Origin of the sequence: Haloferax denitrificans ATCC 35960, from assembly GCF_000337795.1 — an archaeon.
GTDB lineage: Archaea > Halobacteriota > Halobacteria > Halobacteriales > Haloferacaceae > Haloferax > Haloferax denitrificans.
Genome location: NZ_AOLP01000018.1, coordinates 111,416 through 223,852, shown reverse-complemented (window position 1 = coordinate 223,852; position 112,437 = coordinate 111,416). Strand labels below are relative to the sequence as shown.

The following is a 112,437-nucleotide window of genomic DNA, read 5'->3' as shown; positions in this document are numbered from 1 at the left end:
AGCACGAACTCGCGGGTCGCGCCGACCATCTCCGGGGTCATGACGCCCGGTTCGAACGTGTCGGCGTTCTCGATGACGCCGGCGGCGTGGATGCCGCTCTCGTGAGAGAAGGCGTTGCGGCCGACGACCGGCTTGTTCGCCGGGACCGGGATGTCGGACGCCGCCTCGACGATGCGAGCCAGCTCGGTTATCTTCGTCGTGTCGATGCCGGTGTCGACGCCGTAGAGGGATTCGGCGGCCATGACGACCTCCTCGTAGGCGGCGTTGCCGGCGCGCTCGCCGATGCCGTTGACCGACACCTGCGCCTGCGCCGCGCCGGCCTCGAAGCCGGCCATCGCGTTCGCCGACGCCAGTCCGAAGTCGTCGTGCGCGTGCACGTCGATTCTCGCGTCGGTGTGCTCTCGGACCGTCGCCACCATGCGGGCGAAGCGAGTCGGCGTCGCCACGCCGCAGGTGTCCGGCAGGTTGATCCAATCGACGCCCGCCTCGGAGACGGCCTCGACGACTTCGATGAGGAAGTCTTCGTCCGTCCGGGTGGCGTCCATCGGCGAGAACATTACTTCAACGCCCGCGTCGCGGACGTGTTCGACACTGCGGACGGCCCGCTCGACGGCTTCCTCGCGGGAAGCGTGCATCGAGTCGGCCAACTGGACGTCGCTGGTGCTCACGAACGTGTGCACCATGTCCACGCCGGAATCCAGCGCGGCTTCGATATCCTTGTCGACGACGCGGGCCAACCCGCACGTCGTCGCGTCCGTCGAAGCAGCGATATCTGCGACTGCTTCGAACTCCGCTTCCGAGTTCACCGGGAACCCGGCCTCGATGACGTGGGTACCCATGTCGTCGAGGGTTTCGGCGATGTCGCGCTTTTCCTCGTAGCTGAACGAGGTTCGCGGTGACTGTTCGCCGTCGCGGAGTGTCGTGTCGAAGATTCGTACGTCTTCGATTTCAGATTGTTGGGCTAATGTGCCCTGGAAGAACTCGACCCGCCGGGGAACCCGACGAATCCTCCGTGTCTTTGTGAGACATCGTGTCAGTCACGTGCCCGAACTCCTATTTAAATGTTTCTCCCCGACAGTATCACGAACGTTTAGCGGATGTTACGTGACAACCTCTCTCGGGGATAATCGCAGTACTTAAACGACCTTATATGATATCATGACATATATTGACTTGATATGTGCGCTCACCGTTCGGTAGCTCCGGAACGATAATACAACTACATAGAGTTTAGAAACAAAATTTAGCACCCGGTGCGCGCACCGGCGACTGGACAAACGTGGATTGAGACGCGACTGTCATATGAAACGTGATAACAATACTCTCATTAGATGCTCGGCGGCAGACACACGCCCCGACCGAACCCTTTTCTCGTCGCTCGACAACCGGGCGGGTATGGGCGATTTCAATCTCAACTTGCAGACGGCCGAAGAACATCTCGACGAGGACGACGCCGAGGGCGACGTGGTCCTCGGCGTCCTCGACGGATCAACCCCGCCCGAGGAGTGGGTCCAGTCCGTCGCCCGCGGAAACGTCCTCTTTCTCGCCATCGAGGGCGACCTCAACAAGCTCGCGTCGGGCTTCGCACGCGATGTCAAAGATATGGACGGCCAGTTGATGCACTTCCGGAAGTTCCTCGTCGTCTCCCCGCCCGGCGTGGACATCAACACAGACAGCCTCTGACCGGGCGACCCGTGTTGCGGTCGTCGCGGCCGACCAGCAATCGGCGACCGGCTACCAGCGACGAGCAGCGCGAGAACCGGGTGCATCGGCCGCGGGGAGAGTCCTTATGCGCCGCGCGCCCCACGATACTGGCATGCCGATGAAAGGTCGCGGCACGTCCGACCTCCGCGAAATCGACCGATGGGACCACGGCGTCGGCTGGCTCGCACACCCCGACGAGACCATGCAGCGCGCCAGTCACGCCGTCGAAATCGACGGCGACGTGTGGGTGTTCGACCCCGTCGATGCCCCCGGTATCGACGACCTGTTCGCCGAATTCGGCGACGTGGCCGGCGTCGTCGTCGGCCTCGACCGACACAAACGCGATGCGGCTGCCATCGCCAACCGCCACGAGGTGCCGGTCTACGTCGCTTCGTGGATGACCGGCGTCGCCGACGAACTCGACGCGCCCGTCGAGCGCTTCGGGGCTGACCTCGCTGATTCCGGCTTCGAGGCGTTCCGTCTCGTCGACCGCTCCGTCCCGCCGTGGCAGGAAGTCGGCTTCTATCACGACGGGTACGACCTGCTCGTCGTCCCCGAATCGGTCGGCACCGTCGGCTACTTCTGCGCCCGCGGCGAGCACCTCGGCGTCCATCCGATGCTCCGGCCGTTCCCGCCGCGGCGCGTGCTCTCCCGCTACGACCCCGAACGGCTGCTCGTCGGTCACGGCGCGGGCGTCCCCGTGAACGCGGGCGACGAACTCCGAACCGCCCTCGGAAACGCCCGCCGAAACCTCCCGAGCGCCTACGCCCGAGCGTTCACCTCGATGCTCTCGAACTGATGTCCGACGAGACGACCGCCCCCGACGACGAGACTCCCCTCGACGCGGAGGCGACGGCCGAGCGCGCGACCGACGGGGAGGCTGCCGACACCGAGCGCCGACGGGTTCACGTCACGCGTGGACTCGTCGATCTGCTTCTCGATATGGCCGAGGACGCCGAGCCGTCGTCGGTGAACCTCGTGCTCGCGCCGACGCCAGCAGGCGAGTTCGACGCGGACCTCGGACTCGACCCGGAGACGCCCGTGCTCACACACTTCTACATGGCCGAGGCCGGGCAGTCCGTGAGCGCCGTCTTCGGGATGGACCTCGGAACGCCCGCCGGGCGCGGCCGCGCCCGATTTCTCACGCACCCGCAAGGGCCGTTCGAACTCACGGAGCGCGACGACCTCGCGGCCGTGGTGCTCCTCGCGGTCCCCCCGTGGGAGCGACGGACACTCGCCGCGTTCGACCGCGCCGGTCGGAAGTTGGAACTCGCCGTCCTCGACGCCGAGCCACCGCAGGAAAAACTCGACTGAGCCGACCGCGTTCCGCTGCCCGGTGCTGCCGGCCCGCATGTGGCGGCCGATCGCCTCGGTCGATTACCGCAGGTAACCGAGGTCGGTCAGCTGCTCCGCGATTTCTTGGAACTCCGCCTCCGAGAGGTCGCCACCGGAGCGCTCGTGCTGGATGACGATGCTGCGCAGGAGGAACCGGACGAGATCGCTCGTGCTCGAGAAGGTGGTTCCCTCGATGGTGTCGTCGACGCGAGCGGCCAATTCCTTCGGAATCGAGACCGTCGTGTACTCGGTCATGCCTCGACCGTGGCACCGGGCGAGGTTAACCCCAACGGTGGCGACCGGGACTGTTCGGCGCGGTTTCCCGGCGTTCACTGGCGATTTCGCCGGAGGTCGGGGGTTTTTCCATGCGGGACATCCTATACACGTTCGATGGCCGCGAGACCGCCGCAGAACGATACGTCGGAGCCGGACTCAATCGAATTCGGGATCGCCGCGCTCGCCGATGACATCGACACCGCAGATATCGACTATCCGGCAGACGCAACCGAGATCACACGGGCGCTCGACGACGTTGCCGTGCCGATTGACGCCGCGGGCAACACGGTCGCGATAAGCGACGCCCTCGCCGCCGCTCCGAAAGACCGATTCGACTCTCGCCGGGACCTCTTGGAGACGCTCCACCCGGTGTTCGAGGAGTTCCGCGCCAAGGCGTCGAAGAGTCTGATGGGTCGGCTTCGTTCGCTCGTCCCGTTCTGAAGGCGGTCTCGGTTGGCGCAGCCCAGTCCCGACGGCCCGGTTCGAACCGACTCACTCTAGTTCTTCGATTTGTTTCATCTGCTCGCGGTGTAGCGAGAGGATGAGATCCGACAGCACGCCGAACATCAACAGCTGCACCCCGAAGAGAATACCTGCCATAGAGACGACGGCGATGACCTCGTGGGAAATCGAGCGAACGACCCACTCGTAGGCGACGTACAGGGCGAGCCCGAGCCCGGTCGCGGTCGACGCGAACCCGACGCTGCCGAAGTAGAAAAGCGGGTTGTTGGTCTTGGCGCGGCGATACAGTTCCAGAAAGATGATACCACCGTCGCGGATCGGGTCGAGATTCGTGTCCGAGCCGTCGGGTCGCGGGTAGTAGGTCGTGGGCACGACCGTCGTCTTGATACCGCGCTTTGCGCACTCGACGGCCATCTCCGTCTCGATACCGAAGCCGTCGGAAGTGAGCGTCATGTCGAGAAACGACTCGCGGGTGAACGACCGATAGCCGCTGAGGATATCACGAAAATCCTGACCGTGAATGAACGCGAACGCCCGGTTGATGATGCGGTTTCCGACTCTGTTGAGCCGCGTCATCGCGCCCGGCCGCATATCTGCGAATCGGTCGCCGATGACGTGGTCGTACCCCTCGGTGAGCGGGTCGAGCATCTTGGTGGCGTCTGTCGCTTCGTAGGTCCCGTCGCCGTCGAGCATCAGGACGTACGGCGCTTGAATGTGGTCTTCAACGGCTTCTCTGACAGCCTGGCCTTTCCCGGACCCCGACTGGACGACGACATGAGCACCGGCGTCTTCGGCTAGCTCCCGTGTCCCATCTGTGGAACCGCCGTCGATGACGAGGACGTTGGCGAACCCTTCATCTCGGTAATCTGAGATGACATCAGCGATTGTTTCCGCCTCGTTGTAAGTTGGGATGAGGATACAGACGGCATCGGGGGTGGGCATTAGTCTCGATATGATTGTGCTGAATAAAATAGTCTATCGTTTGGTCCACACAGTTGGTGATAATCAACTGTGGACTGATATTAGTCTATCAACTCTCGGTGAGACACAATCATCCAGTCAGGTTATCCAGTTGATGACTACAATTGTCAGATTACAACCGCTCGATTAGGACTGCACTATCGGGTTGATCACGTTGAGCAGGGATCATCGAAACAGTCATCCTACTATTTTACTCTCAAAATATGAGTTGAACATTCTATAATTCGTACGTAGACAGTTACAAAACAGTCCACGAGAGACCAACATCAGCGCGTAACACAAGAACATACAACAACTGGGCCGAGACTTAGACAAACGTCGATTTAGAGAGTCACTAACGAGATAGTGTATTTAATCATTTTGTCTGCGACCAATCACAAAGTCCTCATCACGATTTAATTTGGTAATCTCTGTGGAGAGTTTTGCCTCGGTGAGGAGTTTCGTCACATCTTTCGGGTCGACACCAGCGTGAATCTCAACTATTACAAAATTAACTGACTGCAATGTATTAGTCATACCTTTTAGAACCTCTAATTCGTGGCCCTCAACGTCAACTTTCACAACATCTGGTTTCGGCACCTCTCCATTCTCAACTAACTCATCTCCAGTGATTGTTTTGATAGTCATAGATCCTTCAGTTGATACTTTGTGTGTTCCGTTCGCTGCAATTGGGGAGGGTTCAAATGAGATATCCCCAGAAGAACTAGATAATCCGTATCTCAGTGGTATAACCGTTCCTGGAGCACGGTCCGAATTTTCTGTTAGACGATCGAACGTGTCTGGGTTTGGTTCAAAGGCGAACACATTGAATTTTGTGGAGCAGATACATGCGTGAGTTCCAATATTGGAACCAACATCCCACAGAACATCGTTTTCTTCAGTCTCCCCGAGGAGCAACCGAATAACATCTTGCTCTCCTCGAAGATCTCTGATCCTCCAAACTTCTTCCACACTTTGAACAGTAAACCTGGCAGCATATCCATCAACTTCGGCAATCATTGGAGACCTGATGGCACCGGTTTTGAGTGCAACCCAGTCGCGAAGACGCGCCACTTTTTTAATTATTGTCATGTTTTTAATAGGAAGACCGATTGTCTCTGGTCTGTATATCTGTCGTACATCCCCAAATATTAAGTCTGCGAGTCATTTATCAATAGTTTGTCTTTTGTTGTTAGTCAAGATATATCTCGTAGTCATCTAATCGGGTTGCTTCGTATAACCGTGCAGCATGTGTCTGTGTATCATCAGTTCCTCTCGTTAGCAAACCGTCATTAGGATCAAAAGAGTGCTGTATCTGTTCATTCACCCACATTTCCCGTTCCTTATGTGTACCCACGCTAAATGTCTCCATCGCCGCAGGCACTTCGAAACCAGGGGGGTTGTATGGATGCGAGAACTTGTTATCCGTAGTCGCTTCTCGAAACTCGTCGGAGAGAGTATACTCAAGTATGTCCGAGAGCAGGTCAGTACTCCAAACCGAATGAGACGGAAACTCTCTTGCGAGTATCGCAAGAGCATAGAGGTTAAACGAATGGTACCCCTCAGCTTTGTTCCTCAGACGTCGTTTGCTTCTAGGTGGTCGGAGATAGTGAAGAAGGTGGTTTCGAACCATACTGCGGTGGACGTCATGAGTCACTGACTCAGCGAGTTCGCTCAAATCCATAGATGGTCGAAGAGGATGTCTGATCAGTCCGTTTTCGTATAAATCGATAGTTGAAGAAAGACTATCTAAAAAGTCACGAACACGTTGAGAGACCTCTTGGGGAGCAGTATGTGCAACAAGTCCTCCAGAGGCTGCAAACCAAAGCTGATGGTTGAACGTTCGATCAAAACCTAATATTGTCCCATCGGTGTCAACACGTTGCCACAATTTGAACTTATCACAGAATGGGTGTGATAAGAACACATCTGCGGCGACAACAGCAGCACGTTCGTTGTTGAGTTCTCTAGCTGCAAGCGCGAGGGCCTCAAGTGACCATGCCTGTCCCATCAGGCCATTGCATCGGTCCTTCGCATCGTTTTGTCTGTGTTCAAACGTATGGCCATGTGGTCGCGCTTCATCACTCAATAGATAAGAAACCGCATCTGAAGCAGCTTGTCTAAATCTATTTTCATCAGTAAGTTCGTGTACCTTCAGAAATGTTACTAGCCAGTGGGACGTGTTTCGAACAGGTGTTTCAGGGTCATGGTACGGGCCGTTGTGTCCTGCTGGCATCGAACCATCTGATCGCTGGAGTGAGAGTCCAGCCTTTGCACTGGAAACAAGAATGTCAGAAAGAGAGGTCATTGTTCCTCCAATCTCAGGAGATAATAAAGACGGCCAGCATTCTCAGCGAGCCGACAACACCACGCAACCACAAGTATTCTGACGAACATTGCTTTCGTCACTGTCTGTCCAGTCCGTCGTAAATCTTGGGAGAGATAGTGTGGAGGTTTCGGCAGAAAGCCAACGAGAATCCACAATGCCAACGCAAATACTCGCCTCAGAGAGATTCTGTCTAACATCCACACCTGCATCTGCCCTTTGCCAACTCTGAATTGCTTCTGCAACAGTTCCCCGAACGGTCGAGCAGGATGACATCCAATCGCGTCGGGTGCGAAAGTTAATGTATACCCTGCGTCTGTAGCTCTCTTCGTCCAGTGAACATCACCACCAGAGATAAGATGGTTTGGAAACGGACCAACGTCCTCAACGACATCCTGTCTAACAAAGAGATTTACCGTCTTCGCCACGTTTCGTTTAGATATACTCTCTTCCATTTGCATATTAGTAAATGAGTCGTACCGTTCAGCTGCGGTGCCTCCATTTGGATACGTGAATTCCACGTTACCTCCAACGAGGTCTACTCCTATACCGGAGAGTGTAGACACTCCGCGTTCAAGCCACTGTTGATGTGGAGAACAATCCCCATCTAAAAAAGCAAGAATAGCGCCGTTAGAATGCTCAATCCCAGTATTCCGGGCAGCATAAGAACCTTGTTGTTCATCCTCAATCAGAATCTTGAGATTGTCGTAAGCAGTGCTAAACTGACGAGCGATCTCTTTCGTACCGTCCTGTGATCCATTATCTACGACGAGTACCTCATACTTTGACTTGGGGTACGTCTGAGATGTTACCGAATTGAGGCATTTTCGAATAGTTTCAGCCTCATTATATACTGGAACAATGACAGATACAAACGGCAGAGTCGAAGTCATTAGTAGTGGTGATAGTAGCCCAAGCGAAAGTACTTGCGGACCTAGTCATATCTCAACCAAGACTTTCAGATAGCAACTGTTGAATTCGTTCTCGAAAGTTCGATGAGAGGCTAAGAAGAACAAAACCGTACGTAACGGCCCCAACAAGGACGTACAGGACAACTTCTATCGGTTGAACAATTGGGCGGTAGTTAAGAATTGTGAAGAGTACAACAGCCATCACTCCCGCACTCACAAACTGGCTTCCGATAGCAGATACTGGGGGTAGTGTTTGAACGGCTTCCGGTAATGCACGAATAGCAAGTATGCTACCGAGAGTCATTGAAAGGAGAGTAGCGATAGCCGCACCAATCACACCGAATATCGGTATCAACAATACGTTAAGTATAATATTGGTTGTGATGAAAATAATCCCGATTCTAAATGTTTTGTCAGGGAGATCTAAAGCGTTGAGTGCTTGCATTACTAGCGTCTCGTAGCACTCAATAAGCCGTACGACAGAGAGGGATACTAACACAGATACAGCAACACCAACTGAGGAGACAGACGGACCATACAATGCAAGGATGTCACCTCCTACAAGTACTGAACCCACTAATCCAGGAATAGCAAGTACGCCAGCCACTGAAAGCCCACGGTTAAGAATCTGACGAACTCCATTTAATTTATTAGTGTCTCTTAGAGAACTAATAGTTGGAAATGTCGATTTGCTAATAGCTGTTGGAAGGAGTACAAATAATGCCGAGATACGCCATGCTACTTCATAGATACCGACCAACGATGTTGAGACAAAAAAGCCGAGAATTATGGTATCTAGCCAAGAATACGACATCCGTTTTAAGTTATCTAACCACCCATACCGTGCCCAGGCATAAAGGCTTACTGCAGCACTCCGTTTAGGAGACACAAATGAAATATTGAGTGAATATATGCCAAAGATACCGATGACAATGCTAGATACAATCTCTCCGTAGAAGAGTGCATCTACACCTACACCTGTGTAGACGAGAGCCAACTTCACAAGTGAAGATAGGATTCCCCAAAGAGCTTCGTAGAGACTTGACATCTCCACTCGGTTCTCACCTCGAAGCCCTCCCAAGACTAGCCGGAACGAAACGTTCGAGGCGAACATACCACCCACCAGTCGTGTACCGCTGTAATTGAGGTACTGTTCAACGAAAGAGGAAAAACCCAAAAGGGCGAGAAGACCTATTAGTATGATTGTGCCTGTGAGGACAGATGCGGTGGTGAAATACTCGCTTGGGGAAATGTCGTCGCTTTCGTTCATTCGTGTTATTACCGCACCACGGATACCAACAGCCGGAATGGACGCCCACTTCACCAAAGCGGCAGAGAGCGCAAAAACTCCGAATGCACCAACACCGAGTTCATTGATCACGTAGATTGTGATAATTGCTCCAACGAATGTCTGCGTAATGTTGGCCCCGAACTGCAGCGCAGAAGCGCGTGCTAATTTGGCCATAGAGTAGTTGCGACTTTGCAATTGATAAATTATGGTTTCTAGCAGAGGCCTAGTTAACCAACTAAGTTAGCACTCGTCTGTTGAGCGTGCTCGCAGTTTCGCGGTGCAGGAATTAGGTAACAGGAGAACAGCAGAGTTATTCCATGTTGCTAATAGAGGGCTAAGTATAATGAAACGGTTATCAAAAGCAGCATTCAGTCAAAATTCATTGACTGCCCCAATAGTCTCTACAATTGTTTATCTTATATCTGTTATGCGTGTTATTCTCCATGGAAATTGGCCAGTTACCTCACCAGATACAGCAATGTTTCAGCATATTGGATGGCTGGTTTTCAGTGGAAAGAGATATTACATTGATGCATGGGACCCAAAACCACCACTGACACTTGAGCTCGCGACGATCATTGCGTATATATCTAATGGAGACCCGCATTTTCAACACACTCTATCTGTCATGAGTACAATAGTCGCTGGGATCTTGCTAACATATTTAATATCCCACATCACTTCAGAGATCACTGGAAATCAGTTTGCAGGTCTGCTTAGTGGCATTGTTTTTATCACATTTCCAGTTATTCATTATTCACCGGTCTTTGGGTATGAACCAAAATATTTTGTTTTTCTTTTCGGACTAGGAAGTATCTATCTTTCCAAAAAATCGAGACCAATACTATCTGGGGCCACCGCAGCAGCGTCAGCAGGCATGTGGCAATTTGCGATTATATTCCCCATCATCTCCTTCGGAATTATCATACGGCAAAAAAGCGAGGATCTGATTCTCAAATATGTTTTTGGGGCCACAATTATTACGTTCTTTGTTCTTCTCCCGATCTATCTACAGGGTGGGATAGTTGCGATGACTGTTGAAGTCATAATTGCCCCGCTGTATGCAGGTGAGACACAATCGTTCTTATATCGGTTGGTAAAAGGTGTTATTCATCTAAAATTGATGATCCCGATAGCACTTCTTGGGATAGGCGGTATATTACTAGGCTTTCTAGACGACATTCGAGAAAGATGGTGGATCGTAGGGCTTTTACTGTGGTTCTGTATTCAAATATTCATCTTGGATTATGACGGTGCAGATGATTTATTTCTTGGGATCATCCTAGTTGCGATGGGTATTGGATTTGCATTCGACAAACTATCAACCAAGTATAACTCTGAGAAAATTAATTCGATAGTAACAGCGGTTGTCGTTTGTATGTTGATTTGGCAGGTGGTGACCTTGGGTGGAGTCGGCGTCATTACGAATCCATACTCTTACTCAGGAGATAACCCTAATCAAGCCATTCTCGAAAGTGGAGTTCAACAGTTTGCTCACTTATCTGGGTACACAGAATACACAATAGGTGGATCCCCCCCAGATGAACAATACAATGTCAAATCCAAGTACGGTCCAGATAAGATAGAAGAATTATTTTTTACATCAACAATCCCGTCCACATGTCATTACAGACTTAGTGGAATGGAACTTGAATGGATGAATCTGACAGAACAGTCGTTTTCAGAGGAAAAGTGTGGGAAATGGCGGATTCCATGACAAACACAGAATGTATGATTAAATTTAATGCATCAATCCACACCAGTTATCCTTATGAACAACCCGTGTAGGAAGGACAACAATTGCAAAGGAGATGTTAATCTCAAAGCCTATCGCTAGTTCTTATATCCAACCCATTTTATATGCTTGGCCTCGATGACTCTCTTATTATGCAAGCTGTTGTCCTCGCCGCCGGTAAAGGAACCCGTCTTCGGCCACTCACCGAAGACAAGCCGAAAGGGATGGTTGAGGTCGACGGAAAACCGATCCTCACCCACTGCTTTGACCAACTCGTCAACCTCGGTGCCGAGAAACTTGTCGTCGTTGTCGGCTACAAGAAGGAGATCATCATTCAGCACTACGACGACGAATATCGTGGCGTCCCCATTACCTACGCGCATCAACGTGAGCAGAAAGGTCTAGCACACGCCCTCCTCACCGTCGAAGACCACATTGACGAGGACTTCATGCTGATGCTTGGCGACAACATCTTCAATGCCAATCTCGGTGATGTCGTTAAGCGACAACAAGAGGATCGGGCGGACGCCGCCTTCCTCGTCGAAGAAGTCGACTGGGACGAAGCTTCCCGTTACGGTGTCTGTGTAACCAACGATTACGGTGAAATCACGGAAGTCATCGAGAAGCCCGAAGAACCGCCGTCGAATCTCGTGATGACTGGGTTCTACACGTTCACACCAGCGATCTTCCATGCGTGTCATCTCGTCCAGCCATCGAATCGTGGCGAGTACGAAATTAGTGAGGCAATCGACCTTCTCATCCGCTCTGGGCGAACTATCGACGCGATTCGTATTGACGGGTGGCGGCTGGATATCGGCTACCCAGAAGACCGTGACGAAGCAGAACAACGATTACAAGAGGAAACGACACAGGCGACCGAGTAGACGGCTAATCACGTGTGCTTTTTATTAGTGGGGGTAAACCGGATTCAATGGCTGACTCTCCGTTTCCTTGTGTCTCTGTAATTATTCCAGTTTATAACGATCCCGCAGGGATACATGACACACTGACTGCGCTGACCAAACAGACGTACCCGACGGATAGGGTAAACATACTCCCCATCGACAACGGGTCGACAGACGAGACGCGTGACGTGATTCGTCAGTTCGAACGCGAACACGAGAACGTCACACTCGTCGTCGAAGACGAAATCCAGGGGTCGTACGCTGCCCGAAACGCTGGCATAGAACAGGCGACGGGGGAGATATTTGCGTTCGTCGACGCCGACATGTATATGGACGACTCGTGGCTTGAAACGGCGGTTGCCGCGATGGACGAGGCAGCGTACGCCGGATGCGACGTCGAACTGGTTATCAATGGGGAAGACACGCTCGCAGCAAGGTTTGACGCACAGACCGCCTTTCCCATAGAGCAGTATATTCGTCAGCAGCAGTACGCCCCGACGTGCGGGCTACTCGTCAGTCGGGAGGTTGTCGACGATGTCGGCCCGTTCGACGAGCGTCTCGTGTCGGGCGGTGACTCGGAGTTCGGCAGTCGCGTCGCAGACGCTGGGTACAAACAGGCGTTTGCACCGGCGGCGACACTGTACCACCCTGTTCGAGATTCGTTCTCGTCGCTGGTGAAAAAAGAACTTCGCGTCGGCCGCGGCTTGTGTCAGCGGCAAGAGTACTATGCCGAGCGGTTCGGCCGTCCGGGGATTCCACCACGTCCGAGTGGCGTGAAATCGCCCGATGAGGAATCGGCTCGTCTCGATTTCGAACGACTGCTCTTCGGCGTGCTCTCGGTAGTGATGACAGGGGTTCGCGCCCTCGGGTATTATCGCGAGTACGTCCGATACGTTCGCGGGAACACCCGCTGAAACGACAACTAAGTATTCGTCTTCTCCACGAGGTTCGGCGTCAGCAGGCCGTACACGTAACCGAATCCAACCGCCGCAGTGAAAACGAAGATAGCAACCAATTGTTGGACCTGCGCCAGCGACGGGTCTTTGACGAGATTCTTGAGTCGGTCAACGACGTAGACGAGCATCAAGTCACGCAGGTAGTCGTTCTTGTCGCCCGACGCCTCGGGGTACAGGAGGTCCATCACGCGCTTCGAGTAGCCCTGCCAGAACGAACGAAAGACGAGCCAGTCAAACTCAGTTCGATATTCGAAGAGTTTGTGATTCACGCGCGCTTGTTTGTTATAGATGACGCGCTCGCCCGTCTGCTCGTGGATACGAATGCAGACGGGTGCTTCGTGCGCCTGGACGTGTTTGTCACCTTTTCGACCGGTGTTCGTGTCGTAGCCGCCCACTTCGAGAAAGATGTCGCGCTTGAAGGAGATGTTCGAGCCGTAGGTGTTCCGAACCTCATCCATGTGCTCGCCGAACCCACGTTCGTCACACCCGACGAGCCAGTAGAATTCTTCTGGAAAGAAATCTGGTTTGCGAGCGACCCAGTCGGGGACGACGGTACCGCCGACAGCGACCGCATCCGGATTGTTTTCATAGGTTTCGACGAGCGTCTCAATCCAATCGGGTTCTGCCGTTGCGTCGTCATCAATCATCGCGACGACGTCGCCGGTTCCGAGCTCAGCACCTTTGGTCCGACTATACGAGATACCGCGGTTCTCGTCGTTACAGTGCAGAACGACATCGTCGATGTCACCGAAGTCGTCTTGCACGCGGGCGAACACCTCCTCGTTTCCATCGACAACGATGACGAGTTCGAGGGGTTCGTAGGTCTGTGCGAGGACACTCTCGACGGTCTCGGAGAATGACTCGTACCGTTCCATCGAGTACGTACAGACCACGACGGAGACTTTCATAAGTCGGAGTTACCGAGGTGTCCCGAATAAGCATTGTCCTTCGATTTGTAACTAGCTATTTCTCCCGACACAGACTATCACAAGGCTTATGAACGGCTTGGCGGTTGTTGGTCACAATGAGCGACGAGCAAACAGAGTATTCGCCCTCCATAGCGGATCTCGCTCGCGACTGGTATCACATACCGGTCCTCTCGACTATTATTCTCGTCATGCTGTGGATACGCCTCCGCAGTTATGACGCGTTCATTCGAGAGGGATCGGTGTTCTTCTCAGGAAACGACGCCTGGTATCATCTTCGCCAGGTGGAATACACCGTCCGGAACTGGCCCGCGACGATGCCGTTCGATCCGTGGACCGAATTCCCGTTCGGCCGGACCGCAGGTCAGTTCGGGACAATTTACGACCAACTCGTCGCGACCGCGGCGCTCGTCGTCGGTCTGGGAAGCCCGTCATCAGACCTCGTAGCCAAGGCGCTCTTGGTTGCACCGGCCGTCTTCGGTGCGTTGACCGTTATCCCGACCTACCTGATTGGGAAGCGCCTCGGTGGCCGTCTCGGTGGCCTCTTCGGTGCGGTTATTCTGATGCTTCTCCCGGGAGCATTCCTCCAACGTGGGCTCGTCGGGTTCGCAGATCACAACATCGTAGAACCGTTCTTCATGGGCTTTGCTGTCCTCGCGATCATGGTCGCCCTCACGGTTGCCGACAGAGAGAAACCCGTCTGGGAACTCGTTGCGGCACGTGACCTCGATGCGCTCCGTGAACCCCTGAAGTGGTCCGTTCTCGCCGGTGTCGCAACGGCCATCTACATGTGGTCGTGGCCACCGGGAATCCTTCTCGTCGGTATCTTTGGCCTCTTTTTGGTCCTGAAGATGGCTTCCGACTACGTCCGCGGTCGGTCGCCGGAACACACTGCGTTCGTCGGTGCCATCTCGATGGCGGTCACCGGCTTACTGATGTTCGTCCCAATCGAGGAACCGGGATTCGGGGTGACCGACTTCGGCTTCCTGCAGCCACTGTTCTCACTCGGCGTCGCCCTCGGTGCTGTGTTCCTCGCCGCACTCGCCCGCTGGTGGGAATCGAACGACATCGACGAGCAGTACTATCCTGCGGTGGTTGGCGGGATCATGCTTGTCGGAATCGTGCTGTTTTCTCTCGTCCTTCCGAGTGTTTTCGATTCGATTGCACGCAACTTCCTCCGCACGGTCGGCTTCAGCGCAGGTGCTGCGACCCGAACTATCAGTGAAGCTCAGCCGTTCCTCGCAGCGAACATACTCCAGTCGAGCGGACAGACTGCCGTCGGCCGTATCATGTCCGAGTACGGTTTCACCTTCTTCACAGGTGCTCTCGCTGCGGTTTGGCTTGTCGCTAAACCACTCGTCAAGGGTGGGAACTCGCGGAAGATTGGATACGTCGCCGGGAGCCTCACCCTCATCGGAGTACTCTTCTTGATACCGGCGCTTCCGGCAGGGATCGGTAGTGCCCTCGGCGTCGAATCGTCGCTCGTCAGTCTGACCATCGTCACCGCACTCATCGTGGGGGCAGTGATGCAAGCTGACTACGAGAGCGAGCAGTTGTTCGTCCTCGTGTGGGCAGCTATTATGACCTCTGCCGCCTTCACGCAGGTTCGTTTCAACTACTACCTCGCGGTCGTCGTCGCGGTGATGAACGCCTACCTCCTCCGAGAAGCCCTCGGAATCGAGTTCATCGGTCTCGCGAGCGTCGACCGCCTCGACGACATCTCGTATGGTCAGGTCGCAGCGGTCGTGATTGCCGTCCTCCTCATCCTCACGCCCGTTCTCATCATCCCGATCCAACTCGGTAATGGTGGCGTGTCTCAGAACGCCATGCAAGCGTCCCAGACCGGACCAGGGACCGTCACTCAGTGGGACGGAAGCCTGACCTGGATGCAGAACAACACACCTGTGGAAGGAGAGCTTGGCGGCGCATCGAACCGGATGGAGTACTACGGGACGTACGAGTACACGGACGACTTCGACTATCCGAACGGTGCGTACGGCGTCATGTCTTGGTGGGACTACGGTCACTGGATTACCGTCCTCGGCGAACGCATCCCGAACGCGAACCCGTTCCAAGGTGGTGCGACGGAGGCAGCGAACTACCTTCTCGCCGAAGACGAACAGCAGGCCGAATCGGTTCTCACCTCAATGGGTGACGACGGCGAGGGCGACCAGACCCGCTACGTCATGGTCGACTGGCAGATGGCTTCGACCGACTCGAAGTTCAGCGCGCCGACCGTCTTCTACGACGAGTCGAACGTCTCTACGTCGGACTTCTACAACCCGATGTTCCGCCTGCAGGGACAGGACGAGCAAACGACTGTCGCCGCCGCGTCGAGCCTCAAGGACCAGCGCTACTACGACAGTCTGATGGTCCGACTCTACGCGTACCACGGCAGCGCCCGTGAGGCGTCGCCAATCGTCGTCGACTGGGAAGAACGCACGTCCGCCGACGGCTCGACTACGTTCCGAGTGACGCCCTCGGACGGACAGGCGGTCAGAGTGTTCGACAACATGAGCGCCGCCGAGGAGTACGTGGCGAACGACCCGACCTCCCAGATCGGCGGGATCGGCACGTTCCCCGAGGAGCGCGTGTCCGCACTCGAACACTACCGCCTCGTGAAATCCTCGAACAGCTCGGCGCTTCGCTCGGGGACCTACCAGAGATCGATCGTCAACGAGGGCAACACCTACGGCATCCAGCCACAGTCGCTCGTCCCCAACAACCCCGCGTGGGTCAAGACGTTCGAGCGCGTCCCCGGCGCGACGGTCGACGGCAGCGGTGCCCCGGCCAACACGACGGTGACCGCGCGCGTCCAGATGCGCGACCTGACCACGGGCACGAACTTCACCTACACGCAGCAGGCGCAGACCGACGCCGACGGTGAGTTCACGATGACGCTCCCGTACTCCACGACCGGCTACGACGAGTACGGCCCGGACAACGGCTACACGAACGTGAGCGTCCGCGCGACGGGCGGCTACGCGTTCACCGGGCCGACCTCGGTCGCCGGGAACAACACTATCGTCAGTTACCAGGCAGAGAACGTCGCCGTCGAGGAAGGCCTCGTCAACGGTGCCGAAGACGGTGCCGTGCAGGTCACCCTCGAACGGAACGAACAGGAACTCGACCTGCCGGGCGACTCTTCGTCCGAGGACGGCACGTCCGACGGCTCGCAGACGAACGAGTCGGCGTCGACATCGACCTCGGCGTCGGTCGACGCCAGCGCGGTCTCGGCCGCCGCGTAACGAAACGAACGGCAACGCCGACGGCTTTTTGTCGGCTTCTGCGACACCGGTGACCAGTCACCTGTTTTGAACTAACCGTGGCTATCGGACAGAGAGTGAAGAAGCCGTTCGGGAGTAGCTGCAGGGCCGACGCAGACGAGCGATTCAGAGGCCGATTCCGAGCGATTTGTGAAACCGATTCAGACGAGCGACTCGTAGTCGATGCCCTCGCGTCGGGTGACGATACGACGGCCGTCGATGACGATGGGCGAGCGCATGGCGTCGAATTCGTCGTCGAGCGCCGCGAACTCGTCCCAGTCGGTGGCGACGAGCGCCGCGTCGGCGTTCGCAAGCGCGTCCGCGGCCGAGTCAGCGTAGTCGATGTCAGGGAACCGCTCGCGCATGTTTTCGGTTGCGACGGGGTCGTAGCCGACGACGTCGGCTCCGGCATCGAGGAGCGAACTGATGAGTAACGTCGCCCGCGACTTCCGGATATCGTCGGTGCCGGGCTTGAACGCGAGCCCGAGCACGGCGACGCGCGTGCCGTCGAGGTCGATTCGCTCGCGGAGGAGGTCGAGCATTCGCTCCGGTTGGCCGTCGTTGACGTCGACGGCGGCCTGCAACAGACGCGGTTCGTAGCCCCGACCGCGGGCGGCGGCGATGATGGCGGCCGTGTCCTTCGGGAAGCACGACCCGCCCCACCCGAGACCCGCACCGAGGAACGACGATCCGATGCGGGAGTCGAGACCGATAGTCTCCAACACCTCGTCGGAGTCGACGCCGAACTCCTTGCAGATGTTCGCAAGGTCGTTGGCGAGGCTGATTTTCGACGCGAGGAAGGCGTTGTTGGCGTACTTTATCATCTCGGCTTCGCTAATGCCGGTCTTGACGACCGGCGGGTTTCCGGCACGGTCGACGAGCGGAGCGAATATCTCGTCTAGCGTTTCGTACGCCCGGTCGGTCTGTGCGCCGAGGACGATTTTGTCCGGTGAAAGGAAGTCGTCGACGGCGGTGCCTTCACGGAGGAACTCGGGATTCATCGCGATATCGAACCCCTCGCCGACACGTTTCCCAGACGCCTCCTCGATTCGCGGCCCGATGGCGTCGACCGTCGTCGTCGGAACGACCGTGCTCTTGGTGACGACGAGGTGCTGGCCGTCTTTCCGCGCCAGCGTCTCGCCGAGCGACGTCGCGGCGGCCTTCATCGCGCCGAGGTCGATACTGCCGTCGTCGTTCGACGGGGTGGGGAGGGCAAGGAACGTCGCGTCCGTGTCGAGAATCTCGTCGTAGTCGGTCGTCGCTCGGAGTCGGTCCCCCGCGTGCCGTTCGACGAGTTCGGCCAGCCCGGGCTCGTGAATCGGGGCCTGCCCATCGTTGAGTGAGGCGACGATATCTTCGTCAATGTCCACGTTGACGACGTCGTGTCCAAGTTCAGCGAAGCACGCCGCGATGGTGGTGCCGACGTACCCACTCCCGATGATACTGAGATTCATTGATAGAGTTGTGAATGGCAGGTGGTTTGATTCTTTCCGAGTCGTGCTTTCGAAATCTGGCGTAGTGAAGGAGTTACTATCGTGACTCTGTTTGTACTCTTTTTAGGTTCCTCACGTTCGAGAAAGAGAGAGAAATTATACACCCTCGGTCAGATTTGGCAATCTTCTACACCCGTAGAATCAGAAGGAAGTCGGGTTCTCACTGGCTACACCCCCCGTTCTCGGGGGTGTACACCCACGGCAATTCCCCGCAAGAGTGTACTTCATTGTGGTCGGGTCAAGGTGTACACCAACTTCTCTACAATCGAGATTGCCCACGTCTTTCGGGTTTGTTTATCGCTCTCAAAAGGACAGAGGAGCCCTTGTGCGGTATTTCACGGGATATCATCTATAGTCACGTTCACAAACGAGCGCTGCGACTCTACCAACACACGCTCGCAAGCCAAGAAGAATTCTCCAGTACACACCATCGTGAGCGGGGTGTATCCACCGAATGGTGAGACTACGGAATAGTCTAGGTACCCTTGCCAACGACTACAACAATCACCATTTCACGACGTTGATAGTGGGCTCTGGTTGATTCTTGAGTCAGAGCTTGTGTTTCACTCATGAGTCAAAGAGAGATTGTTCTCGCATCTATCTCAATCGTCTTCGTGTTTCACTTGCGATGAATACCTCTCTTCCGGGAGATTTCATGGGTGTACTGAACACAGCGACTCGTATGAGACTCTCCACTCCGGAAAATCGTGGAGGCATAGATGTGCTTGATCTTAGAGTGATCAACGGAGAAGTAGGTAACAGAAATCACAGTATTCCATAGCGGTGGACTCAAATGGTTGCCGAGGAAGATTTGAACAAGCAAATGTCAGTGCAATCTGGCGAGCGTTCGGCCCTCCTCTCGTGGCTTCTCATCTACCTGAAAGGCGTCTGTATGGGAGCCGCCGACGCCGTTCCGGGCGTCTCGGGCGGTACCATCGCACTCATCACGGGGATTTACGAACGGCTCATCGGCGCGGTGACGGCCATCACGCCCGGCCGCATCAAACGCGTCCTCGGCGTCGTCGTCCCCGGCCGCCGAGCCGACGCGGTCGCGGCGATGCGCGAAATCGACATCGGCTTCCTGCTCGCGCTCGGCGCGGGTATCGCCACCGCCATCGTGACCGTGATGCGCGTGCTCCACATCGCGCTCACCGAGGCGCCGGTTCCCACCTACGGCTTCTTCTTCGGGCTCATCGCCGCGTCGGCGGTCGTGTTGTACGCGCAGGTGTCGCTCGACGGCCCGCGTCAAATCGCGGCTGCCGTCGCCGGGTTCGGCCTCGCGTTCGTCGCCTCGGGCGGGAGCGGCGGCGCGTTCGGGCACTCGCCGCCAGCGATTGCGGTCGCCGGCGGCATCGCCGTCAGCGCGATGATCCTCCCCGGCGTCTCGGGGTCGCTTCTCCTGTTGATTCTCGGACAGTACGAGTACATGAACGCGGCGCTCAACGCGTTCATCGACAGCCTCCTCGACGTCGCCGGCGGCGCGCCGCCGTCGGTCGTCGTCGAGTCGGGCACGGTCGTCGTCACGTTCATGGTCGGAGCCGTCGTCGGCCTGTTCACCATCGCGCACGTCGTCCGCTGGGCGCTCGAACACTACAGACGGGCGACGCTAGCGTTCCTCGTGAGTCTCATCGTCGGCGCGCTCCGCGCCCCGGTGGTAGAGAGCACCGCCGCGCTCGTCGAATCGGGGCGGTCGTGGACGACCGAACTCTACGGCGCGTTCGTCGTGGCCGCGGTCGTCGGCGCGGCGGTCGTCTTACTCGTCGACCGCTACACCGGCGTCATCGAATCGTGAGCGGCGCATCGGAGCGGCGCATCGGAGCGGCGCGTCGAAGCGGGCGGCTCCGACGCCCCGTGAGAAGGAAGTCGGTCGTCCGAACTCGATGACGTGTGGGGTCGCGCGACCCGCGCCTCACTCGCGAGCGACGGCGATGTTTCGAACCGACCCACCGCAGTCGGGACACTCCGACAGGTGGGTCTCGCTGACGGTTCGCGTGCGACAGGAGCGACACTCGTAATACCCCTCGCTCGGGTGATAGCCGTCGATGACTGAGTTATGCAGTGCCATGGTATATAATACCATACATCTCGCCGTAAACGTTGTCCTGATATTCTCCAGATTACTCTAGGATATTAATATTGGATGCCGAAATTAGTGCTTGAGACCGAAAGGAACCCGACAGACACCACCATAGTGTTCAGTTTTCCGAAGTGGGCGGCGTTCGGTGTTTGGCGGTTGGCGGTTGGCGGTTGGCGGTTGGCGGTTGGCTGACGCCGTTCGCGTCAGCGCCGGGCGACGCAGACGAACGTCTCGCGTCGCGTCTCGGCGTGAGAGACGGTGAAGCCGACCGATTCCAGCGCCGAGACGGCGTCGCCGAGGCCGAACCGCTCGTCGAGCGGCGGTCCGTCGTCGCCCGACCCGGACGTGGACCAATCGACCACGACCACCGAGCCGCCGGGGCGGACGACGCGGGCGAGTTCGGCGAGCGCGTCGTCGGTTGCGAACTCGTGGTAGGTCATCGTCGAGAAGGCGGCGTCGAGGTGGTCGTCGTCGAAGGGGAGCGACGCCACGTCGGCCGTGACGAACTCGACGGTGTCGGGCGCGCCCTTCTCGCGGTAGAAATCGTGCATGACCTCCTGTACGTCCACGGCGTAGAGCGTCCCGACGTGCGGGGCGACCTCGTCGGTGAAAAAGCCGGTGCCGCTTCCGAGGTCGGCGACGACGCTATCGGGGGCGACGCCGAGATGTGAGAGGAGTTCCTCCCGGGAGACGAAGCGGAACCGCGCGGGGTCGTCCAGTTTCGCCGCCCTGTCGGCGTCGAAGGTGTGAAAGCCCATGCGCACACTCCGCACCCCGGCCCGTAAGTCCCATCGGTTCCGACCCGAGTCGTGTTCGACGCGTGCACAGCCGTCCGCGGGTCGGTCCGGTGGCAAAGCGACGCGGGTCGGTCCGCTGGCGGGGCGGCCCGACTCCGAGCGGCCGGCCGCGAAACTGCCGACGGCGATGGGCTTTTTTGCTCGGCAATCGGTCACACACGTATGGAACCCCAACTTCGACGGCCGACGCGACGCGTCTGCGAGCGCTGTGGTCGGGTGGAACGCTGGGACGACGACGCCGCGACGTGGCTCGTCGCCGAAGCGGACGGCGAAAAACAGGTCGGAAGCGCCTACTGCATCCACGAGTGGGACATCAACGGGCGCTTCGCTCCCTTCGAGGAACCGGCCTGAGACGCCGAGAGCGACGCGAACGACCGCCGATTACGCCACGTCTTCTTCCCGGAGCGATTCGAGCACGGACAGCGTGCCGTCCATGTACGACTGTTCGAGCACCGTGTCGGCGGCCCCCTTGGCCACGTCGTCCGCGTTGGCGACGGCGAACGACCGCCCGGCGACGCCGAACGTCGAGGCGTCGTTGACGCTGTCGCCGACGGCGACGAACTCCTCGGGGTCGTAGTCCATCGTCTCGCAGACGCGTTCGAGGCCGACGCCCTTCTCGACTCCCGGCGTCTTGATGTGGTAGGCGAAGCCGGTGTCGATGACCTCGAGGTCGAACTCGTCTGCGACCTCGCGGAGGAGCGCCTCGTCAGCGTCGAGACGGGCGATGATTTCGGTCTCGCGCCAGCGGTTCGCGGTGTCTGCGGCGTCCCACCCGAGGTCGCCGCCGCGCGCGACGAACTCGTCGGCGGCGGCCTGCGCGGCCTCGCGGTCGCCGGTGAACGTCACCTCGCCGTCGGCGAGAACGACCCCGCCGTTCTCCGCGATGACCGTCTGCGGGAGTCCGAGGTAGTGACACAGCGAGACCGGATAAGGAAACGCCTTGCCGGTGGCGAGAATGACGGGCGCGTCCCACGTCGGGAGCACCTCGAACGCGCGGGGGTCGAGGTGGCCTTCCGCGTCGGTGAGCGTCCCGTCGATGTCGAGTACGAGCGGCGGAACCATACCCGGAGTTGGGAGACGGGGGAAAAAGGTTCAGCGGTCGGGGAGAAGCGCGCCGCGGTCCAGCGGGTCGTCGTCCGACGGCTGGTCGGCCCCGCGATTCAGCGCTCGCCGTCGTCCAGCCCGCGGAACGCCAGCGTCGAGAAGTTCGGGACGGGCCGCGTCGCCGGCCGCCCCGGGCCGTCCGTGGGGTCACAGTCCGAGACCCGCCGGACGATGCCGAGGTCCGAAAGCTCGTAGAGGACGCGCCGGATGGTCGCGGGCGACAGCGACACCCGCGGCGACGCGGCGATGTTCTCGGTCGCCGCCGAGACGGAAGCCGTCTCCTCGTCGTCGAGCGCGACGAACGCCCGAAGGACGCGGCGACGGCTCTCGGAGAGCGCGAACACGCGGCCGAGCGAACAGCCGTCGTCGGGCACGGCGTCGATGCCGGCGCAGACGTACTCGGTGTCGACGGTGTCCGCGCCGTCGGCGGCGGCGAGCGTCGCCGCCCCGTAGAGCGCCGACAGCGCGTCGTGGGCGTCGCCGTCGGCCCACTCGGCGACCTCGCGCGTCGCCTCGTGGGGAAGCGCGTTTCGGGTGACGCCGTCGGACGCGCGCGCGACGAGGATGTCGACGAGACTGTGGCGTTCGTAGGCCGAGACGGCGATTGACCTCGCGGGCGTCGCGGCGGTGTCGCCGTCCGCCTCGCCGCCCGCACTCACGTCGTCGCGGGGGTCGCGGCCGACGGTGAGCACCGAGACGTGCGGCGACACCGACCCGAGCGTCTCGACCGCCGTCGCCGCGGAGTAGGTCTCCGGCTCGCCCACGTGGTCGACGGCGACGACCGCGTGTTCGTCGTGAGCGACCCACTCCGCGAGCCGCTCGCGGAGCGCCTCGACGCCGACGCCCTGCGACGGCACCGGCTCCTCGCAGAGCGCGTCGAGCGCCGCGTGGAGGAGCGCGAACTCGGTCGAGGCGTCGCGAGAGTCGACGTAGGCGAACGAGGTCGTCGGCGTGGCGGCGGTGCGCGTGGTGGTGTGGATGACAGACCGCCGGGCGGGGAGCGCGCTGGCGAGGTGCTCGAAGAGCGACGCGACGACCGCCGACTTCCCGACGCCCTTCGGTCCGTGGACGTGGGCGTCGGGCGGCAGGTCGCCGTCGAACACGGGGTCGAGGTGGTCGAGGATGCGTTCGAGCGTCGGGCCGCGGCCGGTCGGCTCTTCGGAGTGGGCTGTCGGGGCGAGCGCGCTCAGGTCCCGCACGAGCCGGGGGCGCTTCCCGCCGCGGCGTCGTCGCCTGGTGATTCTGTCTTCGAGGCGCATGGCGTGGTGAGTCCTAGCTGACGGTATCCGGCACACGCCTAAAAACCGACCACTCCCGACAACGTCCCTGACAAGTGAGAACACGAAACACTGAAATCGCCCGTGACGGCCGCCTCAAAGCCAGTTGAGAGGTTCGGTGCCGCCGTCTCAATCGAGGCGAACGTAACTAATAGGAACAATAATTTTGAATTATCGCCGTCGTTTCGAGTCGGTGTAGAAACGCCGAGCTACGGCATTCTACGGGCGCTCCGGTGGCAGTGTCGCGGCCGAAGTGGTCTGTTCAGTGAGACGAACGGGACGCGAGACGAGTGAAGGTAAAATAAAGTGCCGTCGGTCCTACCTCACGAAAGACAGATGAAAAAATCGCCGAGCGTCCTCGTCATTGGCGGGGGGTCGACCGGCACGGGTATCGCGCGCGACCTCGCGATGCGCGGGCTGGATGTGACCCTCGTCGAGAAGGGGAACCTCACACACGGGACGACGGGGCGGATGCACGGACTCCTCCACAGCGGGGGCCGGTACGCGGTATCGGATCAGGCGTCCGCCAAGGAGTGTATCGAAGAGAACCGCGTCCTCCGGCGCATCGCGGGCCACTGCGTCGAGATGACGGGGGGGCTGTTCGTCCAGCGCCCCGAGGACTCCGACGAGTACTTCGAAAAGAAACTGGAGGGGTGCCGCGAGTGCGGCATTCCGGCCGAGGTGCTGTCCGCCGAGGAGGCCCGCGAGATAGAGCCGTACCTTGCGAAGGACATCAAGCGCGCCATCAAGGTCCCCGACGGCGCGGTCGACCCGTTCCGCCTCTGCGTGGCGAACGCCGCGAGCGCCGTCGAACACGGCGCGCGCATCGAGACGCACTCCGAGGTCACCGACGTGCTCGTCGAGGGCGGTGAGGTCGTCGGCGTCGAGGTCACCCACCAGACCGGCACCGGCCCGTACGTCCACGGCGAGCCCGGCGAGGTCGAGGAAATCCGCGCCGACTACGTCGTCAACGCGACGGGCGCGTGGGCCGGGCAAATCGGCGACTTCGCGGGCGTCGACGTCGAGGTCCGCCCGTCGAAGGGCGTCATGACCATCATGAACACCCGGCAGGTCGACACGGTCGTCAACCGCTGTCGGCCGAAGGGCGACGCCGACATCATCGTCCCCCACGAGACGACGTGCATCCTCGGAACGACGGACGAGGAAGTCGAAGACCCAGAGGACTACCCCGAGGAGGGCTGGGAGGTCGACCTGATGATAGAGACGCTGTCTGAACTCGTGCCCATGCTGGCCGAGGCGCGGACGATTCGCTCCTTCTGGGGCGTCCGCCCGCTGTACGAGCCGCCGGGAACCGGCACGGAGGACCCGACAGACATCACCCGCGAGTTCTTCCTGTTGGACCACGCCGACCGCGACGACCTGCCGGGCATGACGAGCATCGTCGGCGGCAAGCTCACGACCTACCGGATGATGGCCGAGCAGATTTCGGACCACGTCTGCGAGAAACTCGGCGTGGACGCCGAGTGCCGCACTGCCGACGTGCCGCTTCCGGGGAGCGAGGACTTCACCGTCCTCCGCGACTACATGGACGACTTCGGCCTGCGGTCGCCCATCGGCCGCCGGTCGGCCCAGCGCCTCGGCTCGCGCGCCGACGAAGTCCTCAACAGCGTCGACCCCAACCCGGTCGTCTGCGAGTGCGAGGCCGTCACCCGCGCCGAGATTCAGGACGCCCTCGACACCGCGGGCACGGAGCTCAACTCCGTGCGCATCCAGACGCGCGCCTCGATGGGCAACTGTCAGGGCGCAATCTGCTGTCACCGGATGGCGAACGAACTCGCCCCCGAGTACGACGAGGAGACCGTCCGGGCCTCTCTCGACGACCTCTATCAGGAGCGCTGGAAGGGTGAGCGCCACGCCATGTGGGGCACGCAACTCTCCCAGACCGCGCTGAAGCACATGCTCCACGCGGCGACGATGAACCGCGACGAGGACCCTGCGGCGGCCGACGCCGACATCGACTTCGCCGCCTTCGACGACGGCGGCGCTTCGGAGGACGACGCCTCGGGCGTCGCGTCCGGCGGCGCGGTCGCGGACGGCGGTCGTAGACGGGCCGCGGACCGCGACGACGACGCGCTCGGAGGTGCCGATGGCGATAACTGACGACGTGCTCGTCATCGGCGGCGGTATCGCCGCCTGCACGGCCGCGCTCTCGGCCGCGGAGACGGGCGCTCGCGTGCGTCTGCTCGCACACAAGAAGAGCACGCTCCGACAGGCCAGCGGCCTCGTGGACGTGCTCGGCTACGCCGGCGGCGACGGTCCCCTCTCGGACCCCTTCGCCGGCCTCGACGCGCTCCCGGAGGGCCACCCCTACCGCGTCGTCGGCGAGGACGGCGTCCGCGCCGGCCTCCGCGTCTTCGACGAGGCGGTCGGCGACGCCTACCGCGGCGGCCACACCGACTCGAACGCGCTCGTGATGACCCACGGCGGCGCGGTGAAGCCGACCGCGCGCTACCCCGAGTCGGTCGCGCCCGGCCTCGCCAGTTCGCCGGGCGACACGCTTCTGGTGGGCTTCGCGGGCCTCACGGACTTCGACGCCCCCGTCGCGGCCGACCACCTCGCGGCCGCCGGCGTGCCGTTTTCGGCCCGCGGCGTCACCGTCGAGTTCCCCAAGCGGTTCCGCGCCGACGCGAAGGTGACCCGGTTCGCCAAGGCGCTCGACCGCGACGAGGAGGTCGACGGCGGCACGGTCCGCTCGGTTCTCGCCGACACCGTCGCCGAGGAGCTAGACGGCGAGTCGCGCGTCGGCTTCCCGGCGATGCTCGGCGACGACCACGCCGAGGCGGTCCGCGAGGAGCTTTCGGACCGCCTCGGCGTCCCCGTCTTCGAGGTGCCGACCGGCCCGCCGAGCCTGCTCGGACTCAAGCTCGAAGACATCCTGTTCGACGCGCTCGACGAGGCGGGCGTCCGCATCTCGGCGGGCAACCCGGCGGTCGACTTCGAGGCCGACGACGGCCGCGTCGAGACCGTCATCGTCGACCAGAAGAGCCGACCGACGCCCTACTCGGCCGACCAGGTCGTCCTCGCGACGGGCGGCCTCGTCGGCAAGGGCCTCGACTCCGACCGCGAATCGGTCACGGAGCCCGTCTTCGGCTGTCACGTCCCGCACCCCGAAGACCGCTACGACTGGTCCGAGCCCGAGGCGTTCGGCGACCACGCGTTCGCGCGCTTCGGCGTCGTCCCCGACGACGAACTCCGACCGACCGACGAAGACGGCGAACCGCACTTCGAGAACCTGCGCGCCGCGGGCGGCGTCGTCGGCGGTGCCGACGTGGCGCGCGAGAAATCCGCGAGCGGCGTCTCTCTGGCGACGGGTGCCGTCGCCGGGCGACTCGCGGGCGAGGAGGCAACCAGATGAGCGACGCAGAATCCCCACACAACCCGACGCTGACTCCCGACGCACAGACAGACGACTTCGAGGCCGTCGAGGTGTTCCCCGACAGCACCGACATGGACCTCCGTCCCGGCGCGGACAACTGTTACAAATGCACCGCCTGCGACGTGTCCTGCCCGGTCGCGGAAGTCGACGACGAGTTCCCCGGGCCGAAGTTCCAAGGCCCCGAACAGTGGCGGCTCAAGCGCAAGGAAGACGAGGCCGTCGACGACTCCATCATGTCGTGTTCGAACTGCATGCGCTGTGACGACGCCTGCCCCTCGGGCGTCCCGCTCAGCCAGATGCACAACACGGCCCGCGGCGAGTACGTCGACGAGGAGATGGACAAGCTCTCGCGGGAGTACATCCGCAACCGCATCCTCGCCAACTACGGCACGCTCGCCCAGCTGGGAGCCATGTTCCCGCGGCTGGCGAACGCCGTCATGGGCAACTCGGTCGTCCAGCGGATAAACGAGAAAGTCCTCGGCGTCACGGCCGAGCGCGACTTCCCCGAGTTCGCCACCCAGACGTTCCGCGAGTGGTGGAACGAACGCGGCGGCCCGCAGGTCCGCTCCGAGGAAAAGCGCGTCGCCTACTTCCACGGCTGTTACTCCAACTACAACACGCCCGAGGTGGGCAAGGCGATGGTCCGCGTCTTCGAGTCGTTCGGCTACGAGGTCGTCGTCCCCAAACAGCGCTGTTCGGGGACGCCGATGTTCGCGAACGGCATGCTCGACGACGCCAAGCGCGCCGCCGGCATCAACGTCGACAACTTCGCGGGGCTCATCCCCGAGGGCTACGACATCATCGCGTCGTGTACCTCCTGTTCGATGTCGCTCCGCCAGGAGTACCCCGAACTGTTCGACATCGACGGCATCGAGGACCTCTCGGCGCACACCTACGAGGCGCTGGAGTACCTCCGCATCCACGAGGACCTCGAAGGCGCGGTTCGCGAGGCCTCGGTCGACGACCAGGCGTTCGCGTACCACGCGCCGTGTCACGGCCGCAATCAGGGCCTCGACCGGCAGGCGGTCGAGCTGTTCCGCCAGCTCGACGGCGTCGAAATCGAGGACGTCGGCGACTCCTGTTCCGGCATCTCCGGCACCTACGGCTGGAAGGAAGAAAAGTACGACAAATCGATGCAGATTGGCGCGGACATGTTCGACCACATGGAGCACGCACAGGGGAGCGTCGGCATGACCGAGTGTCCGACCTGCTCGATGCAGATGGAACACGGCACGGGCTACGACATCAAACACCCGCTCCAACTCCTCGAAGAGGCGCTGGTCTGACACGCGCGCACGGCTGACGACCCGTCTCCGTTCGAGCGCCGGACCACTCGAACGCCGTCGCGCTCGGCGCGCGCGACGAGTCGGCGGCAGTTTTGCGGAATATATTGCCGATATATCGCCGTTTTTTCCCGTTACTCGGCGGACGCGGTCGTTCTGTCCACGGCTCACCCTCATTGATTAAAACGTCCGAAAAAGCGCCCGTGTGAAATAGTATTCTCCGTATTCATACGTTTGACGGCTTCTAACTCGATTTCAGTCGCAACATTATGCGAGGGGGTAGTAAAGAAACATTTATCATATAATTTGTACACGTTTGTAGTGGTAGGACTCTCACACCGAGAGTTCGTATCGAGGTTGGTTAGAAATGTCAGGAGAAACTTACGTCGGTGCCATCGACCAAGGTACCACAGGCACGCGGTTCATGGTGTTCGACCACGACGGCAAGGTGGTCGCCAACGCTTACGAGAAGCACGAACAGATCTACCCAGAGCCCGGTTGGGTCGAACACGACGCAAACGAGATTTGGGACAACACGAAGAAGGTCATCGACGCGGCGCTTTCGAGCGCCGGGCTCGACGCCGAGCAGTTGGAAGCTATCGGTATCACGAACCAGCGCGAGACGACGCTCATCTGGGACCGTGAGACCGGACAGCCGATTCACAACGCAATCGTCTGGCAGGACCGTCGGACGACCGACCGCATCGAGACGCTCGAAGCGGACGGCAAGACCGACGACGTGCGCGCCAAGACGGGGCTCGAACCCGACGCGTACTTCTCTGCGACGAAAGCCGAGTGGCTACTCGACAACTCCGACCCCATCAAGCTCCAGCGCTCTCGGCCCGAAGACATCCGAGACCGCGCCGCCGACGGCGAGCTCGCGGTCGGGACCATCGACACGTGGCTCATCTACAACCTGACGGGGAATCACATCACGGACGTGACGAACGCGTCGCGGACCATGCTGTTCAACATCCACGACATGGAGTGGGACGACGAACTCTTAGAGGAGTTCAACGTCCCGCGCGAGCTCCTCCCCGAGGTCCGCCCGTCGTCCGACGACGACCACTACGGCGAGACCGACGCGGACGGCTTCCTCGGCGCGGAAGTCCCCGTCTCCGGCGCGCTCGGCGACCAGCAGGCCGCGCTGTTCGGCCAGACCTGTTTCGACGCGGGCGACGCGAAGAACACCTACGGTACCGGCTCGTTCATGCTGATGAACACCGGCGACGAGGCGGTCATGTCCGAACACGGCCTCCTCACCACCGTCGGCTTCCAGCGCTCCGGTGAGCCGGTCCAGTACGCCCTCGAAGGCTCCATCTTCATCACGGGCGCGGCAATCGAGTGGCTCGAAGACATGACGCTCATCGACAACGCCGCCGAGTCCGAGAAGCTCGCTCGGTCGGTCGAGTCCACCGACGGCGTCTACTTCGTCCCCGCGTTCACGGGCCTCGGCGCGCCCCACTGGGACCAGCGCGCCCGCGGCACCATCGTCGGCATGACCCGCGGTACCCGCCGCGAGCACATCGTCCGCGCGACGCTCGAATCCATCGCGTTCCAGACGCGCGACGTCGCCGAAGCGATGCAGTCCGACAGCGACATCGACCTCTCCAGTCTCCGCGTCGACGGCGGCGCTGTCAAGAACAACTTCCTCTGTCAGCTCCAGTCGAACATCCTCGACACGGAAATCGTCCGCCCGCAGGTCGACGAGACGACCGCCCTCGGCGCGGCCTACGCGGCCGGCCTCGCCGTCGGCTACTGGGAGACGCTCGACGAACTCCGCGAGAACTGGCAGGTCGACCGCGAGTTCGCCCCGAAGGACCCACAGAACGTCGAAGCGCGCTACGGCCGCTGGAAGGAGGCCGTCGACCGCTCGCTCGACTGGGCACGGGAGGAGTAACACGTGTTCGAAACATTCGCACTCCAGATTCCGGTCATCGGCGTCAGCGCCGAGCGGTTCGTCGTCCTCCTGCTCGCGGCGTTCGCGGGCGGGATGTTCGGCGCGTCCGTCGGGGCGCTCCCCTCGTTCGTCTTCACCGGCTTCGTCGTGCTCCTCGGCGAGACGGCGGGGACGGTCATCCGACAGTTGGAAGGCGCGGACCTCGTCACCGCCGGCGAGCTCGGCACGGGCATCACCGGTAGTATCGGGTTCGGCCCGTTCGTCGGCCCGCACATCGTGTTCGCGGCCGGCGTCGCGGCCAGCGCCTACGCCGGGAAGAACGCCGAGTTCGACGTCGACGGCAAGAACATCCTGCACGCGTTCGGGACTCGACCCGACGTGCTCGCCATCGGCGGCGTCTTCGGCGTGCTCGGCCTGCTCATCGCCCGCATCTCCAGCGGTATCGGCCTCCCGCTCGACGGCGTCGCGCTGTCGGTCATGACGACGGCGCTCATCGCCCGACTCGCGTTCGACTACCCGCTCATCGGCACGCCCGCCGGCGACGGTTACCTCGACATGACGCCGTTCGAAAAGGGCACGCTCCGCGGCGACGGGAGTGACCGACTGGCGGTCGAGCCGTGGCTCCCCCAGCAGTACAAGTGGGCCAACGTCTCCGTCATCGGCCTCGCGGCCGGCGTCCTCGGCGGCTGGGCGTGGCTCGTCACCGGGAGCTTCTTCCTCGGGTACGGCATCTCCGCGGCGAGCCTGCTGTTCTTACAGCTCGGCGTCGAGAACTTCCCCGTCACCCACCACATCACGCTCGGCGGCTCGTCGTTCGCGGCGGTCGCCGCGCCGATGGTCGGTGGGAGCGAACCGCTCATCCTCGTGGCCGCCGCGGTCGGCGGTCTCGTGGGCGCGCTCCTCGGTGAGGTCACCCAGCGCGTCGCCTACTCCCACTCCGGGACCCACGTGGACCCGCCGGCGATGTCGATTACCATCTACTCGCTCATCCTCGGCGTGCTGTTCCTCCTCGGGGTCATCCCCAACGCGGCGTACCTCGGGCTCTAAACCCGAACGCCCCGGCCCCGCACCCGTCGTTCACGATTTTTTGTCGCCGCGTTCCGCAACCGGTAGCGATAACGCTCCGCGGTCGATACCCGACGTATGGAACGCATCGTCGCCGTCGTCCCGAAAGACGGCCTGCACGCTCGTCCCGCCTCCCAGTTCGTCGAGACCGCGAACTCCTTCGACGCCGACGTCCAACTCGGCCGCGCCGACGAGGACGACCTCGTCCCCGCCGCCAGCATGCTCGCCGTCACCGGCCTCGGCGTCGGCCACGGCGAGGAGATTCGCCTCGTCGCCGACGGCGACGACGCGGAGGCCGCGCTCGACGCGCTCGAAGAAGTGCTGTCGACGCCCGAAGCCGGCGACGAAGAATAAGGAAACGAAACGAAGCGAAACGGAACTGCGAGCCGCCGCGTCGCGCGGCGGTCTCTTTTCCGGTCGGTCGGGGGCCCGGACGCCCGGGTCGTCTCGGGCGGCTCAGTTCAGCTTTCGGTAGTCGCGGGCGTCCTCGGCGCGCTCGACGACCGAATCGAGCGTCGCCTTCTTGCTCGTCGTCTCGACGGCCGCGTTGAGCGTGCCCTCCAGAATCGGCGCGTCCGCGATGACGGCCTCGGAGTCCATCGCCATCTCGATGGCGAGTTCCGCGTTCATCACGGCGCTCCCGAGGTCAACGAGGACGACGACGCCGTCGCCGTCGTCCGCCTCCGCGATGCCCTCGCGGATGCGGTCCGGCGAGGTTCCGATGCCGTCTTCGTCGCCGCCGGCGGGGACGATGCGGGCGTTGCCGCCGCCCATCTGCGCCGCGACCTCCGCGATTCCCTCGGCCGCCTTCGCGCTGTGCGAGACGACGACGAGACCGATCATTCGTCCCTCCCGACGGCGTCTTCGGCCCGCGCGTCGCGGTCGACCTCGCCGTCGAGGTACTCCTCGGCGGTCGCCAGTAGCTCTTCGAGGATGAACAGCGTGCTCGTCGCGCCGGGGTCCTGATGGCCGACCGAGCGCCAGTCGAGGAACGACGCGCGGCCCTTCATCGCCTTGATGGGGACGGTGAAGGCGACGCCGCGCTCGGCCGCGTCGACGGCCTTGGCGAGCGCTTCGAGCGGCGGGAGGTCGTCCTGCTCGACGGACTTCTTGTAGGTGTGGACGGCGGGGACGAGCGCGTCGACCATCGTCTTCGCGCCGACCTGCGCGCCGCCGCGGTCCTTGACCTTGTCGAGGTACGCCTCGGCGAACGCCACCGAGGTCTCGGCGGTGATGCCGTCTTCGAACTCCTGGCTGGCGAACATGATAGAGCCGCCGTAGAGGGGGCCGGCCGCCCCGCCGACGTTCGAGATGAGCGTCGTCCCGACGTTCTTGACGACCTCGTTCGGCTCCATCTCGGCGAACTCCTCGCGCTTGTCGGCGGCCTTGCCGAAGCCGCGCTGCATGTTCGCGCCGTGGTCGGCGTCGCCGATGGCGGAGTCGAGGTCCGTGAGGTACTCCTTCTCCTCGGCGAGGCGCTCGGCGACGTTGTCGAGCGCGTCCAGCACCGCTTCGCGTTGTGTCTCTGAGTCAGCCATGGCTGACCTTCGTCGGCCGGGGGTTAATCCCTTGTCCCGCGGGACTGTTCTGCCGCGAAAAATCGGTGACGTGTCGGGGGTCGTCGCGGCTGGTTTTCGGCGGGCGACGACGCGCCCTGTCGCTTACTCGGTGACGGTCAGGCCGGGCGTCTCCGCGGGCGCGCCGAGCAGTTCCTTCAGCTCGTCGTCGACGCGGAGCACGGAGACCGAACAGCCCATCATGTCGAGCGAGGTCATGTAGTCGCCGACCCACGCGTCCCACGTCTCGACCCCGCGGTCGTCGAGGATGGACTGGAGCTTGCGGTTGACGATGTACAGCTCCGACAGCGGCGTGCCGCCCATGCCGTTGACCATCGTCACGACCTCCTCGCCCTCGTCGAGGTCGAGGTCGTCGAGGACGTTCTCGGTCAGGTGTTCGGTAATCTCGTCGGCGCTCATGACGTCGGCGCGCTCGGTGCCCGGCTCGCCGTGGATGCCGATGCCGAGTTCGATTTCGTCCTCGCCGAGGTCGAACGTCGGCTCGCCCTTCTCCGGGGTGACACAGGAGGTGAGCGCCATCCCCATCGTCCGCACGTTGTCGATGACCTTCTCCGCGACCGTTTTGACCTCGCCGAGGTCGCCGCCCGCGGCGGCCTTCGCGCCGGCGCACTTGTGGACGAAGATTGTGCCCGCGACGCCGCGGCGGCCCGAGGTGTACAGCGAGTCCTCGACGGCCACGTCGTCGTTGACGACGACCTGCTCGACATCGACGCCCTCCATGGCGGCCATCTCGGCGGCGGTGTCGAAATTCATCACGTCGCCCTCGTAGTTCTTGACGACGCAGAGGACGCCCTCGCCCGCGTCCGTCGCCTGAATCATCTCGTTCAACTGGTCGGCCGTCGGCGAGGTGAAGACCTCACCGGCCGCCGCGCCGTCGAGCATCCCCTCGCCGAGATAGCCCGCGTGCGTCGGCTCGTGGCCCGACCCGCCGCCGGAGACGACCGCCACCTTCCCCTCGACCGGCGCGTCGCCGCGGACGAGAACGTTCGTACCGTCGAGCCGGCGCAGTTCGGGGTGCGCCGCGACCATCCCGTCGAGCATCTCGTCTACGACCGCACCGGGTTCGTTGATGAGTTTCTTCATGACTCACCGTCCCTCACGTTCGATAAGGCCAAAAGTGTTGGTCAGTCGGAAGTCGATACGGTCGCCGTCTGCGAAAAATCGGCGGTAAGCGCCCTCCATTTCACGGGTCGCGGCGGCGGCCGAACGCCGGCGGCGACCGGGGGGAGACAGTGGCGACCGGGGAGGAGTGGAAGCGCGCGACCGCCTCAGTCGAGTTGGGTGACCGCGATGGTCACGGACACGTCCTCGACGTCCCACGTCTCGACCGTCTCGCCCTCGGCGCTTCCGAGGTCGAACTCGCGGGCACGGACCTCCTCGGCGATGAGGTCGCTGTTCTCCTCGACGAAGCCGGCGACGCGCTCGTCGTCGACCGCGAGCGACACGTCGATTTCGGCCTCGACGTCGAGGTCGAGCTGTTTGCGCATCTCCTGGATGCGGCGGATGACGTCGCGGGCGTAGCCCTCGGACTCGATGTCGTCGGTGAGTCCGGTGTCGACGTAGACCGTGCCGCCCTCGAAGTCGGCACCGCTGACGTGTTCGGGCGGCTCCGCGCGGTACGAGACCATCTCGTCGGTGAGGTCGTACGTCTCGCCGTCGACCTCGACGCCCGATTCGACCTCGGCGCGCGAGAGCCCTTCGACGGCCTCCATGATTTTTTGCGCCTCAGCGCCGAACTCCGGCCCGATGACGCTCATCTGCGGTTCGGCCGTCTCGACGAGTTCGTCGAAGACCTCGACGACCTGCACGTCGCGGGTGTTCACGCGCTCCGCGAGGAGGTCCGAGAGGGCTTCGACCGCGTCGGCGACGCTGTCGTCGTCGGACTCGACAACGATGCGCGAGACGGGCCAGCGGAGCTTGCGGCCGCCGAGTTGGCGGGCGTGCGCCGCGGCCTCCTCCACGTCGCGGAGGACGGCCATGTTGGCCTCCAGTTCCTCGTCGCGGCGCTCCTCGTCGGCCTCGGGGTACGACAGCATGTGGACGGACGTTTCGGAGCCGTCGAGCCGCTGGTACATCCGCTCGGCCATGTAGGGCGCGTAGGGCGCGATGAGCCGGATGGACTCCGAGAGCACCGTCGAGAGCGTGGCGTACGCGCCGAGCTTCGACGACGAGTCCTCCTCGTCCCACATGCGCTCGCGGATGGCCTTCACGTAGAAGCGCGACACGTCCTGCGTGATGAAGTCCAAGAGCGCGTTGAGCGCGGTGGAGACCTCGTAGTCGTCCCACGCGTCGGCCATCTCGGCCTCGACGGTCTGGAGCCGCGAGAGCACCCACTCGTCGACGACGGTGAGTTCGCCCGCAGAGAGGTCGGCCTCGGCGGGGTCGTAGCCGTCGAGGTCCATGTACGGAAGCGGGAAGCGGAAGACGTTCCAGAAGATGTTGAGCGTCGACTGGGTGTCGGCGAGGCCGTCCCACTCGAACGAGAGGTCGACACCCTGCTGGTCGTGGCTGAGGAGGTAGGCGCGAAGCGGGTCGCGGCCGGCGCGGTCGATGGCCTCCTCGGGCGTCACGATGTTGCCGACGGACTTCGACATCTTGCGGCCGTCCTTGTCGTTGGCGAAGCCGTGCATGATGACCTCCTTGTACGGCGACTCGCCGGTCGCGGCGGTGCCCATGCCGAGTTGCGACCAGAACCAGCCGCGGGTCTGGTCGTGCGCCTCGATGATGAGGTCGGCGGGCCACAGCTCGTCGTACGCCTCCGTCTCGCCGGGGAAGTCGAGGGTGCCCCACGTGGCGACCGAGGAGTCGATCCACACGTCGAACACGTCGGGGACGCGCTCGTAGGTCACGCCGTCTTCGGTGATGGTGATGGGGTCCACCGAGGGCCGGTGGAGGTCGACCGTCTCGGGGTCGATATCCTGGTCGGCGCGCTCGGCGAGTTCCTCGCGCGTGCCGACGACAATCATCTCCTCTGCGCCCTCGGCGTCGGCGTCCTGCGGCACCCAGATGGGAAGCGGGATGCCCCAGTAGCGCTGGCGGGAGACGTTCCAGTCGGGCGCGTCGCTCACGAAGTCGCGGAAGCGATTGTCGCGGGCCCACTGCGGGTGCCACTCGGACTCCTCGATGTTGTCGAGGAGTTGCTCTTTCACGTCGGTGACCGTGATGAACCACTGGTCGGTGGCGAGGAAGATGATGTCCGTGTCACAGCGCCAGCAGTGGCCGTAGCGGTGGTCGTGCTTGCCGGCGTGGAGCAGGTGGCCGAGTTCGTCGAGGTCCTCGATGACCTGCGGGTTGGCGTCGCGGACGAAGGTGCCCGCGTAGTCGCCGCCCTGCTCCGTGAACTCGCCTTTGTCGTCCACGGGGACGAACACGTCGAGTCCGAGTTCCTGCCCGCGGGCGAAGTCCTCCTGCCCGTGGCCGGGCGCGGAGTGGACGAGACCCGTGCGGTCGGCCTCGACGTAGTCGGCGGTGTACACCTGTCCAGCGCCCTCGAAGTCGGCGTACTCGGCGACGACGCCGGCGAGCGGGTGGTCGTACTCCCAGCCGACCATCTCCTCGCCCGTGACCTCCGAGAGGACCTCGTAGTCCTCGTAGCGACCCTTCTTCAGGACTTCCTCGACGCAGGGTTCGGCGAGGTACAGCACCTCGCTCTCGCCGTCCTTCTCGGCGCGAACTTCCTGATACGTCATCTCGCCGTCGACGGCGACGAACGTGTTCGCGGGGATGGTCCACGGGGTCGTCGTCCAGATGACGAGGTTGCCCTCGCGTCCCTTCAGCGGGAACTTGACGTAGATAGAGGGCGAGGTGATTTCGTCGTACTCGACCTCGTTGGCCGCGATGGCGGTCTGACAGCGCGGGCAGTAGTTGACGCTCCGCTTGCCCTGTTCGACGAGTCCATTTTCGGCGACCTTCGAGAAGGCCCACCACGCGGACTCCATGTACTCCGGCGACAGCGTCTGGTAGGGGTTGTCCCAGTCCATCCACGCGCCGATGGACTGGAAGTCCTCGTCCATCGCCTCGCGGTTGCGGACGGCGAACTCCTTGCATTTCTGGATGAACTGCTCCATGCCGAACTCCTCGATGTCGCGCTTCGAGGTGAAGCCGAGTTCCTCCTCGACTTTGACCTCGATGGGGAGGCCGTGCATGTCGTAGCCGGGGCGGTCCGTGACCTGATGGCCCGTCATGCGCTTGTGCCGGATGACGGCGTCCTTCAGCGTCTTGTTCCACGCCGTGCCGAGGTGCATCTGGCCGGAGGTGTACGGCGGGCCGTCGACGAAGAAGAACGACGGGTCGTCGGCGTGTGCCTCCTTCGTCGCCTCGTACGCGTCGTGTTCGTCCCAGTACTCGCCGACCACGGACTCCACGTCCGACGGCGTGTACTGGTCTGCGATGTCTTCCATACCCCGTCCTTCTCGTGGATATATATCAAAACGGCGGGTCTGGTCCGCGTCGGCCGGGCGTTCCGCCGGGTCGGACTCAGTCACGCGAGACCCTCCGCCGTCGGGCGACGACCGTCCGCGCTCGCGTGTTCGGTCGCCGGGTCGCTGGTCGCTGTCGATACGCCTGTCGGGTGTGGTGGGTGCGTCGCTCCATTTGGGGTTCCGGTGGTCGTGGTCACACCGGACGGGAGACCGCTGTCGCTCGGAAGTCGGTACGGACGGGAGTCGAGGATGAGAGATGTGCGAGGCTACTGCCCCGCAATAATGGGCGACGGGGCGACGACCGAGCGTCGGGACTGGCCGACCGCGGGCGAGCGGGGCGGCGTCCGGTGTCGTCGCATGCTATCCGAGAGCAGTCCCGCGAGGAGTATAACGCTTACTCCGACGGCGACGGCGACAGGGACGCTACCGGTCCGACCAGCGGCCGACGCGATAGGTCGCCACAGTCTGTTCGGGTTCCGTCCCGTGCGTGGTTCCGGACTCGTCGTCGCGCTCGAACACCCGGAGCGTGGCGTTCGTCGGCGTAGCCCCTCTCGCCACGTCGAACGTCGACAGGTGGGTGCAGACGAGCGTGTCGGCATCCGCCTCGAACGCCTCGGGGTCGGCCGGCGGCGACCGCCGAATCGGGATGTCGGCGTCGCGCCACCCGGTCCACGACGGCGAGAGCGCGATGTTGTAGAACGCGGCGTCTTCGCGGGCCATTCGGACCTCGAACAGGAGGACGAACGAGTCGCCGTCGGCCTCCAGTAGGTCGTTCGAGTACTGCCCCTGCATCGCGCGGTCGGTGAACACGTCCGTCTGGTCGTCCGGCGGGTCGGAAAAGAGCCACCCGCGGAAGTCGGCGTCCTCGGGGAACGACCCGTGGACGTACTGTTCGTCGGCGGGGTGGAGGGACGCAGACCCGTGGTCACCGGTGATTCGACCGCTCACGGTTCGGCGTGTCGTCGCGAGACATCCGGCGGTAGCGACGAGCGAGAGCGACGCGACGCTGGAGAGGAGGGCACGGCGGTGCATACTAGACGTGTCAGAGAGACAGTGTATAAATCAATCCCACGTCACCCACAGGAGGACGGCCAGCGCGACCGCTTGGAGGACGTGAATTCCCATCAGCACCCGCCACGCCGCGGCGGGGACGGCGGTGGCGAACCAGACCGACAGCGTCGGGTCGACGAGGTAGTAGTAGAGCGCGAAGAGACTCTGTGCGAGGAGGAACGCGCCGAAGACGACGAGGCCGAGGGCGTGTTTCGACCGGAACAGCAGGTAGTTCCGCCCCCAGACGCCGAGCATGACGACGAGGAACACGACGCTCGCGCCGAGCGAGAACCGCGCGGCGTCGACCCAGACGCTCATGGCCGCCGCTGTGCCCGGGGCGGTTCACGTCGTCGGGGTCGCGTCGGCGTCATTCGTTCGGAAGGAGGTCCGCTCGGAGGCGGTGTCGAGTCGGGGGCAGGGGCGCTCGCAGTCCGGGGCCGTTCGGGCCGGCCTGCGGTCAGTTGTCCGCGACGACGCTGAGGTCGAACGCGGCGTCCGCCGGCTCGTCGTCGGGCGTCAGGTAGCCGAGCGCGATGGCGGTGTAGGCGCGGCCGCCCTCGACCGCGACGTCGAACTCGGCGGCCACGTCGCCGTCGTTCGACTCCGTGTCGCCCCGAATCTGGAGCGTGTACTCGCCAGCGGGGATCTCGACGGTCGCGGCGTCGCCGAAGCCCGCGCCGTCGACGAGAGCGTCCCCGGAGCCCGCGACGGTCACGTCGACGGCGGGCGCGTCGGGCGAGGCGTGAAGCACCCGGACGCGGGCCATGTCGTCCGCGGGGGCCGAGCGGTCGTCTTCGAGGAGCGAGACGGCGAAGCCGTTTTCGGCCGCCGAGTCGAGTTCGCCGAGCGCCGCGGCGGTGTACGCGCCGGCCGCGAGGTCGAGCATCTCGTCGAAGACGACGGTGTCGGGCGCGTCGGTCGCGCGAATCGTCACTTGGTGCGAGCCGGCGGTCAGCGCGAGGTAGTCGCTGACCGCGTCGAACGGCACGTCCGAGAGCGCGACCGCGCCGTCGACGAGGACATCGACGTTCGGCGCGTCAGGCGAGAGGTGCGCGGCGCGGAGCGACACGTCGCGCTGGACGAGCCCGCCGCCGCCGGAGCCGGCGTCGACGACCGCGACGGGCCGGAAGGCCACATCCGCGGGCTCGTCGTCGGGCGTCAGGTAGCCCGCCGCGAACACCGTGTAGACGGTGCCGCCGGCGAGTTCCACGTCGAACTCGGCGACCGCGTCGCCGTCGTTCGACTCCGTGTCGCCCCGGACCTGAAGCGCGTAGGTGTCGGCCGGCACCTCGACGCTCCCGGACTGGGTGAAGGAGACGCCGTCGAAAAGCACCGTGTCGCCGGCGGTCACGTCGACGGCGGGCGCGTCGGGCGAGGCGTGGACCACCCGGACCCGAGCCGTGTCGTCGGCCGGGAGCGACACGTCGTCTTCGAGGACGAGCGGTTCGAACGTCTCCTCGGCGAGTTCGCCGACCGCGGCGACGGTGTAGGTCGCCTCGGCGACGTCGAGGTCTCCCTCGAAGGCGACGGTGGACTCGTCGCCGGCGGCGGTCACTTTCACCGTCCGGGTCCCGACGGGCACCGAGAGGTAGTCGCTGACCGCGCCGAACGGCACGTCCGAGAGCGCGACCGAGTCGTCGACGTACACGTCGACGTTCGGCGCGTCCGGCGAGAGATGCGCCACGCGGAGCATCGCCGTCTCCGGTTCCGGCGTGGGTGTCGGGGTGGGAGTCGGCGTCGGCGTCGACGTCGTGGTCGTCTCGGTCTCGTCGTCGGTCCCGCCGCCGCCCATACAACCTGCGAGTCCGCCCGCGATGGCGACGCCACCGAATCCACGGAGTACGTCGCGTCGTTTTATGTTCGTCATAGCGACAGGAGATGAGAGCGACGGTCGGAATATCACCGTTTTCCCAAATCTGACCACAATGCTTCCAGAAATAAGTATATCCTGCGAGAATACCACGAATAAGAGAATATTCTCAAGGGCCGTTGCGGACGAGGCTCGTGGGAAGCCGAACAGAGGAAAACGACGAGCGGGCGAAACGCGGCGGCCTCAGAAGTCCGGCAGGTCGTCGGGGGCTTCGTACTCGGACTCCCAGTCGATGTAGTCGTCTTTGAGCACGTCGCACACGTCCTGTCCGAGTTCGGTGAGACCGGCGTTGATAGACGACACCTCGCCCCACGAGGTCAGGTCGGGGTGGAGGTCGCGCTCCTTCCAGTCCTCGGGGATGCCGGGGGCGTGGTAGCCGACGCGGTCGGCGAAGTCGTCCCAGAAGAAGTCGAAGTGGGAAAGCAGGTCGAGGTCGAGGACGATTTCCCACTGCGCCTCGGTGACGGGCGTCTCCGCGGCCCACGCCTCGAAGGCGTCGGCCCACGCGCCGGCTTCGAGGAACGCCTCCAACTCGGCGCGCTTGAAGTCGGCGTCGGCCGCGACCTGCGCGTCGTCGTACTGGTTCGGGTCGACGGTCGGGAGCGACGGCGGGTCGGGGACGGGAACGTCGAGCATGGTCGCCAGTCGGTCGCCGCCGGGGAAAAGAGTTCGGCGCTGTCGCCGGTGGGAACTCCCGCCTACTCCATGCGCTCGATGACGGATTCGAGCTGGTCGGCGCGGGCGGCGACCGCCTCGGCGCGGAGCTCTTCTTCCTCGTCGGTCTCGCAGGCGAGTCGGGGGACGGGCGTCGGCTTCCCGTCGTCGTCGAGCGCGACGAACGTCAGGAACGACGTGGTCGTCTTCCGTAGCTCGTCGGTCTTCGGGTTCTCGGCGTGCACGTCGACTTTCACGTCCACGCTGGTCCGGCCGACGTTGAACACGTACGCCTCCATCACGGCGACTTCGCCGAGGTCGATGGGGCTGATGAAGTCGACGTGGTCCATCGACGCGGTGACGCACTGGCGGTTCGAAAAGCGCATCGCGGCGATGGCCCCGCAGATGTCCATCCAGTGGAGGACCGCGCCACCGAGGGCCCGCCCGAGGTTGTTGGTGTCGTTCGGCAGGAGGAGTTCGGTCATCTCGGTGCGCGACTCTTCGAGCGTCGCGGTGGGTTCGCTCATGCGAGCAGGGTCACGCTGAGGGGGCTTGAAATCGTGGGGCGCGGCGGCGACGCCCCGCGTTCACTCGTCGAAGTCGGCGTCGAACGCCTCGGGCGACTGGCCGGCGGCGTCGAGCACCGCGTCGGAGACGAGAATCGGGCAGTCCACGCGGATGGCGAGGGCGATGGCGTCGCTCGGGCGCGCGTCGAAGACGACCGACCGCGCCTCGCCGTCGTGGTAGCGCTCGGCGTCGACCTTGGCGAGGAACGTGCCGTTCGAGAGGTCGTCGATGCGGATGCTGTCGATTGCCCCGCCGAACTCCGTCACCATCTCGACCAGGAGGTCGTGGGTCAGCGGGCGCTCGAACTGCTCGCCGGAGAGACCGAGTTGGATGGCCTGAGCCTGGTCCGACGTGATGACGATGGGGAGGAACTCGTCGCGCGCTTCGAGGACGACCGCCGGCACGTTCGAGCCGTCTTCGCCGACGCCGACTCCGATACCGCGGACCACGGCACGGTGTTTCATGCTATGCTGTAGTTGGGCGGAGTACGAATAGTTACCCCAGCGCGAGTCGCCGACCCGGTCGCCGTCGACCGCTCCCGCAGGGCCTCACCGTCGGGCGAACTGGACGGCCGCGATGACGAGCAGGATGACGAGGCCGCCGGCGAAGAAGGCCAGTCCCGGCGGGATTCCCTGCGCCGCCGCGGGCGCGGCCTCCGCGGCCATCGTCGAGACTGCCGTCGCGTCGGCGGACTCCGCGGCACCGCCGGCCCCGCCGAGGACGCCGAGCCCGCGCGTGGCGACCCACTGGACGAGCGCCGACAGCAGGGCCAACACGGCGACGCCCCCGAGCAGGCTCGTCAGCATGGACGCGAGGCCCGTCCGCGTCTCCTCGCCGGCCGCGACGACGACGAGCGGCCTGTCGGCGGGCGCGTACACCTTCATCTCGCGGCCCTTCTCGGAGTAGACGGTGTCGACCACCTCGACGAGACCCGCGTCGTCGAGCTTTCGGAGGTGGTACTGGACGTTCTGGAGCGACGTGTCGACGCGCTCGGCGAGTTCCGCGGCGTTCGTCGGCTTTTCGTGGAGCGCGGCGAGCACGCGGCGGGCCGTCCCAGACGAGAGCGCCGACAGGAGGTCCGACGCCTCGTCGTCTTCGAGTCCGATGACCCGCGGCGAGGACTCGTCCGCGGCGGAGGTGTCGGGAGTGGAGGGCAATAAACCGGCCATGGCGTGGAGTACTCCGCCGGAGGATACAAACTTGTTGTCCCACCAGCCGAAAAATCGCCGGCGCTCAGACGGCCTCGCCGACCACGAGGACGCGCAGGTCGTTGACGTTCGTCCCCGTCGCGCCGGACTCGACGAGCGCGCCGGCGTCCCGGAGCACCGGGAGCGCGTCGTTTCTCGCCAGCGCGGCGCGGGCGTCGCCGGCGTCGACCGACGAGGAGTCCACGACCGCGCCCGCGACCTCGGTCCCGCCGTCTTTCCCGTCGCTGTCGATGCTGGCGAGGACGGTCTCGTCGGGGAGTTCCGCGGCGGCCGCGAGGCAGAATTCGAGGTTCGGCCCGCCGTCGCCGTCGCCGCGGACCGTCACGGTGCACTCGCCGCCCGAGAGGACCACGGCGGGCGCGGCAATCGGGTTTCCGGTCGCGAGTGACTCCTCCGCGACGGCGACGTGGGTCTTCGCGGCCTCGCGCGCCTCGCCGCGCACGCGAGAGGAGAGGATGAGCGGGTCGTAGCCGCGTTCGTCGGCCACCTCGCGGGCGGCGTCGAGCGCGGTGAAGGTGTCCGCGAGGACGTGGTTCGTCACCCGGTCGAACACCGGGTCGCCGGGCTTCGGCGTCTCCGGGATGTCGCCGGCCGAGCCGCGGGCGAGGCGCGTGCGGACCGACTTCGGCACGTCGAGGTCGAAGCGGTCCAGCACGTCGAGGGCGTCGTCGTAGGTCGTCTCGTCGGGCGCGGTCGGGCCGGAGGCGATGACGCCGAGGTCGTTTCCGACCACGTCCGAGAGGACGAGGCCGACGACCGTCGCGGGCGCGGCGAGCCGCGCGAGGCCGCCGCCTTTCAGCGTCGAGACGTGCTTTCTGACCGCGTTGAGGTCGTGAATCTCCGCGCCGCTTTCGAGCAGTCTGTCGGTCGTCTCCTGTAACTCGGCGAGCGAGACGCCCTCGGCGGGAGCCGGGAGGACCGCGCTCGCGCCGCCCGTGACGGCGGCGAGGACGAGCGTCCGGTCGTCGAGGTCCGAGAGGAGGTCAGCGAGTCGCCGGGTGCTCTCGACGCCGCGCGCGGAGGGGACCGGGTGGTCGCCGGGGAGTCGCTCGATGCGCCCGTCGGGGCTCGGCGTCGGGTCGGGCGTCACCACGACGCCGCCGTCGATGCGGTCGCCGAGGACGGCTTCGAGGGCGTCGGCGACGCCGTCGCCGGCCTTGCCCCCGCCGACGACGAGGATGCGGTCGTAGGCGGTCAGGTCGTACGTGGCGTCCGCGACGGTCAGCGTGTCGCCGTCGAGCGACACCGACTCGCGGACGACGCGGTCGGGGAGCACGGCCTCGACGCCGGCGCGGAGGCAGTCGATGGCCGTCTCGTGGGCGGGCGTCGGGGTTCGAGCGTCGAACTCCTGCATAGTTCGTGGGGGATGCCGACACGGATAAAAACCGTGGGGCGGTAAACCCGGCGATGAACGATTCGTCGCCCGGCGAGGGTCACGTCCGCGTCGTCGGCACGGCCCACGTCTCGGCCGACAGCGTCAGAGAGGTCGAAGAGACCGTCAGAGAGGAGCGTCCCGACGTCGTCGCGGTCGAACTCGACGAGGGGCGCTACCGACAGCTGAAGGGCGGAACGCCCGACGACATCGAAGCGCGCGACCTGCTTCGCGGCAACACCGTCTTCCAGTTTATCGCCTACTGGATGCTCTCGTACGTCCAGTCGCGGATGGGCGACAAGTTCGACGTGAAACCCGGCGCGGACATGCTCGCGGCGGTCGAGACCGCCGAAGAGGAAGGCCTCGACGTGGCGCTCGTCGACCGCGACATCCAGGTGACCATCCAGCGCTTCTGGCGGCGGATGGGCACGCTCGAAAAGATGCGCATGGCCGGCGACCTCCTGTTCGGGGTCGCCGACGCCCGCGGCATCGGCGCGGTGTTCGGCATCGCCGTCGGCGTCGTCCTCGGGCCGCTCGTCGGCCTGTTCGGGGGCGCGGTCGGCGTCACCGACCTCCTGTTGACGCGCACCGCCACCGCCGCGGTCCTCGGGGGCGCGGCCGCGTACCTGCTCTACACTATCGCCTCGTTCTCCCTCGACGGCGACGACGCGGTGCTCGCCGGCCTCGGCGGCGGCGCGGCAATCGGTATCGTCGCCGGCTTCGGCCTCGGACTCGGCACCGGCCTCGTCTCGGGAGTCCTCGGGAGCCTCGGCGTCGCCATCGTCGGCAGTCTCGTCATCGGCGTCCTCGCGGGCGTCGTCGTGGGCGTCACCGTCGGCGCGGTCCTGAACGCCTTCGGCCTGTTCGCGCCCGTCGAGGGCGACGCCGACTACGAGGAGTTCGACATGGCCGAGCTGACCGACGGCGACGTGGTCTCGGCGATGATGGAGGAGTTCCGCCGGTTCAGCCCCGGCGGCGCGGAGGCGCTCATCGACGAGCGCGACGCCTACATCGCCCACCAGCTCGTCGCGCTCCGGCAGTCCGGCCGCCACGTCGTCGCCGTCGTCGGCGCGGGCCACCGCGAGGGCATCGAGCGCTACCTCGAACACCCCGAGACGCTCCCGCCGATGGAGTCGCTCGTCGGCGTCGCCGAAAAGGACGGCTTCCCGTGGGGGAAACTACTCGGCTTCGGCGTCACCGCGGTGTTCGTCGCCTTCTTCGTCCTCCTCGCGATGGCCGGCGTCGGCAACGAACGACTCCTGACCATCTTCGGCGCGTGGTTCCTCATCAACGGCGTGTTCGCCGCCGCGCTCGCCAAGGTCGCCGGCGCGCGGTGGACCTCCGCCGCCGTCGGCGGCCTCGTCGCGTGGATGACCTCCATCAACCCGCTTCTCGCGCCCGGCTGGTTCACCGGCTACGTCGAACTCCGCCACACGCCCGTCAACGTCGGCGATATCGGCAAACTGAACGAACTCCTCTCCGACGAGGAGACGCCCATCGTCGAACTCGTCGGCCAGATGCTCGACGTGCCGCTGTTCAAGCTCATCATGGTCGTCGCAATGACGAACATCGGGAGCATCATCGCGAGCTTCCTCTTTGTCACCTACGTCATCCCCGTCATCGCCTCCGACCTCGGCGGCGTCGCGGGCGTGACGAACCTGATGCTGGAGGGCGCGCGCAACAGCGCCGACCTCATCTGGAGGTCCCTGACGTGAACGTCTCGTTTTCCTCGCGCGAACTCCGCGACCTGCTCGTCGCGTGGGTCGCGCTCGGTCTCGCCTTCGCCATCTTCTTCGCCGGCGGCGGCAATCGAACCATCCAACTGCTGACGAGCGGGTCGTTCGGCCTCGCGCTCGTCGTGAGCCTCCTGACCGCCGGCGTGGGCTTTCTCCTCCACGAGGTCGCCCACAAGGTCGTCGCCGTCAGGTTCAATCAGGTCGCCGAGTTCCGCGCCGACTACGGCATGCTCGCCATCGCCATCATGAGCGCGCTCGTCGGGTTCATCTTCGCCGCGCCGGGCGCGGTCTACCATCGCGGCGTGCTCACGGAGCGCGAACACGGCCTCATCGCCCTCGCCGGCCCGGTGACGAACCTGCTTCTCCTCGTCGCGTTCGCGCCGGTGCTCGTCGTCGGCGTCCTCGTCGGCTCCGACGTCATCCAGCTCGTCGGCTCGCGCGGGCTCATCATCAACGCCTTCCTCGCGGCGTTCAACATGCTCCCGTTCGGCTCGCTCGACGGGAAGACGGTCAAGTCGTGGAGCACGCCGGTGTTCGCCGGCGTGCTCGTCCTGTCGATTCTCCTCACGGTCGGCCTGTTCCTGTTCGTCGGGTTCTGACCCGACCGGCGGAGTTTCTGACGACCCTCAGTCTCGATTTCCGGTTCGTCCCGTTCTCGAAGTCGCGAGCGACCGCTACGGTCGAGACGCGGGACAAAGAGCACTCCGAGGGTTCGGAGGGCTCGGCCCAGAATGCACAGGCGGTACTCGGGGCGCGACAGGGGCGAGTGGAGGGAGAAGGGGACCGCACGAGTGCGGCGGGGACCGGTCGCCGTGGAGGTCGGGATTCGGGGGGAGGTCGCGGCCGTGGTGTGCAGTTCGGGACGCGAGGTCGGGGTTGGGCCGAGGTCAGCTGAGGTTGGAGTTGGGCTGAGGTTGGAGTTGGGCTGAGGTTGGTGTTGGGCCGAGGTCGGGGTTGGGGTTGGGCAGAGGTCGGTGTTCGGGAGGGGCCGTTGGCAGGTGGGGCCGGCCAGCGAGCGGGTCGCAATCGCGGGGTGATGCTGACGCGCGCTTTGTGGAGGGGACGTCGGCGGGGAACCGAGACGAATCCGGGTTTGGTCGTACGCGTCGGGGACCGCGCTTACTGCTGGCCGTGGTCGCGCCCGAGGACGAGCGCGACGGCGTGGAGGGCGATGAGCCCGGCGAAGAGGGGGATTTCGCCGGCGCTCAGACCGCCGCTGAGGACGGGCAGGTACGCGAGGGGCAACGCGACTGCCGACCAGAACGCGACGGTTTCGATGGGGGCGTACGCGAGGCGGCCGAGGGTCGATGCGAGGTCGAGCGCGACCGAGTCGTTCGTGGAGGGTATTCCGGACATCGTCACTTCTGCATACGACGGGGGCCATAATATAAGGGGCCGAGCGTTACCGTGAATTCGGGTCCTTTTTCGACCGTTCAGGACCGGGTTACGGGGGACATTCTTCTTTCGTAACGTTTTACAAATCGATTAAATCGTCCGAGAAAGTTTATTCTCTTGTCTCGTGCTTTTTCGCAAATATTGCAATAGTTGTCGATTATTCGATAACAACGCCCCGGAAGCCGACGATTAGGAGGGTCGTAGCGGGCGGCGTCGCGGAGCGCGCGCGGCCGGCAGGAAGTGGGTAACCGCGCGGGCGACGCCGGCGTCCCGTCCCTCCGTCGTCGGCCGGGCCGCCGGCGAACGCTCATCTATGCGAGAACGTGTATGATTCGTACCCTGTGATTTTATATTTCGGCCTATCTCGTACACGAACATGACGAACGACGACTCCGACGGGATGACCTACGCCGACGCGGGCGTCGACATCGAGGCGAGCGAGGCCGCGACCGCGGCGCTCGTCGCGCAGGTCGGCGGCGGGTCGGGCGACTACGCCGGCCTGCTCGACATCGGCGACCGCTACCTCGGGCTCGCCACGGACGGTGTCGGCACCAAACTGCTCGTCGCCGAGGCGCTCGGCGACTACTCGACGGTCGGCATCGACTGCATCGCCATGAACGCAAACGACCTCGTCGCGGCCGGCGTCCGGCCCGTCGCGTTCGTGGACTACCTCGCGGTCGACGCGCCCGACGAGACGTTCGCCGAGCAGGTCGGTCAGGGCCTCGCCGCGGGTGCCGAGGAGGCCGACATCGAACTCGTCGGCGGCGAAACCGCCGTCATGCCGGAGGTCATCAACGGCCTCGACCTCGCCGGCACCTGCGCGGGACTGTCGCGGAAAGACGCCATCTTCCCCGGCGAGGCCGAGGAAGGCGACGCGCTCGTCGGCTTCCCGTCGTCGGGCATCCACTCGAACGGCCTCACGCTCGCCCGCAAGGCCGCGACGGCCGACGGCGACTACGACGACGCGTGGGACGGCGACGACTACGACACCGTCGGCGAGGCGCTCCTCGAACCGACGCGACTCTACACCTACCTGCTGGACGACCTGCGAGCGGCCGAGACCAACGCCGCGGCCCACGTCACCGGCGGCGGCTGGACCAACCTCGAACGCATGGGCGAGTTCCGCTACGTCGTCGACGACGCGTTCGACCCCCAGCCGGTGTTCGAGTTCGTCCAGGAACGCGGCGGCGTCTCCGACGAGGAGATGCACACGACGTTCAACATGGGCACCGGCTTCGTCGCCGCCGTCCCCGAGGCGAACGCCGAGGCGCTGGTCGAGGCGACCGACGGCCGCGTCATCGGCCGCGTCGAAGCGGGCGACGGCGTCTCGATTCGCGGACTCGACCTCTGAGGCCCGACCGAGCGCCGAATCGAACTGTTCGATGAGAAGCAGTATTTTATCGATGTTCGCTGTACTGGGGATGTGACTTCACCGCCACCGACACCGAGCGGCCTCCCGTTCGTGGGCCACACAGTGGGCTTCGCGGCCGACCCGTTCGGCTTCGTCGCCGACCTCCTCGCGGACCACGGCGTCGAGGACGCGGTCGGACTCGACGTGGTGGGGATGGACGACCTGTACGTCCTCGCCCACCCCGACCACTTCGAGCGGGCGTTCGTGACCGACCGCGATTCAATCGTCAAGGGCGGCGAGTTCGAGGCCGCCTTCGGCGACGCCGTCATCGCCGCCGAAGGAGACGAGTGGCGGCGACAGCGCGACGAGCTAGAGCCCTTCTTCCGCTGGGAGCGGGTCGACGACTACGCGTCCGTGATGCGCCGACAGGTCGAGCGCCGCCTGCGGACGTGGCCCGACTCGGGGACGCTGTCGCTCGAAGCCGAGATGAAGGCGGTCACCTTGGACATCATCTTCGCCACCATCCTCGGCCGGGAACTCGACCGCGACGGCGACGAGCGGATTCGGTCGGCCGCCGACGGTCTCAACGGCCGCTTCGCGCCCGCGTCGTGGGTGTTGCCGTCGTGGGTGCCGACGCCGAGCCGATGCCGGTTCGACCGGGCCGACCGCGTCCTCCGCGAGGAGGTCCGACAACTGGTCGAGACCGCCGACGAGGAGAGCCTCACGCGCCGCCTCGCCGACGCGCTCGGGAGCGACGCAGACTACCCGGCGACCGTCGAGTCGCTGGAGAACCAGCTCGTGGGCATGATTTTCGCCGGCCACGAGACGACCGCGCTCGCGCTCACCTACGCGCTGTACCTGCTCGCGACCCACCCCGACGCCCGCGAGCGCGCCGCCGACGAGGTCGACCGCGTCGTCGGCGACGGCCCCGTGACCGCCGACGCGACCCGAGACCTCCCGGTGCTCGAACGCGTCATCAGGGAGACGATACGGCTCTATCCGCCGGTCCACACGCTCCCGCGGGAGACGGCGAAGCCGTTTCCGACCGGCGACCGAGTCATCCCGGCGGGCACGGACATCCACCTCTCTATCATCCGCATCCACCGCGACGAGCGGTGGTACGACGACCCGCTCGCGTTCCGCCCCGAGCGGTGGGACGAGAACAGCGACCGACCCGCCTACGCCTACCTGCCTTTCGGGGCCGGGCCGCGGAGCTGTCTCGGTCGGGCGTTCGCGCTCACGGAGGCGAAAATCGTGCTCGCGACCGTCCTCCGCGAGTTCGAACTCGACTGGGGCGGCGACGGTGAGTTAGCAATCACGCCCGAGATGACGACCCAACCGAGGGGCGAGACGCCGCTCGTCGTCCGGCGGCGCTGAGTCCGAAGCGACGTGCGCCGGAGAGCCGTCGCCGGTGTCGGGGACCGCCTCAGATGTGGGCCGCGATGTCGGCCTCGGTGATGATGCCGACCGTCTCGCCGCTCTCGACGACGATGATAGCCGAGTTGTGGTCGAGGTAGACGCCGATTTCGTCCAGCGTCGTCTCGGGTTCGACGGTCGTGACGCCCTCGGACATGACCTCGTTGACCGGGCGGTCGGTGACGTCGTCTTCCTGAACGTGGCGGATGTCGGCGTTCGAGATGATGCCGAGCGGCCGGCCGTTCTCGATGACGGGCAACTGCGAGAAGCCGGCGTCGAGCATGATGTCGCGCGCCTCGCGGACGGAGTTGTCGGGGGCGACGCTCCGGACGGTCGTGTTCATGATGTCCTCCGCGCGAACGATGCGCCCTTCGGCCTCGTCCAGCGCCTCGACGATGCGCCGGAGCGTCGAGAGCCGCGGGTCGACGTCGCCGCCCTCGATGCGAGCGATGAGCGGCTGGGAGACGCCGGCCATGTCGGCGAGTTTGCTCTGCGTCAACTCGAGGGAGTTCCGCCGTTCCCTGAGGTCTTGGGGCGTGGGGAGTTCCATGCCGGAGTGATAACCCGTAGTTATGAAAAAGTGTTCCGGTCGCTCACCGGGGGTGGAGCGTCGCGGGCGCCGCGAAAATCGGTCGCTCGTGTCGGTGGTCGCCCCGAGTGCGGTGGTCGGCGCGACGCGGTGCGGCCGGGCGCGACGGCGCGGCGTTACTGGTCTTCGTCGGAGTCGAACTCGCGGATGTCGATAACGTCGAGGGGGACGTCGCGGAGCGCGCCGCCGACCTCGCTTTTCGCGATGCGGGAGGCGTGCTTCTCGCCGTCCGCGTTGAAAATCTTGATTTCGAGGAGCAGGCCGACGAGGGCGGTGTTGGCCGCGATGAACGCGGAGTCGAACGGTTCGCCACAGGCGGGACAGGGCGTCGCGCCCACTTCGACCTCGACGTACTCCTTGTCCTTCTGGTTGAGTCGCTTGCCGGCCTCGCTGACCGCGACGCCGATGGCGTCGTCGATGTCTTCTACGTCCCGGACCAACCAGGCCGCCTCCATCGCGACGAGATAGTTGCTCATACACACGTTACGCGCCGGTGGGGTTTCGTGTCTTGTGGTTCGAGCGCCGGGGCGCGTGGGATTCACACACCCGGCGCGCGCGCCGGTCGCGACGCGTTCGAATCTGCGACACTCCCACTGGTCGACCGGAGCGCGCGGGACCCGCGCATGCCACGGCGATAATCGCTATAACTTATGGAAAAGCCCTCCGCGGGTCACGCGCGACCCACGCCGAATAGTCGGTCTAGTTGGAGTAGAGACAAGTGCGCTTTAATCGGCAGACAGCGTCGGGGTATTGCGCACCCGGCTGAGAGAAGATTTATATACTGGCACCCCCCGAGCCTCCACTGAGGACACGGTGATGATTCCCCGCCTAACCAAGTACGTCCTGTTTGCCGCCTACCAGCTATCGGTCGCGATGGGTATCGCGCTCCTCCCCATCGCGCTCGCCGCTCGCCGGATGGGTGTGACCCTCCCGATTCGCCGGCTCGTGGAGACGACCGGAACCGCCTACGAACGCGCCGCGGGTCGCTAAGCCGACTCGCGCGACTCCCTCCTTCCGACGCCGCTCGCCGCGAGCGACCGCCCCGCGCGGCCGCCGCCGACGCGCGTCTGACGCTTTGGCACCGGCAACGGCGAGGTGAAGGGTTGCATTTATCAGCGCCGAAGTGCAATCGCTGACAATGCGTACCCCGACTCACGACGAGTTCTCCGGCCGTCTCGACTCGCTGAACGGCGACCGCTCGAACGTGTTCGGCCCCGAGCTCGGCGAGTTCCCGCACGCCGAGCGTCGCGCCGACGAGCTCGGAGACAAAGAGACGAAGACCGGAACGACCACCGTCGGTATCAAGACCGAAGACGGCGTCGTCCTCGCGACCGACATGCGCGCGAGCATGGGCTACATGGTCTCCTCGAAGGACGTCCAGAAGGTCGAAGAGATTCACCCGACGGGCGCGCTGACCATCGCCGGCTCCGTGTCGGCCGCCCAGTCGCTCATCAGTTCCCTCCGCGCCGAGGTCCGACTCTACGAGGCCCGCCGCGGAGAGGACATGAGCATGCAGGCGCTGTCGACGCTCGTCGGCAACTTCCTCCGCTCGGGCGGGTTCTACGTCGTCCAGCCCATCCTCGGCGGCGTCGACGAGACCGGCCCGCACATCTACAGCATCGACCCCGCCGGCTCCATCCTCGAAGAGGAGTACACCGTCACCGGCTCCGGCAGTCAGTACGCCCTCGGTGTGCTCGAACAGGAGTTCGAAGACGGCCTCAGCATCGACGAGGCGAAGCAGGTCGCCACGAAAGCCATCCGCTCTGCGGTCGAGCGCGACCTCGCCTCGGGTAACGGCATCAACATCGCCGTCGTCACCGAGGACGGCGTCGACATCCAGCGCCACCAGAACTTCGAAGGCCTCGAATAAGTCGCCCGCAGTCGGCGGTTTCTCTTCGTTTTCGATTTCCCACCGGCGGGACCGGCTGGACTCTCGCAGTGGGACTCCCGCGACGGAACACCCCCGGCCGCAGTTCTCACTCAGTCGTCGCCCGGAAGCGGCCGCAACAGTCCGTACCACGTCCGGTAGACGACCACGCCGAGGACGCGCCCGAGCCCGAAGCTGTACTGGAACGACTCGGTGCGGGGGAGCAGTCGGCGCTGGACCCCGATACCGACGAGGCTGACGGCCATCCCGCGACGCCGGCTCGTACGAACCCCCCAGCTATCGCGGTCGTACGCCCACACCTGTCCGATTCCCCACGCCCAGCCGACGGCGACCCCGCTCGGCGACAGCGGCGTCGGTTCGTGCGACTCGTCGTCGCTGGAGCGGAGCAGACGGCGCATCGACACCATCCAGACCGTGGTGAGAACTGCGATACCGAGTTGGGCGACCGCTTTCGTCCGACGGGAGACCATACGCGGTCTTCGCTGGACGCGATAATAGTTATTGCTCCGACAAAACGCGAGAGCGTCAGCGACCGACGAGAACGGCCCCGAGCGCCGTCGCTGACCCGAGAACGGGGGCGAACGGCTCCCTCAGAGCCAGTCCGAGAACGCGCCTTCGAGGAGCGAGTCGGACTGCCGTTCGACGTACTCGCGTTGCATCTCGCGGAGCGCCGCCTCGAAGTCGCCGCCGTCGTCGAGCGCGTCGCCGACGCGGGCGCGCTTCCAGTCGGCCGGCGTGACGCCCGTCTCGACGCGCTTTCGCAGGGGTTCGAGGTAGTAGTTGGCCTCCTCCTCGGAACAGCCCGCGAGCCGGAGCCCGTCGCGCGCGTGGACGAGCAGGTCCTCGTAGAGGTCCGCGCCGGTCGCCTCGTCGCCGTCGACGTCTATCCAGCGCAGGTCGCCGTGGGGGCCCTCGCGCATCGCGGTGTAGAAGTTCTCCTCCGCGGCCTCCCAGTCGAGGTCGATGACGGGGTGGTCGAGTCGGGGGAGCCGCTCCATGAGGCCCGCGAAGGCGGCCTGAAACGCCACGGAGTCGCGGACGGTCGGCTGGCCCGCGATGGGGCGGAACTCGATGCGGGCGTTGGCCGACGACCGGGACGCGCCGTCGAACACCGGGCGGACCCACCGCCAGTAGGTGCCGTGTTTCCGGCGGAGCGTGGCGAAGTCGTCGTCGAACCGGTCGCCGCGTTCGACCGACATGGGGACCATCGTGGAGTCCTCGACGACGCGGTCGACGGCGTCCTCGACGGTGTCGAGGTCGCCGGGGAAGGCGACCTTCTCGTGGTCGCCGGAGTTGAGCACCGACTCGAACACCGCGATTCGGTTCTCGTCCCAGCCGTCGGCGAGAATCTCGTCGGCCGTCGCGTCCTCGTCGTAGAGGTCGGCGGGGAAGAACGGCGAGTTGACGCCGAGCGCGAGGAGCGGGCCGGCGACCCGGAGCGCGTAGTTGAAGTGGTACGGCAGGTCGTCGGCGTGCGGGACCTGATAGTGCGGCTGAATGGACGTGATGAGCGCCTCCGGCATCACGGTGTCCGCTTCGAGCGAGACGTGCGGCGCGTCGAGCGTGAACGACGCCGGGGCGGTCGGCCCGTTGGCCATCGCGTGATACCGCACGGAGTTGCTCATGTTCGTCGCGAGGCGGACGCCCCCGTCGGTGACGGAGTCGGTCAGGTACTCGCGGGCGCTCTCGCCGGCCGGCGGGATGCTCCACATCCCGTCGGAGACGAGTCGCATCCCCTCGGCGGCGGCGCAGTCGAGCGCGGCGTCGAGTCGGGCGCGGACCTCGGACTCCTGCGCGCGGAGGCCGTGGGGGTTCAGCGGTTGGGGGCTCGTGGTCATCTCGGCGTTGTGGAGCCCCAGTTCCTTCTCGAATCCCATGAGGCCGAGCAGTCGGCGCGGGACCCGCATGAGCGCGTGCACGTCGTCTTCGCTCGCGGACCAGCGACCGTCGGAGACGGCGTAGAACTCGTACTCCAAGCCGACGATTGACTGGTGGTTGTCGAAGGTCCCCTCGCGCAGTTCGCGCTTGAGCACCTCCGCGTCGGCTTTCGCTTGCGCTTCGAACTCGGCCGCGTCGACCGCGAGCACGTCTTCGACGCGCTCTGCGAGGTCGTCGCTCATACCCGGCGTTCCGGCGTCGAACGCCTTCAACTTCCCGGCACTCCGGACGTTCGGTAGCGAATCACAACCCCGACGACTGTCGAGACGCTTTTGCCCCGCGCGGCGATACCCACGGACGATGCAGTTCGCCGAGTTCGCCGCCCGCGCCGCCGAGATAGAAGCCGAGCCAGCGGACCTCGCGGTCGTCTCGCTCCTCTCAGACCTCTTTCGCGACGCCGGCGACGACCTCCCGACGGTCGCCCGGTTCGTCCAGGGTCGCGTCTTCCCCGCGTGGGACTCGACCACGCTCGACATCGGCCCGCGGCTCTGCCACGAGGCCATCGCCCGCGCCGCCGGCCCGAACGTCTCGGCCGACGACGTGGAAGACCGCCTCGCCGACCGCGGCGAAATCGGCGCGGTCGCCGCGAGCTACGACTTCGGCGGCCAGCGCGGCCTCGCCGCCTTCGGCTCGGGCGGACAGGACGGCCTGACCGTCGCCGAAGTCGACTCGGAGCTCCGCGCCCTCGCGGCCGCCTCCGGTTCGGGGAGCGAGGAGACGAAGCTCAAGACGCTCTACGGCCTGTTCAACCGGACCGACCCCGACGAGGCGCGCTTCCTCGCGCGGCTCGTCCTCTCCGAGATGCGCATCGGCGTCGGCGAGGGAACCGTCCGCGACGCCGTCGCGGAGGCGTTCTTGGTCGACCCCGCGGACGCCGCCGCTATCCGCGACGACGACGCCGACTCGGAGACCGAAGACGCCGCCCGAACGAGCCGGAACGAGGCCATCGCCGCCGTCGCCCGCGCTCTACAGGTGTCGAACGACTACGGCATGGTCGCCGAACTCGCCCGCGACGAGGGCGAAGCCGGCCTCGACGGGGTCCGCCTCGAAGTCGGCCGCCCCGTGCAGGCGATGCTGGCGCAGGCCGGCACCGCCGCCGACGCGCTCGACGAGTGGGAGACCGCCGCGGTCGAGACCAAGTTCGACGGCGCGCGCGTGCAGGTCCACCGCGACGTCGACGGCGAGGTCTCGCTGTTCTCGCGCAACATGGAGGACGTGACCGGCGCGCTCCCCGAGGTGGTCGAGTTCGTCGCGGACGCGGTCGACGAACCCGTCATCCTCGACGGCGAGGTCGTGGCGATGGACGACGACGGCGAACCCCTCCCGTTTCAGGAGATTCTCCGACGCTTCCGCCGCAAGCACGACGTGGGGCGGATGCGCGAGGAGGTCCGCGTCGAACTCCGGGCGTTCGACTGCCTGCACGCCGGCGGCGACGACCTCCTCACCGACCCGCTTTCCGCCCGCCACGACCGACTGACCGCGGTCCTCGGCGGCGACTCGGCGGCCGTCTCGGACCTCCTCCTCTCGGACGACGCCGAGGAAATCGCCGCCTACGAGGCCGACGCCCTCGACGCCGGCCACGAGGGCATCATGCTGAAGAACCCCGACGCGCCGTACTCACCGGGCGACCGCGGGAAGAACTGGCTGAAGCGCAAGCCCGACGTGGAGACGCTGGACCTCGTCGTCACCGGCGCGGAGTGGGGCGAGGGCCGCCGCGCGGAGTTCCTCGGGACGTTCCTGCTTTCGGCCCGCGTCGAAGCCGACTCGGGCGACGACGCCTTCGAGACCATCGGCAAGGTCGCCACGGGCATCACCGACGAGGAGTTGGCCGAGTTGACCGACCTCCTCGAACCCGAAATCGAACGCGAGGCGGGCAAGGAGGTCGACATCCGCCCGTCGGTCGTCTTCGAGGTCGGCTACGAGGAGATACAGGCGTCGCCGACGTACTCCTCGGGCTACGCGCTTCGGTTCCCGCGGTTCGTCACCGTCCGCGAGGACAAGACCGCCGAAACGGCCGACTCGCTGGCGCGCGTCGAGCGACTGGCCGAGTCGCAGTGAGTGACGCTCGCCGCGGGTCGCCCAAAGAGATATAGTATCTGTGCGTCGACATCTTCGGACGGTGGTTCCCCATGAATCTTGACGCCCTCTGGAAGCCGGTCGTCCTCTACACCGGCTTCCTCGGTCTGCTCACGGTCGGCGGGGTGTATTTCGCCACGCACTCGGGGATGTACATGCTCGGGTTGACCGGCGTCGGCGTACTGCTCGTCGTGCTCGGCGGCGGGGCCGTGGGTCAGATGGGGCCCAGCAACGTCGAACACGCGGGCGAGAAAGGCGGGACGAACAGAGTCGTCTCGAACGCGGGACTGTGGTCCCCCGTGGAGACGGACACCTCGCTCCGCGTCACCCTCCTGTTCTACGGGGCCGGGTTGTTCCTGTGGAGCCTCGTCGTGTTCGGCGTCCTGCGCGACACGCTCGTCTGAGCGGGACCCCGCGCATCCGCAACCCGCCACCCACCACCCGCCACCCGTCCGCACCGACCGACCCTCACCGAGAGCCGCGCTTTTGACCCCTCGGTTCGAGGTGTCGGGTATGACCATCAAACACGACGGCCTCGACGTGTCGTGGCTCGGCTACGCGACCGTCAGAATCGAGTCGCCCGACGGCTTCGTCGTCTACTTCGACCCCGGCCGCTACGGCGTCCTCGACGACTACTACGCCCGCGACGGCGACCTGATTTTGGTCACGCACAACCACCACTACGACTCCGGCGCCATCGAGCAGGTCGCCGACGCCGACGCGACCGTCGTCGCGTTCGAGGGGGTCGACGCCGCGACCATCGACCGCGACGTGGTGCCGGTCGAAGACCTCCCCTACGAGACGGTCCGCGTCGGCGAGGAGGACCACCTGACCGTCGGCGAGGTGGACGTGTGGTCGCTCCCGGCGTTCAACGACCCCGAGGGACCCCACCTCCGCGACGGCGACGTGGTCCACCCCCGCGGATTCGGCTGTGGCTTCCACATCTCTATCGCCGACCGGACCGTCTTCTGGCCCGGCGACTCCGACGTGCTTCCGGGCCACGAACACCTCGAAGTGTCGCTGTTCCTCGCCAACATCGGCGGTTCGGTCGTGATGGACCGCCGCGAGGCCGCCGACCTCGCTGAGACGCTCGACCCGGACCTCGTGCTCCCGATTCACTACAACACCATCCCGCTTCTCGAAACCGACCCGGACGCCTTCGTCGTGGACGTGGCGAACCGCGGCATCCCGGTCGTCCTCGACGACCCCGAGCAAGTCTGAGACGGCGACGGCGGGGCGGACAGCAGGACAACCGGACGGCCAGACAGACAACCGGACAGTCGGACGGACTGGCGAACGGACCGAACGATTTTGCCGCGCCGGGCCGTCGGTTCGGGTATGGACCTCGACTACGGCATGCTCGGCGGCCGGCGGCCCTACTACCGCTTCGGCGACGCCGACGCCGACCCGCTCGTGGTGCTTCCCGGCCTCTCCGACGCCTTCCAGCGCATCGACCCGAACCGCGGAACCGCGATGGCGCTCGCCGGTCTGTTCCGCGAGTTCGACGACCGCGACGTGTGGGTAGTCGGCCGGCCGCGACACCTCCCGGTCGGGTCGACCACGCGCGACATGGCCGCGGGCTACGCGGGCGTCATCGACGAACAGGACCTCTGGCCGGCGGACGTTATCGGCGTCTCGATGGGCGGCCTCGTCGCCCAGTATCTCGCCGCCGACTACGGCGACTACGTTGACTCGCTGGCGGTCGTCTCCGCCGGGACGCGACTCGGCGGCCACGGCGAGAACGTCGTGACGCGCTGGCGCTCGCTGGCGGGCAAGGGCAACTGGGCAGAAGTCGTCGCCGACGCGGAACGGGAGTCCGCGACCGGCCTCGAAGCGACGGTCGCCCCGGCGCTCATCGAGGCGGCCGGCCGGGTGGTCGACCTCCGACCCGCCGTCCCCGCCGACGCCGTCGTCTCCTGTACGGCCTGTCTCGAACACGACTCCCGGGAGATACTCGGCGATATCGACGCGCCGACGCTCGTCGCCGCCGGAAAATCGGACCGACTCTTTCCCGAGCCGCGGATTCGGGAACTCAAAGACGGCGTCGCGGACGCGACGCTCGCGCTGTTCTCCGGAGCGGGTCACAACCTCGCCACGAGCGAGCCGCGAACGCTGAACGGCGTCGTCAGGCACTACTTCGACGGGTTCCGCGGCAAAGGCCTGTATCCGTAACCGCCCTCCGGAAGCGGCGGCGCCCCCCGAAACACTCTCGCGGCAACAGACTCATACAGCGGGCGGCCGTCGGACCGCCATGCGCGACGCCCTCCGGTCGAGCCCGCTTTTCAGCGTCCGTCGGCTCCTCGTCTGTCTCGTCGTCACGCTCGTCGTCGTGACGACCGACGCGCTGTTTTTTCACATCGAACCCGTCCGAACCACCGCGGAGTTCGCAACCGAGGTAGTGATTCACACCCTCGGCTTCTACGGCGGGTTCACTATCGTGGCACTGTTCAATCAGTCCGGAGCGGAGCGGCAGAAAAGCGACGACCGGGAGTGACCGGGGTTAGATGATGCCCATCTCGTCGAGGCGCGTCGGCAGGTACTCGTCGGTCACGAAGTCGAGACCGCGGGAGGCCAGCGCCTGCTGTTCTGCCTTCTTGCCGATGTCGAGTTGGAGCTCTATCTGTTCGGTCCAGTAGTCGCCCATGAACCGCGGGTCCTCCAGTTCGGACTGGAGCGCGTTGATGTCGGAGTCCGCGAGCGGGTCGGTCGGGAGGTCGTAGTCCACGATGTCCTGCGGTTGGATGCCGACGAACTTCGCCTCGGGCGTGGCGAGATACTCCGAGAGGTGCGCGGACTTGATGGAGCCGTAGGCGACCGAGCCGAAGATGCGGTAAGACCACGGGTCGCCGTCAGTGAAGACCACGACCGGCAGGTCGAGTTCGTCGTGCAGGCGTTTCGTGATACGCCGGGTGGCGCGCGCCGGCTGGCCGCCGAGGTGGACGACGAGCGCGTTGTAGTCGTCGTCGAAGCCGTTTTCGACGAGGCGGTCGCGCATCCCGCCGGTCTCGACGCACATGACGAAGTCGATGTCGTGGTCGAGGAACTCGATGGTGTCGGGGTTGTTCGGAATCTGGTAGCCGCCCTGACCCACGTCCAGTTGGCAGTGAATCTCGCGGTCGCCGCGGTTCGTCTGCTCGCGGATTTTGAGGGGCCCCATGAGCTTCGCGCCGGACTCCTCCGGGCGCATGTGGAAGTCCTCGCGCTTGACCTCGCTGACGATTTCCAAGTCCTCGATGAGCTTGTTGGACTCGTCTTGGTCGGAGAAGTGCGCCTCCTCGTTGTCCCACGACTCGGAGATGTAGTACAGCTCACGCAGGGTGGACGAGCGGTCCTCGTCGAGTTGGCGCGCGAGGAACTCGATGGTGTAGGCGGCCTTCAGGAGCTTTCGCGCCCCCCGAACGCTGTTCGCAGAGCGCTTCGAGGTCCGGTCGCCGTACACCCAGACGTTGGCGTCCTCGTCGTACTCGATGTTGCTTTTCGTCCGCGTCGGGAGCGTCATGTACGGAATCTCCCCCGCGTCGAACTGGTCGTAGAACTCCGCCGCGAGGTCGATGAGACGCTCGCGGGCGCGTTCCTCGGATGTCTGCCGTTCGGATGCCATTATACGTTCACCGTGAGTTTCTCCGTCTCGACGCCGTCGACGTTGATGTCGAACGACGCGTCCTGTGCGACCGAGTACGTGAGCGTCGCCGTGTCACCGGACGACACCTCGGGGTTCCACTTGACGAACCACTCCCCGTCGAGGTCGACGACCGTCGCCTCCCCGTCGAGGCCGGTCGGCTCAGCCGAGACGATGTCCGTGATGTCCGGCGACTCGTTCGTGTTGGAGTGGTTCGTCACCGTGAGCGTCACCTCGCCGTCGTCGACCGCCCGCTCGACGGTCAGGTTGTTCATGATGCGGCCGAGCGCGCCGTCGATGTTGGGCTCGGGTCGGCCGGTGACCTCCGAGAGCTTCGTCGCCATCTGCGGGAGGATGCGACCGAGCACGTCCTGTTTCTCGCGGCGCTTCTGGAGCGACCGCCGCTTCGAGAGGTACGATTTGAGGTCGCGGGCCGCCTCGCGGATGGCGAGTTCGACCTCGTCTTGAATCGCCGGCACGTCCGCGAGCGCGTCTTTCGACTCGCTCGTGAAGGGGACGTTCGTGGAGGCGACGTGGACCATGAGGACCGCGGGGCCGTTCGGCATGCCGCTACCGCCCGGCTGGTCGAGGCCGTAGTTCCGCCAGCCGATGTCCTTGACGACGTGGGTGATGGTACACGCGCCCTGCTGGTAGACGAGCGGGACGCGGTTGGCGAAGCGGAGCAGGTCGATTTTCCCCTCGGACTTCAGTTCGCCGCCGTAGGCGATACCGGCCTCGACGATGAACGGGTCGCCGCCGTGGACCTCGGCGTCGCGGGTCGCCGCGGCGTAGAAGTCGGCGTCGAACTCCTTTCGCAGGCCGGCCTCGACGAGTTCCGCCGAGATGGGAGACAGACAGTCCGTCGGCGGCGCGAGGATGTCCGTCTCGCGCATCGCGTCGAGCAGGTCGCGGGCCACGTCGCGGTCGTCGGCGACCTCGCGGACCTTCGGCACGTCGTCGGAGACGGTGCGCATCCGCGACCAGACGGCGTCGGCGATGTTCTCTTGGGCCGTCTCGCCGTACGTCTCGTCCTCGCGTTCTTTCGTTCGCTCGGCGGCCCACGCGACGAACTCGGCCACGTCGTCGCGGGTGGCGCGGTCGGCCGGGCCGGTCGTCTCGGCGAACTGCGTGGCGATGGAGCGCGCCATCGACAGCTTGCCGGCGTCGTCTTTCTGCGTGGTCGTCACGTCGTCGACGATGGCGTACACGTCGCCCTCGCGGTCGTCGGTGAGGGCGGGCCACAGCGCCTCGACGACGTTCTCGCGGACCGTCTCGCCGAACGAGGTGTCGGTCTCCTCGCCGACCGTCTCGGCGACGTTTTCGACGATGGTGACGAGTTCGCCGTGGGCGATGCGCTCTTTGCCGACGACGATATCGACCAGTTCCTCGGCGAACGCCGCGGTCGCCTCCTTGCCCTTGTTGGCGACGGCGTCCTCGACGACGGCGACGAGGTCGGCCGCCTCGGTCGCGTCGGGCGTCCGCCACGTCATCTCGCGGCCGAAGTGCCGGTCGCGGAAGGCGTCGTGAACCTTGTCGGAGGTCTTCGCGCCGACGCGGGTGAACTCCTCTTGGAGGAAGCCGGAGACGGAGTACGACTCGGTCGCCGAGAGCATCTTCAGGAGCGTCCCGAGTTCGACGCCGTGGGGGTGGGGGCGAATCTCCTTGGTCTGCTTCGGAAGCTGGTCGGTCGCCCGCTCGAACTTCATCGGCTCGTCGAGGCCGGGTTCCCGGAGTTCGAGTCGGGCGTGGGGGTTGACGACCGCCGTGTGGAGGATGTAGTCGTGAAGCTGTTGGCGGGCGCGCATGTTGGCTTCCATCTCCAACTCGATGCGCGTGCCGTGGGGGCGGTCCCACGAGGTGGTCTTCTCGGTGCGAATCTCGGGTTCGTTCTGGTCCGTGTTGATGACGAGTTCGAAGTACTCGGCGTCCTCCGAGCCCTGCGTCCGACTCGTCACCTTGGCGGGCTTCCCGCTCGTCAACTGCGAGTAGAGGACCGCCGCGGAGATACCGATACCCTGCTGGCCGCGGGACTGTTCGCGCGCGTGGAAGCGAGAGCCGTAGAGGAGCTTCCCGAACACTTTGGGCACCTGCTCTTTCGTGATGCCCGGCCCGTTGTCCTCGATGACGAGGCGGTAGTAGTCGCCCGCCTCGGCGATTTCCACGTAGATGTCGGGCTGGATACCCGCCTCCTCCGTGGCGTCGAGCGCGTTGTCCACCGCCTCCTTGACGGCGGTGACCAACCCGCGGGCTCCGCTGTCGAAGCCCAACATGTGCTTGTTCTTCTCGAAGAACTCGGCGATGGAGATCTCCCGCTGGCCCTTCGCCAGCTCCTCTGCGATCCCCGGCTCGTCACCGAGTGTCGACTGGAACGAGGTCATTTCCTGATGCGCATCTACCCAGTCCCGCGTTAAGTACTCACCGGCAACGGAGTGAAAGTGAAATCCCGGCATTGACGCGCTTCGAGGGCCGTTCGCAACCGAACGCCGAGCCGTGTTATACAGAGTCACCCACGAAACGAGAGTCAGCCAGTCGGAATCCCCCGGGCGGGGACTCCAGTAAGCAGTCGGAATCACCGGTGTCGAAAACCGCTACGCGGGACTCCAGTAAGTAGTTCGCGCCCGCGCGTGCGAGCCTTTAAGGGACGGGCTATCCTAGGCCTGTTCAGATGTCTCAGGATAACGAGTACGGGGCCGGACAGATTCAGGTCCTCGAAGGGCTTGAAGCCGTTCGAAAGCGTCCGGCGATGTACATCGGGTCCACCGATTCTCGCGGACTCCACCACCTCGTCTACGAAGTCGTCGACAACTCCATCGACGAGGCGCTCGCGGGCCACTGCGACGCCATCGAGGTCTCCCTCCACGAGGACGGCTCTGTCAGCGTCACCGACAACGGCCGCGGGATTCCGGTAGATACGCACGAACAGTACGACCGACCCGCGCTGGAGGTCATCATGACCGTCCTCCACGCCGGCGGGAAGTTCGACAACAAGTCCTACCAGGTTTCGGGCGGCCTCCACGGCGTCGGCGTCTCCGTCGTCAACGCGCTGTCGAGCGAGCTCGAAGTCGAGGTCAAACGCGACGGCGCGGTGTGGACACACCGCTTCGAGTTCGGCGAGCCGCAGGTCGACGAGTTCGAGCGCGTCCGCGACCTCGAACCCGGCGAAGACACCGGGACGACCATCCGATTCTGGCCGGACGACGGTATCTTCGAGACGACCGAGTTCGACTTCAAGACGCTCGAAAACCGCCTGCGCGAGCTCGCGTTCCTCAACTCGGGCGTCGAGATTTCGCTCGCCGACGAGCGGACCGACGAGTCGAGTTCGTTCCGCTTCGAGGGCGGTATCCGCGAGTTCGTCGAGTACCTCAACGAGACCAAGACGGCCCTCCACGACGACATCATCTACTACGACGACGAGTCGGAGGGCATCGAGGTCGAAATCGCCATGCAGGCGACCGACGAGCTACAGGGGTCGATTCACGCCTTCGCCAACAACATCAACACGCGCGAGGGCGGCACGCATCTGACCGGGTTCAAGACGGCGCTCACCCGCGTCGTCAACGACTACGCGAACACCCACGACATGCTGGACGACCTCGACGGCGACAACCTCCGCGGCGAGGACGTTCGCGAGGGGCTCACCGCCGTCATCTCCGTCAAGCACCCCGACCCGCAGTTCGAGGGCCAGACGAAGACGAAGCTCGGTAACTCCGAGGTCCGCGGCATCGTCGAGAGCGTCACCCACCAACAGCTCGGGACGTTCTTCGAGGAGAACCCGGACACGGCGACGGCCATCATCTCGAAGGCCGTCGAGGCCGCCCGCGCCCGAAAGGCCGCAAAGCAGGCCGAAGAGCTCACCCGCCGCAAGTCCGCGCTCGAATCCACCGCGCTCCCGGGGAAGCTCGCGGACTGTCAGAGCCGCGACCCCTCGGAGTCCGAACTGTTCATCGTGGAGGGCGACTCCGCGGGCGGCTCGGCCAAGCAGGGCCGCGACCGCAAGTTCCAGGCGATTCTGCCCCTCAAGGGGAAGATTCTGAACGTCGAGAAACACCGCCTCGACCGCATCCTCGAAAACGACGAGATACGGGCGCTCATCACCGCCATCGGCGGCGGCGTCGGCGACGAGTTCGACATCGAGAAGGCGCGCTACCAGCGGCTCATCCTGATGACCGACGCCGACGTCGACGGCGCGCACATCCGGACGCTCCTTCTCACGCTCCTGTACCGCCACATGCGCCCGCTCATCGAGGCCGGCTACGTGTACGCGGCCCAGCCGCCGCTGTACCGCGTCCGCTACCGCGGCAACACCTACGACGCGATGGACGAGGCCGAGCGGGACCGCATCATCGAGGAGGAATGCAACGGCAACCCCACGCAGGTCCAGCGGTTCAAGGGGCTCGGCGAGATGAACCCCGACCAGCTGTGGGACACGACGATGAACCCCGAGAACCGCGTCCTCAAGCGCATCACCGTCGAGGACGCCGCCGCCGCCGACCGAATGTTCAACATCCTGATGGGCGACGCCGTCGGGCCGCGAAAGCAGTTCATCAAGGACCACGCGAACGACGCCGAATGGGTAGACATCTAATATGAGTTCTGACGCACCAGATTCTTTCGAACCGGGCGCGGGTATCGCGGCCGAAGTCAAGAACGCGCGCATCGAAGACGAGATGGAGCAGTCGTACATCGACTACGCGATGTCGGTCATCGCGGGCCGGGCGTTGCCCGACGTTCGCGACGGCCTGAAGCCGGTCCACCGGCGCATCCTGTATGCGATGCATCAGGCCGGCGTGACCTCCAACTCGTCGCACCGCAAGTCCTCGTCCATCGTGGGCGAGACGATGGGTGACTACCACCCCCACGGCGACTCCGCCATCTACGACACCCTCGCGCGCATGGCGCAGGACTTCTCCATGCGCTACCCGCTCGTCGACGGGCAGGGGAACTTCGGCTCCGTCGACGGCGACCCGCCGGCCGCGATGCGCTACACGGAAGCGCGGATGTCCCCCATCGCCGAGGAACTCCTCGACGACATCGACAAGGACACCGTCGACTTCCAGTCGAACTACGACGACCGCAAACAGGAGCCGACCGTGCTCCCGTCGTCGTTCCCGAACCTGCTGGTCAACGGCTCGTCCGGCATCGCGGTCGGGATGTCCACGAACATCCCGCCGCACAACCTCGGCGAGGTCATCGACGCCACGGTCGAACTCATCGAGAACCCCGAGGCGACCATCCCGGACCTGATGGAACACGTCAAGGGTCCCGACTTCCCGACCGGCGCGAACATCGTCGGCCGCAACGCGGTCCACAAGGCGTACAAGACGGGCCGCGGCCGCGTCCGCGTCCGCGCCGACTACGACGTGTTCGAGGAGGAGGGCCGCATCGTCATCAACGAACTCCCGTATCAGGAGAACAAGGCCCGCCTCATCGAGCGCATCGCCGACGACGTGAACGAGGGCAAAATCGAGGGCATCCGCGACATCCGCGACGAGTCCGACCGCGACGGCATCCGCGTCGTCATCGAACTCAAGCGCGGCGCGATGGCCGAGGTCGTCAAGAATCAGCTTCTCGACAACCACCTCGAATCCACGTTCGGCGTCATCAACCTCGCGCTCGTCGACGGCCAGCCGCAGGTGCTGACGCTCAAGGAGACGCTCGAACACTACCTCGACCACCGCCGCGACGTGGTCCGCCGGCGCTCCGAGTACGAACTCGCCGAGGCCGAAGACCGCGCGCACATCCTCGAAGGCCGCCTGAAGGCCCTCGACAACATCGACGACGTGGTCGAGACCATCCGGCACTCCGAGAGCCGCGACGACGCGAAGGCCGCGCTCCGCGGCGAGGTCGAAGTCGAAGTCGACGGCGCGCCGCTCCCGACGTTCGACTTCTCCGAAGACCAGGCCAACCACATCGTCTCGATGCAACTCGGTTCGCTCACCTCGATGGAGGCCGCCGAAATCGAAGACGAGTACGAGGACGTCCAAGCGACCATCGAGCGCCTCGAAACCATCCTCGGCGACCGGTCGGAACTCGACGCGGTCATCGAGTCCGAACTGCTCGACATCAAAGACGAGTACGCCGACGACCGGCGGACCTCGTTCGTCGCCAACACCGGCGAGGTCACCCGCGCCGACCTCATCCCCGAGGAGGACGTGGTCGTCGTCGTCAGCGAGGACGACTACATAAAGCGCATGCCGGTGTCTCGGTTCCGCGCCCAACACCGCGGCGGCAAGGGCATCATCGGCACCGACCTCAAGGAGGGAGACAACGTCTCGTCGGTGTTCGTCACGAACACCCACGACGACCTGCTGTGTTTCACCAACCACGGACAGGTCTACCAGCTCAAGGCCTACCAAGTGCCCGAGATGTCACGGACCGCCCGCGGCAAGTCGGCGGTCAACCTGCTGGACTTCGACGACGGCGAGGAGATTACGGCCGTCGTCAACTGCGACGACCTCGAAGACATCGAGGGCTACCTGACGATGGTGACACGGAACGGCTACATCAAGCGGACCGGCACCGACCGGTTCCAGAACATCCTCTCGACGGGCATCATCGCCACCAAACTCGACGAGGGCGACGAACTCGTCGACGTGGAGGTCACCGACGGCGAAAGCGACCTCGTCATCGGCACCGAACAGGGCATGTCCATCCGCTTCGACGAGGACGAGGTGCGCGCGATGGGCCGGTCGGCCCGCGGCGTCCGCGGCGTCAAACTGACCGGCGACGACGTGGTCGCCGGCGTGGCCGCCATCGACGAGGAACACCACAGTTGGGTGCTCACCGTCACCGAGAACGGCTACGGGAAGCGCACGGACCTCGACGCCTACCGCAAGCAGTCCCGAAACGGCAAGGGGCTCATCGACATCAAGACCAACGAGCGGAACGGCCCGGTCTGCGCCATCAACACCGTCGGCGAGGGCGACCACCTCGTCGTCATGTCCGACGAGGGCCAGATTCTCCGGACGCCCGTCGAGGACATCTCGACGGTCGGCCGCAACACGATGGGCGTCATCGTGATGGACCTCGACGAGGGCGACGACGTCGCTTCCGTCGACGTGATTCCGGCCGCGATGACGACCGAGGCCGAGGAACTCGACGACGTGGAAGGCGACGCCGAACCCGCGGACGACGAGTAGGTCGGCTCCGACTCCCGACGACGGTTTTCTTTTGCTGACCCCGCCGGAGAGCCGCGGCTCCGGCCATCGCTCCCCGAAGGCATTTACCGCGGCCGAGGGGTCGTCACGGTATGAGAATGCGACCGCGGTCGAGAATCGTCGCCGTCTCGGCGCTCGCGTTCGTCGTCGTTCTCGGCGGCCTGACCGCGCTTCGGGTGTGGAACCTCGAACCGTCGACGGCCGCGCAGTCGCTCGTCGTTGATGCTGGCGCGATACTGGTCGTCGCCGGCGTCGCGGCGCACGTCGCCCGAGGCGAGGCAGTCGGCACACGCGCCGGCGAGGGAATCGTGCTCGCCTTCGGTCCGTGTCTCGGCTTCGCGGTCAACCTGTTCGTCCCGGTGTCGACGATGGAGCCGCCGCTGTGGGTCGCGTACCCGCTCGTCGGCGGCGCGGTGCTCGCGCTCGCGCTCGGCAGTGTCGGCGCGGCCGTCGGCTACGCCGTTCGAGTCGTGAGAGCGAGAAAAACCAGCAACAGCGCGTCGTAGCTCCTATTTCTCCACGTCCGACGGCTCTCGCGTCAGGTCGTAGGTGTAGTGTCGCGGCTTGCGGTCCCGGAGCCAGTCGCGGAGCGGTTCGACCCGCGGGCGGTAGGTGAGCGTCGACCCGAGGGCGGTCAGCGGGAGGAACTTCGCCGCCTCGATTTCGTCGTCGGGGTCGCTCGGCGACGGCGTCGGGTCGTCGGCGACGGGCGTCGCGTGGTAGAACCGCTGGAGATAGATGCGGTGGTCCGGGGCGCGAATCTCGCTCGTGAAGGCCAACGACTGGATTTCGACTTCAACGCCGGTCTCCTCTGCGGCCTCGCGGGCGGCGGTCTCGAAGAAGAACTCACCGGGTTCGGAGCCGCCTTTCGGCAGTCCCCAGCGGTCCTTCTCGTAGACCGCGAGCACGGAGTTCCCCTGTAAGACGACGACGCCGGCGGCGAGGTCGTGCGGGGCGGGGGCTTCTCTCGGCGTCGACATCAGAGGATGCGCTTGCCGAAGGCGCTTGCGGCGAGTTCGGTCGCGAGCGTCGCGGTCTCGTTGTGCTCGTCGAGGATGGGGTTGACCTCCACGAGTTCGAACGAGCGCATGGCCTCCGAGCGGGCGACGAGTTCCATCGCCGCGTGGGCCTCGCGGTAGGTCACGCCGCCGCGGACGGGCGTCCCGACGCCGGGGGCCTCGCGGGGGTCGAGCCAGTCGAGGTCGAGGCTGACGTGGACGCCGTCGGTGCCGTCGGTCGCCACGTCGAGGGCGTCGTTCGTCACCTCGGTGACGCCGCGCTCGTCGATATCGGACATCGTGTACACCGTCACGTCGCTGTCGCGAATCGCCTCGGCCTCCACGCCGTCGACGGAGCGCAGACCGACGATGGCGACGTTTTCCTCCTTGAGGCCGGTGGCGTTCGCCCACTCGACGCCCGCGAAGTCACCGACGCCGAGCGCGGCGGCCAGCGGCATGCCGTGGACGTTGCCGGACGGCGAGGTGCTCGGGGTGTTGAAGTCGCCGTGGGCGTCGAACCAGATGACGCCGATGTCGGCGTCGCGGGCGCTCCCGACCAGCGAGCCGATGGCGATGGAGTGGTCGCCGCCGAGCGCGAGCGGAGTCGTCCCCTCGGCGAGCGCGGTCGAGACCGCGTCGGCGAGGCTCGTCGTCACCTCTTCGACCTCTTGGACGTGCTTCGCGTTCGCCGCCCCGGCGTCCGCGTCCCGCGTCGCGTGGTGCGGGACCGCGAGGTCGCCCGCGTCCGTCGGCGAGACGCCCGCGGACTCGAGTTCCTCCGCGAGCCCGGCGTATCGAATCGCGGAGGGACCCATGTCCACCCCGCGTCGATTGGCACCGTAGTCCGTCGGCGCACCCAGAATTCTGACGTTCCGTTCCATAGATGATGCACTCGTTCGGGGCGTTTAGTGGCATCGGAAAAACACCCTTATTGATAACGCTCGCCGTCGCGTCGTCGGGCGGACCCGCGTGGCCGAACGAGAGGGCTACTCGTCGAGATACGGTTCGCAGACGCGCCGGACGCCCTCCTCGAAGGAGATCTGTGGTTCCCAGCCGGTCGCCTCGCGCATCTTCGTGCAGTCGGCCATCGTGTCGTGGACGTACACGTCGAGGGGGTTTTCGATGTACACCGGGTCGACGTCGGTGCCGAGCACGTCGTTTATCAGTTCGACCATCTCGTTGAACGAGTAGCTCTCGCCGGTGCCGAGGTTGTAGATGCCCTGTAGCCGGTGGTCGGCGGCGAGTTCGATGCCGCGGACGATGTCGTCGACGTGGGTGAAATCGCGGGTCTGGGTGCCGTCGCCGAACAGCTCCGGCGACTCGCCGGCCGCGATTTTGTCGGCGAACTGCGCGACCGTGTTGGCGAACTCGCCTTTGTGTTCCTCCGCGCCGCCGAAGCCCTGATACACCGAGAAAAACCGGAGCCCGGCCGTCCGCACGTCGTAGTGGTGGTGGAAGTACTCCGCGTAGCGCTCCCGCGCCAGTTTCGACGCCTCGTAGCCCGTGCGCGCCTCGACGGGCATGTCCTCCGGCGAGGGCTCGGTCCGAGAGCCGTAAATCGAGGACGTGGAGGCGTAGACGACGGTGTCACAGCCGTCCTTCCGCGCCTGTTCGACCGTGTTGACGAAGCCCTCGACGTTGACGCGCGCGCCCTTCGCCGGGTTCTCCTCGTGCATCTTGTACGACGACAGCGCCGCGAGGTGGAACACGACATCGACGCCCTCGGTCGGAAGGTCGTCGTCGAGGACGCTCGCGTCGTGGAACTCCACGGCGTCGTCGAGGTTCTCGGGCGTCCCGAGATAGAGGTCGTCGACCGCGACGACCTCGTTGTCGTCGGCGAGGTGGTTCGCGAGGTTCGAGCCGATGAAGCCGGCACCGCCGGTGACGAGGACTCGTTTCCCGTGCATGCGCTACCGGACTCTCGTGAGCCGTATAGTGCTATCGACAGCATCGGGGCCGAATCGAGGTTCAAAATGAACATTCATGTGTGTGATATGGTTACAAAGTAGACGAACGGCAGATTCGAGCCGCCATCCATCGGATTTAAGGACGTATGTAGCGAACCATTCTCCATGTCATCAATCGAGCTCACGTCGAGTCAGAAAACTATCTTGACTGCCCTCATCAACCTCTATCGGGACTCCGAAGACGCCGTAAAGGGTGAGGACATCGCCACCGAGGTCAACCGAAACCCCGGCACCATCCGAAACCAGATGCAGAGCCTGAAGGCGCTCCAGCTGGTCGAGGGCGTCCCCGGTCCGAAGGGCGGCTACAAGCCGACCGCGAACGCCTACGAGGCGCTCGACGTGGACAAGATGGACGAGCCCGCGTTCGTCCCCCTGTTCCACAACGACGAGGAAGTCGAGGGCGTCAACGTCGACGAAATCGACCTCTCCAGCGTTCACCACCCCGAGCTGTGCCGCGCCGAGATTCACGTGCAGGGCTCCGTCCGCGAGTTCCACGAGGGCGACAAGATTCGCGTCGGTCCGACGCCCCTCTCGAAGCTCGTCATCGACGGCACGCTCGACGGCAAGGACGACACGAGCAACATCCTCATCCTCCGCATCGACGACATGCAGGCACCCGTCGGCGAACCCCAGCACTAACCACGCACATCTCTTCGTCTTTTCCCGGGCACTCTCCACGCACTCCGACCGGCTGGTTTGGCGTTCGGGCGAGACAGTCCGTCCGGCTTAGCGATACGGTCCGCGCCACCGATTGACCTCGGCGAGTGACGACGCGACGCGTCGCTCGCGGCTCGGCAGTGCTCGGCAGTGTAACGGAGCCGAAGAAACGAAACCGAAACCGAAACTGAGCCGGCGAGCGTCGGGCGTCGCCCGGCGGTCGGGTCGGATGCGGTAGCCGGATTAGAGGTCGTTCCAAGCCGAAAGCGCGCGCTTCGGCGACGTGACGTCGGCAATCCAGTTCGCGGCGATTCCCTTCTTCAGCGTCCGCGCGAGCGGGCCGCCGAAGACGTTGACGGGGAACTCACCGACGACGGGGAACTTCACGCCGTGGGCGACGGCGTCGTGGCCGATGGAGATGACCGTGCCCTTGTCGGTGAACGTCCAGCGCTTGAGCGGCTTGCCGGCGAGGGCGCGAGCGATGTTCTCGCCGGCCACGTCGGCGGCGTCCCAGGCGGCCTGCGCCGTCGGCGGCGCGACGCTGTCGGGACCCTGCTCGACGAGGGCGCAGTCGCCGACCGCGAAGACGCGGTCGTCGCTGGTCTGGAAGTCCTCCTCGGCGAAGAAGCGGTGGGAGCGCTCGTCCTGTTCGAGTTCCACGTCGGACGCCTCGGGCTGACCGGTGATGCCGCCGGTCCAGACGAGCACGTCGTAGTCGAGTTCCTCGGGGTCCTCGTCCTCGCCGCCGCCGATGAAGACGGTCTCCTCGTCGACCTTCGAGATGAAGTCGCCGGTGAGGATGTCGATGTCGAGGTCCTCGACGCGGCGGCGGAGCGCGCCCTGCAGTTCGGGGTCGTTGCCGGGGAAGATTTCGTCCATCCCCTCGACGAGCTTGATGTCGATTGGCGCGCGGTTGGTGTCGCGGTACTCGGCGACCTCGGCGGCCGTCTGGATGCCCGAGAGGCCCGCACCGCCGATGACGACCTGCGCGGGGTCGTCGCGGGAGGCGTCGGCGGCCGCCTCCTTGATGTCCTGGTGAATCTCGCGGGCGTCGTCGAGACCCTTGAGCTGGTGGGCGAACTCCTCGAGGCCCTCGATGCCGAAGAAGGCGGTCGAGGAGCCGATGGCGACGAGCAGATAGTCGTAGTCGACGGTGTCGCCGCCTTCGAGTTCGACGACGCGCTCGTCGACGTTCACGTCGGTCGCGCGACCCTTGACGAAGTCGGTCGAGTCGGACTTGATGTCGTCGACGGGGATGGTGATGCTGGACTCGACGCTCGGGTCTCGGATACAGCGGTGGACCTCGTGGAGGACGAGGTGGTAGTCGTGTTCGGCGACCCACGTGAGTTGCGCGTCGTGACCGAGCTCTTCTTCGAGGGTTGTGACCGCGCCGGCCCCGGCGTACCCCGAGCCGAGAACGACGACCTGCGTGCTCATGTCGTCGTCTGTGCAGTCATCCGATAAAGGGGCTTTGAAACCGTCTCCACAGCCGGGGTAATTTTGGCCGCTACGCCCCCAGAGCGTCGAAATCCGGATTCGACGGTTGTCGGATTAGTCGAGACTGAGGCCCGCGTGCCAGCGGTCGACGCCCGCCTCTCGCTTGACCGCGTCCATCTTCGCGAGGAGGTGGACCGCGAGGCTGGCGGTCTCGGCCGCGCGCGACTCGCCTTCGGTGCGGAACTCGCCGGTGACGCGGTTCGCGTAGACCGAGCAGACCGCCCCGGCGCGGAGGCCGTAGACGTTGGCGATGGTCAGGAGCGCCGCGGCCTCCATCTCGATGTTCTTCACGTTCGCCTCGCGGAGTTCCTCGACGAGCGAGTCGGAGCCGGCGGCGCGGAAGCCCTCGAAACCGGGTCGGCCCTGCCCCGCGTAGAAGGAGTCGGCGCTCATCGTGAGGCCGACGTGGTAGTCGTAGCCGAGGCGTTCGGCGGCCGCGACGAGCGCCGAGACGACCTCGTGGTCGGAAACGGCGGGGTAGTCCTCGCGGACGTACTCCTTGGAGGTTCCCTCCTGTCGGACCGCGCCAGAGGTGATGACGAGGTCGCCCACCTCCATCTCGGGCTGAATCGCGCCGCAGGAGCCGACGCGGATGAAGGTGTCCGCGCCGGCGCGGGCGAGTTCCTCGACGGCGATGGCCGCCGAGGGACTCCCGATACCCGTCGAGGTGACCGAAATCGGCGTCCCGTCGTAACTGCCCGTGGCGGTCCGGTACTCGCGGTGGTAGGCCTTCTCCTCGTGGTCGTCCCACAGCGCCGTCACCTTGTCCACGCGCTCCGGGTTCCCGGGGAGCAACACCGCGTCGGCGAGGTCCGCGGGACCGACTTCGAGGTGGTACTGGACCTCGTCGTTCGGGTCCTCACTGTCGTTCATGGCACTACTCGCGCGCCGGCGGTGGAAATTCTTGCGTTCTCTGAGGGAACCCTCGCGGGCGTCGTCGCGTTCTCGTTCTCGTTCTCGTTCTCGTTCTCGTTCTCGTTCGCGGTCGCGGCCGGCGAGGTCGTCGCGCGTGGGGGCGTCACCGTCGACCGCCGCTCGCCCGCGACGCCGCGCCACGCCGGGTCGTCGGCGGGGTCGCCGTCGCGGAACGGCGGCGGGAGGTCGGCCCGCTCGTCGGCCGCCAGCAGGTAGCCGAGTCCCGCGCCGACGTACCAGTCGACCAGCGACGGGTCGAGGTCGGCGTCCACGACGAGGTCGCCGCCGGTGTACCACTCCAGCGCCGCGTCGTCGTCGACGTCGACACCGGTCCGCCGCCAGCGCACGCCCGAGTCGCCGTCGCCGAACGCCGACACCGAGAGCGTCACGTCGGCCACCTCGGGGTCGGAAACGCGCTCGAACGAACGGTTCGCGGGCGCGACGCCGTCGGCCCCGGACTCGTAGTACGACAGCGCGTGGTCGATTTCGGCCTCGTAGGTCGCCCGCTCGTCTGCCGAGACGTTCGAGAGGTCGACGTGGACCGCGACGCTCTGCTCGCGGAAGGGCGACTCTCGTTCGGCGGCGTCCGGTTCTGGCAGTCGCGTCGTCTCGATGCGCTCGGACAGCGCGGGGAACGCGTCGGCGTCGTCGTGGGTCAGTCCGAGCAGGTGGCCGAACTCGTGGCGCAACACCGTCTCGGTCGTCCGGTCGTCGTAGCCGGCGGCGACGACCACCGAAACAGGCTCAGTTGGTGCGGTCGGTTCGTCGCCGTCCAAGAGGGGCGCACAGCCGACCGCGTCCGCGCCGTCGTAGTCGCCGCAGGCGTCGATTCGCTCGACGACCGAGACGGTCACGTCCGGTTCCGAGGCGTTCGGCACCACGACGAACGCCGGGTCGTAGGCGACCGCCGACGCGTTCGCCCGCCAGTGGTCGACCGCCGATTCGACGAGCGACGCGTAGTCGCGGCCGTCCGCGGGCGCGTCGATGCCGACGACGACGGGCGCGCGACCCCACGGGTTGTCGGCGGGGCGCGTCTCCGGCATCGCCGACGACCCGGTTCCACCGACGGCGGCAGAGACGGCCCCGTCGTCGCCGTCGCTCGCGTCGGCCGACTGGGTTCCGAGGGCGGCGTCCACGACCGGCGGGGACGGCGACAGCGACGCACACCCCGAGAGTGCGACGAGAAAGCGAGCGCGAGCGCGGCGGTTCCGCGGTCGGCGGCGAGCGACACGCTACTCGTCGGCGTCGGCGTCGCGCTTCGCCGCGGCGGCTTCCAGCGTGTCCAGCGAGATGGTGTTCGGGAGGAGTTCGCCCAGCGTGTACTCGGCGACGTCGTCGCCGCCGAGGTCGCAGACGACCGGGAGGTCCTCGTCGCAGAACTCCGCGAGCGTCTGGCGACACATTCCGCAGGGCGTCACGCCGTCGCGCGCGCCCGAGGTGACGACGAGGCGGTCGAACTCCGTGTGGCCGTTCTTCACGGCCTCCGCGATGGCGACCTCCTCGGCGTGGAGGCTGTTCGAGTAGTTGGCGTTCTCGATGTTACAGCCGACGTAGACCTCGCCGTCTGCGGTCCTGAGCGCCGCTCCAACGGTGTACTCCGAGTAGGGAACGTAAGCGTTGTCGAGGGCTTCGCGGGCGCGTTCGACGAGTGATTCGGGCATTGGGCGCTCATTCGCGTGGGGTGGCTTAGTTCGTTCGGCTCTCCGAGACTGTCGACTCGGTCGACGGACGCGGGCGGAGGCTCCGGGGGGCCGCCCCCATCGCGTCGTCCCGCAAGCGACTATACGACGCGGCCCCAACGCGGCGTCGTGAACGACACATCCGGCGGACGACGAATCCTGCTCCTCGTCGGCGCGAGCGTCGTAGTCATCTCGGGCATCCTCGGCGTCTTCATCGGCGAGAACGGCGGTCAGGTCGCCGCCGAGATATCGCTGTTCGGCGTCCTCTCACTGCCGACCAGTCCGCTCGCCTTCAGCCTCTACGGGATGGCGTTCTCGGCCGTCATCCTCGCGGTGCTGTTCGCGCTCGTCGAGTACGCCTCGCGCGTGGAGAACGCTCAGTAACGGGGGTCCACCTCGGTAACGGTGGCTCGCGCCGCGTCGAAACGCCCGTCCCGGTCGGGGAACCGCGACCGGAAGGCGGACCGCTTTTGCTCGTCCGGCCCCGACGGACCCGCATGGACGCGCCCTCGTCGACCTCGACCTCGACCTCGGACGCCTCGGCCGGCGACGCCGCCCCCGGCCCGCTCCCGGAGGACACGGGTGGCAAGAACCGAAAGCGCGCCGCGCTTGCGACCGCGCCGTTCCTCGCGCTCGGGCTGGCCGACGTGGTACTCATCCTCCTGCAGGGGCTCGAACCGCTCTGGGGCTTCGCCATCCTCCCGCCGATTCTGTTCTGTAGCGTGCTGACCTGGATCGTCTTCAGCACCGACTTCCTCGACGACCGGACCTGAGCCGGCCGCGAGTCGGGTCCGGGGATTCGATTCAGCGTCGCAGGTTCGTGGAGTACTTCGTCGGCGTCTCCTCGTCGTAGCCGAAGTCCTCGGCGGTCAGTTCGGGCTCGGCGTCTCCGGCGCTCGCGGGCGCGGCGACTTTGAACCGCTCGCGGAGGCGCTCGGGCATCGAGAACGACTCGCGGTCGAGTCGGAGCGCGATGGCGTCGCCGTCGGCTTCCCTCACTCCGTCGAGTCGCTTCCGCGGCCCCGACGGGAGGTCCTCGGCGTCGACCGCCTCGAAGCCGAACTGCGCGCAGTAGCCGTGGTCCGAGGAGAACCCGTAGACGGTGTCGAACGCCTCGGCCGCGGCGCGGTCGACCAGTCGCTCGACGACGTGCGCGCCGACGCCCTGCCCGCGCCACCGCTCCGAGACGCCGACGCAGGTGACCTCGCAGAACGGCTCGTCGGTCTTGTGGACCCGAATGCGCCCGAATCCGGCCTTCTCGCCGGACTCCTCGTCGAGCGCAATCACGTAATCGCGGGACCGGAAAGAGCCGTCGTCGAGTCCGAGTTCCTCAAGCGAGTCGAGCAACCAGACCTCGTCTCGGTTCTTCGCGTCTCGGACGTACATGCCTATCAGTAGCACACCGGCCGACAAAAACGCCTCGGGCCGGGCGACCGATTCCCGCCGCGTCGGTCGAACTCAACGAAAGAACAGTAAAGATTCATGGTTCCCGTCGCGGAACCACGGTTCATGGACGTGCCCGACACCGACACCGTGGTACACGAACCGGACCCGGCGTTCGTCGAGGACGCCAACGTCACCCGCTTCATGCGGGAACACGACATCGAGGACTACGACGAACTCATCGAGCGGACGACGACCGAGGTTCCGGGCGTCGGTGCCTCGGGCGTCGAGTGGTTCTGGGACGAGCTCGTCGACTACCTCGACATCGACTTCTACGAGGAGTACGACGCGGTCCGCGACGACTCGGAGGGGCCGCAGTTCTCCCGCTGGTACCCCGGCGGCGAGCTAAACGTCGCCCACAACACCCTCGACCGCCACGCCGCGGTCGACTCCGGGAACCGGAACCGCGTCGCCTGCATCTGGGAGGGCGAAGACGGCGAGGTCGTCCAGCGGACCTACCACGACCTCTACCGCGAGGCCAACCGCGTCGCCAACGTCCTCGAATCGTACGGCGTCGAGACCGGGGATACGGTGGGGCTGTACATGCCGATGGTCCCCGAGGTCATCTCTATCCTCTACGGCTGTTTCAAGGTCGGCGCGATAGCCGTCCCTATCTTCTCCGGCTTCGGCGTCGACGCCACCGCGACCCGCCTCGCAGACCCCGAGTGTTCAGTCCTCTTTACTGCTGACGGCTTCTATCGCCGCGGCTCGGAAGTCCGGCTGAAGCCGACCGCCGACGAGGCGATGGCGGAGGCGGACTGCGTCGAGAACGTCGTCGTCTACCGGCGGTTCGGCGACGAAAGCGGGGATAGCGACGACGACGTGCCGTGGACAGAGGGCCGCGACGAGTGGTGGGAAGACACCGTCGGCGCGGCCGACTCCGAGTACGAAACCAAATCCCTCCCGTCGGACGCCGAGTCGATGTTGCTGTACTCCTCGGGGACGACCGGCAAGCCGAAGGGCATCGTCCACACCCACGCGGGCGTCCAGATGCAGACCGCGAAGGAGATTCACTTCGGCTTCGACCAGAAGCCCGAAGACCGATTCTTCTGGGTGTCCGACATCGGCTGGATGATGGGCCCGTGGACGCTCATCGGGAACCACACGTTCGCCGGCACCATCTTCATGTACGAGGGCGCGCCCGACTACCCGAACCCGGACCGCTTCTGGGAGATGATAGAGCGCCACCGCATCACCACCTTCGGCATCTCGCCGACCGCAATCCGCGCCCTGCGGAAGTACGGTGACGAGGAAGTCGAGAAACACGATCTGTCGAGCCTGCGCCTCCTCGGGTCGACCGGCGAGCCGTGGGACCCCGAGTCGTGGATGTGGTTCTACGAACACGTCGGCGGCGGCGACGCGCCCATCATGAACATCTCCGGCGGCACCGAAATCTGCGGCTGTTTCCTCATGCCGATGCCGACCCAGCCGCTCAAGCCCTGCTCGCTCGGCGGCCCCGGCCTCGGGATGGACATCGATATCGTGGACTCGTCGGGCGAGTCCATCGCCGACACCCACGAACGGGGCTTCCTCGTCGCCCGCGACTCCTGTCCGTCGATGACAAAGAGCCTCTGGGAGGGCGACGAGCGCTACCTCGACACCTACTGGTCGTCGTGGGACGACCTCTGGGACCACGGCGACTGGGCGCAGAAGGACGAAGACGGCTTCTGGTTCCTCCACGGCCGCGCCGACGACGCCCTCAACGTGGCCGGCCGCAAGGTCGGCCCCGCCGAGGTCGAAGGCGCGCTCATCGAACACGACGCGGTGAATCAGGCCGCCGCGGTCGGCGTCCCCGACGACACCACCGGGACGGCCGTCGTCGCCTACGTCGTCCTCGAAGACGGCGTCGGGGAGAGCGACGACCTCCGCGAGGAGCTTCGGGGCGTCGTCGGCGAGGAGCTGGGCAAGCCGTTCCGTCCGCGCGAGATACTGTTCGTCGACGAGTTCCCGAAGACGCAGTCGGGGAAGATAATCCGCCGCGCCATCGCCTCGATTTACGCGGGCGAGGACCTCGGAGACATGAGCAGTATCGAGAACCCCGAGTCGCTCGAAAAGATAGAGAACGCGTCCTGAGGCGGTTTTTCGTTTTTCGTTCAGTCGGACAGCGCCGCGCCGACGCCGTCGTCCCACGCGTCGGCGGTGAAGTCGACCGCGTCGTTCCACGTGGCGACGACCGTCGTCACCGCGAGGTCGCCGGTCACGTTCACCATCGTCCGAATCCGGTCGAGGATTGGGTCGACGCCGGCGACGAGCCCCACGATTTCGAGCGGCAGGCCGAGTTGCGTCAAGACGAGCGTGAGCATGATGAGCCCCGACCCGGGCACGCCGGCGGTGCCGATGCTCGCCAGCACGGCCACCGCGACGACGGCGAACTGGTCGGCCAGAGAGAGGTTCACGCCGACGATGTTCGCCGCGAAGATGGCCGCGACGCCCTGATACATCGCCGTGCCGTCCATGTTGATGGTCGCGCCGAGCGGGAGCGTAAAGCCGTAGATGCGCTCTTCGATGCCGAGGTTCTCGTCCGCGTCGGACATCGTGACCGGGAGCGTCCCGGACGACGACCGGATGCTCAGCGCGGTCACCATCGCGTCGCGCGCACCGGAGAGGAACGCGACCGGCGACCGCCCCGCGACCCCGACGACGAACGCGCCGAGGTAGACGACCCCGATGTGAACGACGGCCGCGAGGAGCATCGTTCCGATGAGGAGCGCGAAGGGAAGGACGGCGTCGACGCCCGCGGTGCCGAAGACGTTCGCCATGAGCGCGAAGACGCCGAGAACGCCGAACTCCATCGCCCCCCAGACGACCTTGTACATCGCCTCCGCGCCCGCGTCGGCGAGGTCGAAGAACGACTCGATGCCGCGTTTGACCTGCTCGTCGTCGGTCTCCTCCCACGCCAGCGTGAGGCCGAGGCCGAACACGACGACGAAGAAGATGGTCGGCAACACGCTCCCGTCGGCCATCGCGCCCACGGGGTTCGTCGGGACGATGTTGAGGACGACTTCGACGGCGTCGGGGGCCTCGGCGCTCTGTGCCTCGGCACCGGCGAGCAGTTCTTCGAGCCCGCGAGAGCCGGGAGAGACGAGGTTACTCACGCCGAGCCCGATGGCGACCGCGAACGCGGACGTGAGCGCGTACAGGCCCACGACCTGTAATCCGACGCGACCGAGCGACGACGGCGAGAGCTGTCGGACGCCCATCAGGAGCGTGAACACCACGATGGGGACGATGAGCATCTTCAGCAGTCGGACGAACAGGTCGCCGACCGGTTTCAGGGCCGTCGCGGGTTCGCCGACGACGAGGCCGACGAGCGACCCGAGGACGAACGCGACCCCGATTCGGTAGACGATGCCGACCGAGCGATACCGGTTCCAGAGTGACACGATGCCAGACTGTGACATGTAACGTATGTGAACCAACCTTACAGCCGAATCATAAATGTAGCGGTCGAAAATCGGAATTTAACACGGTCGTGGAATTTAAACTCAAGAATCGAATGAATATTTGACTCTCTGACGATAGGCCGCCACGCCCGCCGTCAGTACGCGTCGTCGGGCGCGAGCGCGACCGACTCGGGGACCCCGTCGCCGACCGAGAGCGCCGCCTCGACGGCCTCGTCGGTCTCGGGAATCCGAATCGTGCCGCCGGCGAGAAGCGGGGCGAGCACGCCGGCGACGACGGTGCCGGGACGGGAGAGCGACGACCGGACCGCGACCGTGTCGCCCGTTTCGAGGTCGAAGTCGGCGACGACCCCGCGGGCCGCGTCGAGCAGGTCGCCGTGGGTGAGCTCGCGGTCGCCGGCGACGAGCGCCGGGTCGTCGGGCGCGACGACCTCCGGGTGGACCGCGGGGTTCTCGCTCCAGACCTCCTGTTCCCAGTGGGTCGTCGCGGGCGAACTCGGCGGGCCGCCGAACACGGCGAGTTTCTGCCCCGGCGGGAGGTCGTCGAACTCGGACTCGCGGGCGACGGCGACGACGGTCGCCCGCGCCTCGACCGCCGGGTCGAACGCGGTCACCGCGCCCAGTTGGGCCGCCCCGAGGAACGTCAACAGCGGTTCGGGGAGCGACACCGGGTCGACCGCGACGCGAGCGCCCTTGCGGACGCCGAGGTAGCGGAGGACGTTCCCGGCCTTGTACGAGGTCGTGATGAGGTCGTGGTACGTGTAGGTCCGGCCGGGGCCGTCGACCCGGAGCGCGAGTCGGTCGCTCCGCCGGTCGCGGGCCATGAGGTCGCCGATAACGTCCATAGCCGACCGTACGGAGTCGGTGCGAAAAAAGGCCCCGAGGCGCGCTCGCGGTTCGAGAACGCGACGGGAACCCGGCGTCGTCCCTCGATGTGAGTCAGGGCGCGCCAGCGATGACGAACGTGCTCTCCTCGGGGCCGCTTCGGAGTTCGCGCGTGTCCTCCGGCGAGACGCGCACGGCGTCGCCGGGTTCGAGGTCGAGTTCCTTGTCCTCGACGACGAGCGTGGCCCCGCCGGAGACGAGGTAGTACACTTCCTCGTGGCCCTGTTCGGCGTGGTCGTGGGGCTTGCCGGACCAGTCGGGGTCCGCCTCCAACACGCTGAAGCCGAGTTCGACGCAGTCGAGTTCGTCCCGCAGGAAGTGGAGCCCGCCGCCGACCGCGTCTACGTCCTCGTAGTTCGCTTTCGTGTAGGACATCGACCGAACTGACGGCCGCCGGACAAGAGAGCGTGGCGGTGCCGGAAATCCGTTACAGCGAGTTCTTCAGCTTCTGGAAGAGGCCCTCTTTGACCTCCTCGCCGCCGGCCTCGGCGAACTCCTTGAGCGCCTCGCGCTGTTCTTTGTTGAGGTCCTCGGGCGTGACGACGTGGACCTCGACGTGCAGGTCGCCGTGGCCCCGACCGTCGAGGTGGGGCATCCCCGCGTCGGAGACGGTGAACGTCGACCCGCTTTGGGTGCCCGCGGGCACCTTCAGTTCCTCCTCGCCGTCGAGCGTCGGCACCTCGACGGTCGCGCCGAAGACGGCCTGCGGGAAGGATATGGGATGGGTGTAGCGGAGGTCGTCGCCGTCGCGCTCGAACTCCTCGTGGTCGCGGACGTTGACCTCGACGAACAGGTCGCCGTTGGGACCGCCGTTCTCGCCGGGTTCGCCCTCGCCGCGGTAGCGGAGGCGCTGGCCGTCGCGGAAGCCGGCGGGGATGGTGATGGTCACGTCGCGGGTGCGGCGGACGCGACCGCTCCCGCGGCACTCCGAACAGTCCTCGCTGTAGGTCTCGCCCTCGCCGCCGCAGGCGCGACAGGTCGTCGTCTGCTGGACGCGGCCGAACGGCGTCTGCTGGACCGTCGTCTGCTGGCCCGAGCCGTTACACTCCGAACAGGTGTTCACCTCCGCGTCGTCGGGGTGACCCTCGCCGTCGCACTCCGGACAGACCTCGCGGCGGCGAATCGTCACGTCGCGCTCGACGCCGTGGTAGGCGTCTTCGAGGTCGATCGAGATGCGCTGGGCCACGTCGCGGCCCTGCTGGGGGCGGTTGCGCTGTTGGCCGCCCGCGCCGCCGTTGAACAGGTTGTTGAAGATGTCCTCGAAGCCGCCACCGCCGCCGCCCATGCCGCCGAACGGGTTACCGCCGCCGCCGAAGGGGTTGCCGCCGCCGCGGCCGCCACCACCGCCGCCGCCGCGTTTCTGGGACTGCTGGAAGCGCTCGTGGCCGACTTGGTCGTACATCTGCCGCTTCTCGTCGTCCGTGAGCACCTCCTTGGCCTTCTGGACCTTCTTGAACTTCTCCTCGGCGTCGTCCTCGTCGGAAACGTCGGGGTGGTACTTCGCGGCCTTCTTGCGGTACGCGTTCTTGATTTCGTCTTTCGAGGCGTCCCGCGAGACCCCGAGTACGTCGTAGAAGTTCTCGCTCATCAGTTGCTATCTTGTAGCCGGTGAAGGTATTTGAAAAGCCCGTCTCTCGTATCGCGGCGAGCGCGAGCGGGGTCAAACCGGGGGTTTCGCCCGGATTCGACCGCCGGCGTCGGGTCCCTCGGCGACCCGAGAGTCAGTCAGTCGCTCAGTCGCTCAGTCGCTCAGTTGTCCTCTTCGTCCTCGTCGAAGTCCGCGTCGGCGTCGACGAAGTCCTCGGGGTCGGCACCGCCGGGGCCGCCGGCCGCGCCCGCACCAGCGCCGCCGGCACCGCCGGCCTGCGCCTGCTGTTGGTACATGCGCTTGCCGATTTCCTGCAGTTGCTTCGAAAGGTCTTCGGTCACGTCTTCGAGTTCGTCCGTGGAGGCGTCGTCGTCCTCGAGGACGGCTTCGACGTCCTCGATGGCCGCCTCGATGTCGGCGCGAAGTTCGTCGTCGACATTCTCTTCGTTCTCTTCGAGGAGCGTCTCCGCGCGCTGGACCGCGCCCTCGGCCTCGTTGCGGGCCTCGACGGCGCGACGGCGCTCTTTGTCCTCTTCGGCGTGCTGTTCGGCCTCCTGTTGCATGCGGTCGATCTCGTCGTCGGAGAGGCCCGCGCCGCCCTCGATGGTGATGGACTCGGCGTTGCCGGAGCCTTTGTCCTCGGCGGAGACGTTGACGATGCCGTTCTCGTCGATGTTGAAGCCGACTTCGATCTGCGGGGTGCCCGCGGGGGCCGGCGGGATGCCGGAGAGCGTGAACTCGCCGAGGAGTTCGTTGTCCTCGGCCATCTCGCGTTCGCCCTGGAAGACGCGGACCTGCACCGTCGTCTGGTTGTCGGCCGCGGTGGTGAAAATCTTCGACTCCTCGGTCGGAATCGTCGTGTTCTTCTCGATGAGGCGCTCGAAGAGACCGCCTTTGACCTCGATACCGAGCGACAGCGGCGTCACGTCGAGGAGGACGATGTCGTCGACCTCGCCGCCGAGAACGCCGCCCTGAATGGCCGCGCCGAGCGCGACGGCCTCGTCGGGGTTGACGGACTTCTTCGGCTCGGAGCCGAGCAGTTCTTCGACCTTGTCGCGGACCTGCGGCATCCGGGTGGAGCCGCCGACGAGGATGACGTCGTCGATGTCGCCCTTGTCGTAGCCGGCGTCTTCGAGCGCCTGCTCGGTCGGCTCGACCGTGCGGTCGATGAGGTCGGCGGTGAGCGACTCGAACTTCGCGCGGGTCAGGTCGTATTCGAGGTGGACCGGCCCGGAGTCCGTCGCCGTGATGAACGGGAGGTTGATGGTCGTCTCCTTGCGCGAGGAGAGTTCGATTTTGGCTTCCTCGGCCGCGTCCTTGAGACGCTGGAGCGCCTGTCGGTCCTCGCGGAGGTCGATACCGTGGTCGTTCTTGAACTCGGTGGCGAGCCAGTCGATGATGGCCTCGTCCCAGTCGTCGCCGCCGAGGTCGTTGTCCCCGTTCGTGGCGACCACTTCGTAGACGCCGCCGCCGAGGTCGAGGACGGACACGTCGAACGTGCCGCCGCCGAGGTCGTAGACGAGCACGGTCTGGTTCGACTCGTCGTCGAGACCGTAGGCCATCGACGCGGCGGTCGGCTCGTTGACGATGCGCTCGACGTCGAGACCCGCGATTTCGCCGGCGTCCTTCGTCGCCTGCCGCTGTTTGTCGTTGAAGTACGCGGGGACGGTGATGACGGCCTTCTGCAGTTCGTCGCCGAGGTAGTCCTCGGCGTCGCGCTTGATCTTCTGGAGAATCATCGCCGAAATCTGCTCCGGCGTGTACTCCTCGCCCTCGATGTCGACGGTGTAGCCGTCCTCGCCCATGTGGCGCTTGATAGACCGAATCGTGCGCTCCGGGTTCTGGATGGCCTGGTTCTTCGCCGGCTTGCCGACCAACCGCTCACCGTCGTCGGTGAACGCGACGACGGAGGGGGTGGTTCGGTCGCCTTCTGCGTTCACGATAATCTCCGGGTCGCCGCCCTCCATCACCGCGAACGCGCTGTTCGTGGTGCCGAGGTCGATACCCAGAATCTTGTTGCTCGCCATCTTGCCCGCAAATACCGTCTTTTGCCGGTTAAAGGTTACTAGATACTGCGACACACGGTGTGCGACGAGGTCGACGCCGTCTTGCGATTTTCTATTCTCGCGTCGAAACAGGTCGGTCGATTTATGTAGAACCGCCGACCGCGTCGCGGCGACGACGGAGAACATGGCCGGCGGCGACCCGACACTCGGTCGGCGACCGACCGCGCGACCACGCGACCACGCGGCCCGCGCCCCCGCGAACAGTCAGTCGGTCGGTTGCGGGCGTTCGGTTCCGTCGGCCGAGTCGGACGCGTCAGCGCCGTTCGCTCGGAGCGACGACGCGTCGGCTCCGTCGAGGGCGTCGAGCACCGTCGAGAGCGTCCGCTCGCGGCCCTCGCTGGCGAAGAACTCGTGACCGCCGTCGTAGGGGACGAGGTTCGCCGACGGCGTCCGGTCGCCGATTGCGCGAACGTCCACGACCCGGTCCGAAAGCGAGACGAACACCACGTCGTCGGGTCGGAACGACGGCAACGACACCTGTGCGCCGCGAATCATGCGGAGGAACGCGGGCGAGACGTTGCCCGGGGCGTCGGCCAGCTCGGCCGCGAGCTTCAGCTCGCCGAGGTCGTCGCGGGAGATGCCGGACGGGATGACGGCCTTGGTCGTCGGCAGTCGCCTGACGAGGGGCAAAAAGAGCGTGGCGAGCCCCGAGACCGCCGTCCCCCACCACGGGCTCAGAAAGACGTTCCGGACCGAGAGGTCGAGGTGGGCGGCCACGAGGCCGCCGGTACTGTGGCTGAGGACGAGGTCGATGTCGCGGTCGACCGCGTACGCCCGCACCGGGTTCACGTACTGGCGCTCGAACTCCCAGCCGTTCGTCGGGAGTTCGACGGCGTGGACGTGATACCCCTCGTAGGTGAGGCGGTCGAGGAGCCACTCGACGCTCCGATGACCCGGCTCGTTGCCCCACCCGAGGACGAAAAGCAGGTCGTCGTCGCCGGGGTCGCCGTGTTGGGTGACGCGCACGGTCGGCCGCCGCCGACGGGAACGAAGTCGCATGGCGTAGTGATAGCGAGGTGAGAACAAAAGTCCTCGCCGGTCGGGGGGAATCGAGACCGCCCCGACGACGGCGAGCGCCCGTCGACGGCGCGCTATTCGCCCTTGCTGACCGTGATCTGCGCGGCGCGGATGACCTTGTCGGCCATCTCGTAGCCGGGTTGGAACACGTCGGCGACGGTGTCGGCCGGCTGGTCGCTATCGACCCGCATCATCACTTCGTGGCGGTTCGGGTCCACGTCGGTCCCCGGTTCGGGGTCGATGATTTCGACGTTCTCGTCTTCGAGGATGCGGTCGAACTCCTTGAGCGTCGATTCGAGGCCGCCGCGGATGTCGGCGTCGTCGTCCTGGTCGAGCGCGCGAACGAGGTTGTCGCGGACGGTGACGACGCGCTCGACGAAGTCCTCGGTGGCGCGGTCTTTTATCTGGGACTGTCGCTTCTTCGCGCGCTTCTTGTAGTTCTGGAAGTCGGCCTGCGTGCGCTTGAGACGCGACTGGAGTTCCTCGGCCGTCGCCTCTGCCTCGTCGCGCTCGGCTTCGAGGTCTGCGACGCGGGCTTCGAGCGCCGCGACCTCGGCCGCGAGGTCGTCGTCGTACTCGGCGACGCGGTCGGCGACAGTCGGCCCGTCGCCCGCCGCGTCGGATTCCTCGGCCGCCGACTCGGCGCTCGACGCCTCGCCGTCGGCGCCCGTCGCCGCGTCTTCGGCCGCCTGCGCCGCTACGTCGGATGCCGCGTCAGTCTCGGCGTCTGCGTTCGCGTCCGTGACCGACTCGGCAGGGTCGTCGCTCATGGGCGGGAGAAGTGTCCGACGCGGCTTAAACGTGTAGACTGCGGGTCGGCCGAAACCCTTCTCAGGGCGGAGGGGTCGCGCGGGGCGAAACTCCCCGCGACCGACGGCCAGCGTCGCCTACTGGTACATCCCGAGCGGTCGGGCCTGCGTGCTCTCCTCGTCGGACTGTTGCATCCGCCGGGCCAACTGCTCTTTGGCCTGCCGTATCTCGGTGGCGCTGTTCACGAGGTCGTCGACGGGCACCTCGATGCCGACGAGGGGTTCGAGGCCGTGTTTGATGATGACGCGAGCGGCCTCGGGGTCCGGAAACTGCGGGTCCGACTCGACTATCAGCGCGAGCGCCGGGCGGCCGACCGAGACGGCGTTGCTCAGGAGCGCGCCCGTCGGCCCCGAGACGAGACCGGTCTCCGTGGGACTGTCGATACCGGCCGCTTCGAGCCGCGACCGCGCGCCGTCGGTGCCGACGCCGTAGAGCGCCGGCACGTCCTCGGACCTCTCGTGGGCGATGCCCGAGAGGAACACGGGGAGCACGTCGAGTTCCTCGAACCACGGCCCGAGACAGGCCGCGAGTTCGGTCGCCGCCTCGGGCCGGATGGGGATGTCGCTCTGAAGGACGAGCAGGTCCCGCTCCGCGTCGGCGTAGAGCCTGACCGGCGGGTGCAACGCCGGGTCGTCCTCCATGTAGACCGCGACCTTCGGGACGCCCTCGCAGAACACGTCCGCGTAGTGGGTCATGTCGAACTCCGAGACCAGGTGGTCGGCCGCGATTTTGCCGACCAACCCCACGCCCGGCAGTCCCTCGACCAGCGTCGGCGACTCCAGTTCGTCTGTGAGTTCCTCCGCGAGGACGCGAATGCGTGCCATAGGTGAACATGGTCGCCGGGGCGAGGTAAATCCGACGGGCGAGTGCGTAGCCGTCGGCCGCCGGCTCCGCCCCGTCCCGCCCTGTCCCGACGCGACTGGTTCGACCGGTGGCGTCGCCCGGCGTCACCGTCGGCGGGCGACGCCGGCGACTCCGAAACCGACAAGCGCGCCCGCGCGGAATCGGGTGTCATGAACCCGCTCCAGCGGTACGCGCCGCTCGTGGACGACGAGGAGGCCTTTTTCGCGGCCTGCGAGCGGCCGCTTCCCTCCGTCGTCCGCGTCAACACCATCAAGACGACGGTGGCGCGCGCCCGCGAGGCGCTCGACGACGAGGGCGTCGCCTACGAACCGACCGACTGGCATCCCGGCATCCTCAAGCTCGAAGACAGCAGTCCGGGGACGAACTGGCCGTACTTCCACGGCTGGCTCCACGGACAGGAGGAGGTGTCGGCGCTCCCGGCTATCGCCCTCGACCCGCAACCGGGCGAGCGGGTGTGGGACACCTGCGCCGCGCCGGGGTCGAAGACGACCCAGATAGCCGCCATGATGGACGACGAGGGCGTCCTCGTCGGCAACGACAACAACCTCGGTCGGCTGTCGGCGCTCCGCCACAACGCCGAGCGCCTCGGCGTGACGAACCTCGTCGTGTCGAATCAGGACGCCCGCAACTTCTCGATGAAGCCCTACGGGGAGCGAACCCCCGAGAGGGACGCGTCGTTCGAGCAGTTCGACCGCGTCCTCGTCGACGCGCCGTGTTCCTGCGAGGGCACCTGCCGGAAGAACCCCGACGTGCTCGACGAGTGGACGATGAACCACGTCAAGAGCGTCGCCGGCATCCAGAAGGGCATCCTCCGGCGCGCCGTGCAGGTGACGAAAGCCGGCGGCACCGTCGTCTACTCCACCTGCACCTTCGCGCCCGAGGAGAACGAGGCCATCCTCGACTTCGTCCTCGAACGGGAGGACTGCGAGGTCGTCGAGTGGGACGTGCCCGACGGCTTCGAGACCGCGCCCGGCATCACCGAGTGGGAGGGCGACGAGTACGACCCGTCGGTGACCAAGGCCCGCCGCGTCTACCCGCACCACAACGACACGGGCGGCTTCTTCACCGCCAAACTGGAGGTGACAGCATGAGCGACGACACCGCCCCCGACGAGAACTGGGGCCAGCAGTTCGACCGCCTGCCGCCGACGGCCGACGACCGCGTCGTCGACGGTCGCCCCTCGCGCGAGGAGGTCATCGACTGGTGGGACGAACGGTTCGGCGTCGACCCCGCCGTCTTCGACGGCTACACGTTCTGGGAGAAGGGCGCGGGCAAGATTTGGGCGTTCCACGGCGAGGTCGTCGACCCCATCGAAGTCGAGGGGCTCGGAATGCGCATCCTGCGGACTCGCCAGCGCCACTGGAAGCCCTCGACCAACGCGGTCCAGCGCTTCTGCGGCGACGCGACGAGGAACGTCATCGAACTGAGTCCGGGCGAGGCGAAGGCGTTCGTCGACGGCCACGACCAACAGCTCGACCGGTGGGAGGGCGACTGGGGCTACCTCACCGCCGCACACGAAATCGCCGGCGAACTCGAACCCCTCGGCGTCGGTCTCTACCTCCACGGGGAACTCCGCTCGACGGTCCCGAAGGGTCGGCAGGAAGACCTCGTCAAACTCGACTGAGCGGTTCGGGGTCGCTCCCCGACGCTACTTCTCTCTGACCGTCCCGCCGGTCAGCCCCTCCCACTCGACCCGGTAGCCGAGCCGCGAGAGGACCGCGCTCGCGTCGTCGAGGCCGCGGTCGTCGAGGACGGACTCGGCCGCCGACAGCGACATCCCCGCCTCGACCTCCTCGGCGAGCGCGTCGAGGACGCCCGGCCGGACCAGCGTCCGCCCGACGAGTTCGTGGTCCGGAAAGGCCACGTCGTCGAGCGCGTCGACCGAGACGCCACGGGCGGCCGCGAGGTCAGATAAGGTCACCACGTCGTCGTCCGGCGTGAGTTCCGCGGGGAGCGACGAGGCCGCGTCGGCGACGAGGTCGGACTCGTAGTCGCGCAACACGTCCACCACGTCCTTCACGCGCACGGAGCCGGCGTACGGGACGGCGCGGTGGTCGCGGGCGGCGATGTCCTCGCCGACGCCGAGCGAGTCGTCGACGGCGACGACGAGTTCCACGTCCTCCACGTCGGCGAGTTGGCCCAGCTTCTTCTCGACGTACTCGGGCGTCCAAAAGCCCATAATCTCGAAGAAGACGCGGAAGTCGGCGTGGGCGTAGTCGAACGCGAAGTCCGGAATCATCACGCTCGTCCCCGTTTCGAGCGGTTCCGGCTCCCGGACGAGCGACCAGTCGAGGTCGAGGCCGCGGAAGCGGGCGGCGAAGTCGGCCTCCACGCCGCTGTCGAAGCCGGGTTCGGCCATCGGCTCGACGCCCGGGACCGACACGTCGTCGCTCGTGAGCGTCATCTCCCGGTCGGTCCCGCGGTCGTCGATGGTCGCCGCGAGCCGCCAGTCGCCCGCGGTGGCGACCGACCGGAGCAGGCGGGCGAAGGCGGTTCCGTACCGCCGGGTCCGCTGAAAGAGCGCGTCGGGACCGGTGACGACGACCTCGCGGCCGGCGTCGGTCTTCCGGACCTCGTACATCAGCCGGAGGCGTTTGACCGCCGAGACGACGGCCTTCGGGTCGGAGCTTCGGACCCGAACCTCGGTCGCGTCGAACAGGGCGGTCTGGGCGAGAGAAAGGTTGTACTGCGCGAGCAGTTCGTCGGGCGTCCACCGCGGGTCGAACTCGGAGAGCACCTGTTCGACCTCGCGGTCGGCAGTCAGCGACTCGTCGACCGCGTCGGGCGACGACCCGAGCGAGGACGCCGCGCGGTCGAGCGCCGCGGCTCGCTCCTCGTCGGTCGTCACGCCGCCGACCGCCATCGCGGCTTCGAACGCGGCGCGGCGGGCGCGGGCGGGGGGCAGGGGAGCCGCCGTCTCGAACACCGCCTCGCGGGCGAGGAGCGACGCGAAGCCGCGGGCGAGTTTGAAGTCGTCGGCCTCGGCTTCGAGGTCGGCGAGGGCGTCGTCGAGGGCGGCCCGCGCGTCGCCGACGTGTCGCCGGAAGACGCCGATTGCCTTCGCGGCCAGCGGGCGGTCCCCCCGGTCGGCGAACTGCGGGTGGTAGCCGCCGCCCGCCCGCGACACGCGAAGCAGGTCCTTCGTCAGCACGCTCGCCACGACGGGGCCGCGGGACAAAAACGACTCGGGCGGCGAGGAATGGGCGGACCGCGGCGAAGACGAGAGTCGGAACGGCGACGCCGGCAGAAAGCGGGCGACGACGCGGACGACAAGGTTCATTGCGCCCGCGGCGGACGCCACCGTATGGAGCGACGACGCCTCCTCGGACTGGTCGCGGTCGGCCTGTCGTCGGGCTGTCTCGGCTCGCTACCGGGCGCGACGGGGCCGCGAAACCCACCGGCGGCACCGGCGGGCGACCCACGAGAAACGCCCGAGGTCTCCCCGGTCCGCATCGAGGACATCGACTACGAGGCGACCGACGACGGCCGTCTCCGGGTGTTCGGGTCGGTCCTCAACGACGGCGGGGCCGAGCGGCTCACCACGGTCGAAGTCCGAGTCACCGTCGGCGGCGAACGCACGACGCAGTCGCAGGAACTCGCCGTCCCGGCCGGCGGGACCGCCGACTTCGCAGTCGAGTTCGAGTTCGGGTACGACGCCTTCAGAGAAGACGGCGACCTGAACGTCTCGCTGGTCTGAGGTCGAAGGCGGTCGGCTCTCCCGCCGGCGTCGGCCCGCGCCTACGTCGCCTCACCGACGCCGGGCCGCCACCCGTTCTTCCGCCGTCTCGACGCTCACGAGTTCGTAGAGCGTCGCGGTCGAGCCGTCGGCTTTCGGCCGGAGGATGCGGCCGAGTCGCTGGGTGAACTCGCGTTCCGACCCCGACCCCGAAAGGAGGATGCCGACGTTGGCGTCGGGCACGTCAACGCCCTCGTCGAGCACGTTGGCCGCGACGACGGTGTCGTAGGTGCCGTCGCGGAAGCGGTCGAGGATTTCGCGGCGCTCTTTCGTGCCGGTCTCGTTCGTTATCGGCGGGACGAGGAAGCGCCGCGAGATGCGGTAGACGAGGTCGGTCGAGGCGGTGAAGACGATGACGCGGTCCTCGCGGTGCCGCGCGAGCAACCGAGCCAGTTTGTCCACCTTCGCCTCGGAGTTCATCATCACGTCGCGGGCGCGCTGTTTGGCGAGCAGTGCCTGCCGCGCTCGCGGGTCGTTGCCCGACCGCATCACGAGCTTCTGGTAGTCGCTCCCCGACTGCATCGACAGCCCCGAGGTCCGCAGGTAGTTCACGAACGTCTCCTGTGCCTCGTCGTACGTCTCGCGCTCGTCGGCCGTGAGTTCCACCTCGATGCGGCGGACCTCGTAGTCGGCGAGGTGGTCGCCCGCCAAGTCGTCCACGTCGAGGCGGTACGCCCGCGGGCCGACGAGTTCCTCGACGCGCTCGTGTGCGCCGTCGGGGCGCTCGAACGTCGCCGTCAGGCCGAGGCGGGCGGGCGCGGCGAGGAATCGCGGGATGTCCCGATACCCCTCGCCGCCGAGGTGGTGGACCTCGTCGAAGACGACGAGGCCGAAGTCGCCGCCGACGTCGTCGGCGCGGAGGTACGCCGAGTCGTACGTCGAGACCGTGATGGCCTCTTGGGTCTGTTCGCCGCCGCCGAAGCGCCCGACCGGCACGTCGAACTCGGTTTCGAGTTCGCGTATCCACTGGTCCTGTAAGTCGATGGTCGGCACGACGACGAGCGTCGGCACCGAGCGGGCGACCATCGCCGCGACCGCGAGCACCGTCTTGCCCGCGCCGGTCGGCAGTTCCACGACGCCGCGACTGCCCGCGTCGAGCCACGCGTCGAGGGCGGCGCGCTGGTAGTCGCGGAGGTCGTAAGTCGTCGAAAGCGAGAGGGGAGCGGCGAGCGCGGCCGCGACTCGGTCGTCGTAGTCGACGCCGGCCGCGTCGAGCGCGTCCCGAACCGCGGCGTACCGCATCGCGGGGGCGCGATAGCCGCCGCTTCGGGGGTCGGCCTCGACGCTCGGCACGTCGGCGAGGGCGGCCCGAACGTCGGCGTCGTCCGCTGAGCCGTCGGCGTCAGAGCCGTCGCCATCGATGCTGACGTGGACGGTACCGTCCTCGAAGCGGAGGGTCGTCACTACCGGCGCGTTGGCGGGGCGCGGTGATAAATCGACGGTCCCGCGGTGGGCGGCCGGACCGAGCCGGGCGGGGATGTCGCGGGGTTCCGGCCCGCCGTCCGCGGGCCGAAGGTTCAAATCCGATGGCGGGGCTACGGACGTGTATGAGCGACGACCTCGACGACGCGGTCGCACAGTTCCTCAGCGACTACAACAGCGCGATGAAGGAGTACGAGAAGGGCTACGTCGACGCCGACGCGACGCTGTCGGTCATCGACGCGCACATCGACGAGTTGCGAGAGGCGAGAGAGTAAGACGCGAGAATCGGGCGCGTAGAACCCGGACTACTCCCCGATGAGCCCGCGAATCCGCTCGACGTATTCCGCGAACTCGCCTTCGGTCCGCTCGCGCGGGCGGTCGATATCGACCGAGACGATTTCGCGGACGCGGCCGGGGTTGGCGGCCATGACGACCACGCGGTCGGCGAGCGTGACCGCCTCTTCCACGTCGTGGGTGACAAAGAGCACCGTCTTATCCGTCTCCGCCCAGATGTCGAGCAGTTCGCCGTGGAGCATGTCGCGGGTCTGGGCGTCGACCGCGCCGAACGGCTCGTCCATGAGGAGGAGTTCGGGGTCGACCGCGAGCGCGCGGGCGATGCCGACGCGCTGTTTCATCCCGCCGGACAGCTCTTTCGGGTAGGCGTCGGCGAAGCCGTCGAGACCGACGAGTTCGAGCATCTCCGTCACGCGTTCCGAGCGCGCCGGCTCCTCGACGCCCTGTTCTTCGAGCCCGAAGGCGACGTTCTCGCTGACGGTCCGCCACGGGAACAGCCCGTACTCTTGGAACACCATCCCGCGGTCGGTGCCGGGGCCGGTGACGGGCGAGCCGTCGAGGGTGACCGCACCCGTCGTGGCGGCTTCGAGGCCGGCGATGATGCGGAACAGCGTCGTCTTGCCGCATCCCGAGGGGCCGACGATACAGACGAACTCGCCGTCCGCGACGGCGAACTCCACGCCGGAGAGGGCTTCGACCGTCCGCCGGTCGGACGCGTAGGTCTTGCCGAGCGAGTCGACGCTGACCGTCGCGGCCTCGTCGGTGTCCGTCGCGGTCGCGGTTTCGGCCGTGTTCGCGGCCGCGCCCGCGTCCGCGTTCGCGTCGTCGCTCATGCTCGCCACTCCAGCACCCGCCGTTCGACCCGGCGGAACAGGCCGTCGCTCACGAGGAAGACGATGCTGATGACGAGCATGTAGGCGACAGAGACGTCCATCGCGAGGTTCTGCGCCGTGTTGAGAATCTCGTAGCCGACGCCGACGCCGACGATGAGTTCGGCCGCGACGACAATCATCCAACACTGGCCGATGCTCGTTCGGATGCCGGTCATGATAGAGGGGCTGGCCGCCGGGATGACGACCTTCCGAATCATCGTCCAGTCGTCGCCGACGCCGAGGGTCGCGGCGACCTCCTTGAGGTCCTCGGAGACGCCCTCGACGCCGCCGTAGGCGCTGTAGAAGTTAATCCAAAAGGAGCCGATGGCGACGATGAACGTCGCGCCCTGATGGTTGACGCCGAGCCAGATGACGGCGAAGCCGATCCACGCCAGCGGCGGAATCGGTCGGAGCAGGCGCGTGACGGGCGTGAAGACGCTGTCGACGCGAGTGTTCCAGCCCATGGCGACGCCCGCGAAGACGCCGAGCGAGGTCCCGATGAGCAGTCCCGGCACGTAGTGGTAGAGGCTCTGGACCAGCTTGACGAGCAGTCGGGTCGCCGGGAGTTCCACGCCGGTGAATGGAATCGACAGCGAGGCCGGCGCGGTGAGTTCGACCACGAACGCCGCGAGCACCTCGACGGGCGAGGGGAGGAGATACGTCGGCTGGAACAGCGCGGCGACGTACCAGACGGCGAGAAAGCCCGCGAAGCCGGCGACCGCGAGCCCCGTCTGTTCCGAGGAGAACCCCGCGAGTCGGTCGAGCAGTCGCTCGTCCGCCTCGGTCTCCGAGAGGGTGACGCCCGCGCCGACTTCGTCGTTGCTCATAGCGAGTCGTAGATACCGTAGTCGAACATCTCGTCGACGGTCAACTGCGCTTCGGTCTTCCCGAGCGTCTGGGCGTAGTCGGCGAAGATTTCCGCCCCGCCTTCGATGTCGTGGGGGTCGGTGATGAAGTCCGACGCGGGGGAGTCGAGCGCCGTGCGGGCGGTCTCGACCGGAAGCGCGCTCTCCCCGATGACCGAACTCGCGTGCTGGGCGGCGGTGTCGGGGTTGTCGGCGACGAAGTTCGTCGCCTGCCGGTGGAGTTCGACGAACTCCGTGGCGAGGTCGCGGTTGTCCTGCCGGAGGCGGTCGTGCATGAGCGTGACCGCCGCGGGCTGGCCGGGCATGAAGTCGCCCGCCCACGCGATGGACTGGAACGGCGCGTCGTTGGCGTCGATGACCGTCGGCACGGGCTCCATGATGCTCGTGCCGTCGACGTTGTTCGAGAGGAGCGCCTGCTGGACCGCGGCCGCGCCGCCGAGGCCCTTGATGTTCACGTCCTCCTCGGGGTCGAGGCCGAGCGTGTTCTGAATCCAGTAGCGGAGCAGGATGTCCGGGACCGACCCCGGCGGGAAGGTTCCGAAGGTGAACTTGCGGCCCTTCTGTGCCTCGAACTCTGCGAAGGCGTCTTTCCCGTGTTCCTCCCACAGCGCGGCGAAGTCGTCGGTGGCGAGAATCTGCATCGCGTTCTTGATGTTCGCCGCGGTTATCTTCGCGGGGATGCCCTTGTCCATGACAATCATCGCCGGGACGATGCCGAACATCATCACGTCGAAGTCGCCCGTCGCCGACGCCTGCACGATGCTCGGGCCGTCGGAGAACTTCTTGCCCGCGACCGGGACCGAAAGCTCGTCGAACAGCCCCTCTTCTTCCATCACGAAGTACTGCATGTCCGGGTAGATGGGCATGTAGGCGACGTTGAGTTCGTCCAGCCCGCCCCCGCCGGACCCGCCGAGACAGCCCGCGAGGCCGGCGGTCGCGGCGAGGCCGGAGCCCTGCAGGAATCGTCTACGGCTAATCGAAGTCGAACGTGGTGCCTCTGTCATTGTCCTCGTTACGAATCAGCGCCTTATTCCGGGCGCGTACCCGGTAACGATAGACGCGGTAGATGACGCGCCGAAGCCGGTGAAATCCCGGTCTGCCGCCGTGGTCGGAGTTGGAACGGTCGGTTTTCCCGAATCGACGCCTCCCAGATAGCGGCAGTAACCTCCGACAAACGACGACGTTCACGTCACCGAGACAACGGGTCGGCCGCGACCCTGCGTGGGAAGAACTATCCCGAACGGCGACACCGGATAGGATATGACGCACTTCTCCGACCGGGTGGAGCGCATCTCCATCAGCGGCATTCGCAAGGTGTTCGAGGCGGCTGGCGAAGACGCTATCAATCTCGGGCTGGGTCAGCCCGACTTCCCGGCCCCGGACCACGCTCGACGGGCGGCCATCGAGGCCATCGAGGCCGGCGAGGCCGACGGCTACACCGGTAACAAGGGACTTCCGAGCCTGCGCGAGGCCATCGCCGAGAAGCACCGCCGCGACCAGGGCGTCGACCTCGACTCCGACGACGTCATCGCCACGGCCGGAGGGAGCGAGGCGCTCCACATCGCCATCGAGGCGCACGTGAACGAGGGCGACGAGGTCATCATCCCCGACCCCGGCTTCGTCTCCTACGACGCGCTCACGAAACTCGCCGGCGGCGAGCCGGTTCCGGTTCCCCTCCGCGACGACCTGACGCTCGACCCCGCGGCGGTCGAAGACGCCATCACCGACGACACCGCGGCGTTCGTCGTCAACAGCCCCGGCAACCCGACGGGCGCGGTCTCGCCGCCCGACGACATCGCCGAGTTCGCCCGCATCGCCGACGAACACGACGTGCTCTGCATCTCCGACGAGGTGTACGAGTACACCGTCTTCGAGGGCGAACACCGCTCGCCCATCGAGTTCGCCGAAACCGACAACGTCGTCGTCGTCAACTCGGCCTCGAAGCTGTTTTCGATGACCGGCTGGCGACTCGGCTGGGTGTACGGCTCCACCCGCCGGGTCGAGCGCATGCTCCGCGTCCACCAGTACGTGCAGGCGTGCGCCTCCGCGCCGGCCCAGTTCGCCGCCGAAGCCGCGCTCAGCGGCCCGCAGGACCGCATCGAGGAGATGACAGAGACGTTCCGCGAGCGCCGCGACCTCGTCGTCGAGGGGCTGGAGGACATCGGTCTCACCGTCCCGTCGCCGGGCGGCGCGTTCTACGTCATGCCCGAGGTGCCCGAGGGCTTCGTCGACGAGTGCATCGACCGCGGCGTCATTATCGTCCCCGGCGAGGCGTTCGGCGAACACGGCCGCGGCTACGCCCGCCTGTCGTACGCGACCGACACCGAGTCGCTCCGCGAGGCCATCGAAATCATGGGCGAAGCGTACGACGCGGTCGTCTGAGGCCCTCACGCGTCCGAATTCGGTCGATTCGCCGACCGAACTACGACAACCGACGGCATCCGATACGTCTTATTCTCGGCGTTCGAAGTGAAAACCGTTAAATTCGGGAGCCAGTGACGAAACGTTTGTCATGCCCGCAGAGACGCAGGGAGTCATCAGCCTGCTACCGGCGCTCTTCGCAATCGTGCTGACGCTGGTCAGCCGGCAGGTGCTCCTCTCGCTTTTCACCGGCATCTGGATCGGTGCGACCATCTTGGTGGGATGGAACCCCATCGGTGGGGCGGCGTACTCCCTCCAGTTGGTCATCAACAACGTGACCGAGTCGTTCAACAGCAAACTCCTCCTGTTTACGTTCCTCTCGGGCGCGATGCTCGGGATGATATTCCTCTCGGGCGGGATGAACGCGCTCGCACAGCGCATCATCGCCCGCATCAAGACCCGGAAACAGGCCGCGTTGGGGACGAGCGTCCTCGGGATGCTCATCTTCGTCGACTCCTACGCGAGCACGATGATTACCGGCTCGGTGATGCGGCCCATCACCGACAAGTTCGACATCAGCCGCGAGAAGCTCGCGTACCTGCTCGATTCGACCACCTCGCCCGTGGTGAGCGTCGCCGTCGTCTCGACGTGGGTCGGCTTCGAGGTCGGCCTCATCCGCGAGCAGTTCGCCTCGCTCGGCATCGACCAGAGCGCCTTCGTGGTGTTCCTCCAGAGCATCCCGTTCCGCTTCTACAGCCTGCTCGCGGTCGCGCTCGTGTTCATCCTCGTCGTGATGGACTGGGACTTCGGCCCGATGAAGCGCGCCGAGCGGCGCGCGAAAGAAGAGGGGAAAGTCCTCGGCGACGACGCCGACCCCCTCATCGAGACCCGCGAGGAGGACATCGTCACACCCGACCACGTCGACTCGCGCTGGTGGTACTTCGCCGCGCCCATCGTCGCGCTCGTCGCCGTCACCGGCTTCGGCCTGCTGTACTCCGGCGGCTGGCCCGAATTGGCACCCGTCGAGGCGCTGAAGGGAGCGGCCACCGCCGACGCCATCCTCTGGGGCGTCTTCTCGGCGTGCGCGCTACTGCTCGCCATCCTCGTCGGCCACGCCCGCGTCCAACTCGAAGCCGTCAGCGACGCCATCTTCGAGGGCTTCAAGATGGTCATGTTCCCCGTGGCCGTCCTCTCGCTGGCGTGGACCATCGGCGGCGTCAGTCAGGCGCTCGGCGTCGGTCCGTTCGTCGTCAGCGTCGCCGAAGGCGTCATCACGCCCGAACTCCTGCCCGCGGTCGTCTTCCTCGCCGCGGCCATCATCTCGTTCTCCATCGGCACGTCGTGGGGGACGATGAGTATCATGTTCCCCGTCGCGGTGCCGCTTGCCTATCAGCTCGGCGCGCCGCTCCCCGGTGCCATCGGCGCTATCCTCACCGGATCGCTGTTCGGTGACCACTGTTCGCCCATCAGCGACACGACGGTCCTCTCGTCGATGTTCGCCGGCGCGGACCACGTCGACCACGTGAACACGCAGATTCCGTACGCACTGCTGAGCGGGACGGTCGCCACGGGGCTGTTCCTCGCGGACGGCTACGGCGTTGGCTCGCTCACGGTCTCCGGCTACGGCGTCGGCCCCCTCGCGCTCCTCGGCGTCGGCGTCCTCACGCTCTTCGTCGCCGCCTACTACCTCTCCCAGCACGCCGACGTGAGCGTCCCGAACGCGTTCGGGTCGTCGTCCGACTAACCCGTCGCCCGCTCTTTTTCACCGACCGACGAACCCCGCGACCAGCACCGTCGCGTACGCCAAGAGCAACAGCCCGCCGAAGAGCCCCGCGGCTCCGAGGCCCATGTTCGGATAGACGACCGAGAACAGCGCCGTCGAGACCGCGTCGACGAGCATCCCGGGGACGACCAGCAACACCGCCGCCTCCCGCCGCGCGCCACCGGAGAGCCCGCGCCACCGGAAGACCCCGACCGCGAGCGCCCACATCGCGGGGACCGTCAGCGCGAACACCGCGGCCGTGGCCAGCGGACGGGAGGGGACCAACACGAGTTGGCCGACGACGCGGAAGACGAGGCCCGCGACGAGGGCAATCGCCAGCCCGACGCCGAGCAACACCCGCGTCTCCGACAGCGGGAGCCGGCGGGCGTCGGTCTCGACGACCTGTGAACCGATTGTCATGCGTTCCGTACGCGGGCAGAAGGTATCAGCGTTCGTGCCGGCGAGTCGATCGAGACAGTCACCGTCAGAGAGCTTCGCGTCGCAAAGAATCGCTGAGCCGCCGCTCGCGACTCGCGCGAATCCCGCGCGTGAGCCGCGCGACAGCCGAACGGAGAGCGTGACTCCGTTTCTGTGCTCGGTCACTATCGTGAACCGAACTATCCAATTCTGTATAGCGAGATATAATATATCTGTGGCGTGGCAGACGAGTATCTGACCAACCAAGGGCAACAAGAATGAGCAGAAAAGGCTCTGTTGAAATCCCGGATTTGTGATGTGTTGACCTTGTTGGAACCCTCTATTGGTGATGGTTTTAAGTAGGCGTGCTGAATACAGCGCGCAAGTCAATCCGTTACAGGCTAGTCAGCCTCTATACAAATCTGAATGGATATCAGTACCTGAGGTCCGACTGTTCAAATATATCAGACCACAGATGAATTAACGCTATTTATTCGTATTTATTCTTCTGACTGCGGATAACCTCGACCATCTCGCGGACATTCCGTACCCCGATATCGATATTCCCACCCCCGGTTTCCAGCCTCACTCCCCCGCTAATCAGACCTTCGAACGTAGAGATACTACGGATATCTTTCATCCTTACTTCGTTTGTTCTAGCACTCAATAGTCCTGCTTTTGTGTGAATCACTCGTTGATTGGTGACTACGCAACCGCTTTTATTTTTTGCTCTCCAAGTTAAAAAAAGTACAACGAAACCTATCAGCACCGGTGTGGTCAAAATCCCAAATAGCACCTCTTTCCACCAGCTAGTCCAATAATATGAGACATTCCCCAATATCGTTTCGTTGTCATTTAATGTAGCAAGTTCAGACTGAAGCTCATCAATTTCCATCTCCCCTGACATAAATGCGTGTTAACAAGGGACATTATTAAATCTAATGTATCAACTAAAGATCAGTCCCAATCAGCCGCATGGCGGTTTTTATTCCAAGGTAGATCCCCCGTATCTTTCGTACAAAACCATATGATATTTAATATTTTAATGGAGATAACAAGTTCTCAAAGTTGTGCTGAACTCACTCCGTATGTGTCATGCGCTTCCAGTCTCTGTGTGAGGGTTTCAACAGAGCCACAAAAATGAATTTCTGACAGTTACTTCGCCGTCGAGACGATTTTGATGACGTCGCCCTCTTCGAGTTCGTGGTCTTCGGCGATGCGGCGTTTCGCTCGCGCGTCGACCGCGTGGAGGTAGCCGTCGCCGATGTCGGAGTGGACCGCATACGCGAGGTCCCGCGGCGTCGACCCCCGCGGGAGGAGGAAGGCGTCGGGGAGGACGTTTCCCGTGCCGTCGGTCCACTTCGACTCGTTTTGGACCGGGTAGACCGTGATGCGGTCGAGCACGTCGTAGACCGCGGTGTCGATGGCCTCCTGCGTGCCGGTGCCGCCGTGTTCGCCCATCAGGTCGCGGATGCGTTCGAGGCCCTTCTCCTGTGCGCCGCTCACGTCACCGACGAGTTCGAAGTCGTCGTCGCCGGGGTGGTAGTCGATGATGCCCGCCTCGCGGGCCCGCCGGAGCGCGAGTTCGCCGTCCGCGGTCGCGGCGATGACGGGCTTTCCGGTCTCGGCGAGTCGTTCGAGGTTCTCCGGGGGCGCGATGTCGACCTTGTTGGCGACGAGGACGATGGGCTTGGTCCGCTGGCGAATCGCGCGGGCGAGTTCGACGCGGTCAGCGTCCTCCCAGTCTCGGGGGTTCGGCGAGTAGTCGAGGTCCCGCAGGACCGCGGCGATGTCGTGTTCGCTCGCGCCGACGCCCGTCAGGAGGTCCGAGAGGGCGTCGTCCATGTCGAAGTCGGGCGACCGCGACTTGCGGACCACGGACTCCCAGTTCTTGTGGACGATGCCCGCGAGCCACTGTTCGAGTTCCTCCTCGATGAAGTCGACCTCCTCGACGGGGTCGAAGCTCCCCACCTCGACGGGTTCGCCCTCGGCGTTCGTCCCGCCGGAGGCGTCGACGACGTTGACGATGGCGTCGGCGTTCGTCAGTTCGTCGAGGAACTGGTTGCCGAGGCCGCGACCCTCGTGCGCGCCGGGGACGAGGCCCGCAACGTCCACGAGTTCGACCGGAACGTAGCGGATGCCGTCCTCGCAGTTGCCACAGCGCTCGTCGCGGTCGAGACAGGGACAGCGGGTTCGCGCGTGGGTGACGCCGCGGTTCGCGTCGATAGTCGTGAAGGGGTAGTTCGCCACGTCGACCTCGGCGAGCGTCGAGGCCGTGTAGAACGTCGATTTGCCGGCGTTCGGCTTGCCGGCTAACGCGAGAGAGAGCATGGCTCGACGATGGTCGCGGACGCGGAAAAACGCTCGCGTGCGAGGAAGCGCGAGCGACGGCGGGGCGGCCGACGACGGAGCGACGGGCGAGACGCGGGGTCAGTCTGTCAGTCGCCTGAACGCGGCGCGGCCGGCGAGCACCACCCCGCTCCCGAGAATCGCGAGGAGACCGCCGAAGACGACGAGGTACGGGACCGCGTAGGCGACGGCGACGACGAGCGCCCGGAGGGCGACGAACGCGCCGTTGACCGACTCGGAGAACGCCTGCAAGACCGGCGTGTCGTACCAGTTCGCCGGGCCGGGCGGTCGCTCGGACAGCGAGACGCGGACCGTCGAGAGGGCGACGCGGTCTTCGAGCGACTGCTTCTGGGCTTCGAGCCGCTCGATTTCGGTCTGGACTTCGGTCAGGCGCTCTTCGACCGCGAGCACGTCCTCGGTCGTGTTGGCCGACTCGTAGAGGTCGCGGAGGCGGTCGCGCTGGGCGCGGAGGTTGCTCAGCCGCGCTTCGATATCGACCAGTTGGTCGGTCACGTCCTGCGAGTCCGTCTCGACGCGCTCGACCTCACCGAGGTCCTTCATATCGGACATGAACGCCGAGAAGTCCTCGGAGGGGACGCGCACGACGAGTTGGCCCGAGCGGTAGGTGCCGCCGCTCCGGCGGTTGACGTACTCGTTGGAGTCGCTGACGTAACCGCCGTAGGATTCGGCGGTCGATTCGACCGCGTCGCGCGACTCGTTGAACTCGTCGACGGTCAGCTCTATCTGGCCGTTCCTGATGACCGCCCGCCGCTGGACCTGCGGGAGGTCGTCGCCGCCCGCCTGTTCGGCCTCGGCGGAGCCGCCGGTATCGGCGGTGAGCGAGACGCTCTCCGCCCCGCCGGCGCTACCGGCACCACCGTCCGCCGCGCCACCGGTACACCCGGCGAGGAGGACGAGGAGGGCGACCGAGAGAAGTTTCAGTCGGTTGTCCATAGACGACACTCTCGACGTGGGGGATTAATCGTTGGGTAAGCACAAACGGCGACTGTTGCTATCGCGGCCCGCGGGTAGCCGCGGTCGGTCAGTCGGTCGGACGCGACACCGGCTACTCGGCCTCGCGGGGGAGGTTGTCGCGGTGGATGCGCATCTCGCCGCGGGCGCGCATCGTCCCGTCGACGTGCGCGCCGGCTTCGAGCACGAGGTCGTTACAGGACACGTCGCCGAGGACGCGCGCGCCCTCGTGGATGCGGACCTCGCCGTTTCGCGTGGTCACGTCGCCGTGGATGCGCGTCCCGCTCCCGACGACGATGTCGTCGCGGGCGCGGAGGCTCCCGAAGACGTTGTTGTCCTCGGCGAGGTCGATGGACTTCGCGCGGATGTTGCCGTGGATGCGGCAGTCGGAACCGACGTGAGCGGGCGTCGAGACGCGCCACGCGTCGTCGGAGACGGTGGCGTTCCGGGGAATCACGAGCGGGTCGTGCGGCGACTCGCCCGAGAGCGTCTCGGCGAGTTCGTCGGCCGCCTCGTCCTCGCCGAGTCGGAGGAGTTGCGAGAGGACGATGAAGTAGAACACGAGCGTCGGAATCGGGTTGCGGATGACGATCCAGCCGTTGGCCTCGAACCCCTCTTCGATGTCGACGTCGTCGCCGATGTCGAGGTCGCCCGAGACCATCAGGCGGCCGGCGATGTGGACGCGCTCGCCGAGGTAGGCGTCGTTGCCGACGAGGACGTTTCCGGCCACGTCGTCGAGCATGTCGAGTCGGCAGTCGGCCTCGGCCTCGATGTCGCCGCCGAAGGTGACGCGCTCGCCCGCGAGGACGTTCCGGCCGCGGACGCCGAACTCGACGGTGCTCTGCCCGCCGACGACCACGTCGCCGTCGGTGACGAGGTCGTGTTCCTCGACCGTCGTCCCGTCGGGAATTTCGAGCGCATCGAGCGGGTCCGTACCCAGTGACACGCTCCGAACCAACACCCGTGCCGTAATAAACCGTCCGCAAGACAACCGTCAGACACGACGGAGGCCGCCGGTTTCCCGGCGACGACGCGTATTTAACTACGCGCGGGATACAACGAGAGGTATGACGATTCTCTCTTTCGACGACGACGGCGTAGACGTGGTCTACGAGGGAACGGAGTTCCGCCTCGAAAAGACCCTCATCGAGGAGGCCATCGGGAAGTCCTACCCCGACGTGACCGACCACGAGGTGCTGAAAATCGTCGAGAAGGAACCCGCGCTCTCCGGCGAACCCCGGCGCGTCCGCGACATCCTGAACTCGTCGTAGCCGCCCGCTGAACGACCGACCGGAACGCCCGTTTCCCCGCGTATCGCACGCCCGTTTCCCCGCGTATCGCTCTCGAATCACGCGCGCCCGCCGCGCGAACTCAGAACCGAAGCCGCTCTTCCAGGCAGACTTTGACGATGGACTTCCCGATAGCCGCGCCGCCGGCGAAGGGGTCGAGTTTCGTCTCGCCCGCGCGCTCGCGGTAGGGGATGGGCACCTCGGCGATGGTGTAGCCGCGCATCGCGGGGCGGATGAGGAGTTCGGCGGACAGCCCCGTGTTCTCGGTCCACTCGATGTCGTGGAGGAGTTCGCGGCGGTACGCCCGCATGCCGGTGGTCGTGTCGTGGACCGTCGCGCCCATGAGGAAGCTGGCGAGGCGGGCGAACGCGATGTTCCCCGCGCGGTTGAGTCGGGGCATCGTCTCCGCGCCCTTCGTGATTCGGTCGCCGGAGACCACGTCGTAGCCGTCGTTGATGAGGTCGAGGAACTTCGGGAGATACTCCATCGGATAGGTGTCGTCGCAGTCGGTCGTGACGACGACCGGGCGGTCGGGCGCGAGCACCGCGGCCTCGACCGCGACGCCGTACCCCTGCGGCTCCTGTTCGATGACGCGCGCGCCCATCTTGCGGGCGATTTCGGGCGTTCGGTCGTCGGAGCCGTCGACGCAGACGACCTCGGCGCGCCCGTCCGTGACCCGGTCGATGTCGGCCAACACGGACCCGATGGCCTGCTCTTCGTTGTACGTCCCCATCACGACCGCGAGGTCGTCGAAGGTGAACTCGGTCATTGGACGGGGTTATCGACGGCCGCTCTTGAGCGTTTAGGTTTGCCAAAACCGAGAGGGACGCGAGGCCGGGGGTTAGCTCAGTCCGCGGCTGTCGGGCTGGTCTTCCAGCTCTTTGGCGTGGTCGACGAGGTAGTCCATGAGGCGGGTCGCCGACGCCTCCACGTCGTCGAGTTCGTCGCTCGACTGCCCGCTGACGCGGACCGAGAGTTCGTAGAGGTCGAGTTCGACGTGCGGGACGGTCTCGTCGCCGTTGCCGTTGCCATTGCCGTTGTCGCGCTCGTCGGTGCCGCCGTCCGCCGCTCCGACGGCCGCGTCGGCATCGACTGGCTCGTCGCCGTCGGTCGTCTCGGTCGCCTCGGCCGCGTCGGCTTGCGGGGTCGAATCGGCGGTGTCGTCCGCCTCGGGGTCGGCGTCGGGGTCGTCGGTCATGTGCGGCGGGTCGCTTCGGGGGATGAAAAAAGCGCGGGGTTCCGTCACGCTCGCTCGGGTCGGCGGCGCTCGCGCGCTCCCGACCGGAGCGCGAACCTCGACGGCCGACTCAGCCGAGGTCCGCGTCGAGACCCTCGCAGGCGCGGTCGTGGAGGCGGCCGGTGACGGTCTCCATGAGGCGTTCGAGGTTGACCGCGTCCTCGCGGTTGTACGAGACGAGCGTGTCGAGCGACGACTGGTCGCCGCGCTCGTACTCGCGCCAGAGGCGGACGGCGTCGCGCCCGGAGATGTCGGGGCGGTCGCGGTCGATGCCGACGTCTTTCTCGATTTGCTTCAGCCCGCCGGTGAGGTCGAGCGTCCGGCACGGATACATGAGGTCGACGTGCGGCACGTCGATGGAGACGTCGAACGAGGTTTCGAGAAACGGCACGTCGAAGCGCGCGCCGTTGAACGTCGCGATGAGTTTCGCGTCGGCGAACTGCTCGCGGAGGGCGTCGACGGTCAGGTCCTCCCCGCTGACGAGCGTCGTCGTCTCGCCGTCCTGATAGAACGAGACGGTCGTCACCGAGTCGCGCTCGGGCGAGAGGCCGGTCGTCTCGATATCGAAAAAGCACGTCTCGTCGCGGAAGTTCTCGTACAGTCGCCAGCGCTCGCCCGAGGGGAAACAGTCGTCGAAGAACCGCGAGTTACCGTCGTCGAGGTGGGCGGCGGCGTCGGCGATGAACGTCTCGATTCGGTCGCCCGTCTTCGCGCCGACGAGCGAGGCGTCGAACTCGTCCCAGTGGGTCGACCCGGCCCGCCAGAGGTTCCGCTCCGTCCGCTCGCCCACGCCGCGGACGGGGATGAAGCTGTTCTCGATTCGCATGTCCGACAGGGGGGCGTCGGCGACCCTAAATGCGTCGTCTGCGGCCACGACACCCGTCCGGCGTCCCCGCCGCGGGCGTTTTACCCGCAGAGCGCGAAGCCGGAGATATGTGCGGCCGCTACACGCTGTTTACTCCACCGGAGGAACTCGAAACGCGGTTCGACGCGACGCCGACGCGCCCGCTTTCGGCGCGGTACAACTGCGCGCCCGGTCAGGAACTCCCGGTCGTGACCAACGACGCGCCCGCGGAGTTCCGCTTCCTGAAGTGGGGTCTCGTCCCCTCGTGGGCCGACAGCGCGAGCGTCGGCAACGACCGAATCAACGCCCGCGCGGAGACAGTTCGAGAAAAGCGGAGTTTCGCCGACGCCTACGAGGCTCGCCGGTGTCTCGTCCCCGCTGACGGCTTCTACGAGTGGGTCGACCGCGGCGGGGACAAACAGCCCTACCGCGTCGCCTTCGAGGACGACCGCCCGTTCGCCATGGCCGGCCTCTGGGAACGGTGGAAACCCTCGACGAAACAGACCGGCCTCGGCGACTTCGGGAGCGGCGGCCCCTCGCGCGAACAGGAGCCGCTTGAGACGTTCACCGTCGTCACGACCGAGCCGAACGACCTCGTCTCAGAGCTACACCACCGGATGGCGGTCGTTCTCGCCCCCGACGAAGAGGAGACGTGGCTCCACGGCGACCCCGACGAGGCGGCGGCGCTCCTCGACACCTACCCCGACGACGAACTCACGGCGTACCCCGTCTCGACGCGGGTGAACAGCCCCGCCAACGACGGCCCCGACCTGATAGAGCGAGTCGAGGCGTAGCGCGCCGGGTGAGGTCGTCGGCATCCGGCCCTCCCGACGACTTCGACGCGAACCGGCCGGGTTCGACGGGACCTCGAATTTTCCGAACTCGGTCGAACCCGAGAACCGGGATTGTGTATAGCGAGATGCGATATACGAGTCTCGAATCGGACAGTCGGGCAAGCCGACAGAGACCGAAACGCTCGGAGAATCAGCGATTGAGTCGAGCTAACGCGGAAAATCGGAGTTCAAAGAGTCGATAGTGTCGAGCCGTCAACGCCGCAAACGACAGCCACGTCGCGCTCGCGTCTCGGGTGGTTCGTATCGCAGTCGGAAGTACGGGCGGTTGCGGGGGCACGGCCACGACTCCGGTTGTGCAGACGAGTGCGGCGTCGCATTCGAGATTCGGGATGGTCCGCTCGACCGAGTCACCAGCCGAGAGATGGTTCGCTCGAACGGGTCGTCGCCGCCGGACGAGTGAGTCGTCGAATCCGGCCGTTAGCGAGAGCCGAAACCTCGGATTCACGCGACCCCGTCAGGACGGCCACAACGCGCTTGAGCGCCGCTTCACCTGAGATGGGCCCATGCTCCGAGTTACTGTGCTCACCGCGAAGACGAGGGCTGTGAAGGCGTCAAAAGAGACCGAATCGAGCCGGCAAGGACCTCGGTTGGGTTCGTCTTCGAGTGGGTTCGAAACGGCGTCACCCGAGCGGTCGCGTGTTCGAATCAGACAACACTCGCCGGAGTTCTTCGCGACGACACCCCACATAATAACAGATAGAGTCGCTTCGAAACGAAGCCCCGACCGACGACATAGATTCACAGGAAGATAGCAGATATAATCGGTTAAAATTCCGAGTTGAATTTGATTAAATATACTCGTTCGAGAGAACACGGATGACGCGTCGTCCCACGGGTATATTTCTGAGAGAATATGAAGAAAATATGTTCGGAATAATTCAATCTACAGTAGATGTAATAAAACAGAGACAGAACCACCGCTATCCAGATTGTATAATAGTTCAGTAAAATCTGGTGTGAAATAACGAAACCCGTGTAAGTGGTTCTTCCAAGCGCTACTCCGGGGGTAAATGGCGAGAGAATAGCCATCCAAAAATCGAGTATTATCACAGAAAAGAGACGGTGCTGTGCGAAATTCGACCTACTAGAAGCAACAGAACATCGGCCGGTTCTCAGATTCGCTCGAAACGCCCGAAATCGGCGTTCTCCGGGAGAATTTATTATCCGGAATAGTGCATGTAAACTGCCGAAAATACGATTGCAGTATTCAGGATAAGCGCATTTCGCCGCCGAAAATCCGCATGCACTGCTCAGGATAACTTCTCTTATTCTGAACTGTGCCGGTAGATTGAATATCGACCCCCGTGTCGACCCGTTCATGAGCGATGAGGTCGACCGCGCGACGGTGCAAACCTATCTCCCGGCCCACCAGAAGGCCATCTGGAAGGACCACGCGGACCGACTCGGGATGAGCCAGAGCGAATTTGTCAGAACCATGGTACAGGCCGGCCGGCGCGATTTCGACGTTCCGTCGAGGGGCGATGAAGCGGCTACAACCCCCGGGGTTGAAGGGGTGGAAACGGGGCTCCAGAACGACGGTTCAGATCAGGACGGTGGGAGCGAAAATAACGGTGAGTTCGAGGCCCGGATTATCGAGGCGCTCGCGGCCGATTCCCACCGGTCGTGGGACGACCTCGTCGCGGCGCTGACCGACGACATCGAAGACCGCCTCGAATCGACGCTTCAGGAACTGCAGTCGAGCGGTCGAGTCGTGTACAGCGGGCGACACGGCGGCTACACCCTCGCGGAGCGCGATGGCCGCTGAGCGACCCGCCGACGCGGAGGACCCGGTTGGCTACTTCCTACAGGATATGACCTATCACGGGAAGACCGACCGGACCCGCGCCGCCTACGAGCGCGTCCTCCGGGCGTTCGAGTCGTTCCTCGGCGACCCCTCGCGGAACCCCTCCGGGAGCGCTCGGTCGGTCGACGACGCGACCCACCGCGACTGCATGGCGTGGATACACACCCTGCGAAACCGGGATGTCGCGCCGAGCACGGTGGCAACGTACGCCTCCTACCTCCACCGGTTTTACGCCTACATGGCGCAGGTCGGCGCGTTCGACTCCAACCCGATGAGCCTCGTGATGGAGGAGATGGACGAGCGCATCGACACCAACCCCGCCCGACGGGAGCTCTCGGTCCCGCAGATGCGGGGGTTCGTCCGCGAAATCGCCCATCCGCTGGACCACGCGCTGGTGGTCACCCTCCTCAAGACCGGGATGCGCGTCGGCGAACTGTGCAACCTCGACCTTCGAGACGTGTCGCTGGCGGCGGAGGCGGATACACCCGTAAGCGGTGTATCGACCCGCGCCGCCCTCGACGGCCGCGGACCGTCGATATACGTCGCCGCCGACCCGAGCGTCGGGAGCGTCACCAACGGCGAGGAGCGAACCGCCTCCAACAAGCGGAAGCGGTCGACGGTCGTCCCCGTCGACGACGAACTGGAGGACGTTCTGCTTCGCTGGCTGGCGGTTCGGCCGGATTCGCCGTCTCCGGCCGAACCACTTTTCCTCGGTACCGCCTCGGGGTGGGGTCAGCGACTGGACCCCGACGCCGTCCACCACGTCGTCACCGCTCACGCCGCCGACGCCGGCTGGTACCGGGCGGGCGGCGACCGCGAGGAGAACGTCACGCCGCACTACTTCAGGCACTTCTTTACGACCCACCTCCGGGACCGCACCGGCGACCGCGGTATCGTCAAGTACCTCCGCGGCGACGTTGCCGGCGATATCATCGACACGTACACCCACAACTGGGGCGACAGAGTGCGCGAAACGTACGAATCGAACATCTACTCGCTCCGCTGAGGAGCGCGCTCGCTGTTCGAAACGCGACTTGTAAACTACATCTCGCTATATCTAATTGGTTGGTGTCCGACCTATCGCTTGACGCCCGTCGCCTCGATTTGGACGGCGGCGTCGTTCGGGAGTTCGGAGACGCCGACGACGGTCATCGCCGGCCGTCGGGCGGCGAAGTAGGCGTCGTACGCCGACTCGATGGCGTCGATTCGGTCGAGGTCCGTCGTGTAGACCGTCGTTCGGAGCACGTCGTCTAAGTCGAGCCCCGAGCGTTCGACGGCCGCTTCGACGCGTTCGAGCGCGCTCATCGTCTGGCTCTCGACCGACTGGTGGTCGTCGGCCGTCGCTTCCGGTTCGGGGTACTGCGCGTCGAAGAAGACGAGTTGCAGGTTCCGCTTTCGGGCGCCGTAGCCGGCGGTCGCCTTGAAGTGGTCGCTCTCGTACCGGACCGCATCGCCGTTCATGGCCGTTCCTCCGCGGGATTCGTTCGAATCTGGTTCACGGTCGTACTACCCCGCGAGCGGGCATCGCCGTGTCGCTAGCATGTACTAATCCACACAGACGTTCGTTGTGTCCAATAGAGGAGGCTCAAACGGGCGCTTGACTCATACCGAGCTCTTTACCGGCGGAGCGAGAACGACGGCCGAGACCGTGAGTTCGTTGCTCCCGTTGAAACCCGCCGCCGCATCGGTTCGAGACCGAGCCCTGACGCCGCTTCTCGTCGAACTCGACGACGACGACGCGGACGAAGTCCTGTCGGCGCTCTCGTCGGCCACCGCGAGGCGGCTCCTCGCCGCCGTCTACGACGACCCGCGCCCCGCCTCCGAACTGGCCGACGCGCTCGACACGACGCTCCAGACCGTCGGCTACCACGTCGAGCGACTGGTCGACGCTGAGTTGATAGAGCCCGTGACGACGTGGGTCTCCGCGCAGGGCCGCGAGATGGCCGTCTACGGCCCGACCCGCTCCGCCGTCGTCCTCTTTGCGGGCGCGGAGCGAACCGAGTCGAAGCTCTCGTCGGGGCTTCGGACGCTCGTCGCCGGCGTCGGCGTCACGCTGGTCGGAAGCGTCGCCGTGCAGGCGCTGTGGACCGCGCGACGGCCGCAGGTCCGATACGCCGCTCCTGCCCCCACCCCCGCATCGCCGACCCCCGAACCGAGCGTCGCGGAGTTCGTCTCCGCCTTCCTCGCCGGGCCCGGCGCGCTCGTCCTCCTCGTCGGCGTCGTCCTCGCCGTCCTCGTGAGCCTCGGCGCGGTCTGGACTCAAAGGCGCGTTTGAGCCACACACAGGAGGAAGTAACCCCGACGCGTTGGGGTAGCTGTGCAACGACGAACCCTCCTCGCCGCGGCCGGAACCGGCCTCGCGGCGGCGCTGACTGGCTGTACCGCGAGTGCCGGCGACGGCTCCGACGGCTCTGACGACGGAAACTCGACGACCGAATCGACCCCCGGCCCGACGCCGACGCCCGAACCGGTCGAAGCCGTCTCGGTCGCGACCGGCGAGCGCCTCACGACCGTCGTCGGCGACGGACCCGCCAGCGACGACGGGGAGCTGAAACCCCACCACGTCCGCCTCGAAAATCCGGGCGACGAGCCGTGGACCGCCCGCATCGACGTCTCGCGCCCGCTCGGGGCGGGGCACGTAGAGACCTACGAACTCGCCCGCGACGCGACGATGACCGTCTCGCTTCGCGTCCCCGCGGACTACGACGTGACGGTCACCGACATCGACTCGGACGCCGCGGCGACCGACTCGGTCGGGCCCGACGACTTCGACTGTAACCGCTCGTGGACCGCGTTCTCACCCGGCGACGGCGGTGTCTCGGTCTCCGGCGGGTCGACGCGGATGGCCTGCGGACCCCGCGTGGTCGCGGCCGACGACGCGGTCACGGTCGCGCTCGGCGACGGGTCGCTCCCGACCGAGGCCACGAAGCCCCACGGCCTCGCCGTCTCGAATCCGACCGACGCGGCCGAAGTCGTCGAGTTCGCCTACGAGACGCCCGCGGGCGCGGTGGCCTTCGGCGGCACGTACCGCCTCGAACCCGGCGCGCGCGTCGGGGCGTCGTTGACCGAGGCCCGCGAGGTCACGCTTCGCGTCGCTCGGCGGAGCGAGTCGGGCGAGGAGGCGACCGAGACGGTCACCGTCGAGCAGTCGCAGTTCGACTGCAACGCGTCGAGCACGACCGTCTCGCTCACCGACGACGGCGGCTTCGAGTCGCGGACGCTCTCGACGCTGATGTTCTGTGGCGACGCGGAACCGAAAAACGAGTCGTCGACGTAGGGCGTCGGCCAGCGGTTAGACCTTCAGTTCGGTCTCCAACTCGGGCGACGCGATGGCCCGTTTGACCGTCTCCGCGGCCGGCGTCGCCTCCGCGACGTTCTCCATCAGGACCGTCTCGCTCGGGAACAGGTGTTCGCCGAGGACGAGGCCGTGTTCGCGCGCGGTCGACCCGGTCATCGTGAGGTAGACGCCGAGTCCGGTCTCCGCGATTGCGGCCTCCTCTTCGGGCGCGTCGTCCGGGTACGCGAACGTCACGTCGTCGAGACACCGCGTGCCGAGGACCGCCTCCACGAGACGCTCGTAGCGCGGCGAGATGCACAGGTCGCCCGCGTAGTCCGCGACGAAGTCCCGGTCGAGTTCGGAGCCCGGCGGGAGGAGTTCGGGGTCGGCCATGAGCGTGTGATAGACCGTGTCGCCGAGGCCGGAGACGACCCGAACGTCGGTGTCCATCGGGTCGATGCGGGCGTTCACGTCCTCGATGCTCCCGAGCCCCTCGGGGCGGAGCTTCACGACCTCTTCGAGCACGAGGTCGGCGCTGTCGAAGCCGAGGCCGAACTCGTGGGTCCGGAGCGCGCGGAACGGTTCCTCGCGCCCGACGAGGTGGATGTCCACCCCGTCGATTTCGAGGACGACACTGTCGAAGACGATGCGCCGCGGCATGCCGTCTCGGTCGTCGCGCAGGAGCGTGTACTCCGGCGCGGCCGGGTCCGAGAGGTCGCTGTAGTCCGCGAGTCGCTCGTACACGTCATGTTCCGGCTGGGTATGGCCCTTCGTGACCGACTTCTCGTATCGGAGTGTCGAGGTGATTTCGTCCGCCACCTCGGCGATGCTCTCGGTCGTGGCGAACCGTTCGAGCACCGCTTCGAGGGGGCGTCCCTTTCGCGGAACAGCGACGCGCACCGTCTCTGTCATCATCGGAACGTCGGGACGGCCCGCTAAACAGGTTGCGCTTCGGGAAAACGTC

Annotated in this window: 109 protein-coding genes (1 of these 109 running past the window's edge); 46 read left to right on the top strand and 63 right to left on the bottom strand. The window is 65.5% G+C overall.

Features of this window, described 5'->3' with window-relative positions:
* Window positions 1-1,037: the 5' portion of a LeuA family protein gene (locus C438_RS16140; protein ID WP_239640702.1), read on the bottom strand. It extends 208 nt beyond the left edge of the window; 1,037 of the gene's 1,245 nt are visible here — the first part of the coding sequence; it begins with the start codon at window positions 1,035-1,037; its stop codon lies off the left edge, out of view.
* 358 nt (window positions 1,038-1,395) lie between these two features.
* On the opposite strand from C438_RS16140, the gene C438_RS16135 reads away from it, so the two are divergent.
* The 3 genes from C438_RS16135 (at window position 1,396) to C438_RS16125 (ending at window position 3,018) form a co-directional block, all read left to right on the top strand.
* Window positions 1,396-1,683, top strand: a complete 288-nt coding sequence (locus tag C438_RS16135; RefSeq protein ID WP_004970760.1) for a DUF5779 family protein — start codon at window positions 1,396-1,398, stop codon at window positions 1,681-1,683.
* A 133-nt stretch (window positions 1,684-1,816) separates the two neighbouring features.
* Complete coding sequence (locus C438_RS16130) at window positions 1,817-2,503, top strand: hypothetical protein (RefSeq protein WP_004970759.1); 687 nt, start codon at window positions 1,817-1,819, stop codon at window positions 2,501-2,503.
* Entirely contained in the window at window positions 2,503-3,018 is a 516-nt protein-coding gene (locus C438_RS16125) for a hypothetical protein (RefSeq protein ID WP_004970757.1), read from the top strand. Before C438_RS16130 ends, C438_RS16125 begins: the two co-directional genes overlap by 1 nt.
* Before the next feature lie 63 nt (window positions 3,019-3,081).
* On the opposite strand, the gene C438_RS16120 is transcribed toward C438_RS16125, so the two are convergent.
* On the bottom strand, window positions 3,082-3,294 hold the full coding sequence (locus tag C438_RS16120; protein WP_004063282.1) for a ribbon-helix-helix domain-containing protein: 213 nt from the start codon (window positions 3,292-3,294) through the stop codon (window positions 3,082-3,084).
* Window positions 3,295-3,429: 135 nt separating this feature from the next.
* Here C438_RS16120 and C438_RS16115 point away from each other — a divergent pair, with 135 nt between their 5' ends.
* Complete coding sequence (locus C438_RS16115; protein ID WP_004970756.1) at window positions 3,430-3,756, top strand: hypothetical protein; 327 nt, start codon at window positions 3,430-3,432, stop codon at window positions 3,754-3,756.
* 51 nt (window positions 3,757-3,807) lie between these two features.
* Here the strand turns inward: C438_RS16115 and aglJ are convergent, their stop codons facing one another.
* The 5 genes from aglJ to C438_RS16090 all read right to left on the bottom strand — a co-directional run bounded on the left by aglJ (window position 3,808) and on the right by C438_RS16090 (window position 9,439).
* Window positions 3,808-4,719, bottom strand: a complete 912-nt coding sequence (gene aglJ / locus C438_RS16110) for an S-layer glycoprotein N-glycosyltransferase AglJ (RefSeq protein WP_049918162.1) — start codon at window positions 4,717-4,719, stop codon at window positions 3,808-3,810.
* Between the two features lie 390 nt (window positions 4,720-5,109).
* Window positions 5,110-5,829: an FkbM family methyltransferase gene (locus tag C438_RS16105; protein ID WP_004970754.1), complete on the bottom strand. Its 720-nt coding sequence runs from the start codon at window positions 5,827-5,829 to the stop codon at window positions 5,110-5,112.
* A 100-nt stretch (window positions 5,830-5,929) separates the two neighbouring features.
* Window positions 5,930-7,045 (bottom strand): glycoprotein pentasaccharide biosynthesis putative isomerase AglQ, encoded by a 1,116-nt coding sequence (aglQ, locus tag C438_RS16100; protein WP_004970753.1) that lies wholly within the window; start codon window positions 7,043-7,045, stop codon window positions 5,930-5,932.
* Window positions 7,042-7,956: a glycosyltransferase gene (locus C438_RS16095; protein WP_004970752.1), complete on the bottom strand. Its 915-nt coding sequence runs from the start codon at window positions 7,954-7,956 to the stop codon at window positions 7,042-7,044. Before C438_RS16095 ends, aglQ begins: the two co-directional genes overlap by 4 nt.
* A gap of 52 nt (window positions 7,957-8,008) precedes the next feature.
* Window positions 8,009-9,439, bottom strand: coding sequence for an oligosaccharide flippase family protein (locus tag C438_RS16090; RefSeq protein ID WP_004970751.1), 1,431 nt, complete (start codon window positions 9,437-9,439; stop codon window positions 8,009-8,011).
* Between the two features lie 169 nt (window positions 9,440-9,608).
* Between C438_RS16090 and C438_RS16085 the strand changes: the two genes are divergently transcribed.
* From C438_RS16085 to aglI, 3 genes are all read left to right on the top strand, one after another.
* The gene (locus tag C438_RS16085; protein WP_004970750.1) at window positions 9,609-10,982 is read left to right on the top strand and encodes a DolP-mannose mannosyltransferase; all 1,374 of its coding nucleotides are present in this window, start codon (window positions 9,609-9,611) and stop codon (window positions 10,980-10,982) included.
* Window positions 10,983-11,152: 170 nt separating this feature from the next.
* The gene (gene aglF / locus C438_RS16080; RefSeq protein WP_004970748.1) at window positions 11,153-11,884 is read left to right on the top strand and encodes a UTP--glucose-1-phosphate uridylyltransferase AglF; all 732 of its coding nucleotides are present in this window, start codon (window positions 11,153-11,155) and stop codon (window positions 11,882-11,884) included.
* A 47-nt stretch (window positions 11,885-11,931) separates the two neighbouring features.
* A complete protein-coding gene (gene aglI / locus C438_RS16075) occupies window positions 11,932-12,819 on the top strand; it encodes a glycosyltransferase AglI (protein ID WP_049918160.1) in 888 nt (295 codons plus the stop codon).
* Window positions 12,820-12,827: 8 nt separating this feature from the next.
* Here the strand turns inward: aglI and aglG are convergent, their stop codons facing one another.
* Window positions 12,828-13,769: a glucosyl-dolichyl phosphate glucuronosyltransferase gene (aglG, locus tag C438_RS16070; protein ID WP_004970746.1), complete on the bottom strand. Its 942-nt coding sequence runs from the start codon at window positions 13,767-13,769 to the stop codon at window positions 12,828-12,830.
* Between the two features lie 116 nt (window positions 13,770-13,885).
* On the opposite strand from aglG, the gene C438_RS16065 reads away from it, so the two are divergent.
* Window positions 13,886-17,035 (top strand): oligosaccharyl transferase, archaeosortase A system-associated, encoded by a 3,150-nt coding sequence (locus tag C438_RS16065; protein WP_083900033.1) that lies wholly within the window; start codon window positions 13,886-13,888, stop codon window positions 17,033-17,035.
* A 179-nt stretch (window positions 17,036-17,214) separates the two neighbouring features.
* On the opposite strand, the gene aglM is transcribed toward C438_RS16065, so the two are convergent.
* Window positions 17,215-18,507 carry a UDP-glucose 6-dehydrogenase AglM gene (gene aglM / locus C438_RS16060; protein ID WP_004970744.1) on the bottom strand — a complete coding sequence of 431 codons (1,293 nt, stop codon included), beginning with the start codon at window positions 18,505-18,507 and terminating at the stop codon, window positions 17,215-17,217.
* Window positions 18,508-19,369: 862 nt separating this feature from the next.
* On the opposite strand from aglM, the gene C438_RS16055 reads away from it, so the two are divergent.
* Window positions 19,370-20,338, top strand: coding sequence for a DUF368 domain-containing protein (locus C438_RS16055; protein WP_049918158.1), 969 nt, complete (start codon window positions 19,370-19,372; stop codon window positions 20,336-20,338).
* Window positions 20,339-20,455: 117 nt separating this feature from the next.
* On the opposite strand, the gene C438_RS19435 is transcribed toward C438_RS16055, so the two are convergent.
* Together C438_RS19435 and C438_RS16050 are read right to left on the bottom strand one after the other, a co-directional pair.
* Window positions 20,456-20,611, bottom strand: coding sequence for a rubrerythrin-like domain-containing protein (locus C438_RS19435; protein WP_004970742.1), 156 nt, complete (start codon window positions 20,609-20,611; stop codon window positions 20,456-20,458).
* A gap of 215 nt (window positions 20,612-20,826) precedes the next feature.
* Window positions 20,827-21,381: a class I SAM-dependent methyltransferase gene (locus C438_RS16050; protein ID WP_004970741.1), complete on the bottom strand. Its 555-nt coding sequence runs from the start codon at window positions 21,379-21,381 to the stop codon at window positions 20,827-20,829.
* Between the two features lie 201 nt (window positions 21,382-21,582).
* Between C438_RS16050 and C438_RS16045 the strand changes: the two genes are divergently transcribed.
* Window positions 21,583-21,771 carry an HEWD family protein gene (locus C438_RS16045; RefSeq protein WP_042663830.1) on the top strand — a complete coding sequence of 63 codons (189 nt, stop codon included), beginning with the start codon at window positions 21,583-21,585 and terminating at the stop codon, window positions 21,769-21,771.
* A 30-nt stretch (window positions 21,772-21,801) separates the two neighbouring features.
* Here the strand turns inward: C438_RS16045 and C438_RS16040 are convergent, their stop codons facing one another.
* Complete coding sequence (locus C438_RS16040; RefSeq protein ID WP_004970739.1) at window positions 21,802-22,482, bottom strand: phosphoglycolate phosphatase; 681 nt, start codon at window positions 22,480-22,482, stop codon at window positions 21,802-21,804.
* 98 nt (window positions 22,483-22,580) lie between these two features.
* Entirely contained in the window at window positions 22,581-23,783 is a 1,203-nt protein-coding gene (locus tag C438_RS16035; protein ID WP_004970738.1) for a Cdc6/Cdc18 family protein, read from the bottom strand.
* Window positions 23,784-24,137: 354 nt separating this feature from the next.
* Here C438_RS16035 and glpA point away from each other — a divergent pair, with 354 nt between their 5' ends.
* From glpA to ptsH1, 6 genes are all read left to right on the top strand, one after another.
* Window positions 24,138-25,922 carry an anaerobic glycerol-3-phosphate dehydrogenase subunit GlpA gene (glpA, locus tag C438_RS16030; protein ID WP_004970737.1) on the top strand — a complete coding sequence of 595 codons (1,785 nt, stop codon included), beginning with the start codon at window positions 24,138-24,140 and terminating at the stop codon, window positions 25,920-25,922.
* Window positions 25,909-27,177 carry a glycerol-3-phosphate dehydrogenase subunit GlpB gene (gene glpB, locus C438_RS16025; protein WP_004970736.1) on the top strand — a complete coding sequence of 423 codons (1,269 nt, stop codon included), beginning with the start codon at window positions 25,909-25,911 and terminating at the stop codon, window positions 27,175-27,177. Before glpA ends, glpB begins: the two co-directional genes overlap by 14 nt.
* Window positions 27,174-28,484, top strand: coding sequence for an anaerobic glycerol-3-phosphate dehydrogenase subunit C (locus C438_RS16020; protein ID WP_004970735.1), 1,311 nt, complete (start codon window positions 27,174-27,176; stop codon window positions 28,482-28,484). The genes glpB and C438_RS16020 overlap by 4 nt, the downstream gene beginning before the upstream one ends.
* A gap of 364 nt (window positions 28,485-28,848) precedes the next feature.
* On the top strand, window positions 28,849-30,381 hold the full coding sequence (glpK, locus tag C438_RS16015; protein WP_004970734.1) for a glycerol kinase GlpK: 1,533 nt from the start codon (window positions 28,849-28,851) through the stop codon (window positions 30,379-30,381).
* A gap of 3 nt (window positions 30,382-30,384) precedes the next feature.
* Entirely contained in the window at window positions 30,385-31,428 is a 1,044-nt protein-coding gene (locus C438_RS16010; RefSeq protein ID WP_004970733.1) for a hypothetical protein, read from the top strand.
* A 96-nt stretch (window positions 31,429-31,524) separates the two neighbouring features.
* Window positions 31,525-31,800: a phosphocarrier protein HPr gene (gene ptsH1, locus C438_RS16005; RefSeq protein ID WP_004970732.1), complete on the top strand. Its 276-nt coding sequence runs from the start codon at window positions 31,525-31,527 to the stop codon at window positions 31,798-31,800.
* A 102-nt stretch (window positions 31,801-31,902) separates the two neighbouring features.
* On the opposite strand, the gene dhaM is transcribed toward ptsH1, so the two are convergent.
* The 12 genes from dhaM to C438_RS15945 form a co-directional block, all read right to left on the bottom strand.
* A complete protein-coding gene (dhaM, locus tag C438_RS16000) occupies window positions 31,903-32,289 on the bottom strand; it encodes a dihydroxyacetone kinase phosphoryl donor subunit DhaM (protein ID WP_004970731.1) in 387 nt (128 codons plus the stop codon).
* The gene (gene dhaL / locus C438_RS15995; protein ID WP_004970730.1) at window positions 32,286-32,984 is read right to left on the bottom strand and encodes a dihydroxyacetone kinase subunit DhaL; all 699 of its coding nucleotides are present in this window, start codon (window positions 32,982-32,984) and stop codon (window positions 32,286-32,288) included. Before dhaL ends, dhaM begins: the two co-directional genes overlap by 4 nt.
* Window positions 32,985-33,107: 123 nt before the next feature.
* Entirely contained in the window at window positions 33,108-34,106 is a 999-nt protein-coding gene (gene dhaK, locus C438_RS15990) for a dihydroxyacetone kinase subunit DhaK (protein WP_004970729.1), read from the bottom strand.
* Between the two features lie 185 nt (window positions 34,107-34,291).
* The gene (gene ileS, locus C438_RS15985; RefSeq protein ID WP_004970728.1) at window positions 34,292-37,423 is read right to left on the bottom strand and encodes an isoleucine--tRNA ligase; all 3,132 of its coding nucleotides are present in this window, start codon (window positions 37,421-37,423) and stop codon (window positions 34,292-34,294) included.
* Window positions 37,424-37,867: 444 nt separating this feature from the next.
* Window positions 37,868-38,476, bottom strand: a complete 609-nt coding sequence (locus tag C438_RS15980; RefSeq protein WP_004970726.1) for a hypothetical protein — start codon at window positions 38,474-38,476, stop codon at window positions 37,868-37,870.
* A 30-nt stretch (window positions 38,477-38,506) separates the two neighbouring features.
* Complete coding sequence (locus C438_RS15975; protein WP_004970725.1) at window positions 38,507-38,812, bottom strand: hypothetical protein; 306 nt, start codon at window positions 38,810-38,812, stop codon at window positions 38,507-38,509.
* Window positions 38,813-38,951: 139 nt separating this feature from the next.
* Complete coding sequence (locus tag C438_RS15970; RefSeq protein ID WP_049918156.1) at window positions 38,952-40,361, bottom strand: DUF4397 domain-containing protein; 1,410 nt, start codon at window positions 40,359-40,361, stop codon at window positions 38,952-38,954.
* 186 nt (window positions 40,362-40,547) lie between these two features.
* The gene (locus tag C438_RS15965; protein WP_004970720.1) at window positions 40,548-41,000 is read right to left on the bottom strand and encodes a hypothetical protein; all 453 of its coding nucleotides are present in this window, start codon (window positions 40,998-41,000) and stop codon (window positions 40,548-40,550) included.
* 62 nt (window positions 41,001-41,062) lie between these two features.
* Window positions 41,063-41,545: an acyl-CoA thioesterase gene (locus C438_RS15960; protein WP_004970718.1), complete on the bottom strand. Its 483-nt coding sequence runs from the start codon at window positions 41,543-41,545 to the stop codon at window positions 41,063-41,065.
* 60 nt (window positions 41,546-41,605) lie between these two features.
* A complete protein-coding gene (locus C438_RS15955) occupies window positions 41,606-42,049 on the bottom strand; it encodes a bifunctional nuclease family protein (protein ID WP_004970715.1) in 444 nt (147 codons plus the stop codon).
* Window positions 42,050-42,133: 84 nt separating this feature from the next.
* On the bottom strand, window positions 42,134-42,754 hold the full coding sequence (locus C438_RS15950) for an ArsR/SmtB family transcription factor (RefSeq protein ID WP_004970713.1): 621 nt from the start codon (window positions 42,752-42,754) through the stop codon (window positions 42,134-42,136).
* A gap of 64 nt (window positions 42,755-42,818) precedes the next feature.
* Window positions 42,819-44,147, bottom strand: coding sequence for a glycerate kinase type-2 family protein (locus C438_RS15945; RefSeq protein WP_004970710.1), 1,329 nt, complete (start codon window positions 44,145-44,147; stop codon window positions 42,819-42,821).
* A gap of 53 nt (window positions 44,148-44,200) precedes the next feature.
* On the opposite strand from C438_RS15945, the gene C438_RS15940 reads away from it, so the two are divergent.
* Window positions 44,201-45,880: a TraB/GumN family protein gene (locus C438_RS15940; protein ID WP_004970708.1), complete on the top strand. Its 1,680-nt coding sequence runs from the start codon at window positions 44,201-44,203 to the stop codon at window positions 45,878-45,880.
* The gene (locus tag C438_RS15935; protein ID WP_004970706.1) at window positions 45,877-46,500 is read left to right on the top strand and encodes a SpoIVFB-type metallopeptidase; all 624 of its coding nucleotides are present in this window, start codon (window positions 45,877-45,879) and stop codon (window positions 46,498-46,500) included. Before C438_RS15940 ends, C438_RS15935 begins: the two co-directional genes overlap by 4 nt.
* 520 nt (window positions 46,501-47,020) lie before the next feature.
* On the opposite strand, the gene C438_RS15930 is transcribed toward C438_RS15935, so the two are convergent.
* Window positions 47,021-47,257, bottom strand: coding sequence for a hypothetical protein (locus C438_RS15930; protein ID WP_049918174.1), 237 nt, complete (start codon window positions 47,255-47,257; stop codon window positions 47,021-47,023).
* Window positions 47,258-47,672: 415 nt separating this feature from the next.
* Here C438_RS15930 and purM point away from each other — a divergent pair, with 415 nt between their 5' ends.
* Together purM and C438_RS15920 are read left to right on the top strand one after the other, a co-directional pair.
* Window positions 47,673-48,647, top strand: a complete 975-nt coding sequence (gene purM / locus C438_RS15925; protein ID WP_004970703.1) for a phosphoribosylformylglycinamidine cyclo-ligase — start codon at window positions 47,673-47,675, stop codon at window positions 48,645-48,647.
* A 72-nt stretch (window positions 48,648-48,719) separates the two neighbouring features.
* Window positions 48,720-50,024, top strand: coding sequence for a cytochrome P450 (locus tag C438_RS15920; RefSeq protein WP_083900032.1), 1,305 nt, complete (start codon window positions 48,720-48,722; stop codon window positions 50,022-50,024).
* 49 nt (window positions 50,025-50,073) lie between these two features.
* On the opposite strand, the gene C438_RS15915 is transcribed toward C438_RS15920, so the two are convergent.
* The gene (locus C438_RS15915) at window positions 50,074-50,613 is read right to left on the bottom strand and encodes a CBS domain-containing protein (RefSeq protein WP_004041437.1); all 540 of its coding nucleotides are present in this window, start codon (window positions 50,611-50,613) and stop codon (window positions 50,074-50,076) included.
* 155 nt (window positions 50,614-50,768) lie between these two features.
* A complete protein-coding gene (locus C438_RS15910; RefSeq protein WP_004970698.1) occupies window positions 50,769-51,128 on the bottom strand; it encodes a DUF555 domain-containing protein in 360 nt (119 codons plus the stop codon).
* 340 nt (window positions 51,129-51,468) lie between these two features.
* Here C438_RS15910 and C438_RS19790 point away from each other — a divergent pair, with 340 nt between their 5' ends.
* Both C438_RS19790 and psmB read left to right on the top strand, forming a co-directional pair.
* Window positions 51,469-51,642: a hypothetical protein gene (locus C438_RS19790; RefSeq protein WP_004970695.1), complete on the top strand. Its 174-nt coding sequence runs from the start codon at window positions 51,469-51,471 to the stop codon at window positions 51,640-51,642.
* Window positions 51,643-51,790: 148 nt separating this feature from the next.
* Window positions 51,791-52,522, top strand: coding sequence for a proteasome endopeptidase complex subunit beta (psmB, locus tag C438_RS15905; RefSeq protein WP_004970694.1), 732 nt, complete (start codon window positions 51,791-51,793; stop codon window positions 52,520-52,522).
* A gap of 110 nt (window positions 52,523-52,632) precedes the next feature.
* Here the strand turns inward: psmB and C438_RS15900 are convergent, their stop codons facing one another.
* Together C438_RS15900 and C438_RS15895 are read right to left on the bottom strand one after the other, a co-directional pair.
* Complete coding sequence (locus C438_RS15900; protein ID WP_004970692.1) at window positions 52,633-53,010, bottom strand: hypothetical protein; 378 nt, start codon at window positions 53,008-53,010, stop codon at window positions 52,633-52,635.
* Window positions 53,011-53,130: 120 nt separating this feature from the next.
* Window positions 53,131-54,660 carry a hypothetical protein gene (locus tag C438_RS15895; protein WP_049918173.1) on the bottom strand — a complete coding sequence of 510 codons (1,530 nt, stop codon included), beginning with the start codon at window positions 54,658-54,660 and terminating at the stop codon, window positions 53,131-53,133.
* Between the two features lie 118 nt (window positions 54,661-54,778).
* On the opposite strand from C438_RS15895, the gene ligA reads away from it, so the two are divergent.
* From ligA to C438_RS15870, 5 genes are all read left to right on the top strand, one after another.
* Window positions 54,779-56,536, top strand: coding sequence for an ATP-dependent DNA ligase LigA (gene ligA / locus C438_RS15890; protein ID WP_004970687.1), 1,758 nt, complete (start codon window positions 54,779-54,781; stop codon window positions 56,534-56,536).
* Window positions 56,537-56,607: 71 nt separating this feature from the next.
* Window positions 56,608-56,958, top strand: a complete 351-nt coding sequence (locus C438_RS15885; RefSeq protein WP_004970685.1) for a hypothetical protein — start codon at window positions 56,608-56,610, stop codon at window positions 56,956-56,958.
* Window positions 56,959-57,067: 109 nt separating this feature from the next.
* On the top strand, window positions 57,068-57,775 hold the full coding sequence (locus tag C438_RS15880; RefSeq protein WP_004970683.1) for an MBL fold metallo-hydrolase: 708 nt from the start codon (window positions 57,068-57,070) through the stop codon (window positions 57,773-57,775).
* 117 nt (window positions 57,776-57,892) lie between these two features.
* Window positions 57,893-58,726 (top strand): alpha/beta fold hydrolase, encoded by an 834-nt coding sequence (locus C438_RS15875; protein WP_004970682.1) that lies wholly within the window; start codon window positions 57,893-57,895, stop codon window positions 58,724-58,726.
* Between the two features lie 79 nt (window positions 58,727-58,805).
* Window positions 58,806-59,048, top strand: coding sequence for a hypothetical protein (locus C438_RS15870; protein ID WP_004970681.1), 243 nt, complete (start codon window positions 58,806-58,808; stop codon window positions 59,046-59,048).
* A 6-nt stretch (window positions 59,049-59,054) separates the two neighbouring features.
* Here C438_RS15870 and C438_RS15865 read toward each other — a convergent pair whose 3' ends face one another.
* On the bottom strand, window positions 59,055-60,155 hold the full coding sequence (locus C438_RS15865) for a DNA topoisomerase IV subunit A (protein WP_004970680.1): 1,101 nt from the start codon (window positions 60,153-60,155) through the stop codon (window positions 59,055-59,057).
* Entirely contained in the window at window positions 60,155-62,551 is a 2,397-nt protein-coding gene (locus tag C438_RS15860) for a DNA topoisomerase VI subunit B (RefSeq protein ID WP_004970679.1), read from the bottom strand. The genes C438_RS15865 and C438_RS15860 overlap by 1 nt, the downstream gene beginning before the upstream one ends.
* A gap of 287 nt (window positions 62,552-62,838) precedes the next feature.
* Here C438_RS15860 and gyrB point away from each other — a divergent pair, with 287 nt between their 5' ends.
* The 3 genes from gyrB to C438_RS15845 all read left to right on the top strand — a co-directional run bounded on the left by gyrB (window position 62,839) and on the right by C438_RS15845 (window position 67,836).
* Window positions 62,839-64,758 (top strand): DNA topoisomerase (ATP-hydrolyzing) subunit B, encoded by a 1,920-nt coding sequence (gene gyrB, locus C438_RS15855; protein WP_004970678.1) that lies wholly within the window; start codon window positions 62,839-62,841, stop codon window positions 64,756-64,758.
* A gap of 1 nt (window position 64,759) precedes the next feature.
* Complete coding sequence (gene gyrA / locus C438_RS15850) at window positions 64,760-67,312, top strand: DNA gyrase subunit A (protein WP_004970677.1); 2,553 nt, start codon at window positions 64,760-64,762, stop codon at window positions 67,310-67,312.
* Between the two features lie 110 nt (window positions 67,313-67,422).
* Complete coding sequence (locus tag C438_RS15845; protein WP_049918154.1) at window positions 67,423-67,836, top strand: hypothetical protein; 414 nt, start codon at window positions 67,423-67,425, stop codon at window positions 67,834-67,836.
* Window positions 67,837-67,839: 3 nt separating this feature from the next.
* Here C438_RS15845 and C438_RS15840 read toward each other — a convergent pair whose 3' ends face one another.
* From C438_RS15840 to C438_RS15830, 3 genes are all read right to left on the bottom strand, one after another.
* A complete protein-coding gene (locus tag C438_RS15840; RefSeq protein WP_004970675.1) occupies window positions 67,840-68,310 on the bottom strand; it encodes an NUDIX domain-containing protein in 471 nt (156 codons plus the stop codon).
* Complete coding sequence (gene rocF / locus C438_RS15835; protein ID WP_004970674.1) at window positions 68,310-69,209, bottom strand: arginase; 900 nt, start codon at window positions 69,207-69,209, stop codon at window positions 68,310-68,312. Before rocF ends, C438_RS15840 begins: the two co-directional genes overlap by 1 nt.
* A 105-nt stretch (window positions 69,210-69,314) precedes the next feature.
* Window positions 69,315-70,235 carry an NAD-dependent epimerase/dehydratase family protein gene (locus C438_RS15830; RefSeq protein WP_004970673.1) on the bottom strand — a complete coding sequence of 307 codons (921 nt, stop codon included), beginning with the start codon at window positions 70,233-70,235 and terminating at the stop codon, window positions 69,315-69,317.
* A 165-nt stretch (window positions 70,236-70,400) separates the two neighbouring features.
* On the opposite strand from C438_RS15830, the gene C438_RS15825 reads away from it, so the two are divergent.
* Window positions 70,401-70,934, top strand: a complete 534-nt coding sequence (locus tag C438_RS15825) for an Rrf2 family transcriptional regulator (RefSeq protein WP_004063234.1) — start codon at window positions 70,401-70,403, stop codon at window positions 70,932-70,934.
* Window positions 70,935-71,195: 261 nt separating this feature from the next.
* Here C438_RS15825 and C438_RS15820 read toward each other — a convergent pair whose 3' ends face one another.
* From C438_RS15820 to cdd, 4 genes are all read right to left on the bottom strand, one after another.
* Complete coding sequence (locus tag C438_RS15820; protein WP_004970672.1) at window positions 71,196-72,389, bottom strand: NAD(P)/FAD-dependent oxidoreductase; 1,194 nt, start codon at window positions 72,387-72,389, stop codon at window positions 71,196-71,198.
* A 114-nt stretch (window positions 72,390-72,503) separates the two neighbouring features.
* On the bottom strand, window positions 72,504-73,322 hold the full coding sequence (locus C438_RS15815; RefSeq protein WP_004970671.1) for a nucleoside phosphorylase: 819 nt from the start codon (window positions 73,320-73,322) through the stop codon (window positions 72,504-72,506).
* Entirely contained in the window at window positions 73,319-74,500 is a 1,182-nt protein-coding gene (locus tag C438_RS15810) for a hypothetical protein (protein WP_004970670.1), read from the bottom strand. The genes C438_RS15815 and C438_RS15810 overlap by 4 nt, the downstream gene beginning before the upstream one ends.
* 96 nt (window positions 74,501-74,596) lie before the next feature.
* Window positions 74,597-75,025 (bottom strand): cytidine deaminase, encoded by a 429-nt coding sequence (cdd, locus tag C438_RS15805; protein WP_004970669.1) that lies wholly within the window; start codon window positions 75,023-75,025, stop codon window positions 74,597-74,599.
* A 147-nt stretch (window positions 75,026-75,172) separates the two neighbouring features.
* Here cdd and C438_RS15800 point away from each other — a divergent pair, with 147 nt between their 5' ends.
* Both C438_RS15800 and C438_RS15795 read left to right on the top strand, forming a co-directional pair.
* Window positions 75,173-75,427 (top strand): DUF7520 family protein, encoded by a 255-nt coding sequence (locus C438_RS15800; protein WP_004970668.1) that lies wholly within the window; start codon window positions 75,173-75,175, stop codon window positions 75,425-75,427.
* A gap of 113 nt (window positions 75,428-75,540) precedes the next feature.
* On the top strand, window positions 75,541-75,816 hold the full coding sequence (locus C438_RS15795; protein WP_004970667.1) for a hypothetical protein: 276 nt from the start codon (window positions 75,541-75,543) through the stop codon (window positions 75,814-75,816).
* A 31-nt stretch (window positions 75,817-75,847) separates the two neighbouring features.
* Here the strand turns inward: C438_RS15795 and C438_RS15790 are convergent, their stop codons facing one another.
* Window positions 75,848-76,429, bottom strand: coding sequence for a GNAT family N-acetyltransferase (locus tag C438_RS15790; RefSeq protein ID WP_004970666.1), 582 nt, complete (start codon window positions 76,427-76,429; stop codon window positions 75,848-75,850).
* A 123-nt stretch (window positions 76,430-76,552) separates the two neighbouring features.
* Between C438_RS15790 and C438_RS15785 the strand changes: the two genes are divergently transcribed.
* The gene (locus tag C438_RS15785) at window positions 76,553-78,559 is read left to right on the top strand and encodes an AMP-binding protein (protein WP_049918153.1); all 2,007 of its coding nucleotides are present in this window, start codon (window positions 76,553-76,555) and stop codon (window positions 78,557-78,559) included.
* Between the two features lie 20 nt (window positions 78,560-78,579).
* Here the strand turns inward: C438_RS15785 and C438_RS15780 are convergent, their stop codons facing one another.
* The 8 genes from C438_RS15780 to C438_RS15745 form a co-directional block, all read right to left on the bottom strand.
* Window positions 78,580-79,887, bottom strand: coding sequence for a dicarboxylate/amino acid:cation symporter (locus C438_RS15780; RefSeq protein WP_004970664.1), 1,308 nt, complete (start codon window positions 79,885-79,887; stop codon window positions 78,580-78,582).
* 137 nt (window positions 79,888-80,024) lie between these two features.
* Window positions 80,025-80,732, bottom strand: coding sequence for an AMP-binding protein (locus C438_RS15775; RefSeq protein ID WP_004970663.1), 708 nt, complete (start codon window positions 80,730-80,732; stop codon window positions 80,025-80,027).
* 94 nt (window positions 80,733-80,826) lie between these two features.
* Window positions 80,827-81,147, bottom strand: coding sequence for a cupin domain-containing protein (locus tag C438_RS15770; protein ID WP_004970662.1), 321 nt, complete (start codon window positions 81,145-81,147; stop codon window positions 80,827-80,829).
* A 52-nt stretch (window positions 81,148-81,199) separates the two neighbouring features.
* Window positions 81,200-82,360, bottom strand: coding sequence for a molecular chaperone DnaJ (gene dnaJ, locus C438_RS15765; protein ID WP_004970661.1), 1,161 nt, complete (start codon window positions 82,358-82,360; stop codon window positions 81,200-81,202).
* A 161-nt stretch (window positions 82,361-82,521) separates the two neighbouring features.
* On the bottom strand, window positions 82,522-84,387 hold the full coding sequence (gene dnaK, locus C438_RS15760; protein WP_004970660.1) for a molecular chaperone DnaK: 1,866 nt from the start codon (window positions 84,385-84,387) through the stop codon (window positions 82,522-82,524).
* A gap of 243 nt (window positions 84,388-84,630) precedes the next feature.
* Window positions 84,631-85,392: an alpha/beta hydrolase gene (locus C438_RS15755; protein WP_004970658.1), complete on the bottom strand. Its 762-nt coding sequence runs from the start codon at window positions 85,390-85,392 to the stop codon at window positions 84,631-84,633.
* A gap of 125 nt (window positions 85,393-85,517) precedes the next feature.
* Window positions 85,518-86,213, bottom strand: coding sequence for a nucleotide exchange factor GrpE (locus C438_RS15750; protein WP_004970657.1), 696 nt, complete (start codon window positions 86,211-86,213; stop codon window positions 85,518-85,520).
* Between the two features lie 117 nt (window positions 86,214-86,330).
* Entirely contained in the window at window positions 86,331-87,077 is a 747-nt protein-coding gene (locus C438_RS15745) for a proteasome assembly chaperone family protein (RefSeq protein WP_004970656.1), read from the bottom strand.
* A 189-nt stretch (window positions 87,078-87,266) separates the two neighbouring features.
* Here C438_RS15745 and C438_RS15740 point away from each other — a divergent pair, with 189 nt between their 5' ends.
* Window positions 87,267-88,208, top strand: coding sequence for an RsmB/NOP family class I SAM-dependent RNA methyltransferase (locus C438_RS15740; protein WP_004970655.1), 942 nt, complete (start codon window positions 87,267-87,269; stop codon window positions 88,206-88,208).
* Window positions 88,205-88,741: a DUF7122 family protein gene (locus tag C438_RS15735; protein ID WP_004970654.1), complete on the top strand. Its 537-nt coding sequence runs from the start codon at window positions 88,205-88,207 to the stop codon at window positions 88,739-88,741. The genes C438_RS15740 and C438_RS15735 overlap by 4 nt, the downstream gene beginning before the upstream one ends.
* 24 nt (window positions 88,742-88,765) lie before the next feature.
* On the opposite strand, the gene C438_RS15730 is transcribed toward C438_RS15735, so the two are convergent.
* The gene (locus C438_RS15730; protein ID WP_004970653.1) at window positions 88,766-90,268 is read right to left on the bottom strand and encodes a DUF790 family protein; all 1,503 of its coding nucleotides are present in this window, start codon (window positions 90,266-90,268) and stop codon (window positions 88,766-88,768) included.
* 153 nt (window positions 90,269-90,421) lie between these two features.
* On the opposite strand from C438_RS15730, the gene C438_RS15725 reads away from it, so the two are divergent.
* Window positions 90,422-90,814, top strand: a complete 393-nt coding sequence (locus C438_RS15725) for a hypothetical protein (RefSeq protein ID WP_004970652.1) — start codon at window positions 90,422-90,424, stop codon at window positions 90,812-90,814.
* Window positions 90,815-90,865: 51 nt separating this feature from the next.
* On the opposite strand, the gene C438_RS15720 is transcribed toward C438_RS15725, so the two are convergent.
* Window positions 90,866-92,257 carry a DEAD/DEAH box helicase family protein gene (locus tag C438_RS15720; protein ID WP_004970651.1) on the bottom strand — a complete coding sequence of 464 codons (1,392 nt, stop codon included), beginning with the start codon at window positions 92,255-92,257 and terminating at the stop codon, window positions 90,866-90,868.
* Between the two features lie 143 nt (window positions 92,258-92,400).
* Here C438_RS15720 and C438_RS19785 point away from each other — a divergent pair, with 143 nt between their 5' ends.
* Window positions 92,401-92,550, top strand: coding sequence for a hypothetical protein (locus tag C438_RS19785; RefSeq protein ID WP_004970650.1), 150 nt, complete (start codon window positions 92,401-92,403; stop codon window positions 92,548-92,550).
* 30 nt (window positions 92,551-92,580) lie between these two features.
* Here C438_RS19785 and C438_RS15715 read toward each other — a convergent pair whose 3' ends face one another.
* From C438_RS15715 to C438_RS15705, 3 genes are read right to left on the bottom strand one after another with little or no spacing between them, the layout of a single operon-like run.
* Window positions 92,581-93,411, bottom strand: a complete 831-nt coding sequence (locus C438_RS15715; RefSeq protein WP_004970649.1) for an ABC transporter ATP-binding protein — start codon at window positions 93,409-93,411, stop codon at window positions 92,581-92,583.
* A complete protein-coding gene (locus C438_RS15710) occupies window positions 93,399-94,268 on the bottom strand; it encodes an ABC transporter permease (RefSeq protein WP_004970648.1) in 870 nt (289 codons plus the stop codon). Before C438_RS15710 ends, C438_RS15715 begins: the two co-directional genes overlap by 13 nt.
* The gene (locus tag C438_RS15705; RefSeq protein ID WP_004970647.1) at window positions 94,265-95,311 is read right to left on the bottom strand and encodes an ABC transporter substrate-binding protein; all 1,047 of its coding nucleotides are present in this window, start codon (window positions 95,309-95,311) and stop codon (window positions 94,265-94,267) included. The genes C438_RS15710 and C438_RS15705 overlap by 4 nt, the downstream gene beginning before the upstream one ends.
* A gap of 256 nt (window positions 95,312-95,567) precedes the next feature.
* Here C438_RS15705 and C438_RS15700 point away from each other — a divergent pair, with 256 nt between their 5' ends.
* Both C438_RS15700 and C438_RS15695 read left to right on the top strand, forming a co-directional pair.
* A complete protein-coding gene (locus C438_RS15700) occupies window positions 95,568-96,689 on the top strand; it encodes a pyridoxal phosphate-dependent aminotransferase (RefSeq protein WP_004970646.1) in 1,122 nt (373 codons plus the stop codon).
* Window positions 96,690-96,819: 130 nt separating this feature from the next.
* The gene (locus C438_RS15695; protein WP_004970645.1) at window positions 96,820-98,412 is read left to right on the top strand and encodes a Na+/H+ antiporter NhaC family protein; all 1,593 of its coding nucleotides are present in this window, start codon (window positions 96,820-96,822) and stop codon (window positions 98,410-98,412) included.
* A gap of 18 nt (window positions 98,413-98,430) precedes the next feature.
* On the opposite strand, the gene C438_RS15690 is transcribed toward C438_RS15695, so the two are convergent.
* From C438_RS15690 to C438_RS15675, 5 genes are all read right to left on the bottom strand, one after another.
* The gene (locus C438_RS15690) at window positions 98,431-98,850 is read right to left on the bottom strand and encodes a DUF5367 family protein (protein WP_004970644.1); all 420 of its coding nucleotides are present in this window, start codon (window positions 98,848-98,850) and stop codon (window positions 98,431-98,433) included.
* A 487-nt stretch (window positions 98,851-99,337) separates the two neighbouring features.
* Window positions 99,338-99,754, bottom strand: coding sequence for a PH domain-containing protein (locus C438_RS19180; RefSeq protein WP_083900031.1), 417 nt, complete (start codon window positions 99,752-99,754; stop codon window positions 99,338-99,340).
* A gap of 248 nt (window positions 99,755-100,002) precedes the next feature.
* Entirely contained in the window at window positions 100,003-101,178 is a 1,176-nt protein-coding gene (locus C438_RS15685) for a redox-regulated ATPase YchF (RefSeq protein WP_004970643.1), read from the bottom strand.
* A gap of 99 nt (window positions 101,179-101,277) precedes the next feature.
* Window positions 101,278-102,150 carry a DUF4349 domain-containing protein gene (locus C438_RS15680; protein WP_004970642.1) on the bottom strand — a complete coding sequence of 291 codons (873 nt, stop codon included), beginning with the start codon at window positions 102,148-102,150 and terminating at the stop codon, window positions 101,278-101,280.
* Window positions 102,151-102,262: 112 nt separating this feature from the next.
* The gene (locus C438_RS15675) at window positions 102,263-103,114 is read right to left on the bottom strand and encodes a polymer-forming cytoskeletal protein (protein WP_004970640.1); all 852 of its coding nucleotides are present in this window, start codon (window positions 103,112-103,114) and stop codon (window positions 102,263-102,265) included.
* A 121-nt stretch (window positions 103,115-103,235) separates the two neighbouring features.
* Between C438_RS15675 and C438_RS15670 the strand changes: the two genes are divergently transcribed.
* Window positions 103,236-103,439: a DUF5800 family protein gene (locus tag C438_RS15670; RefSeq protein ID WP_004970639.1), complete on the top strand. Its 204-nt coding sequence runs from the start codon at window positions 103,236-103,238 to the stop codon at window positions 103,437-103,439.
* Between the two features lie 100 nt (window positions 103,440-103,539).
* Here the strand turns inward: C438_RS15670 and C438_RS15665 are convergent, their stop codons facing one another.
* From C438_RS15665 to C438_RS15655, 3 genes are all read right to left on the bottom strand, one after another.
* Window positions 103,540-104,226: a dolichyl-phosphate hexose transferase gene (locus tag C438_RS15665; protein ID WP_004970637.1), complete on the bottom strand. Its 687-nt coding sequence runs from the start codon at window positions 104,224-104,226 to the stop codon at window positions 103,540-103,542.
* Between the two features lie 72 nt (window positions 104,227-104,298).
* Window positions 104,299-104,655, bottom strand: a complete 357-nt coding sequence (locus C438_RS15660; RefSeq protein ID WP_004970636.1) for a hypothetical protein — start codon at window positions 104,653-104,655, stop codon at window positions 104,299-104,301.
* Window positions 104,656-104,764: 109 nt separating this feature from the next.
* On the bottom strand, window positions 104,765-105,520 hold the full coding sequence (locus tag C438_RS15655; RefSeq protein WP_004970635.1) for a ribonuclease H-like domain-containing protein: 756 nt from the start codon (window positions 105,518-105,520) through the stop codon (window positions 104,765-104,767).
* A gap of 107 nt (window positions 105,521-105,627) precedes the next feature.
* Between C438_RS15655 and C438_RS15650 the strand changes: the two genes are divergently transcribed.
* From C438_RS15650 to C438_RS15640, 3 genes are all read left to right on the top strand, one after another.
* On the top strand, window positions 105,628-106,332 hold the full coding sequence (locus C438_RS15650) for an SOS response-associated peptidase (protein ID WP_004970634.1): 705 nt from the start codon (window positions 105,628-105,630) through the stop codon (window positions 106,330-106,332).
* Between the two features lie 1,378 nt (window positions 106,333-107,710).
* Window positions 107,711-108,157 (top strand): DUF5805 domain-containing protein, encoded by a 447-nt coding sequence (locus C438_RS15645; RefSeq protein WP_004970633.1) that lies wholly within the window; start codon window positions 107,711-107,713, stop codon window positions 108,155-108,157.
* Complete coding sequence (locus tag C438_RS15640; protein ID WP_004970632.1) at window positions 108,147-109,202, top strand: tyrosine-type recombinase/integrase; 1,056 nt, start codon at window positions 108,147-108,149, stop codon at window positions 109,200-109,202. Before C438_RS15645 ends, C438_RS15640 begins: the two co-directional genes overlap by 11 nt.
* Before the next feature lie 71 nt (window positions 109,203-109,273).
* Here the strand turns inward: C438_RS15640 and C438_RS15635 are convergent, their stop codons facing one another.
* Window positions 109,274-109,657, bottom strand: a complete 384-nt coding sequence (locus C438_RS15635) for a RidA family protein (RefSeq protein ID WP_004970631.1) — start codon at window positions 109,655-109,657, stop codon at window positions 109,274-109,276.
* A 187-nt stretch (window positions 109,658-109,844) separates the two neighbouring features.
* Between C438_RS15635 and C438_RS15630 the strand changes: the two genes are divergently transcribed.
* Window positions 109,845-110,471, top strand: a complete 627-nt coding sequence (locus tag C438_RS15630; RefSeq protein WP_004970630.1) for an ArsR/SmtB family transcription factor — start codon at window positions 109,845-109,847, stop codon at window positions 110,469-110,471.
* Window positions 110,472-110,513: 42 nt separating this feature from the next.
* Window positions 110,514-111,473 (top strand): hypothetical protein, encoded by a 960-nt coding sequence (locus tag C438_RS15625; RefSeq protein ID WP_004970629.1) that lies wholly within the window; start codon window positions 110,514-110,516, stop codon window positions 111,471-111,473.
* A 15-nt stretch (window positions 111,474-111,488) separates the two neighbouring features.
* On the opposite strand, the gene C438_RS15620 is transcribed toward C438_RS15625, so the two are convergent.
* A complete protein-coding gene (locus C438_RS15620) occupies window positions 111,489-112,385 on the bottom strand; it encodes a hypothetical protein (protein WP_004970628.1) in 897 nt (298 codons plus the stop codon).
* Window positions 112,386-112,437 lie beyond the last annotated feature (52 nt).

What these genes read in the sequence shown, in the direction of transcription:
- C438_RS16135 (WP_004970760.1), top strand. Translation starts at nt 1,396, where the DNA reads ATGGGCGATTTCAATCTCAACTTGCAGACGGCCGAAGAACATCTCGAC.
- C438_RS16130 (WP_004970759.1), top strand. Translation starts at nt 1,817, where the DNA reads ATGCCGATGAAAGGTCGCGGCACGTCCGACCTCCGCGAAATCGACCGA.
- C438_RS16125 (WP_004970757.1), top strand. Translation starts at nt 2,503, where the DNA reads ATGTCCGACGAGACGACCGCCCCCGACGACGAGACTCCCCTCGACGCG.
- C438_RS16120 (WP_004063282.1), bottom strand. Translation starts at nt 3,294, where the DNA reads ATGACCGAGTACACGACGGTCTCGATTCCGAAGGAATTGGCCGCTCGC.
- C438_RS16115 (WP_004970756.1), top strand. Translation starts at nt 3,430, where the DNA reads ATGGCCGCGAGACCGCCGCAGAACGATACGTCGGAGCCGGACTCAATC.
- aglJ (WP_049918162.1), bottom strand. Translation starts at nt 4,719, where the DNA reads ATGCCCACCCCCGATGCCGTCTGTATCCTCATCCCAACTTACAACGAG.
- C438_RS16105 (WP_004970754.1), bottom strand. Translation starts at nt 5,829, where the DNA reads ATGACAATAATTAAAAAAGTGGCGCGTCTTCGCGACTGGGTTGCACTC.
- aglQ (WP_004970753.1), bottom strand. Translation starts at nt 7,045, where the DNA reads ATGACCTCTCTTTCTGACATTCTTGTTTCCAGTGCAAAGGCTGGACTC.
- C438_RS16095 (WP_004970752.1), bottom strand. Translation starts at nt 7,956, where the DNA reads ATGACTTCGACTCTGCCGTTTGTATCTGTCATTGTTCCAGTATATAAT.
- C438_RS16090 (WP_004970751.1), bottom strand. Translation starts at nt 9,439, where the DNA reads ATGGCCAAATTAGCACGCGCTTCTGCGCTGCAGTTCGGGGCCAACATT.
- C438_RS16085 (WP_004970750.1), top strand. Translation starts at nt 9,609, where the DNA reads ATGAAACGGTTATCAAAAGCAGCATTCAGTCAAAATTCATTGACTGCC.
- aglF (WP_004970748.1), top strand. Translation starts at nt 11,153, where the DNA reads ATGCAAGCTGTTGTCCTCGCCGCCGGTAAAGGAACCCGTCTTCGGCCA.
- aglI (WP_049918160.1), top strand. Translation starts at nt 11,932, where the DNA reads ATGGCTGACTCTCCGTTTCCTTGTGTCTCTGTAATTATTCCAGTTTAT.
- aglG (WP_004970746.1), bottom strand. Translation starts at nt 13,769, where the DNA reads ATGAAAGTCTCCGTCGTGGTCTGTACGTACTCGATGGAACGGTACGAG.
- C438_RS16065 (WP_083900033.1), top strand. Translation starts at nt 13,886, where the DNA reads ATGAGCGACGAGCAAACAGAGTATTCGCCCTCCATAGCGGATCTCGCT.
- aglM (WP_004970744.1), bottom strand. Translation starts at nt 18,507, where the DNA reads ATGAATCTCAGTATCATCGGGAGTGGGTACGTCGGCACCACCATCGCG.
- C438_RS16055 (WP_049918158.1), top strand. Translation starts at nt 19,370, where the DNA reads ATGTCAGTGCAATCTGGCGAGCGTTCGGCCCTCCTCTCGTGGCTTCTC.
- C438_RS19435 (WP_004970742.1), bottom strand. Translation starts at nt 20,611, where the DNA reads ATGGCACTGCATAACTCAGTCATCGACGGCTATCACCCGAGCGAGGGG.
- C438_RS16050 (WP_004970741.1), bottom strand. Translation starts at nt 21,381, where the DNA reads ATGGGCTTTCACACCTTCGACGCCGACAGGGCGGCGAAACTGGACGAC.
- C438_RS16045 (WP_042663830.1), top strand. Translation starts at nt 21,583, where the DNA reads ATGGAACCCCAACTTCGACGGCCGACGCGACGCGTCTGCGAGCGCTGT.
- C438_RS16040 (WP_004970739.1), bottom strand. Translation starts at nt 22,482, where the DNA reads ATGGTTCCGCCGCTCGTACTCGACATCGACGGGACGCTCACCGACGCG.
- C438_RS16035 (WP_004970738.1), bottom strand. Translation starts at nt 23,783, where the DNA reads ATGCGCCTCGAAGACAGAATCACCAGGCGACGACGCCGCGGCGGGAAG.
- glpA (WP_004970737.1), top strand. Translation starts at nt 24,138, where the DNA reads ATGAAAAAATCGCCGAGCGTCCTCGTCATTGGCGGGGGGTCGACCGGC.
- glpB (WP_004970736.1), top strand. Translation starts at nt 25,909, where the DNA reads ATGGCGATAACTGACGACGTGCTCGTCATCGGCGGCGGTATCGCCGCC.
- C438_RS16020 (WP_004970735.1), top strand. Translation starts at nt 27,174, where the DNA reads ATGAGCGACGCAGAATCCCCACACAACCCGACGCTGACTCCCGACGCA.
- glpK (WP_004970734.1), top strand. Translation starts at nt 28,849, where the DNA reads ATGTCAGGAGAAACTTACGTCGGTGCCATCGACCAAGGTACCACAGGC.
- ptsH1 (WP_004970732.1), top strand. Translation starts at nt 31,525, where the DNA reads ATGGAACGCATCGTCGCCGTCGTCCCGAAAGACGGCCTGCACGCTCGT.
- dhaM (WP_004970731.1), bottom strand. Translation starts at nt 32,289, where the DNA reads ATGATCGGTCTCGTCGTCGTCTCGCACAGCGCGAAGGCGGCCGAGGGA.
- dhaL (WP_004970730.1), bottom strand. Translation starts at nt 32,984, where the DNA reads ATGGCTGACTCAGAGACACAACGCGAAGCGGTGCTGGACGCGCTCGAC.
- dhaK (WP_004970729.1), bottom strand. Translation starts at nt 34,106, where the DNA reads ATGAAGAAACTCATCAACGAACCCGGTGCGGTCGTAGACGAGATGCTC.
- ileS (WP_004970728.1), bottom strand. Translation starts at nt 37,423, where the DNA reads ATGGAAGACATCGCAGACCAGTACACGCCGTCGGACGTGGAGTCCGTG.
- C438_RS15980 (WP_004970726.1), bottom strand. Translation starts at nt 38,476, where the DNA reads ATGCACCGCCGTGCCCTCCTCTCCAGCGTCGCGTCGCTCTCGCTCGTC.
- C438_RS15975 (WP_004970725.1), bottom strand. Translation starts at nt 38,812, where the DNA reads ATGAGCGTCTGGGTCGACGCCGCGCGGTTCTCGCTCGGCGCGAGCGTC.
- C438_RS15970 (WP_049918156.1), bottom strand. Translation starts at nt 40,361, where the DNA reads ATGACGAACATAAAACGACGCGACGTACTCCGTGGATTCGGTGGCGTC.
- C438_RS15965 (WP_004970720.1), bottom strand. Translation starts at nt 41,000, where the DNA reads ATGCTCGACGTTCCCGTCCCCGACCCGCCGTCGCTCCCGACCGTCGAC.
- C438_RS15960 (WP_004970718.1), bottom strand. Translation starts at nt 41,545, where the DNA reads ATGAGCGAACCCACCGCGACGCTCGAAGAGTCGCGCACCGAGATGACC.
- C438_RS15955 (WP_004970715.1), bottom strand. Translation starts at nt 42,049, where the DNA reads ATGAAACACCGTGCCGTGGTCCGCGGTATCGGAGTCGGCGTCGGCGAA.
- C438_RS15950 (WP_004970713.1), bottom strand. Translation starts at nt 42,754, where the DNA reads ATGGCCGGTTTATTGCCCTCCACTCCCGACACCTCCGCCGCGGACGAG.
- C438_RS15945 (WP_004970710.1), bottom strand. Translation starts at nt 44,147, where the DNA reads ATGCAGGAGTTCGACGCTCGAACCCCGACGCCCGCCCACGAGACGGCC.
- C438_RS15940 (WP_004970708.1), top strand. Translation starts at nt 44,201, where the DNA reads ATGAACGATTCGTCGCCCGGCGAGGGTCACGTCCGCGTCGTCGGCACG.
- C438_RS15930 (WP_049918174.1), bottom strand. Translation starts at nt 47,257, where the DNA reads ATGTCCGGAATACCCTCCACGAACGACTCGGTCGCGCTCGACCTCGCA.
- purM (WP_004970703.1), top strand. Translation starts at nt 47,673, where the DNA reads ATGACGAACGACGACTCCGACGGGATGACCTACGCCGACGCGGGCGTC.
- C438_RS15915 (WP_004041437.1), bottom strand. Translation starts at nt 50,613, where the DNA reads ATGGAACTCCCCACGCCCCAAGACCTCAGGGAACGGCGGAACTCCCTC.
- C438_RS15910 (WP_004970698.1), bottom strand. Translation starts at nt 51,128, where the DNA reads ATGAGCAACTATCTCGTCGCGATGGAGGCGGCCTGGTTGGTCCGGGAC.
- C438_RS19790 (WP_004970695.1), top strand. Translation starts at nt 51,469, where the DNA reads ATGATTCCCCGCCTAACCAAGTACGTCCTGTTTGCCGCCTACCAGCTA.
- psmB (WP_004970694.1), top strand. Translation starts at nt 51,791, where the DNA reads ATGCGTACCCCGACTCACGACGAGTTCTCCGGCCGTCTCGACTCGCTG.
- C438_RS15900 (WP_004970692.1), bottom strand. Translation starts at nt 53,010, where the DNA reads ATGGTCTCCCGTCGGACGAAAGCGGTCGCCCAACTCGGTATCGCAGTT.
- C438_RS15895 (WP_049918173.1), bottom strand. Translation starts at nt 54,660, where the DNA reads ATGAGCGACGACCTCGCAGAGCGCGTCGAAGACGTGCTCGCGGTCGAC.
- ligA (WP_004970687.1), top strand. Translation starts at nt 54,779, where the DNA reads ATGCAGTTCGCCGAGTTCGCCGCCCGCGCCGCCGAGATAGAAGCCGAG.
- C438_RS15885 (WP_004970685.1), top strand. Translation starts at nt 56,608, where the DNA reads ATGAATCTTGACGCCCTCTGGAAGCCGGTCGTCCTCTACACCGGCTTC.
- C438_RS15880 (WP_004970683.1), top strand. Translation starts at nt 57,068, where the DNA reads ATGACCATCAAACACGACGGCCTCGACGTGTCGTGGCTCGGCTACGCG.
- C438_RS15875 (WP_004970682.1), top strand. Translation starts at nt 57,893, where the DNA reads ATGGACCTCGACTACGGCATGCTCGGCGGCCGGCGGCCCTACTACCGC.
- C438_RS15870 (WP_004970681.1), top strand. Translation starts at nt 58,806, where the DNA reads ATGCGCGACGCCCTCCGGTCGAGCCCGCTTTTCAGCGTCCGTCGGCTC.
- C438_RS15865 (WP_004970680.1), bottom strand. Translation starts at nt 60,155, where the DNA reads ATGGCATCCGAACGGCAGACATCCGAGGAACGCGCCCGCGAGCGTCTC.
- C438_RS15860 (WP_004970679.1), bottom strand. Translation starts at nt 62,551, where the DNA reads ATGACCTCGTTCCAGTCGACACTCGGTGACGAGCCGGGGATCGCAGAG.
- gyrB (WP_004970678.1), top strand. Translation starts at nt 62,839, where the DNA reads ATGTCTCAGGATAACGAGTACGGGGCCGGACAGATTCAGGTCCTCGAA.
- gyrA (WP_004970677.1), top strand. Translation starts at nt 64,760, where the DNA reads ATGAGTTCTGACGCACCAGATTCTTTCGAACCGGGCGCGGGTATCGCG.
- C438_RS15845 (WP_049918154.1), top strand. Translation starts at nt 67,423, where the DNA reads ATGAGAATGCGACCGCGGTCGAGAATCGTCGCCGTCTCGGCGCTCGCG.
- C438_RS15840 (WP_004970675.1), bottom strand. Translation starts at nt 68,310, where the DNA reads ATGTCGACGCCGAGAGAAGCCCCCGCCCCGCACGACCTCGCCGCCGGC.
- rocF (WP_004970674.1), bottom strand. Translation starts at nt 69,209, where the DNA reads ATGGAACGGAACGTCAGAATTCTGGGTGCGCCGACGGACTACGGTGCC.
- C438_RS15830 (WP_004970673.1), bottom strand. Translation starts at nt 70,235, where the DNA reads ATGCACGGGAAACGAGTCCTCGTCACCGGCGGTGCCGGCTTCATCGGC.
- C438_RS15825 (WP_004063234.1), top strand. Translation starts at nt 70,401, where the DNA reads ATGTCATCAATCGAGCTCACGTCGAGTCAGAAAACTATCTTGACTGCC.
- C438_RS15820 (WP_004970672.1), bottom strand. Translation starts at nt 72,389, where the DNA reads ATGAGCACGCAGGTCGTCGTTCTCGGCTCGGGGTACGCCGGGGCCGGC.
- C438_RS15815 (WP_004970671.1), bottom strand. Translation starts at nt 73,322, where the DNA reads ATGAACGACAGTGAGGACCCGAACGACGAGGTCCAGTACCACCTCGAA.
- cdd (WP_004970669.1), bottom strand. Translation starts at nt 75,025, where the DNA reads ATGCCCGAATCACTCGTCGAACGCGCCCGCGAAGCCCTCGACAACGCT.
- C438_RS15795 (WP_004970667.1), top strand. Translation starts at nt 75,541, where the DNA reads ATGGACGCGCCCTCGTCGACCTCGACCTCGACCTCGGACGCCTCGGCC.
- C438_RS15790 (WP_004970666.1), bottom strand. Translation starts at nt 76,429, where the DNA reads ATGTACGTCCGAGACGCGAAGAACCGAGACGAGGTCTGGTTGCTCGAC.
- C438_RS15785 (WP_049918153.1), top strand. Translation starts at nt 76,553, where the DNA reads ATGGACGTGCCCGACACCGACACCGTGGTACACGAACCGGACCCGGCG.
- C438_RS15780 (WP_004970664.1), bottom strand. Translation starts at nt 79,887, where the DNA reads ATGTCACAGTCTGGCATCGTGTCACTCTGGAACCGGTATCGCTCGGTC.
- C438_RS15775 (WP_004970663.1), bottom strand. Translation starts at nt 80,732, where the DNA reads ATGGACGTTATCGGCGACCTCATGGCCCGCGACCGGCGGAGCGACCGA.
- C438_RS15770 (WP_004970662.1), bottom strand. Translation starts at nt 81,147, where the DNA reads ATGTCCTACACGAAAGCGAACTACGAGGACGTAGACGCGGTCGGCGGC.
- dnaJ (WP_004970661.1), bottom strand. Translation starts at nt 82,360, where the DNA reads ATGAGCGAGAACTTCTACGACGTACTCGGGGTCTCGCGGGACGCCTCG.
- dnaK (WP_004970660.1), bottom strand. Translation starts at nt 84,387, where the DNA reads ATGGCGAGCAACAAGATTCTGGGTATCGACCTCGGCACCACGAACAGC.
- C438_RS15750 (WP_004970657.1), bottom strand. Translation starts at nt 86,213, where the DNA reads ATGAGCGACGACCCTGCCGAGTCGGTCACGGACGCGAACGCAGACGCC.
- C438_RS15745 (WP_004970656.1), bottom strand. Translation starts at nt 87,077, where the DNA reads ATGGCACGCATTCGCGTCCTCGCGGAGGAACTCACAGACGAACTGGAG.
- C438_RS15740 (WP_004970655.1), top strand. Translation starts at nt 87,267, where the DNA reads ATGAACCCGCTCCAGCGGTACGCGCCGCTCGTGGACGACGAGGAGGCC.
- C438_RS15735 (WP_004970654.1), top strand. Translation starts at nt 88,205, where the DNA reads ATGAGCGACGACACCGCCCCCGACGAGAACTGGGGCCAGCAGTTCGAC.
- C438_RS15725 (WP_004970652.1), top strand. Translation starts at nt 90,422, where the DNA reads ATGGAGCGACGACGCCTCCTCGGACTGGTCGCGGTCGGCCTGTCGTCG.
- C438_RS19785 (WP_004970650.1), top strand. Translation starts at nt 92,401, where the DNA reads ATGAGCGACGACCTCGACGACGCGGTCGCACAGTTCCTCAGCGACTAC.
- C438_RS15710 (WP_004970648.1), bottom strand. Translation starts at nt 94,268, where the DNA reads ATGAGCAACGACGAAGTCGGCGCGGGCGTCACCCTCTCGGAGACCGAG.
- C438_RS15705 (WP_004970647.1), bottom strand. Translation starts at nt 95,311, where the DNA reads ATGACAGAGGCACCACGTTCGACTTCGATTAGCCGTAGACGATTCCTG.
- C438_RS15700 (WP_004970646.1), top strand. Translation starts at nt 95,568, where the DNA reads ATGACGCACTTCTCCGACCGGGTGGAGCGCATCTCCATCAGCGGCATT.
- C438_RS15695 (WP_004970645.1), top strand. Translation starts at nt 96,820, where the DNA reads ATGCCCGCAGAGACGCAGGGAGTCATCAGCCTGCTACCGGCGCTCTTC.
- C438_RS15690 (WP_004970644.1), bottom strand. Translation starts at nt 98,850, where the DNA reads ATGACAATCGGTTCACAGGTCGTCGAGACCGACGCCCGCCGGCTCCCG.
- C438_RS19180 (WP_083900031.1), bottom strand. Translation starts at nt 99,754, where the DNA reads ATGTCAGGGGAGATGGAAATTGATGAGCTTCAGTCTGAACTTGCTACA.
- C438_RS15685 (WP_004970643.1), bottom strand. Translation starts at nt 101,178, where the DNA reads ATGCTCTCTCTCGCGTTAGCCGGCAAGCCGAACGCCGGCAAATCGACG.
- C438_RS15680 (WP_004970642.1), bottom strand. Translation starts at nt 102,150, where the DNA reads ATGGACAACCGACTGAAACTTCTCTCGGTCGCCCTCCTCGTCCTCCTC.
- C438_RS15670 (WP_004970639.1), top strand. Translation starts at nt 103,236, where the DNA reads ATGACGATTCTCTCTTTCGACGACGACGGCGTAGACGTGGTCTACGAG.
- C438_RS15665 (WP_004970637.1), bottom strand. Translation starts at nt 104,226, where the DNA reads ATGACCGAGTTCACCTTCGACGACCTCGCGGTCGTGATGGGGACGTAC.
- C438_RS15660 (WP_004970636.1), bottom strand. Translation starts at nt 104,655, where the DNA reads ATGACCGACGACCCCGACGCCGACCCCGAGGCGGACGACACCGCCGAT.
- C438_RS15655 (WP_004970635.1), bottom strand. Translation starts at nt 105,520, where the DNA reads ATGCGAATCGAGAACAGCTTCATCCCCGTCCGCGGCGTGGGCGAGCGG.
- C438_RS15650 (WP_004970634.1), top strand. Translation starts at nt 105,628, where the DNA reads ATGTGCGGCCGCTACACGCTGTTTACTCCACCGGAGGAACTCGAAACG.
- C438_RS15645 (WP_004970633.1), top strand. Translation starts at nt 107,711, where the DNA reads ATGAGCGATGAGGTCGACCGCGCGACGGTGCAAACCTATCTCCCGGCC.
- C438_RS15640 (WP_004970632.1), top strand. Translation starts at nt 108,147, where the DNA reads ATGGCCGCTGAGCGACCCGCCGACGCGGAGGACCCGGTTGGCTACTTC.
- C438_RS15635 (WP_004970631.1), bottom strand. Translation starts at nt 109,657, where the DNA reads ATGAACGGCGATGCGGTCCGGTACGAGAGCGACCACTTCAAGGCGACC.
- C438_RS15620 (WP_004970628.1), bottom strand. Translation starts at nt 112,385, where the DNA reads ATGACAGAGACGGTGCGCGTCGCTGTTCCGCGAAAGGGACGCCCCCTC.